Origin of the sequence: Veillonella sp. 27098_8_77 (genome assembly GCF_041431535.1) — a bacterium.
Classification (GTDB): domain Bacteria; phylum Bacillota; class Negativicutes; order Veillonellales; family Veillonellaceae; genus Veillonella.
The window spans coordinates 1-115,343 of record NZ_JAPVXW010000001.1; the positions used below are offsets into that span (position 1 = coordinate 1).

Annotated in this window: 102 protein-coding genes and 1 pseudogene (1 of these 103 running past the window's edge); 95 read left to right on the forward strand and 8 right to left on the reverse strand. The window is 38.1% G+C overall.

Going from position 1 to position 115,343, the window contains the following annotated elements; translation table 11 throughout:
• The first annotated feature begins 76 nt into the window (after window positions 1-76).
• A complete protein-coding gene (locus tag O3617_RS00005; protein WP_371447907.1) occupies window positions 77-1,462 on the forward strand; it encodes a hypothetical protein in 1,386 nt (461 codons plus the stop codon).
• Between the two features lie 63 nt (window positions 1,463-1,525).
• Here O3617_RS00005 and O3617_RS00010 read toward each other — a convergent pair whose 3' ends face one another.
• From O3617_RS00010 to O3617_RS00020, 3 genes are all read right to left on the reverse strand, one after another.
• Window positions 1,526-3,082: a polysaccharide biosynthesis C-terminal domain-containing protein gene (locus O3617_RS00010; RefSeq protein ID WP_371447908.1), complete on the reverse strand. Its 1,557-nt coding sequence runs from the start codon at window positions 3,080-3,082 to the stop codon at window positions 1,526-1,528.
• Window positions 3,083-3,085: 3 nt separating this feature from the next.
• On the reverse strand, window positions 3,086-4,015 hold the full coding sequence (gene fba, locus O3617_RS00015) for a class II fructose-1,6-bisphosphate aldolase (RefSeq protein ID WP_371447909.1): 930 nt from the start codon (window positions 4,013-4,015) through the stop codon (window positions 3,086-3,088).
• A 144-nt stretch (window positions 4,016-4,159) separates the two neighbouring features.
• Window positions 4,160-5,080 carry an RluA family pseudouridine synthase gene (locus O3617_RS00020; RefSeq protein WP_371447910.1) on the reverse strand — a complete coding sequence of 307 codons (921 nt, stop codon included), beginning with the start codon at window positions 5,078-5,080 and terminating at the stop codon, window positions 4,160-4,162.
• Between the two features lie 145 nt (window positions 5,081-5,225).
• Between O3617_RS00020 and O3617_RS00025 the strand changes: the two genes are divergently transcribed.
• From O3617_RS00025 to O3617_RS00085, 13 genes are all read left to right on the forward strand, one after another.
• Window positions 5,226-6,707, forward strand: a complete 1,482-nt coding sequence (locus tag O3617_RS00025; RefSeq protein WP_371447911.1) for a WG repeat-containing protein — start codon at window positions 5,226-5,228, stop codon at window positions 6,705-6,707.
• A gap of 145 nt (window positions 6,708-6,852) precedes the next feature.
• Window positions 6,853-7,569 carry a hypothetical protein gene (locus O3617_RS00030; RefSeq protein ID WP_371447912.1) on the forward strand — a complete coding sequence of 239 codons (717 nt, stop codon included), beginning with the start codon at window positions 6,853-6,855 and terminating at the stop codon, window positions 7,567-7,569.
• A 271-nt stretch (window positions 7,570-7,840) separates the two neighbouring features.
• On the forward strand, window positions 7,841-8,335 hold the full coding sequence (locus tag O3617_RS00035; protein WP_301834660.1) for a YajQ family cyclic di-GMP-binding protein: 495 nt from the start codon (window positions 7,841-7,843) through the stop codon (window positions 8,333-8,335).
• A gap of 70 nt (window positions 8,336-8,405) precedes the next feature.
• Window positions 8,406-9,524: a cobalt-precorrin-5B (C(1))-methyltransferase CbiD gene (gene cbiD, locus O3617_RS00040; RefSeq protein WP_371447913.1), complete on the forward strand. Its 1,119-nt coding sequence runs from the start codon at window positions 8,406-8,408 to the stop codon at window positions 9,522-9,524.
• Window positions 9,500-10,126: a precorrin-6y C5,15-methyltransferase (decarboxylating) subunit CbiE gene (gene cbiE, locus O3617_RS00045; protein WP_371447914.1), complete on the forward strand. Its 627-nt coding sequence runs from the start codon at window positions 9,500-9,502 to the stop codon at window positions 10,124-10,126. Before cbiD ends, cbiE begins: the two co-directional genes overlap by 25 nt.
• Window positions 10,123-10,710, forward strand: coding sequence for a precorrin-6Y C5,15-methyltransferase (decarboxylating) subunit CbiT (gene cbiT, locus O3617_RS00050; RefSeq protein ID WP_005376297.1), 588 nt, complete (start codon window positions 10,123-10,125; stop codon window positions 10,708-10,710). Before cbiE ends, cbiT begins: the two co-directional genes overlap by 4 nt.
• Window position 10,711: 1 nt before the next feature.
• Complete coding sequence (cobM, locus tag O3617_RS00055; protein ID WP_005376252.1) at window positions 10,712-11,473, forward strand: precorrin-4 C(11)-methyltransferase; 762 nt, start codon at window positions 10,712-10,714, stop codon at window positions 11,471-11,473.
• A 4-nt stretch (window positions 11,474-11,477) separates the two neighbouring features.
• A complete protein-coding gene (locus O3617_RS00060; RefSeq protein WP_371448280.1) occupies window positions 11,478-12,599 on the forward strand; it encodes a cobalt-precorrin 5A hydrolase in 1,122 nt (373 codons plus the stop codon).
• Window positions 12,600-12,628: 29 nt separating this feature from the next.
• A complete protein-coding gene (gene cobJ / locus O3617_RS00065; RefSeq protein WP_005376261.1) occupies window positions 12,629-13,318 on the forward strand; it encodes a precorrin-3B C(17)-methyltransferase in 690 nt (229 codons plus the stop codon).
• Window positions 13,315-14,103: a precorrin-6A reductase gene (gene cobK, locus O3617_RS00070; RefSeq protein ID WP_371447915.1), complete on the forward strand. Its 789-nt coding sequence runs from the start codon at window positions 13,315-13,317 to the stop codon at window positions 14,101-14,103. Before cobJ ends, cobK begins: the two co-directional genes overlap by 4 nt.
• Entirely contained in the window at window positions 14,090-14,755 is a 666-nt protein-coding gene (locus O3617_RS00075; RefSeq protein WP_005376263.1) for a precorrin-8X methylmutase, read from the forward strand. The genes cobK and O3617_RS00075 overlap by 14 nt, the downstream gene beginning before the upstream one ends.
• A gap of 120 nt (window positions 14,756-14,875) precedes the next feature.
• Entirely contained in the window at window positions 14,876-15,871 is a 996-nt protein-coding gene (locus O3617_RS00080) for a FecCD family ABC transporter permease (RefSeq protein WP_371447916.1), read from the forward strand.
• Window positions 15,871-16,653 carry an ABC transporter ATP-binding protein gene (locus tag O3617_RS00085; protein ID WP_371447917.1) on the forward strand — a complete coding sequence of 261 codons (783 nt, stop codon included), beginning with the start codon at window positions 15,871-15,873 and terminating at the stop codon, window positions 16,651-16,653. The genes O3617_RS00080 and O3617_RS00085 overlap by 1 nt, the downstream gene beginning before the upstream one ends.
• Before the next feature lie 69 nt (window positions 16,654-16,722).
• On the opposite strand, the gene O3617_RS00090 is transcribed toward O3617_RS00085, so the two are convergent.
• Entirely contained in the window at window positions 16,723-17,664 is a 942-nt protein-coding gene (locus O3617_RS00090) for an ABC transporter substrate-binding protein (RefSeq protein ID WP_371447918.1), read from the reverse strand.
• Between the two features lie 51 nt (window positions 17,665-17,715).
• Window positions 17,716-18,717 (reverse strand): sirohydrochlorin cobaltochelatase, encoded by a 1,002-nt coding sequence (locus O3617_RS00095; RefSeq protein ID WP_371447919.1) that lies wholly within the window; start codon window positions 18,715-18,717, stop codon window positions 17,716-17,718.
• A 412-nt stretch (window positions 18,718-19,129) separates the two neighbouring features.
• Here O3617_RS00095 and O3617_RS00100 point away from each other — a divergent pair, with 412 nt between their 5' ends.
• From O3617_RS00100 to O3617_RS00260, 33 genes are all read left to right on the forward strand, one after another.
• On the forward strand, window positions 19,130-20,926 hold the full coding sequence (locus O3617_RS00100) for a ShlB/FhaC/HecB family hemolysin secretion/activation protein (RefSeq protein WP_371447920.1): 1,797 nt from the start codon (window positions 19,130-19,132) through the stop codon (window positions 20,924-20,926).
• Window positions 20,927-20,970: 44 nt separating this feature from the next.
• A complete protein-coding gene (locus O3617_RS00105; protein WP_371447921.1) occupies window positions 20,971-26,778 on the forward strand; it encodes a hemagglutinin repeat-containing protein in 5,808 nt (1,935 codons plus the stop codon).
• Entirely contained in the window at window positions 26,705-27,304 is a 600-nt protein-coding gene (locus tag O3617_RS00110) for a hypothetical protein (protein ID WP_371447922.1), read from the forward strand. The genes O3617_RS00105 and O3617_RS00110 overlap by 74 nt, the downstream gene beginning before the upstream one ends.
• 28 nt (window positions 27,305-27,332) lie before the next feature.
• A complete protein-coding gene (locus O3617_RS00115) occupies window positions 27,333-27,770 on the forward strand; it encodes a hypothetical protein (protein WP_371447923.1) in 438 nt (145 codons plus the stop codon).
• Window positions 27,771-28,009: 239 nt separating this feature from the next.
• Window positions 28,010-28,891, forward strand: coding sequence for a sirohydrochlorin cobaltochelatase (locus O3617_RS00120; RefSeq protein WP_005379180.1), 882 nt, complete (start codon window positions 28,010-28,012; stop codon window positions 28,889-28,891).
• Between the two features lie 209 nt (window positions 28,892-29,100).
• Entirely contained in the window at window positions 29,101-29,955 is an 855-nt protein-coding gene (locus tag O3617_RS00125) for a sirohydrochlorin cobaltochelatase (RefSeq protein ID WP_371447924.1), read from the forward strand.
• A 92-nt stretch (window positions 29,956-30,047) separates the two neighbouring features.
• A complete protein-coding gene (gene cobI / locus O3617_RS00130; protein ID WP_371447925.1) occupies window positions 30,048-30,755 on the forward strand; it encodes a precorrin-2 C(20)-methyltransferase in 708 nt (235 codons plus the stop codon).
• Between the two features lie 71 nt (window positions 30,756-30,826).
• On the forward strand, window positions 30,827-32,200 hold the full coding sequence (locus tag O3617_RS00135; protein ID WP_371447926.1) for a cobyrinate a,c-diamide synthase: 1,374 nt from the start codon (window positions 30,827-30,829) through the stop codon (window positions 32,198-32,200).
• An 82-nt stretch (window positions 32,201-32,282) separates the two neighbouring features.
• Window positions 32,283-32,825: a cob(I)yrinic acid a,c-diamide adenosyltransferase gene (cobO, locus tag O3617_RS00140; RefSeq protein ID WP_371447927.1), complete on the forward strand. Its 543-nt coding sequence runs from the start codon at window positions 32,283-32,285 to the stop codon at window positions 32,823-32,825.
• Between the two features lie 183 nt (window positions 32,826-33,008).
• Window positions 33,009-33,398, forward strand: a complete 390-nt coding sequence (locus O3617_RS00145) for a class II SORL domain-containing protein (RefSeq protein ID WP_005379218.1) — start codon at window positions 33,009-33,011, stop codon at window positions 33,396-33,398.
• A 233-nt stretch (window positions 33,399-33,631) separates the two neighbouring features.
• Window positions 33,632-34,861, forward strand: coding sequence for an aspartate kinase (locus O3617_RS00150; protein WP_371447929.1), 1,230 nt, complete (start codon window positions 33,632-33,634; stop codon window positions 34,859-34,861).
• Between the two features lie 8 nt (window positions 34,862-34,869).
• Window positions 34,870-35,184: a hypothetical protein gene (locus O3617_RS00155; protein WP_205097003.1), complete on the forward strand. Its 315-nt coding sequence runs from the start codon at window positions 34,870-34,872 to the stop codon at window positions 35,182-35,184.
• A gap of 225 nt (window positions 35,185-35,409) precedes the next feature.
• A complete protein-coding gene (locus O3617_RS00160) occupies window positions 35,410-38,316 on the forward strand; it encodes an insulinase family protein (protein WP_371447930.1) in 2,907 nt (968 codons plus the stop codon).
• Between the two features lie 97 nt (window positions 38,317-38,413).
• Window positions 38,414-39,361 (forward strand): tRNA glutamyl-Q(34) synthetase GluQRS, encoded by a 948-nt coding sequence (gluQRS, locus tag O3617_RS00165; RefSeq protein ID WP_371447931.1) that lies wholly within the window; start codon window positions 38,414-38,416, stop codon window positions 39,359-39,361.
• 53 nt (window positions 39,362-39,414) lie between these two features.
• Window positions 39,415-39,789: a CoA-binding protein gene (locus O3617_RS00170; protein ID WP_371448281.1), complete on the forward strand. Its 375-nt coding sequence runs from the start codon at window positions 39,415-39,417 to the stop codon at window positions 39,787-39,789.
• Between the two features lie 9 nt (window positions 39,790-39,798).
• A complete protein-coding gene (gene trxA / locus O3617_RS00175; protein WP_118354002.1) occupies window positions 39,799-40,119 on the forward strand; it encodes a thioredoxin in 321 nt (106 codons plus the stop codon).
• A 360-nt stretch (window positions 40,120-40,479) separates the two neighbouring features.
• The gene (locus O3617_RS00180; protein ID WP_371447932.1) at window positions 40,480-47,562 is read left to right on the forward strand and encodes an ESPR-type extended signal peptide-containing protein; all 7,083 of its coding nucleotides are present in this window, start codon (window positions 40,480-40,482) and stop codon (window positions 47,560-47,562) included.
• Between the two features lie 354 nt (window positions 47,563-47,916).
• Window positions 47,917-48,348 (forward strand): division/cell wall cluster transcriptional repressor MraZ, encoded by a 432-nt coding sequence (mraZ, locus tag O3617_RS00185; protein ID WP_371447933.1) that lies wholly within the window; start codon window positions 47,917-47,919, stop codon window positions 48,346-48,348.
• A 9-nt stretch (window positions 48,349-48,357) separates the two neighbouring features.
• Window positions 48,358-49,290 carry a 16S rRNA (cytosine(1402)-N(4))-methyltransferase RsmH gene (rsmH, locus tag O3617_RS00190; RefSeq protein WP_371447935.1) on the forward strand — a complete coding sequence of 311 codons (933 nt, stop codon included), beginning with the start codon at window positions 48,358-48,360 and terminating at the stop codon, window positions 49,288-49,290.
• A 20-nt stretch (window positions 49,291-49,310) separates the two neighbouring features.
• Window positions 49,311-49,715, forward strand: coding sequence for a cell division protein FtsL (gene ftsL / locus O3617_RS00195; RefSeq protein WP_371447936.1), 405 nt, complete (start codon window positions 49,311-49,313; stop codon window positions 49,713-49,715).
• A 58-nt stretch (window positions 49,716-49,773) separates the two neighbouring features.
• Window positions 49,774-51,258 (forward strand): UDP-N-acetylmuramoyl-L-alanyl-D-glutamate--2,6-diaminopimelate ligase, encoded by a 1,485-nt coding sequence (locus O3617_RS00200; RefSeq protein WP_371447937.1) that lies wholly within the window; start codon window positions 49,774-49,776, stop codon window positions 51,256-51,258.
• Between the two features lies 1 nt (window position 51,259).
• Window positions 51,260-52,618, forward strand: coding sequence for a UDP-N-acetylmuramoyl-tripeptide--D-alanyl-D-alanine ligase (murF, locus tag O3617_RS00205; protein ID WP_371447939.1), 1,359 nt, complete (start codon window positions 51,260-51,262; stop codon window positions 52,616-52,618).
• 61 nt (window positions 52,619-52,679) lie between these two features.
• Window positions 52,680-53,666 (forward strand): phospho-N-acetylmuramoyl-pentapeptide-transferase, encoded by a 987-nt coding sequence (gene mraY, locus O3617_RS00210; RefSeq protein ID WP_371447940.1) that lies wholly within the window; start codon window positions 52,680-52,682, stop codon window positions 53,664-53,666.
• Window positions 53,667-53,794: 128 nt separating this feature from the next.
• Window positions 53,795-55,159 (forward strand): UDP-N-acetylmuramoyl-L-alanine--D-glutamate ligase, encoded by a 1,365-nt coding sequence (gene murD / locus O3617_RS00215; protein WP_371447942.1) that lies wholly within the window; start codon window positions 53,795-53,797, stop codon window positions 55,157-55,159.
• Window positions 55,160-55,163: 4 nt separating this feature from the next.
• Window positions 55,164-56,273: an undecaprenyldiphospho-muramoylpentapeptide beta-N-acetylglucosaminyltransferase gene (murG, locus tag O3617_RS00220; RefSeq protein WP_371447944.1), complete on the forward strand. Its 1,110-nt coding sequence runs from the start codon at window positions 55,164-55,166 to the stop codon at window positions 56,271-56,273.
• Between the two features lie 15 nt (window positions 56,274-56,288).
• A complete protein-coding gene (gene murC / locus O3617_RS00225; RefSeq protein ID WP_371447946.1) occupies window positions 56,289-57,671 on the forward strand; it encodes a UDP-N-acetylmuramate--L-alanine ligase in 1,383 nt (460 codons plus the stop codon).
• Entirely contained in the window at window positions 57,668-58,600 is a 933-nt protein-coding gene (locus O3617_RS00230) for a D-alanine--D-alanine ligase (RefSeq protein ID WP_371447947.1), read from the forward strand. Before murC ends, O3617_RS00230 begins: the two co-directional genes overlap by 4 nt.
• A 27-nt stretch (window positions 58,601-58,627) precedes the next feature.
• On the forward strand, window positions 58,628-59,596 hold the full coding sequence (locus O3617_RS00235; RefSeq protein WP_371447948.1) for a cell division protein FtsQ/DivIB: 969 nt from the start codon (window positions 58,628-58,630) through the stop codon (window positions 59,594-59,596).
• Window positions 59,597-59,625: 29 nt separating this feature from the next.
• Window positions 59,626-60,306 (forward strand): DUF881 domain-containing protein, encoded by a 681-nt coding sequence (locus tag O3617_RS00240; protein WP_005379199.1) that lies wholly within the window; start codon window positions 59,626-59,628, stop codon window positions 60,304-60,306.
• Window positions 60,303-60,647: a small basic family protein gene (locus tag O3617_RS00245; protein WP_371447950.1), complete on the forward strand. Its 345-nt coding sequence runs from the start codon at window positions 60,303-60,305 to the stop codon at window positions 60,645-60,647. Before O3617_RS00240 ends, O3617_RS00245 begins: the two co-directional genes overlap by 4 nt.
• Window positions 60,648-60,793: 146 nt before the next feature.
• Window positions 60,794-61,837 carry a cell division protein FtsZ gene (gene ftsZ / locus O3617_RS00250; protein ID WP_371447951.1) on the forward strand — a complete coding sequence of 348 codons (1,044 nt, stop codon included), beginning with the start codon at window positions 60,794-60,796 and terminating at the stop codon, window positions 61,835-61,837.
• 79 nt (window positions 61,838-61,916) lie between these two features.
• Entirely contained in the window at window positions 61,917-62,489 is a 573-nt protein-coding gene (locus O3617_RS00255) for a porin family protein (protein WP_371447952.1), read from the forward strand.
• Between the two features lie 157 nt (window positions 62,490-62,646).
• Window positions 62,647-63,894 carry an aminotransferase class I/II-fold pyridoxal phosphate-dependent enzyme gene (locus O3617_RS00260; RefSeq protein ID WP_371447954.1) on the forward strand — a complete coding sequence of 416 codons (1,248 nt, stop codon included), beginning with the start codon at window positions 62,647-62,649 and terminating at the stop codon, window positions 63,892-63,894.
• Between the two features lie 47 nt (window positions 63,895-63,941).
• Here O3617_RS00260 and O3617_RS00265 read toward each other — a convergent pair whose 3' ends face one another.
• The gene (locus O3617_RS00265; protein WP_371447955.1) at window positions 63,942-64,211 is read right to left on the reverse strand and encodes a DUF896 domain-containing protein; all 270 of its coding nucleotides are present in this window, start codon (window positions 64,209-64,211) and stop codon (window positions 63,942-63,944) included.
• A 123-nt stretch (window positions 64,212-64,334) separates the two neighbouring features.
• On the opposite strand from O3617_RS00265, the gene nth reads away from it, so the two are divergent.
• The 39 genes from nth (at window position 64,335) to O3617_RS00460 (ending at window position 103,136) form a co-directional block, all read left to right on the forward strand.
• Window positions 64,335-64,970 carry an endonuclease III gene (nth, locus tag O3617_RS00270; RefSeq protein ID WP_371447956.1) on the forward strand — a complete coding sequence of 212 codons (636 nt, stop codon included), beginning with the start codon at window positions 64,335-64,337 and terminating at the stop codon, window positions 64,968-64,970.
• 1 nt (window position 64,971) lies between these two features.
• Entirely contained in the window at window positions 64,972-66,411 is a 1,440-nt protein-coding gene (locus O3617_RS00275) for a hypothetical protein (protein ID WP_371447957.1), read from the forward strand.
• A 106-nt stretch (window positions 66,412-66,517) separates the two neighbouring features.
• The gene (locus O3617_RS00280; protein ID WP_295783904.1) at window positions 66,518-66,787 is read left to right on the forward strand and encodes a YdbC family protein; all 270 of its coding nucleotides are present in this window, start codon (window positions 66,518-66,520) and stop codon (window positions 66,785-66,787) included.
• Window positions 66,788-66,860: 73 nt separating this feature from the next.
• Window positions 66,861-67,058, forward strand: coding sequence for a 50S ribosomal protein L31 (rpmE, locus tag O3617_RS00285; protein WP_004696185.1), 198 nt, complete (start codon window positions 66,861-66,863; stop codon window positions 67,056-67,058).
• A gap of 57 nt (window positions 67,059-67,115) precedes the next feature.
• Window positions 67,116-68,027 carry a DUF1385 domain-containing protein gene (locus O3617_RS00290; protein ID WP_371447958.1) on the forward strand — a complete coding sequence of 304 codons (912 nt, stop codon included), beginning with the start codon at window positions 67,116-67,118 and terminating at the stop codon, window positions 68,025-68,027.
• 14 nt (window positions 68,028-68,041) lie between these two features.
• Window positions 68,042-69,124, forward strand: coding sequence for a peptide chain release factor 1 (gene prfA, locus O3617_RS00295; protein ID WP_371447959.1), 1,083 nt, complete (start codon window positions 68,042-68,044; stop codon window positions 69,122-69,124).
• The gene (prmC, locus tag O3617_RS00300; RefSeq protein ID WP_371447960.1) at window positions 69,117-69,986 is read left to right on the forward strand and encodes a peptide chain release factor N(5)-glutamine methyltransferase; all 870 of its coding nucleotides are present in this window, start codon (window positions 69,117-69,119) and stop codon (window positions 69,984-69,986) included. Before prfA ends, prmC begins: the two co-directional genes overlap by 8 nt.
• A 4-nt stretch (window positions 69,987-69,990) precedes the next feature.
• Window positions 69,991-71,025 carry an L-threonylcarbamoyladenylate synthase gene (locus O3617_RS00305; protein WP_371447962.1) on the forward strand — a complete coding sequence of 345 codons (1,035 nt, stop codon included), beginning with the start codon at window positions 69,991-69,993 and terminating at the stop codon, window positions 71,023-71,025.
• 115 nt (window positions 71,026-71,140) lie between these two features.
• Complete coding sequence (locus tag O3617_RS00310) at window positions 71,141-71,581, forward strand: low molecular weight protein arginine phosphatase (RefSeq protein WP_371447964.1); 441 nt, start codon at window positions 71,141-71,143, stop codon at window positions 71,579-71,581.
• A gap of 11 nt (window positions 71,582-71,592) precedes the next feature.
• A complete protein-coding gene (gene rpiB, locus O3617_RS00315; protein ID WP_005376273.1) occupies window positions 71,593-72,030 on the forward strand; it encodes a ribose 5-phosphate isomerase B in 438 nt (145 codons plus the stop codon).
• A gap of 59 nt (window positions 72,031-72,089) precedes the next feature.
• Window positions 72,090-73,331, forward strand: coding sequence for a serine hydroxymethyltransferase (gene glyA / locus O3617_RS00320; protein WP_371447966.1), 1,242 nt, complete (start codon window positions 72,090-72,092; stop codon window positions 73,329-73,331).
• A 185-nt stretch (window positions 73,332-73,516) separates the two neighbouring features.
• Window positions 73,517-74,143, forward strand: a complete 627-nt coding sequence (gene upp / locus O3617_RS00325; protein WP_005376354.1) for a uracil phosphoribosyltransferase — start codon at window positions 73,517-73,519, stop codon at window positions 74,141-74,143.
• Between the two features lie 192 nt (window positions 74,144-74,335).
• Complete coding sequence (locus O3617_RS00330; RefSeq protein WP_316589377.1) at window positions 74,336-75,361, forward strand: sugar-binding domain-containing protein; 1,026 nt, start codon at window positions 74,336-74,338, stop codon at window positions 75,359-75,361.
• Window positions 75,362-75,412: 51 nt separating this feature from the next.
• Window positions 75,413-76,423 carry a type I glyceraldehyde-3-phosphate dehydrogenase gene (gene gap / locus O3617_RS00335; protein WP_005376357.1) on the forward strand — a complete coding sequence of 337 codons (1,011 nt, stop codon included), beginning with the start codon at window positions 75,413-75,415 and terminating at the stop codon, window positions 76,421-76,423.
• 17 nt (window positions 76,424-76,440) lie between these two features.
• Window positions 76,441-77,619 (forward strand): phosphoglycerate kinase, encoded by a 1,179-nt coding sequence (gene pgk / locus O3617_RS00340; RefSeq protein WP_371447968.1) that lies wholly within the window; start codon window positions 76,441-76,443, stop codon window positions 77,617-77,619.
• A 1-nt stretch (window position 77,620) separates the two neighbouring features.
• Window positions 77,621-78,391 (forward strand): triose-phosphate isomerase, encoded by a 771-nt coding sequence (tpiA, locus tag O3617_RS00345; RefSeq protein WP_371447970.1) that lies wholly within the window; start codon window positions 77,621-77,623, stop codon window positions 78,389-78,391.
• A gap of 18 nt (window positions 78,392-78,409) precedes the next feature.
• Window positions 78,410-79,933, forward strand: coding sequence for a 2,3-bisphosphoglycerate-independent phosphoglycerate mutase (gpmI, locus tag O3617_RS00350; protein ID WP_371447971.1), 1,524 nt, complete (start codon window positions 78,410-78,412; stop codon window positions 79,931-79,933).
• A gap of 26 nt (window positions 79,934-79,959) precedes the next feature.
• A complete protein-coding gene (eno, locus tag O3617_RS00355) occupies window positions 79,960-81,246 on the forward strand; it encodes a phosphopyruvate hydratase (RefSeq protein WP_371447972.1) in 1,287 nt (428 codons plus the stop codon).
• A 222-nt stretch (window positions 81,247-81,468) separates the two neighbouring features.
• Complete coding sequence (locus O3617_RS00360) at window positions 81,469-82,485, forward strand: GspE/PulE family protein (protein WP_371447974.1); 1,017 nt, start codon at window positions 81,469-81,471, stop codon at window positions 82,483-82,485.
• Complete coding sequence (locus tag O3617_RS00365) at window positions 82,466-83,509, forward strand: type IV pilus twitching motility protein PilT (protein WP_371447976.1); 1,044 nt, start codon at window positions 82,466-82,468, stop codon at window positions 83,507-83,509. Before O3617_RS00360 ends, O3617_RS00365 begins: the two co-directional genes overlap by 20 nt.
• A gap of 9 nt (window positions 83,510-83,518) precedes the next feature.
• The gene (locus tag O3617_RS00370; RefSeq protein ID WP_371447978.1) at window positions 83,519-84,691 is read left to right on the forward strand and encodes a type II secretion system F family protein; all 1,173 of its coding nucleotides are present in this window, start codon (window positions 83,519-83,521) and stop codon (window positions 84,689-84,691) included.
• Window positions 84,692-84,706: 15 nt separating this feature from the next.
• Window positions 84,707-85,120, forward strand: a complete 414-nt coding sequence (locus O3617_RS00375; RefSeq protein ID WP_371447980.1) for a competence type IV pilus major pilin ComGC — start codon at window positions 84,707-84,709, stop codon at window positions 85,118-85,120.
• A gap of 11 nt (window positions 85,121-85,131) precedes the next feature.
• Window positions 85,132-85,704, forward strand: coding sequence for a prepilin peptidase (locus tag O3617_RS00380; RefSeq protein WP_371447982.1), 573 nt, complete (start codon window positions 85,132-85,134; stop codon window positions 85,702-85,704).
• Window positions 85,656-86,120, forward strand: coding sequence for a hypothetical protein (locus O3617_RS00385; RefSeq protein WP_371447983.1), 465 nt, complete (start codon window positions 85,656-85,658; stop codon window positions 86,118-86,120). Before O3617_RS00380 ends, O3617_RS00385 begins: the two co-directional genes overlap by 49 nt.
• A 2-nt stretch (window positions 86,121-86,122) precedes the next feature.
• Window positions 86,123-86,548, forward strand: coding sequence for a hypothetical protein (locus O3617_RS00390; RefSeq protein ID WP_371447984.1), 426 nt, complete (start codon window positions 86,123-86,125; stop codon window positions 86,546-86,548).
• 97 nt (window positions 86,549-86,645) lie between these two features.
• The gene (locus O3617_RS00395; protein ID WP_371447986.1) at window positions 86,646-87,095 is read left to right on the forward strand and encodes a hypothetical protein; all 450 of its coding nucleotides are present in this window, start codon (window positions 86,646-86,648) and stop codon (window positions 87,093-87,095) included.
• A gap of 40 nt (window positions 87,096-87,135) precedes the next feature.
• A complete protein-coding gene (locus O3617_RS00400; RefSeq protein WP_371447987.1) occupies window positions 87,136-87,483 on the forward strand; it encodes a hypothetical protein in 348 nt (115 codons plus the stop codon).
• 13 nt (window positions 87,484-87,496) lie between these two features.
• On the forward strand, window positions 87,497-88,351 hold the full coding sequence (locus O3617_RS00405; protein WP_371447989.1) for a hypothetical protein: 855 nt from the start codon (window positions 87,497-87,499) through the stop codon (window positions 88,349-88,351).
• Window positions 88,335-88,907, forward strand: a complete 573-nt coding sequence (locus O3617_RS00410; RefSeq protein WP_371447990.1) for a hypothetical protein — start codon at window positions 88,335-88,337, stop codon at window positions 88,905-88,907. Before O3617_RS00405 ends, O3617_RS00410 begins: the two co-directional genes overlap by 17 nt.
• A 518-nt stretch (window positions 88,908-89,425) precedes the next feature.
• Window positions 89,426-90,124 carry a shikimate kinase gene (locus tag O3617_RS00415; RefSeq protein WP_371447992.1) on the forward strand — a complete coding sequence of 233 codons (699 nt, stop codon included), beginning with the start codon at window positions 89,426-89,428 and terminating at the stop codon, window positions 90,122-90,124.
• Complete coding sequence (locus O3617_RS00420) at window positions 90,081-90,995, forward strand: ATP-dependent 6-phosphofructokinase (protein WP_371448283.1); 915 nt, start codon at window positions 90,081-90,083, stop codon at window positions 90,993-90,995. The genes O3617_RS00415 and O3617_RS00420 overlap by 44 nt, the downstream gene beginning before the upstream one ends.
• A gap of 92 nt (window positions 90,996-91,087) precedes the next feature.
• On the forward strand, window positions 91,088-92,170 hold the full coding sequence (locus O3617_RS00425) for an efflux RND transporter periplasmic adaptor subunit (RefSeq protein WP_371447993.1): 1,083 nt from the start codon (window positions 91,088-91,090) through the stop codon (window positions 92,168-92,170).
• Window positions 92,171-92,183: 13 nt separating this feature from the next.
• Window positions 92,184-92,906: an ABC transporter ATP-binding protein gene (locus O3617_RS00430; protein ID WP_371447995.1), complete on the forward strand. Its 723-nt coding sequence runs from the start codon at window positions 92,184-92,186 to the stop codon at window positions 92,904-92,906.
• A complete protein-coding gene (locus O3617_RS00435; protein ID WP_371447997.1) occupies window positions 92,899-94,110 on the forward strand; it encodes an ABC transporter permease in 1,212 nt (403 codons plus the stop codon). Before O3617_RS00430 ends, O3617_RS00435 begins: the two co-directional genes overlap by 8 nt.
• Before the next feature lie 128 nt (window positions 94,111-94,238).
• Complete coding sequence (locus tag O3617_RS00440; RefSeq protein WP_371447998.1) at window positions 94,239-94,703, forward strand: PaaI family thioesterase; 465 nt, start codon at window positions 94,239-94,241, stop codon at window positions 94,701-94,703.
• 36 nt (window positions 94,704-94,739) lie between these two features.
• A complete protein-coding gene (gene pheS / locus O3617_RS00445; RefSeq protein WP_371448000.1) occupies window positions 94,740-95,762 on the forward strand; it encodes a phenylalanine--tRNA ligase subunit alpha in 1,023 nt (340 codons plus the stop codon).
• A gap of 9 nt (window positions 95,763-95,771) precedes the next feature.
• Complete coding sequence (gene pheT, locus O3617_RS00450) at window positions 95,772-98,216, forward strand: phenylalanine--tRNA ligase subunit beta (RefSeq protein ID WP_371448002.1); 2,445 nt, start codon at window positions 95,772-95,774, stop codon at window positions 98,214-98,216.
• Window positions 98,217-98,295: 79 nt separating this feature from the next.
• Window positions 98,296-100,743 carry a DUF3656 domain-containing protein gene (locus O3617_RS00455; RefSeq protein WP_371448004.1) on the forward strand — a complete coding sequence of 816 codons (2,448 nt, stop codon included), beginning with the start codon at window positions 98,296-98,298 and terminating at the stop codon, window positions 100,741-100,743.
• A gap of 14 nt (window positions 100,744-100,757) precedes the next feature.
• A complete protein-coding gene (locus O3617_RS00460; RefSeq protein WP_371448006.1) occupies window positions 100,758-103,136 on the forward strand; it encodes an endonuclease MutS2 in 2,379 nt (792 codons plus the stop codon).
• Between the two features lie 121 nt (window positions 103,137-103,257).
• Here the strand turns inward: O3617_RS00460 and O3617_RS00465 are convergent, their stop codons facing one another.
• Window positions 103,258-105,345 carry a transglycosylase domain-containing protein gene (locus O3617_RS00465; RefSeq protein ID WP_371448007.1) on the reverse strand — a complete coding sequence of 696 codons (2,088 nt, stop codon included), beginning with the start codon at window positions 105,343-105,345 and terminating at the stop codon, window positions 103,258-103,260.
• Between the two features lie 157 nt (window positions 105,346-105,502).
• Here O3617_RS00465 and tyrS point away from each other — a divergent pair, with 157 nt between their 5' ends.
• The 8 genes and pseudogenes from tyrS (at window position 105,503) to O3617_RS00505 (ending at window position 113,234) form a co-directional block, all read left to right on the forward strand.
• Window positions 105,503-106,711, forward strand: coding sequence for a tyrosine--tRNA ligase (gene tyrS, locus O3617_RS00470; protein ID WP_118353966.1), 1,209 nt, complete (start codon window positions 105,503-105,505; stop codon window positions 106,709-106,711).
• A 159-nt stretch (window positions 106,712-106,870) separates the two neighbouring features.
• A pseudogene (locus O3617_RS00475) lies at window positions 106,871-107,152 on the forward strand (transposase); the annotation flags it as partial.
• Between the two features lie 189 nt (window positions 107,153-107,341).
• A complete protein-coding gene (locus tag O3617_RS00480) occupies window positions 107,342-107,584 on the forward strand; it encodes a Zn-dependent protease with chaperone function (protein WP_371448009.1) in 243 nt (80 codons plus the stop codon).
• 3 nt (window positions 107,585-107,587) lie between these two features.
• A complete protein-coding gene (locus O3617_RS00485) occupies window positions 107,588-108,034 on the forward strand; it encodes a hypothetical protein (RefSeq protein ID WP_371448011.1) in 447 nt (148 codons plus the stop codon).
• 178 nt (window positions 108,035-108,212) lie between these two features.
• Window positions 108,213-110,594: a phosphoenolpyruvate synthase gene (ppsA, locus tag O3617_RS00490; RefSeq protein WP_371448012.1), complete on the forward strand. Its 2,382-nt coding sequence runs from the start codon at window positions 108,213-108,215 to the stop codon at window positions 110,592-110,594.
• A 106-nt stretch (window positions 110,595-110,700) separates the two neighbouring features.
• Entirely contained in the window at window positions 110,701-111,348 is a 648-nt protein-coding gene (locus O3617_RS00495) for a helix-turn-helix transcriptional regulator (protein ID WP_371448014.1), read from the forward strand.
• A gap of 3 nt (window positions 111,349-111,351) precedes the next feature.
• Complete coding sequence (locus O3617_RS00500) at window positions 111,352-112,173, forward strand: pyruvate, water dikinase regulatory protein (protein WP_371448016.1); 822 nt, start codon at window positions 111,352-111,354, stop codon at window positions 112,171-112,173.
• 71 nt (window positions 112,174-112,244) lie between these two features.
• Window positions 112,245-113,234, forward strand: coding sequence for a deoxyguanosinetriphosphate triphosphohydrolase (locus O3617_RS00505; protein WP_371448018.1), 990 nt, complete (start codon window positions 112,245-112,247; stop codon window positions 113,232-113,234).
• Between the two features lie 69 nt (window positions 113,235-113,303).
• Here O3617_RS00505 and rpmB read toward each other — a convergent pair whose 3' ends face one another.
• Window positions 113,304-113,492 carry a 50S ribosomal protein L28 gene (gene rpmB / locus O3617_RS00510; protein WP_005386334.1) on the reverse strand — a complete coding sequence of 63 codons (189 nt, stop codon included), beginning with the start codon at window positions 113,490-113,492 and terminating at the stop codon, window positions 113,304-113,306.
• Between the two features lie 230 nt (window positions 113,493-113,722).
• Here rpmB and recG point away from each other — a divergent pair, with 230 nt between their 5' ends.
• A protein-coding gene (gene recG / locus O3617_RS00515) for an ATP-dependent DNA helicase RecG (RefSeq protein WP_371448019.1) crosses the window boundary here: on the forward strand, window positions 113,723-115,343 show its 5' portion. Its footprint extends 422 nt past the window's final position; the window shows 1,621 of its 2,043 coding nt (coding positions 1-1,621); the start codon lies at window positions 113,723-113,725; its stop codon lies off the right edge, out of view.

Genomic DNA, 115,343 nt, shown 5'->3' on the forward strand with positions numbered 1-115,343 from the left:
CTATACAAGTAAAATTGATGAAATATAAAATAAGTGTTAAAATGATAAATAAATGTATGTATTTAAGGAGCGAGATATGAAGTTAAGACGTTTGTTAATACTGAGTTGTATTGGATTTATTGGGACTATAGGAGCATCTCAGGCCATTGAGGTTAACATCCCTGGAGCTCGCCCAGATATTGCGAAGGAAGCATATCAAGAATACCGCCTTCCCGAGGACGTTGCTAAACGAATTGATGCCTATCAGGAAATGCAAGTAAAAAAAATGGTGCAACGTCTACCAAATTATAATAATGAAAAATTAGCTGATGATATTTATTTGTCACAAGAATTGACTAGAGCGATTCATCATTCTAGAAGTGTATATATTATTACAGATAATGGAGCAGATGTTAAGTTTACAGGGCCTAAAGAAAGTATAATTGGGTGGTCTATTGATCCTAAATATTTCTCTCAATATCCTATTAAGAATGGTGGCATAACTATATCGGGAGTAGCTGATTTTAGTTATGAAACGAGACCTCAACCAAGAGGATCTAAGTGGGAAGATACAAATATAGAGTATGCAGATGTAAATCAATCTATTATACAGGATATTGTAAAAAAGAGTTTAGAAAAAGAAAAGACTGTACCTCGCTTTATTGATGGCGGTGTATTCACATATCCTGGTATTGAAAAAGCAACGTGGGATGTAATAGGCCTTGATGATCATTATGTAGTGGGGACAATCAATTTTACATTACCAAAAACACCTACTATTTCTTATCATATTGGTCAATCTCTAAATAAAGATATTATAAAAAATCATATTAAAGATGATACACAACAATCGATCTCTTATACAATGGGGCCATTGGCCAATTTTGTGTTGCCTTCGATTAAGCCTGCTAGCGATGTATTAGCATATACTGATCCAGTTAAAATGGGACCTTATACCTTTAGGGTATTAAAAAATAGTAAATTCAAGGAACATGAGGTCATAGGTCAAGCTGAATATGATGTGTATCTTTCAGGACGTATCAAAGCCGTACTAGGTAAGCAACCATTGGTCAAAGGTGTTAGTGTTGAAAAACAAAATATTTTATATAGCTACTTAAGTATGGTTGTTAATAATCATGGTTTACAAGGTCATAAACGATTACAGTATGCCACAGTTTGGAACAATGGTGTTCCAGCTTTATACTTTGAAGCTAATAAAGAAAATGTAACACTATTTGGAATGGTATTGTATGATAATCAATATGTCTATACATATTATTTATACAAACCTGATGATGTTCATGTAAGTAACTATAAATTGCGAGATGTGATTCAATATGTAGCTGCTAAACATAGTAAATCTTGGAATGATAAAGCTTTTGCAGGGGTTGGTTTTTCGCCATCTAGATTACAATTTATGAAAATACGTCAGAATAATAAAAATGTTGGTAATGATAAAACATTAAGTACTAGTAAAGAGTAATGTAATAGTTGATGTAAAATAAAAGAGGTTTAACACGTATGCGTTAAACCTCTTTTGTTATGCTTATCTAAAGAATCTACCAATGAGTGGCATGCTAGCACCATCGTTTTTATTAAGTCCTTTTAAGAGAACCATGATGATGACGTAGAGCAATAGGCCTTCGATACCGGTGAGTATGAAGTTAGCCCACATTGGTAAGATACTTGCTAGGTAGTGGTAGCTCAAGAAGATGAGTACACCCATGACACCGGCGCTGACCACGTTTTTCCAAAGTAGGGAAATATCAAGGAAGTAGCCTGTGTATTTTTTGATGTAAATCAAGTTGAGTAAGGCTGCAAAGCCGATGTCGGCTACGGTTGCCCAAGCGGCACCACCGATGCCGAGCCAAGGGATGGCCGTTAATGTCCAGTTAAGGATAACCTTGATGACAAGGGAAATACCCATATTGATAACTGGAATGCGCGGCTTGTTAAGGCCTTGTAAGATACCTGTTGTTACTTGGTGCACGCCGAGGAAGAAGATGGAGAACGCAGTGATTTGCGTTGCTAGTTCTGCTTTTGGCGCATTGTAAATCAATGTAACGGTCGGGGCCGCGAGTACATATAGTAGCACCGTAAATGGTACGGTTGCCATAAATGTTAAGCGCATAGAGCCTGCGGTACGGTCATAAATACCTTGGTGATCTTGTTTTGCAAAGGCATGAGAGATAGCAGGTACGATGCTTGTAGCAAGGGCCGCCGTAATGATGGTTGCCAAGTTGATGAGCGGTACCGCCATACCTGTAAGGTAACCGAATAGCTCTGTTACTTCGTTCATCGGGAAACCGGCATCTAATAGTCGGCGTGGAACGATGAGCAAATCAAGATTTGCCGTCAACGGTAACATGATGCTGGCTAAGGAAATCGGAATGGACAACGATAACAGTCGCGATAAAATTTCTTTAGCCGATTCGCGCGGACCATTATAGCTTTCACCAGTACTACTAGCCTTAGGCAATTTGTAGTAATAGTACAAGAGCACGAGGAAGGCACCAAAGGCACCGACGCCAGCACCTAGGCTAGCACCGCCAGCTGCGGCTGGTAGGCCATATGGCAATAAGATGGCCGCTGCACCGAGCATGACGATAACGCGCAATAGTTGTTCTATGATTTGGCTGACCGCTGTTGGGGTCATCATTTCATAACCTTGGATGTAGCCGCGGAAACAGGAAATCCACGTTACAAAGAATACTGCCGGAGCAAGTGCGATGATTGAGTAATAGGCACGGCTTTCAGCAATGAGACCGCTGGAGATAAGCCAATCTGCGCCAAAGTACATGGCCAAGCTGGCGATAAAGCCCGTAATGGTCAGCATTGTGAAAGAAATATTGAATACTCGCTTAGCGCCACCAAAGTCGTGTAATGCTAATCGTTCTGCCGTCAAAATAGAGATGGCAATCGGCACACCTGCGCTCGAAATTTGTAATAGTAACAAATAGATAGGAAAGGCCATCTGGTAGATTCCGATGCCTTCCCCGCCCAAGATACGGGAGAGAAGAATCCAGTTGATACTACCGATGGCTTTCACTACGAAACCGGCAATGGTTAATATTAAGGTTCCTTTTAAAAATCCACTAGCCATAGATTATAGTTTGTGAGAAGAACCTAATACATCTTTAATTTTGTGAGCTACCATGCCTTTAATAGCGTCACGAGCAGGTCCTAAATATTTACGAGGGTCAAATTCGGATGGATTTTGGGCCAAGTATTCGCGTACAGATGCAGTCATAGCAAGGCGAAGATCGGTATCGATGTTGATTTTGCAAACTGCCATTTGCGCTGCTTTGCGAAGCATTTCTTCAGGTACGCCTTGTGCGCCAGGGATGTTGCCACCAAATTCGTTACATTTTGCTACGAATTCAGGCAATACGGAGGAAGCACCATGCAATACGATAGGGAAGTTAGGTAATAATTTACCAACTTTTTCCAAACGGTCAAAGTCGAGGTATGGAGTGCCTTTAAATTTATAAGCACCATGGCTTGTACCGATGGCGATAGCCAAGGAATCAACGCCTGTTAATGCTACGAATTCAGCAGCTTGTTCAGGGTCTGTGAAGCGAGCGTCTGCATCGGATACGTTAACGTCGTCTTCAACGCCAGCCAAACGACCAAGTTCAGCTTCTACTACAACGCCATGAGCATGAGCATATTCAACAACTTGTTTCGTAATTTTTACGTTTTCGTCAAAATCGTGGTGAGATGCGTCAATCATAACAGATGTGAAGCCACCGTCTACGCAATCTTTACAGATTTCAAAAGAATCGCCGTGGTCAAGGTGAAGAGCGATTGGCAAATTGCTATCTTCCAATGCTGCTTCTACAAGTTTTACAAGGTAAATGTGTTTTGCATATTTACGAGCACCTGCAGACACTTGCAAGATAAGAGGGGATTGTTCCTCTTTTGCCGCATCGACGATACCTTGTACGATTTCCATATTGTTAACGTTGAAAGCACCTACTGCGTAGCCACCTTCATAAGCTTTTTTGAACATTTCCGTAGTCGTTACTAATGGCATGTTGTCCTCCTTGGCTTTATAGCCGATTGTATGTATTTAGAAAGTATTGTCATCAACTTATGATGATACATATCTATTCATTGTTAGTATATCAAGAAACGATATAAAGCACCACAATTTTATATGCTTTTCTAGATGAATCTGTCATAGATGCAGTAAATTTTCCATATCCGTTGGCATAGGGGCACGTAGTTCTATAAATTCCTGTGTCATAGGGTGTGTGAAAGCAAGATATCCGGCGTGCAATGCTTGTCGATTAATATAATCTAAATGGCCACCATATAAATCGTCACCAGCTAGGGGAAATCCTACATGAGATAGGTGAACTCGAATCTGATGCGTTCGTCCTGTATGCAGTACACATTGCACATGAGTGAGAATCTGTCGGGTGTTCACATTCGTATCCATTTGTACAGGCTGGGAAACGATGTTGCGTGTAAGTACCGTCACATCTGTACGAGCTGGTTTGCCTATTAATGTGCAACACCGTTCGATGATGCTACCTGATTTACGTCTAATGGGCCATTTTATGGTTAGCGATTGACTTGGCATAGCGCCTTCAACGATAGCATCATAGACCTTTTGAAATTTCGTGTGTTGCTTATCAAAGGCGTGTTGTACCACCGATGTCTTAGCGATGATGACGATGCCCGATGTGTCCTTGTCGAGTCGATGGACTGGGTGAAAGTCATGAGCTTGCTCGGTTTCGTCATAATAATAAAGCACGCCATTTGCTAGTGTTTCATCGCGTACCGTTGAGGTAGGATGCATAAGAATACTTGCGGCTTTATTAACAGCGAGGATATATTCATCTTCGTAGACAATATCCAGATTCATCTTAGTACGTGAAAATTCTTGTTCTGGAGATAACTTCATAAGTAGATGATCTCCGCCATGGACAAGGGTATCCCATGTAGCTGGTTGTCCATTAATAGTTATGATGCCATTATTTTTTAGGCGCCGTCGCATGCGCTGTGAAATATGCTGTTGTTTTATAATATGATTCATTGATTGCGTGTGTACATTAAAATCTACAATCAAGTCGATTATCGTTGCTGTTTTCATAGGTCCTATTATAGCAAAAAAATAATAGATGAAGAATTTTTAAAATTTATTGTATATATAAAGGCCTATATAGTATAATTTGTACTAATAATTGTTTATATATTTTTTATATGTATAGGCCTTTGAGTAATAAGAGGAGAGATTTATGAAACTCAACAGAAAATCTTTATTAGTTGCATGTGTGTTGGCGGCTATGTCTACAAGTGCATTTGCAGCATCTACTAAATCAAGTGGTGCAACTGTATCTGTTGGTGTAGGGCGATTAGGTGATTATGTAGCCGTACCAATTATTGGAACTCCTCAAAAATTAGCACCAGAAGCATTTAAGTCTCTTCAAGCAAACATTGATGAAGCTACTGAAAGTAATAGTGGTCTTATTAAACTTGGTCAATTAGCTAAGGTTAAGCAAAATGGTAAATGGGGACTTGTAGGAACCAATGGTCAAGTTTTGCTTGACCCACAATATAAAGAGTTGGAGCCATCTTATGTTGAGGACGGAACATACTTCGTAAAGTCAAAGAAAATTTTAGAACATATTAAAGTAGATGGTACCGTTTTATCAAGTGGTAAAGATGCCTTAGATGAACAGGTTAAACAAATTATCGATAATCATGATGAGACTGTAAACAAGAATCCCAATTCATTAAACCATAAGGAAACATATGCAAGTGATTCTTATACGGCCGTTTCTGTAAAAGGAAAATGGGGTTTTAATGATGCATCAGGTAACACTGTAATTGCACCACAATTTAAAGAAGTATATACAAAATTTAGTGAAGATCGTGCTTTTGTAAAAGATGCTAAAGGTAAAACTGTAGCAATTGATGGCACAGGTAAGACTGTATTTGAAGCACCATCTAATGATATTGATGCATATGATGATGGATTGGCAGAATTCCGACGCCATATAAGCAAGTTTAATCTTGGGGGCTTGTTGAGTATGGCTGTAGGAATAACCCTTAGTAATCATGGCGGAATCTATTATGGTGATGCATGGAACCCTGTATATGATGGTGTAAAGCGCGGTTATATTAATCGTGATGGTAAAATTGTTATCGACAGTAAAAATGATGCAGTTTGGCCAATTACTGCCTATGGTACACTTGTGAAAAACCAAGGACTTATTGGATTTGTAAATCGTGAAGGTAATTATATTATTCAACCAGGTAATTATGATTTAGGCGAATTTAGTGATCTTAATGGATTGTTAGTGCTTATCAATAAAGATAATAAAAAAGCGGGTGTATTTGACGTGGATACAGGTAAACAAGTTATTCCGTTTACCTATGATTCTATTAGATTTGTAAGCTTAACTAATATGGTTGTCGTGAGTGGTGATACTAAACAGTTAATCGATATGACAACAGGAAATGTCATTTTGACTACATCCAAAGATATGGGGATAAACAAATTTAGTGGACCATATACTTGGGTACATAAGACTTCTAGTGATTATAAGCTTATTGATGATAGTGGTAAAGTATTATTTAGTGATAACACAATCACTTCTGCAATGCCCGTTAAACATGGTTTTGCTCCGGTAAAATCTCAAGGTAAGTGGGGAATTGTAAATCTTCGTGGTGAGTGGATTGTACAACCACAATATGAGGATATTGAAATTTTATAGAGCGTAATGTTATAAAAGTTTGTGTATTTGTTATCTTGATATATTATGTTGCTTAAAAATAAATGAGTAATTCATTAATTTTTCATAATGTGCTATACTGTAGTCATAAATTAACTTGTGAATGTATTTGCTTTTGGAGGAATATATGAAAACATCTAAAGCATTATTAAAACTTTTAGTCGTAGGTTGTCTTAGTGTTTCTTGTGCATTGCCACTAACTGCTTCAGCAGAAGATACAAGTACACCAAGTGTGACTCAGGAATCTGTAGTTAAGACAGAATTACCATCTGGAGTTAATCGTATTCAGTTGTTAAAAAGTGGTGAAAATACGGCAACTGTAAAGGCATCATCTGTTGTTGCTGGACATGCGTATATTCCTAAAGATACAAATATCAATTTAGAATTAATCGATCCTATTAGTTCTAAGAAAAGCAAAGAAGGAAATACCTTTAGATTAAAGACCATAGAAAATTTACTGATTAATGATGTAGTTGTTATTCCAGCAAATCAAGAGGTATTAGGCACAATTACAAAAGCAAGAAAAAATGGTATGCTTGGACGCAAAGGTCGTTTAGAGTTTAAAATTGATAGCATTAAGACTATTAATGGTGTAAATGTTCCATTAACTGCAGAAGTTAAAGGAAAAGGACATTCTGATAATGGTGCAGTTGCTGTTGCTGCAGCAGTAAGTTTGGTTGGCGGCCTATTCATGAAAGGAACTAATATTTATTATGAACCAGGCCAAAAATTTGTAGCAGTTGTATCTACTGATACAGATTTAAATACAACCGTGGAAGATTTGCCTACTGCTATGAATCCAAGTAAGCCTACTGGTCAAAATATTGTTTTACCTGTTAAATAAAATATAAGTAGTATTGATACCCAATGGTGATAGATTTTAAAATATTACTATTGGGTATTTTAGTTTATTATGTAAAGATAATAGATAGAAAGATAATCATTGTATTTAGATTAATGAAAAATCATTATAATCCAATGGCTTGAATTCCTAGTAAATATTGATAATTTACGATATAATTATATAGATGTATTCTATTCAATGAATACGTGGATGATGATGAAAATAATGCGTGAACCCCATGCCCAACGGGTTCAGGTGTAGGAGGTATAAAATGGCTAAAGATTGTTCCTTTGACGTTGTATCCGAAGTGGATATGCAAGAGGTGGATAATGCGGTAAACCAAGCGAAGAAAGAGATTGGTACGCGTTATGATTTCCGCGGTTCTAAAGCGGAAATTAGCCTTGAAGGTGATACCATTAAAATCATCGGTGATGACGAATATAAATTGAATGCTATTATCGATGTATTAAAAGGCAAAATGGTTAAACGTAATGTAGCGGTTAAGAACCTTGATTTTGGTAAGGTTGAGCCTGCTGCTGGTGCCACTGTACGCCAAGTGATTACTATTAAAAAAGGCATTACAAAAGAAAATGCTAAAGAAGTAGTAAAGGCAATCAAAAATATGAAGCTTAAGGTACAGGCGTCCATCCAAGAGGACCAAGTGCGCGTATCTGGCAAGGATAAAGATGATTTGCAAGCGGTTATTCAAATGTTAAAACAATTGGATGTACCTGTTGAATTGCAATTCGTTAACTTCCGTTCCTAATTATATAAGCATAAGAGATAGAGTTAGACTGATTCATTGAATCGCTAACCCTATCGGTGTAGGAGGTGCTATGAGAGTAGAGGACATGAAGGGCGGTTATACGACCGGTTCATGTGCTACGGCAGGCATGAAAGCAGGTTTGTTGGCCCTCTTAGATCACGATATTGTGGACAAGGTTGTCATCGAGAATCCGCAAGGTCAATTCATTGAGGTGCCTATTAAATCTGTAGAAATCATATCCGAAACAGAGGCAAAGGCGACTGTCATGAAGGATGGCGGTGACGATCCAGATGTGACCCATGGTAATGATGTGGAAACATCGGTAACCCTTGATGACACAGGCAAGCTACGTTTTCGTGCTGGCTTTGGTGTCGGCACGGTTACGAAACCAGGTCTCGCAATGCCCCCTGGACAACCTGCCATTAATCCGGGTCCTAGAACGATGATGAAACTTGTATTTGAAGAGTTTTGTACGCATGGACAAGGTGTGACAGTAACCGTCAGCGTTCCTAATGGTAAGGTGCTGGCTAAGAAAACGTTGAACCATACGCTTGGTATCGAAGGCGGTATATCCATTATCGGTACGACGGGTATCGTTAAGCCGATGAGTGAAGAAGGGTTTAAGAATTCCCTCGTGCCTCAGTTAAAGGTGATGAAAGCCAATGGCTGTGAAACAGCGGTTCTCGTACCGGGGCGGATTGGTCAAGACTTGGCAGAGCAAGTGCTAGGCATCCATAAGAACCAAATGGCTGAAACCAGCAACTTTATTGGATTTATGCTTGAACAAGCGGTCCATATTGGCTTTAAACGAATCTTGATTATCGGTCATATCGGTAAGCTTATTAAGCTTGCCAGCGGTAGTTTCCATACCCATAATCGCATGAGCGATGGACGCATGGAAAGTATTGTGGCCTATGCAGCCCTTGAAGGTGCATCACAAGCTGTTTGTGAAGAGTTATTTAATTGCCAAACTACAGAATCTACGTTCCCTATCTTAGAGCGAGAAGGCCTAACTGGTGTATACCAACGTGTAGTAGATCGTGCATCCATGCGCAGTGAACGATATATTGCCAATGAGGCTGAGGTAGGTATTATTATTACCACCTTAAAGGGTGAGATTTTGGCTATGGATAAGCATGCAAAAGAGATAGGAGAGCTAGAACATTGGCACATACCTTGTATATCGTAGGCATTGGCCCAGGCAATCCTGATTATGTGGTGCCTAAAGGTCTTAATTTAATTAAACACGCCACCGTTTTGGTAGGTAGCGAACGTTCCTTGGAGGATTTTCAAGAACCCGGTCAGATTACATATCCTGTAACGGGAAAACTAAGCTGGGTATCCGAACAAATTGAACGTGAACTTCACGACCATGATGTTGTGGTTATGGTCAGTGGCGATACGGGCTATTATAGCTTGTTGCCATATTTAAGAAAGAAATTCCCTACTACACATATCGAGGTGGTGCCGGGCATTAGTTCCATGACATTTGCCTTTGCACGCCTTAATGAAGTGTGGCATGATGCGGATTTAATGAGCTTTCACGGACGCCAACCAGCGCCTGAAAAGCTCGTATATGAAGCGGGAAAAAAGATGGGGTTCTTAACGGATCCTGAATATAATCCAGCGCATATTGCGCGTATTTTAATAGATGCAGGATGGCCAAAAGACACGAGAGCAGCAGCCTTAGAACGTTTGAGTTACGATGATGAAAAAATCGTAGACTCTACCCTAGAGGTATTAACGGAGCTCGAAGGCTTTGGACATTCTGTTATGGTGGTACTAGGATGAGACATTTTTTCGGAATTCCTGATGAGGAATTTATACGCGGTGACGTGCCGATGACGAAATGCGAGATTCGCAAAGCCGTTATGAATGAGGCACGCATCGAAGAAGATAGCATCGTCCTTGATGTGGGGGCTGGTACAGGTTCGATTTCTATCGAAGCAGCCTTAGCCGCACCTAAAGGTCATGTATATGCTATCGAACGTTTTGATAAAGGCATTGAGTTGATTCATGAAAATATGAAGAAGTTCAATGTAAATAATATGACTGTTATAAAATCCAAGGCTCCAGAAGGTATGGAAGAGTTACCTGAGCTTGATGCGGTTATTATCGGCGGTAGCGCTGGTGGTATGACGGGCATTATGGATGAAGTACAACGGTTGTTAAAGGTAGGCGGTCGCCTTGTTGTAACGGCGGTGACGATGGAAACGGGTTATACCATTTTAAAAGAGTTGAAAGGTCGTCCTTTTACATACGAAGGGTACCAAATGTCCATTAGTCGCTATCGTAAGGCTGGTCCATATCATTTGTTGGACCCATTGAGTCCAATTTTTATTGTATCTGCAACGCGTATCGCAGAAGGAGAGTAATATGGTTGACGTACATATCGTAGGCGCAGGCCCTGGGGATCCAGAGCTTATTACGCGAAAAGGTTATCGTTTAGTGCAAGAGGCCGACGTTGTCATCTACGCCGGTTCCTTGGTAAACCCTGCTATTCTAGAGGCTTGTAAACCAGGTTGTGAAATTCATAACAGTGCCACTATGAATCTTGATGAGGTATTGGCTGTTATGAAAGCTGCCGTGGCAGATGGCAAAAAGGTTGTTCGTTTGCACACTGGTGATCCAGCCATTTATGGTGCCATTCAAGAACAAATGGATGCTTTGGCTGGCATGGGCATTACCTATGAAGTGGTGCCTGGCGTAAGTTCGTTCCTTGCTACTGCAGCAGCATTAAAACAAGAGTACACATTGCCAAATGTATCTCAAACCGTAATCATTACGCGCATGGAAGGCCGTACACCAATGCCTCCAAAGGAAAAATTACGTATGTTGGCGGCTCATGAAGCGACCATGTGTATCTTCCTAAGCGTTCAAATGCTAGATAAGGTAGTGGCTGAACTCATCGAAGGCGGTTATGATAAAACAACACCTGTAGCTATCGTGGTTAAAGCGTCTTGGCCTGACCAACGCATTATCCGTGGCACATTGGAAACCATTGCGGACATCGTGGCTGAAGAAGGCGTATTGCGCCAAGCTATGATTGTAGTAAGCCATGTACTTGATAGCGAATACGAATTATCTAAGCTTTACGATAAGGGTTTTGCTCACATGTATCGTAGTGCTAAGGACTAGTGTGATGAAAGAACTAGAATCTGATGCGCCTATGACAGGAGCAAAGAAGAATAGGATAGCTATTCTTTCTGTGTCTGAACGCGGTGCAAGGCTGGGGCAACGCGTCAAGTCTTTGGTAGCGCCTCATGCGGACTGTTATGAAAAGGAAAATCGCCCCTCTGGTGGTGAGGCTATCTATTTTGATTCTCTCAAACATCATATAGGACAGATTTTCAAGGATTACGATCAAGTGTTATGCATTATGGCACTCGGTATCGTAGTGCGCATGATTGCACCGTATATTGAGCATAAATCCAAGGATCCTGCCATCGTCGTAATGGATGAGACAGGTCATCATGTCATCAGTTTATTATCCGGTCACCTTGGGGGCGCCAACGAATGGACGCAGTCCATTTCGCTGGCCATCGATGCGGACCCGGTTATTACAACTGCGACGGATGTTAATGGATTGCCAGCGCCTGATGTGTTGGCGCGCCACGAGCATCTATTGGTCGACGATTTTCACACCTTGGTAGATGTAAATTCTGCTGTTGTGGCAGGTGAAAGCGTCAACTACTACATCGATGAAACCTTAGTTGATGCTGAGCGGTTGCGAGATACAGTTGCAATACATATTGGTATGCATGGCACTGTTCAGTTAGTAGATGTATTTACATTACCTGAGACGGATGGCATTCGTCGTGTTGTGATTACTGATAAGATGATTCCTGAGTATACAGAGCAACTTATCTTACGCCCTCGTACGTATACGATGGGGATTGGTTGTCGTCGAGATACACCAAAGGAACTCATCCTCGATGCCATTACACAATCTCTGCAGGCACATAAGCTTTCACCAAAAAGCATCGTCACAGCCGCATCGGTTATCGTGAAACAAGATGAAGTTGGTCTATTAGAGGCCGTAAACGAATTAGGGTGGTCTATCCATTTCTACACACAAGAAGAGATAGCACCTGTTATAGAAGAACAGGATTTAAAAGAATCCACATTTGTAAAAGGAACAATAGGAGTAGGAAACGTATGCGAGACAACAGCATTACTAGCGGCCAAGAGCCAAACATTAATACAGCACAAAACGGTGTATCCCAAAACAACGGTAGCCATTGCACAGGTAACATCAAAGTAATCGGCATTGGACCTGGGGACGCTGAATTTATGACACCGCAAGCACGGGAAGCGATTTTAGCGGCAGACCGTGTAGTAGGTTATTTAACATATCTTGATTTGATTAAAGACCTTATCGCAGGTAAACAAACGGTAGGTACTGCGATGATGCAAGAAGTGGATCGTTGCCAACAAGCTGTTGATTTGGCTGTAGAAGGTCATCAAGTAGTGGTTGTATCCTCTGGTGACTCCGGCGTATACGGCATGGCCGGCCTTGTACTAGAACTTGCTAATAAAGTACCAGCAGATAAACGCCCTTCCGTGGATATCGTACCAGGTCTTAGTGCTGTAAACGTAGCAGCCTCTGTATTGGGCGCACCTTTGATGCATGACTTTGCCGTTATTTCCCTTAGCGATTTGATGACACCTTGGGATTTAATTAAAAAACGTGCAGATCTTTGTGCACAAGGGGACATGGTTATTTCCTTGTATAATCCACGCAGTAAAAAACGCGTAACTCACCTAGATGAAGTGCGTGAAATCGTTCTTAAATACCGCGACCCTAAAACACCTGTAGGCATTGTGCAAAAAGCAGGCCGTCCAGGTCAACATATGGTCATTTCTGATCTAGAAAACTTCACAAAAGAAGAAGTAGATATGCAAACACTTGTTATCATCGGTAACAGCCAAACTTATGTTGAAAATGGTCGCATGATTACACCTCGAGGGTACAAATTATGATTTGGGTCATCGCTGGTACCTTGGATGGTCGTACCCTAGCGGTAGATATCCAAGAACGGACTGGTGAAGAGGTGCTTGTAACGGTCGTGAGCCAATATGGGGCGGAACTAGCTGCCCATGAAGGGATTACGGTTCATACAGGCCGCCTCGATCAAGAGGCTATGCAACAGTTGATTAAGGAGCACAATGTGCGCCTACTCATCGATGCAAGCCATCCTTATGCGGCTATTGTGACTGCTACGGCACAAGATGCAGCAAAGGCGGTGGGCATTCCTTTTGTTCGGTTTGAACGAAAAGAAGTGCCATTGCCAGACTATGATAAATTGCATATTGTAGTGGATGAAACAGAAGCAGCTAATTTAGCAGGTAAATTAGCAAAGGAAAACAACAACCATGTGTATTTGACCACTGGTAGTAAAACGATGCACATCTTTGCTAAGTCTGAAGCTTTACAAGACTGTGAAGTGTGGACACGCATTTTGCCAACTGCTGAGGTGTTGCAAATGATGGAGGACCTCAATGTGAGCCCTAAACGTATCGTTGCCGTACAAGGTCCATTTTCTTACGATATGAACCGTATTATGTTCCACGATACAAAGGCGAGCGTTGTGGTTATGAAAAACTCTGGCCTTGTAGGTGGAGCCGATACGAAATTACAGGCTGCCATCGATCTTGGCATCCACATTATTGTTATCGATCGTCCGCGGGTAACATTAGAATGCCCTGTGGTATCATCGAATGATGAATTTTTCAAATTATGGGAGGACACTAATGGATTACGTTAAAAATCCTAAAGCCATTGAAGATAAAAGTATGGAAATCATTTACGATTACGTAAAGGATTTGGGGTTAACAGATGATGAAGTACGCGTTGTATCTCGTACAGTTCACGCATCTGGTGACGTTGAATATGCTCAACTCGTAAAAATGAGCCCTGATGCTGTTCAAAAAGGTATTGAAGCATTAGACAATGGTGCAGATATTTACACTGATGTAGAAATGGTTCGCACAGGTATCTCTAAGCCGGCCCTTAAACTTCGTGGCAATGAAGTACATTGCTTAATCAAAGATGAAAACGTAGCTAAAATGGCTAAAGAATTGGGCGTAACACGTTCTATCGCCGCTATGCGTACATTTGGCAAACAATTAGAAGGCCAAATCGTTGCTATCGGCAATGCGCCAACTGCATTGTATGAAGTATTGCGTTTAGCTCTTGAAGAAGGTATTAAACCAGCTCTTATCATCGGTATTCCTGTAGGCTTTGTTGGCGCTGCAGAATCTAAAGATTATTTGATGGAAGTATCCCCAGTTCCTTATATCACTGTAAAAGGTAACAAGGGTGGTAGCCCAATTGCAGCATCCGTATGTAATGCATTGCTTTACACAGATGTAAAACGCAACGATATGCTCTTCGTAGAAGGCAAAGAATCTAAATAATAGTAAACCCGAATCGTTGCACACTGTTTGGCGATTCGGGTTTTACTGTATCTATTATGAGGTTTATATGTAACATACGGGTGCTGATAGCACCATGTATTGTTGAAAGGAGAGGTTTCTATGAACTCTCTGAGTGAACGAAAATTATTTCGATTATCAGTTATCATTTTTTTAGTTATCGCTGTTATCGCTAGCATGATTATCTCTCTAATTTGGGGCTCCACACCGGTGTCACTATCGGAGATTTGGCACACTTTGTGGTCTAGTGAACTAACAGATACTGCATCGCAAATTATTTGGAATATTCGGTTGCCTCGTAATATTGTTGCTGCATTAGTTGGTGCTTGTCTAGCCGTATCGGGAGCTATTTTACAGGCTGTTATGAAAAACCCGTTAGCGGACCCACAAATCGTAGGTGTTTCGTCTGGTGCTGGACTTGCTGGTGTCATCATATTTATTCTTTTCCCTGGTTATGATCATATCGTTCCTCTTGTAGCTTTTGTAGGTGCTATGGCTGCGGCCCTAATGGTATATGCTCTGGCTTGGAAGAATGGTGTACGACCAAGCCGTATCATCTTAGCTGGTGTTGCAGTGGCTGCTTTTTTAGGATCTGGTATTTCCGCATTACTTGTATTCTTTGGCGATCGTGTACAGGGGGCCTTACTTTGGATGGTAGGGGGACTTGCCGCTCGCAGTTGGCCTCAAGTAGAGGTTTTATTTCCATATGCTATAATAGGTCTTATTTTTGCCTGTCTAGGTGCTAAACGCCTTACTATTTTAAGTTTAGGTGATGAAACAGCAAAGGGACTAGGTCTTAAGGTAGAACAAACACGATTTATTATGACTGCCGTTGCTGCTCTATTAGCGGCGGGTGCCGTTAGTATTGCGGGCTTAATCGGTTTTGTAGGCCTCGTTATACCTCATATGTTGCGACTCATCATCGGCAACGATTATGCGTATTTGTTACCTGGCTCAGCCTTATTAGGCGCACTCGTCCTTGTTGTTAGCGATACGGTAGGACGTGTCATGTGGAGTCCAATCGAGGTACCTGTTGGTATTATTATGGCATTCTTTGGAGCGCCATTCTTCTTGTATTTATTGAGGAGGGATAACTAATGAATACGGCTATAGAAGTAAAACAGTTATCCGTAACTCTCGGTAATCGTCAGATTCTACATGATATTAATGTATCGGTTCCTGTCGGAAAAATTACGACCTTGATAGGGCCTAATGGTTGTGGTAAAAGTACGCTCTTACGGTCTATGATTGGCTATATCCATAGTCCTCGCGAATGTGTAACAATCTTAGGAAAACCATTACAGTCCTATTCACAAAGTGAATTGGCACGGCAGATGGCTTTTTTGCCACAGGTGCCTAATATGCCAAAGGATATGACAGTAGAAGAATTGGTATATTGTGGACGATATCCATACCAAACATGGTGGAAGAATACAGCCAAAGAAGATCGAGAAATTGTCGACTATGCCTTAGAAATTACTAAAACAGATCATTTGCGGTATCAACTAATTCCATCTTTATCGGGTGGTGAGCGACAACGCGTTTGGATTGCTATGGCGTTAGCACAACAACCAAAGTTGTTAGTGCTAGATGAACCAACAACATACTTAGATATTAACCATCAACTAGAAATCATGGAATTATTAAAGCGATTAAATGAAGAACAAGGTTTAACCGTACTGATGGTACTCCATGAATTGACACAAGCTGTACAATACTCTCATCATATGGCTATTATTAAAGAAGGTCATTTAGTAACCTCTGGTGAAACGAAATCAATTATTTCAGATGATTTATTTAAAAAAGTATTCTCTGTAGATGTACAGATTGATACGTTTGATCAAAAACAATATGTACGGGTAAAAGGTTTAGTTAAATAATTTAAACTAATAGTAAGAAAGAGGGCATTCCCAAAATGGGGGATGCCCTCTTTATCTTTATAAGATATGCTAGAATGTTACATTAATACCATATGCTTCTTTCACTAAACGAGCCATAGCCTCAGGTGTTTGTAGACCTGGGTTAAGTAGGAATAGTTTAGATGGTAAGTAAATGACACGATTATTTTGTACAGCCTTAAGATTTGCCCATGCAGGGTTATCTGTCATAGCTTTCTTCATGGCCTTAGTAATTTCTTCTTCTTTACCCATGGTAACGACAAAGATAATATCAGGGTTATCAGCGGTTAATGTTTCAAGAGAATACGGTACCGTTTTATCCTTAGTTGTGCCATCTAGGTGAGATGTTACCACATTTGTCATACCTAATTCTTTGACCATAGATGCAGTTACTGCTTCGTCGGTTTCCGCAGTTACACCTTTACCTGTAGCACGTAATACAGCAACACGTGCAGGTTGTTGGTTTTTAATGGCATCTTTTACCTTTTGAATGTTACTTTCATAGGTAGCAATAACGGACTTAGCCTTATCTTGATGGTTTGTTAACTCTCCAAGAAATGTTAGCATAGGCACATTATCCTTGATGCCATCGTAATTGAAAAGTACGGCTGGAATATTGTTAGATTGTAATTGAGATTCATATTTATTATGTTGGTTTTGTAGACCCAATACCACATCTGGTTTTAAACCTAACAATTGTTCCATGTTGATATTAGCTGTTTGACCTAATGCAGGTAATGCTTCTAAATCTGGAGCTAATTTATCGGTTGTGCTAGCACGGGAGATAGCCTTGCCATCAACAGCATATAGCATGGATAATACAGAGTTTGAAAGAACAGCGATGCGTTGAGGATCTTTTGGTACAGTGTAGGTTTCACCATTAAAGGTAAGTTCCTTCGTAGTAGCAGAAGAGCTGGATGTGGATTTACCACACCCAGCTATTGCTAGTACGATCATGACCAAAGCTAGACTACAGAGTAGTAATTTTTTCATGATGTACTCCTATGTACGTTATATAACGATACTAGTTAAATTGTAGATTGATTATTTTTGTAAAGCGTCCCAAGATTCGTTAGCACGTTCAACGAACAAGTTACGGATGTTAGGGTTTTCACCTAAGCCATGGATGTAAGTGTCAACTTTGAAGCCTTCTTTTTCAAGGATGGATTTATGGGATTCTGGTTCATTACCAGCCATGTCATTGTTTGCATGGTCGCCTGCAACCATCATGAATGGCATCAATGTAACGTGCTTAATACCATGTAATTTTAATTGAGGGATAACTTGTTCAAGATTTGGAGTACCTTCTACTGTGTAGACGAATACATTTTTCATACCAAGAGTATGGATACGGTCTTGAATTACAGAATAGTAAGCATTGGAAGGATCTGGAGTACCATGAGCCATGATAAGAAGACCGTCTTCTTTGCCTAATTTAGGGAATTGAGATTGAACAGCTTTTAATGTTTCAATAACTTGGTCAGTTTGGTTTTCTTGACCCATCCAGTACATAAGAGATGTACCAAGTGTCATTTTTTTGAAATTATCTTTGTACAAATTATATACTGCTGCATCGTAGTTGTATTCCATACCAGGAATTACATCAAGGGATGCTAATGCAACGCGAGTGTAACCGTCTTTTTTAAGGTCAGCCAATGCTTCTTCAGGAGTTGGGTAAGTAATACCTTCTTTTTGTTGGATACGATCACGAATAATATGGCTTGTGAAAGCTGTAATTACTTTTGTGTTTGGATGAGCTGCTTTGATAGCATCTACAGTTGCATCGATTGTTTTAGCACGAGTATCTTTGTATGTAGTACCGAAGCTCATAACAACCATAGCATCTTTGTTTGGCAAGTTTTGTAAAGCTTCAGTATTGTGTGTACGAACACCGATTGCAGAAGCTTCTTTTAATGCTGGAGTAGGGTCTTTTACTTCAGGATTTAATTGGTATGCAGCGTGACCAAGTACAGGAGCACCAAATGTTAATGCGAAAGCCGCCAATGCAGCAGAAACAGTTAATGCACGTTTTTTTACACTAATCATAAGTGAATCACCTCATTAAACAACATCATCTGACTATGCAGACATAACTATAAATCTATAATTAATCGTAGCAACCTAGAATATAGATGTCAATAAACCCCATACCTGTACACGTATAAATAATACACCTGGTTTTTTATAAAAAATCATAATAAATGAGGAATAATCCTATGTTTTATAAAAATATTCTTATTGGTTATGACGGTATAATTATAAGTAATTCGATGTTTCAGTAGGATTAATCATTTGGTTTTTGTAGTTTATGTGGAATTCTAAAATAAATATATATTAAATAAAGGTGTACTGTTTAGAGGTAGTGCACCTTTTTTGCTAAATCTTTTATTGACTTTCAAAAAAAAAAACATAATAAAATATAAAATATAGGTTTATGTTTTATTTAGAGAGGAAATATATGATTAAGCGAGCGGTACTTTTGTATCTAGGGCTAGCATGTGTGATACCTTTACAGGTACATGGTGCTAATCCTATAGACACACAAGAACAACTAGATAGAGCAAGAGCTAGTCAAGAAGCGAGAGAGGCACGATTAGGAGAAGAACGGATACAATGGCAACATATATCATCTAATACAGACGGTAAGACACCAAGACCTGCATCAGGACCTATGAGTGTTTCGCCGTCTTTTTATATTACGCAGATACGGTTAGCTGAAGAAGGCGAACACTCAAATTCTTCGATAGATAATTCTGCGCCATATAGTACGAGACTGATTAAAGGTCCTTTATATTATCAATCAAAAGGTCAGGATATATTACTTGATGTTCCTCAGACATTCTCATTTCTGAGAAAAGAAATAAAACCTTATATTAATCGAAAGTTATCTATTGAGGATATTAATGGGTTATCTACTCAATTAAATAATTCATTATTATCTCATGGTTTTGTTACATCTAAAGTGGGAATTCCACAACAATCCCTTGCCACGGGACTATTACAGTTTAATTTACAAATTGGGAGGATTGAAGCTGTTACGTATCAGCCAGATTTACCCCATTTACCTTGGCATAATGCATTTCCATTACGAGAAGGGGATATATTAAATATTCGAGATATTGAGCAAGGCTTAGAGCAGATGCGACGAATTGGATCCCAATCAGTAGCTGTTGAGTTAGAAGCTGGGTCAAAACCGTTATATTCTACTATTATATTGCAAACGTCTAAAAAGCCTCCGATTCATGGTATGGTGTCTATTGATGATTCTGGATTAAAAGATACTGGAAAACTACAGTGGACGACCTCTATAGGCATTGATCGATTATTCAATGCTAATGATACCTTTCAAGTGAGTTTAAATCAGGATGGTGCTCGAGATGGCGAAGTTAAGGGTACTAAAAACCATAGCATTTCTTACTCGATTCCACGGGGGAAAGATACATTTTCTGTTTCATATAGTAATATGAAATATCATCAAACGGTAAATACTATGGCCAATCCATTTATTAGTTCTAGTCGAGCTAAGACATTTAGAGGAACATGGAATCATGTATTTCATCGCAGTCGAACAACTAAACGGAGTTGGGATATAACGATATCTAAACGTAATTCCAAGAATTATATTAATGATGTGGAAATCGAAGTACAGAGAGCGAATACAGCATCATTGGAATTTGGACTTTCAGAACGACGGTATCGTAAACAAAATACTATCTTTTCTCGTGTCGCTATAAAAAAAGGTGTTGGTTGGTTTGGATCACAACCTGATTATGGCTATGGTGCACCAACAACGCGTTATACACAACTATTATTAGATGTAGATTATCAAATGCCACGTACATGGGGCCACCGTCCTGCAAGTATGACAACATCATTTCATGGGCAATGGACATTAGGTGGTAAGCAATTATACTCACGAGATATGATTAGCCTTGGCAATCGATATACCGTACAAGGCTTTGATGGTGAGCATACGTTGATGGCTGAGAGTGGTTGGTATATGCGAAATGAAGTAGCTAGTTATATACCAAAATGGAAATCAAGTATATATGCCAATATAGATTTTGGTGCCGTATACGGGCCTAGTACCGATGTATTGACAGGTCGGTTTATTGCCGGTACAGCCATTGGTATGAGAGGCCAATTTAAGTCTGGATTATTTTATGATGCCTTTGTTGGTATACCGTTATATAAACCGGAAGGTTATAAAACAAATCATATAACAGCAGGATTCCAAGCGGGATTTAGATTTTAGTAAATTGCTGTCATATCTCATATATATAGTTTGGGAGAGAATTTATGAAACAAAAACGATTACAATGTAAAATTGCTGTTTGGCTTACAATGGGCCTCATGGTTATGGATCCTTTAGTAGTTCCTTTAGCTTATGCAGAAAATCCTATAGAAGTAGATCGCAATGCACCTCAACATCGACAAGCACAAGTAGGACAAGCTGCAAACGGTATTACATTAGTTAATATTGCAGGACCTACGGCAGGTGGTGTATCTCGCAACGATTATACAAATTTTAATGTGCCACAAAATGGTGTGATTTTAAATAATTCATATCAAATGGCGAATACGAGCTTAGCTGGGTATGTGCCAGGTAATGTTAATATGATGCGTGGATCTGCCTCGGTTATTGTAAATGAGGTCACATCTCATAATCCTACTAACATGAATGGCTTTATTGAGGTGGCTGGACGTAAAGCTTCAGTTGTTGTAGCTAATCCTAATGGAATCACTGTAGATGGTGGCGGTTTTATAAATACTGACCGTGCTGTATTAACGACTGGTAAGCCTGAATATGACTCTAATGGAAATCTTAATACCTATCGGGTAGAACAAGGTTCTATTGCGATTAATGGAAAGGGCCTTAATGCAAAAGAATCTAACTCTTTACAAATTTTAACAGAAGCCACTCAAGTAAACGCAGGTGTATGGGCTAATGCAGTAGAGACTCGCACAGGTAAAAATATAATAGATGTCAAGTCTTTAGAATCTAAGGCATTGGGTTCCTCTAATCAAATTGGTCTAGATGTATCTGCTATTGGTGGTATGTATGCTAACTCTATTACCATGAAAGGAACTAATGATGGACTTGGTATTAATGTTAAAGGTACATTAAGTTCTGTTCATGCGACTAATATTAGTGCGGATGGTATGATTCAAGTGGATGGCGGCATAACAAGTAATGGTCAGACATCTATATCAGGTCATGCCATTTCAGTGGGACAAGATGGTGTTGTGCAAGGTGACAACGGCTTAGCTATTGAAAGTCAATCGTCTATGACTAATCATGGTTTGGTAAACTCAAATGGTACTACAGATATTCATGCAAAATCGGTAGATAATGCTGAAAATGGCCGTATATATGGCAATACTGTGTCAATTAAAGCGGATACTGTATCTAATCATACGGATGCAACTATTGAAGCAAGATATACAAGTGCTGCAGATATTTTAAAACAAGCTAAAGAGGCGCTTGATAAAGAGTGGAATGCAGATATAACAGCTTATAAGTCTAAAGAAGAGTTGCAAGCACATCGTAATCGAATTCAAGAGCTAACTAAGACTTATGATAAAGCGCAGGAAGTAATGACTAAAGTACAAAAGGAATTAGATAGTCATAAGTCTGGTACAATTGCAAGTCGTGACCATATGGATATACAAGCTAATGAAATCCATAATAATGGAAATGCTTTATTGTATAGTGGAAATACGATGAATCTAACAGGCTCTCATGTCATTGAAAATAAGGGCGCTACCATTCAATCAGGTGGAGAGATGACTCTAACAACGTCTAATCTTGTTAATGATAATGCAAGCTTTGGTATGAAGCGTGTTTCGGATGGTATTACAAAGCATGGGGATAAACTTAAAGTTGATGATAAAAATCATCCAGAAGAAAATCAAATTTTTGATGTCTCTGAATTTCCTGGCTATACAGGAAAAGGTGGCTATGGTGTGGCTCATAAAGTACCAGTGAAACAAGCTGATGGTTCGATTAAAATGGTAGATAAGGGAGTTCCACCTGTAAAAAACTTTACATTGATTCGAAGTGAAGAGGAGCATACCCATACAGAAGTTACGAATAATCAACCAGGGGTTATTTCTGCTGGTGGCAATATAGTTATCAATGGCGCTTCATCTAATATAAATAGCAAAATTGCATCTGCTAGCCAAGTTGTATTTAATGGGGCACATGAGACTGTCAGTGACAAAACCAGTGATAAGGTGTTTAAAACAGGGACAACACAAGTTAGTGAAGCGAAAAGAGTTCATAAAGCTCATGGTTATAGGTATAAATGGCGCCGATATTGGGATCCAGAAGTATTTATGACACCTTCCATAGAAGAGCAAAATATACAACCAATTGGTACAATACAGGAACATGCTGAGGATACTATCGCAGAGGCTAACAAACGTAAAGTAAATGATAGTCTTGATCCGTTTGGCACAGGTAATCAAGGAAAGTCTAGTATTGGAAATGTAATGATTGAAGGATTGAAATTACCAACACAGGCAATTTATAATATTCATCCAGATATAACAGCGAATGCATTAATTGAAACAGATAGTGCTTTTACAAATCGTAAGAAATTTGTATCGTCTGAATATATGCTAAATGCGTTAGCTAATGACCCAGAGCGAAGAATGAAGCGCCTAGGTGATGGTTTCTATGAACAAGGTCTGATTAATTCACAAATCCTATCTGCTACTGGTAAACCATATTTAGAAGGTTATACAGATAATGAAAGCGAATATAAAGCATTACTCGAAGCTGGTATTTCATATGGTAAAAAATATAAGTTGACGCCTGGCATTACCTTATCAGAAGAACAAATGAAAGCCATTACAACAGATATGGTATGGCTTGAAACAAAAACTGTTGTTGTAAATGGACAACCACAACAAGTATTGTATCCGAAGGTATATTTAGCTAAACAATCGGCTAATCAAATCGATGCTATGGGCGCTGTTGTAAGTGGTAAATCCATTATCGCTAATACAGATAGTACATTTAAGAATAGTGGTAATATGATGGCTGACTCCATTGTAGTACAGGCAAATACAGTGGATAATACAGGTCGATTTAATGCGAATACTGTAGCTATTGGTGCTACGGATTCTATTCGAAATACTGGTGCTATTCATGGTAACGATAGTGTTACCTTACGTGCTAATAATGACATAAGCGTTGAGGCTGAAACAAATCAATTAGCTAATCAAGATGTACTTATGCAACAAGGACGTATTGGTATATCAAATCCTAAAGGAACCATAGACATTCATAGTAATAAGGATGTACATCTAACTGGCGCTATTATTACAGGTGGAGATGAGGGTAATATCTCTATTACTAGTGCCAATACGGTTAATGTGGATACTAAAAAATTAAGTGCCAAGAAAGATATGACATTAAATGCTGCAAATTATCTACGTACAGATAGAGGTACTGAAATTGGTACACAAATTTTAGGTGATGGCAATGTAACAGTTGCCGCCAAGAATGACATCAATATTCGTCAAGGTGTAATAAATAGTGAGCATGGTGTAACAACTATAGCAGCTGGTAATGATGTGAATATTGAAAATGGGAATACCTATAGCCGTGATCAATATGGACTACAGTACAAGGAAAAAGGGCTATTATCTCGTACAGTTAATACGATTCGTAAAGATTATGAGCATACGGGTGTGGTAGCATCCACTATTGGTGGCAATACAATTCAAGTAGGAGCTAACCGTGATGTAAATGTAACCGGATCTAATGTGTTAGGGACAGGTGACGTAGCTATTAGTGCTGGTAATAAGGTTCGCACTAATTCTGCAGAAGATAGCAGTCGCAATGATATATATCAACATAGTAAGAAAAAAGGCCTTATGGGGGCTGGCTTAGGATTTACTATTGGTAGTAAACAGATTAAAGATACAGAAGCAGAGTCTTATACAACAAATGTAAATACATTAATTGGTTCTGTTGATGGTACCATTGCTATTAATGCGAATAATGATGCTCATATTACAAGTACGGATATTGTTGGTAAACATGGTATAACGGTAAGTGCAGCAGATATTACGCTTGATGGTAATCATGATGTAGCTATGTCAAAGCAAGTACATGAAGAAAAAAGGTCTGGTTTGACTGTAAGCTTAGGTGGTTCAATTGCATCTGCATTAAATACCGCACATGGTTTACAACGCAAAGCAAGCAGTCGAAATGATAAACGATTAGCAACTCTTGAAAATATAGAAGCGGGAAAAGAACTAAAAAAAGGATATGAGCAGATTAAAGAGTATCAAGAATTTACACCTGAATTTGTAAAACGAAGAGCGGAAAGCTTAATTGAATCGAGCAAAATTAAGAAAGGTTATGTTGCTCAAATTGATGAAGAATTAAAAAATCCTAACTTGTCTGATAAAGAAATACGTAGATTAGAAAAAGATAGAAATCGTTTGGAACAGGAAGCCAATCAAGAGCATGCTGAAGGTACGAACGATTTACAAGATATTAATTCGAAAGATCAAAAACAATATAACGCCAAGAAGAGAGCGAAGAAAGATGGGTTAGCGAATATTCATGTGAGTATAGGTTCTAGTAAAAGTCGTAGTGAAACAACTCTTAATAGTCGTAACTATGCCGGAGGGAAACTGGTATCTGATGAGGGTATTACTTTGGTAGCTAAACCTAATATGCAAGATAAAGGTAATATTGTTGCTGTAGGTGAAACTATTCGTGGTAAGTCTGTAGCATTAGAGGCTAGTAAAGATATTTCTTTATTAGCAGCTACGAATACATCTGAGAAACAGGTTGCCTATGATAGTAAAGGCTGGTCAATAGGTGCTAATCTTAGTGTTAATGGTGGAGGATTACTTGGTTTAGATGCGAATTATAACCAAGGTATGGAACGTGGTAATACATTTAAAACAACACATACTGGCACAGTAATACAAGCTGATCAGGTAAATCTTCATTCGGGGAAGGATACTACTATTGCTGGCTCTAAAGTTTATGGTGATTCAGTTACTGCTGAGATTGGTGGTAACTTAGCGATAAAAAGTTTACAAGATACAGAAACATATCGTGGAAAATCTAAGAATGCCGGTTTTAGTGTCTCCACAAATGGGCTTCAATTGGGTAGTGTATCTGCTGAATATACAAATGGAACTATGAAAAGTGATTATGCTAGTGTTACTGACCAAGCTGGCATATATGCTGGAACAAGTGGCTTTGTTATTCAAACTAAAGGGAATACAACGTTAGAAGGAGCCGTCATTGGAAGCAAGGCAACAGCAGACAAAAATTCATTAGTAACAGATTCTTTAACAATCAAAGATATTAAGAATAAAGCTGAGTATACATCTCGCAATACAGGTTTAAGTTATACATCTGTATCAGGATTTAAAAATTTAAGTCAAGCTGGTAAGGATGCTGTGTATAATTCATTAGGTTTACTACCTAAATTATTACCAGATTCTAGTAAATCTTCTGAAAGTACTACTAAGTCTGCTATTGCTAATGGTACAATAAAGACACAGTCTTCTAATATTGATATTGATAAAATCTCCCGTGATACGAATTCTAGTTTAAATAAACTAGATACGATTTTTGATAAGAAAAAAGTAGAAGAACGTCAAGAATTGGCTCGGCTATTTGCAAAAGATGCATTTGAACAACTTCACTACTGGAAACCTAGAACTAAAGAAGAAAAAGTTGCAAAAGCATTGGCTCATGCTGTAGTAGCAGAATCTTCTGCCCGCATTGCAGGAAATTCAGCTGGAAGTGGATTTTATGCAGGCCTTAGTAATGAGGCTTTGATTGGTGAAATTCAAAAAATCTCTAAATCAAATCCTGCTGTAGCACAATGGTTGAGTGCGGCTCTTGGCGCTGTGGTTAATGGTGCTTTAGATAAGCCAATTGTTACAGGTGCTACTGAAGCGCAATATGGAACAAAGTGGAATTTAAATTTAACAGAACATGCCAAAAAAGTGCGATTGAATGAGTACAATAGTTTTAAGAAAACTTTTAATGATGAGTATTTGCAGCAACTTAGAGCGGGTAATCCATACACACAAGAACAAGTTTATAAGGCATATCAATGATTTATTATATGCATATAACAATGCAGAAGCTTTTGGTATTACACCAGCTGCTAGAGATTTGTTAGGCTTTTTCCTAGATGAAAATCCAAATGCTCACGGAATTATAGCTGTTGATAAGACTGAAGATGGCTATTCTATTTTTACATTTGGGCCTGATTTACTACTCAATAAAACATTTAGATCACCATATTATTACTTTATAAATTTAGATATTGTTTCGGATGCGGTTAATAAGGTAGGGACGGCAGATGTATCTATGCCTACCTATACAACCTCCCACAATTTTTATGCATATGGAGCAGATCCTGCATTAGCTTTAGGTAGAGCAAGCACAATAACAACTTTTGATAAGAATAGACCTTATGATAGACCTATTATTACGATTATAGATAATTGGAATCATGATAAGATGCTGGCAGAATTAGTGCATTATCCAAGAATATATGAGGCTGCATACATATTACAGCAATCTGGATTTAGGAGGACGTTTGCATTTAAAACAACATATGAGGTAAGTACAGATTAATACATAAAAGTAAAGAGGAAAATTGCATATGAAGAAATATATTATTTTTCTAATTTTAGGTGGATTAATTTTTTCACAATATATATTAAAATATATGCATTACGATTATAACCAATACTTTTGCTTTGGCCGTTACAAGCTACATGCAGAATCAACATTTGAAGATACTTGGAGAGATAATGGTATTGAGCGAGCTATTTATAAGTGTGTAATTAAGGATGATAAACTTTATATGCATGGAAAATCTGGTGTAACCATATTTACTCTAAATACTATTAATCCTAAGATTGTTAAAGTTCCTAGTATGGAATATTATGATAATTTAAGCAAAAAAGAGGTGTCTAGTATTTATGATAGGTCGTTAGAATACTTAAAGAGTACTTATGGAGATGATTTTATCGTAATTGATAAGATAGAGGATTTAAATCAAGAAGATATAGATGTTGTTAAGAATTTAATCAAATAATAGTTGATTAAATTAGTATCAATAATATTGTATGCGCATTTTGAGGCTTAGAGGCTATATTATACCAATACTGTTCTTGGGGCTTTGTCCTGGCAATATATAGAATCTTCAAAATAATTATATGATAATATTTCTCATTGACTTTCATACGTTAATCTTGTATGATTAGTACATAGTAGTTGATAACAATTTTCATTTATAAAAATTGTTTCATATATATGGGTATATGGAGGTCACATATGAAAGGTATAATCATTGCATCCTTTGGATCAATTTATAAAGAAGCGGTGGAAACATCCATTGGCACTATAGAGTCTAAAGTTCGTTCCTTATACAGAGATGTAGAGGTACGACGTGTATTTTTGTCTGATGCATTAGTGGAAAAGTGGAATGAAAAATATGATGATACGATTGCTTCTTTCACCGACGTCATGCAAGAATTTAGCCGCAAGGGAATTGATGAGGTATATATTCAGCCGATTACTCTCGTAGCGGATCAATGCTATCAACAAATGCGTAAGCAAGCACTTAAGTTCTTACATAGCAGTGAATATAATTTCTCTCAAGTTAATATCGGTAAACCGTTATTAACATCGTTAGGTGTTAAAAATTACGCTGATGATTATGAAGCTACATTAGATGGCATCATGCGTCATATTAATACTAAGTCTCTTAATAAATCCGTTTTATTGATGGCAAATGGTCAAAATCAATTGGAATTCTCAACATTACAATTGAAAGCCATGTATGGTTCTGCTCCTAATGTAGCAGTATTTACCACAAATGGTTTCCCTACATTTAAGCAAGCCTTAACATTGGTAGATAGAATGGGGCATAAAGATGTACTCGTTGTACCATTGGCTTTGATTGGTTCTACTCATTTAATGGATTATCTTGGCGGTGATCGTTCCGATTCTATTTATGCACTTTTGACAGAACAAGGGTACAACGTAGATATTTGGAATGAAGGCCTAGGTGAAAATCCATATGTACAAGATTTATTCTTGAAACATTTAGGTCAAGCGATTCGTATGTCTGATAGAAAACGTAGCTCTCAACGCGAATCATATCAAACTGTTATTCGACCTTCCCGTATAGAAGCTCAAGGAATGATTTCCTAATTACTTCTGGTAAGGTTGTATATAAACTCTCTCATAAATACACACTATCTTCAAAAAGCATCCACCTTTAGGGGCGGATGCTTTTTGGTATGTATCTATAAGGGTATGAAAGTTAATTATAATATTACCTTTATACGGGGTATGGTATCCAACTATACTAGTGCGTGTGGTATGATGAATAGTGAATTATATTTGATAAGGAGACCGTTATGAAACAAGCTATATTAGTAGTGGCCTTTGGCTCAACAGTTGATTCCGCTCGTGAACATCAAATTGATGCCGTTGTAAACCGTATTAAAGAGAAATATACAGATTATGAAGTGCGTTTAGCCTTTTCATCTCGTATCATCGTAAAGCGTTTGCGAGACCGTGGTATTGAAATTCCTACAGAGCAAGGCGCATTAGATGCTCTCATTGGTGAAGGATATACAGATATTTATGTACAACCATTGCACTTCACTGGTGGTGAAGAGTTTGATAAGTTGAAACATAATATTTTAAATCACGAACGCGCACAAGAACTTAATACATTGCGTGTGGGCAGACCATTGGTATACTATATGGGCCAAGAGGAACACCCAAATGATTATCAAATTTTAATTGACACATTTGTAAAATCATTAGCTGTTAGTGATGAAGATGGTTTATTATTAGTTGGTCATGGTGGTTTAGGCTCTGGTAATTCTGCATATGGTTATTTGCAATACCAATTGATTCGCAGTGGCCTTAATCATATTCGTGTAGCCACCTTGGAAAATGCTCCTTATGTAGAGGATATAGCTGTGCCTTGGGAATGGCTTGATGGTAAGAAACCTAATAAGATTTATGTGCACCCATTGCTTCTCGTACTTGGCGATCATGCGCTCAATGATTTATTTGGCGATGAAGAGGATAGCGTAGTCAATGTATTAAAAGAGGCTGGCTATGAAGTAGAAGCAATGCATCATGCCCTCGGTGAATATACAGAGATTCAAGACATCTATTGCCAACATATTCAAGATTGTATCGATGATATATATGGTAAACGCAGCAGTCATAGACCGGCGATTCCGAATGTGAAATAAGAGCAGACTTTCACAAAAATTTTGAATATATTTAATAAATTAGGTATAATAGTAATGTTAATCATATTGAAATATAGAATAGGAGAATCATCATGAAAGGTAAATTATATGGCATAGGTGTTGGTCCTGGAGACTCTGAATTAATGACTGTGAAAGCTGCGCGCATTGTAGGCGAAGCGGACGTTATCATTACACCTAAAACAGAAAAGAAAGATGGTTCTGTAGCCCTTAATATTGCGAAACCATACATTCAAGAACATACTGAGATTGTGCCAGTTGTATTTCCAATGGTACTCGATGATGCTACACAACAAGAAGGTTGGGAAGAAGCTAAGCGCGTTATCGTATCGTATTTAGAGCAAGGTAAAAATGTTGTTTTCTTAACACTTGGCGATCCAATGTTCTATAGTACATATATGTATGTATATCGTTTGATTGAAAATACGGGCTTTGAAATTGAAACAATTCCTGGTATCACTGCATTCTGCGCCATTGGTTCCCATCTTGGCTATCCAATCGTAGAAAAAGAAGAAGTGTTGGCTATCGTTCCTGCTACTGCACCTAAGGAAAAAATTGATGCTGTTATGGCTGTTGCCGATGATGCAGTTATCATGAAGGTGTATAAAAACTTTGACGAAGTGCAAGAAGTATTGTTGAAACATAATATGGCTGACGATGCGGTTATGATTTCTCGCGTTGGCTTACCTGATGAACAAGTTTTCGTAGGTCTTGATAATATGCCTAAGAACAAGAAATTAAACTATTTGTCCACAATTTTGGCAAAACGTAAAGATCGTTAATTGACTATACTCTGATATCTGAATGCTTTTAGTGAAAGCTGTATAGATAGTATTAATAAGAGGTAATACATATGAATACTGTACCCATTCCACGTGTTGTTATAGCTGGTACCAATTCCGGTGTCGGTAAAACGACTATTGTTGCGGGCCTTCTCGCAGCGTATCGAGCAAGTGGCCATGGGGTGCAATCCTTTAAAGTAGGCCCGGATTATATTGATCCGGGCTTTCATAAAATTGCATCGGGCCGTGAAAGTTACAATTTAGATTCTTGGTTAGTACCGCCGGATACATTGCCATCATTTTTTGCGTCCATGGCAGGTGATGCAGACCTAGCCATTATTGAAGGCGTTATGGGACTCTATGATGGGGGCCGTGAGGGTGTGAGCAGTACGGCTCAAATTGCTAAGCAATTAGGTGCTCCTGTTGTGCTCGTTATCGATTGTAAGGCCATGGGTGAAAGCGCGGCTGCCATTGCCATGGGCTTTAGAGATTATGATAAAGATGTGGACTTTAAAGGTGTCATTTTAAATCGTTTAGGTTCCGATAACCATGAACGCATGGTCCGTGAAGGTATGGAAAAAATTGGCGTTCCTGTTATTGGTGCTATACGCCGTGATGATCGTATGCACTCTCCTGAACGCCATCTTGGTTTGACGCCGGTTACAGAAGTTGACCCGACTGAGGCTATTGCTGCAATTCAGCATACCGTGGAATCTATGGTGGATTTAGATGCACTCTATAAGGTAGCGGCCAGTGCTGCACCTATGCCTGCACCGATTGATGTAACCAAAGGTGTTACAAAACGAACAAAAATTGGCGTTGCTTATGATGAAGCCTTTTCATTCTATTATCCAGCAAGCTTATCTGCTCTTGAAGCTCAAGGCGCTGAGCTAGTTTATTTTAGCCCTTTAAAAGATAGTGCTATTCCTGATGTAGATGGTCTCGTATTTGGCGGTGGTTTCCCTGAAATGTTCTTGCAATCGTTATCCGAAAATACGACCATGAAGGAATCAATCCTTGAAGCCAACAAACGTTATATGCCTATCTATGCTGAATGTGGTGGGCTTATGTACCTGTGTGAACACATTCACGATTTTGACGGTAATGTGTTTGATACGGTTGGTGTTGTACCTGCCAACTGCGTAATGCAACAAAAACTGCAAAAGGTAGGCTATGTAACAGCAACAGCTAAACGCAACACATTACTTGGCAATACAGGAACAGCCTTGCATGGTCATGAATTCCATTTTTCCACCATGGAACCAACCATTGAGGAATTCCCATGGGCTTTTCACCTAGAAGGGGGCCGTAAACCTCAATCCTATGATGGAGGATATGCTACAGATAATGTGTTGGCATCCTATCTACACCTTAACTTTGCTGGCTCTCTTGAAGAGGCTAAGCATTTTGTAGACATGTGTGAAGCCTTTGGTCATACTAAATAAATCTATTATATTAGTATTAAATAGTTATAGTAACAATAGATGCAGCCCTACATAGTGTGACATAAATAATAGGAGTATAGAAATGAGCGAACGTGGTTTAATTCTCGTCAATACAGGTAATGGTAAAGGAAAAACAACAGCCGCATTAGGTGTTGTATTACGAGCCGTAGGACAAGGTTTGAAAGTTTTGATTCTACAATTCATTAAAAGTGGCCATGGCTACGGTGAACTAGAAGGTCTGAAAAAACTAGGTGATGCGGTTACCATCAAATCTATGGGCAAAGGATTTATCTACTATAATCGAGATAAAGTTACTGTAGAAGAACTAGAAAAACACAAAGCAGCAGCCCAAGAAGCGTGGAAAACATTAGTTAAAGAAGTCAACTCCAACAAATGGGATCTCATCGTTATGGACGAAATCAACAATGCCATTAACTATGAACTCATCGATGTTAACTCCGTTGTAGACATGCTCAAACAAAAACCAGAGCGACTACATGTTATCCTAACAGGCCGCTATGCAAAACCAGAAATCATCGACATCGCTGATACAGTGACCGAAATGAACGTAGTAAAACACGCTTACGAAAAAGGCATAAAAGCAGCAAAAGGAATCGAGTTTTAATAGAAAGAGTGTACGAGACCCGGCCGGTGGAGCCACCGGTGGCCTGCTATTGCGGAAATATAGAAAATTTTCGAAAAAGTCCTTGCCTAAACTATATCGAAAATGTATAATATAGTCATAAGCACAAGGTGCTAATATTCTTAGACATTAAGTATGTATATAACTATAACCAGGAGGTTAACTATGGCTGTACATGATTACATTAAATCTGGCGATTTCGCTACTGAAAAACACGTTCCTGTTATCGAAGCTGCTGACAAAGTAAAAGCAGGTGAAGCATTCGACGTAAAATTATCCGTTGGTAAAGACATTGCTCATCCGAACACTGTAGAACATCATATTGAATGGATTAAATTGTACTTCGTAGCTGAAGGTACTCAATTGCCTTACGAAGTTGGTGAATTATCCTTCAACGTACACGGTGACGGTGCAACAGCAAACGAAGGTCCTGTACATGCAGTTTCCGCAGGTACATTGGCAGTATCCTTGAAAAAATCTGGTAAATTGATTGCTGTATCTTACTGCAACATCCATGGTTTATGGGAATCTGAAAAAGCTATCGTAGTTGAATAATAGATTGTATTTGACTGTAAAAGGCCAGCCTTAGGGCTGGTCTTTTTTGTATAGAGAGTATGACACGTTACGAACATTAACTATTGATTATAAATACAATGTATGTCCGCTATAAAAAGAATTTTGTATTTTTATAGTGGAAAAATACCTGTATATCCCTTTACAGTGCGGTTTGTTTTGTGGTAAAGTATATGCATGTTATTTTTTAGTACAATGATAAATGAGGGATTATAGTGGCATTAATCGTCAAAAAGTTTGGTGGCAGTTCTGTTGCAACACCTGAAAAAATATTTAATATCGTTGATCGTGTCCTTCATGAAAAGAAAGAGGACGATCGCATTGTAATAGTTGTATCTGCTATGGGGGATACAACAGATGACTTGGTAGCTTTGGCAAAACAAGTAACATCTAAACCATATGGTCGTGAAATGGACCGCTTGTTGTCTACTGGTGAACAAGTAACAATCGCATTGATGGCCATGGCATTTAATGAACGCGGCCAAAAGGCTGTTTCTTTAACTGGTGATCAAGCTGGTATTACAAGTAGTGATAACTTTAATAAGGGTCGTATTTTAGGCGTAGACCCTAATCGTGTATTCGAAGCATTAGATGCAGGCAATATCGTTGTTGTTGCCGGCTTCCAAGGTATTACCGAATACGGTGACATGGTAACATTAGGCCGTGGTGGTTCTGATACAACTGCTGTTGCTTTAGCAGGCGCTATGAAAGCTGATGTATGTGAAATCTTTACAGATGTAGAAGGTGTATACTCTACTGACCCTCGCGTAGCAAAGGAAGCTTTCAAACTAGAAGAAGTTACGTATGGCGAAATGCTTGAAATGGCACGTTTAGGTGCAGGCGTAATGCAACCGCGTGCTGTTGAAATGGGGTTCCGTTATGGTGTACCAATTCATGTTCGTTCTACATTTAGTAATAATACAGGCACAATTATTCGGGAGGATTATACCGTGGAATCTAATAAACACGTAATTACAGGCGTAGCCGATGATACAAATACAGCAAAAGTAGCTCTTGTGGGCGTTGAAAATAAACCTGGTATTGCAGCAAAAGTATTCAAAGCATTAGCAGAAAAAAATGTTGATGTGGATATGATTGTTCAATCTATTCGTTCCGTAGGTGAACCTAAAACTGACCTTATCTTCACAATTGCTCTTGATGATGTGGTATTGGCACGTGAAGTGTTAAAAGAATTACAACAAACTGTTGATATCGAAGCTGTTAATATTGACGAAAATATGGCAAAAGTATCCATCATTGGTGCTGGTATGTTGGGTCAACCTGGCGTAGCTGCTCAAATGTTTGATATCCTTAGTAAGGAAGGCATCAATATTGAAATCATCAGTACTTCTGAAATCAGTATTTCTTGCTTGGTTGCACAAAACCGCGTAAAAGATGCAGTTCGTGTTATTCATAATAGTCTTTTGTTAAACGAACGAGGCTAATATACATGATGGATAGTCTACGTACATTTATGGACGAAATGCTCGATGATCAAGGGCGTAAGGAAGGTTTTATTAGCGATTTATTAGCGAATTTAAAAACGCAACCTATCCCTACATTAGAGCAAGCACAGACAGGCTATACAACAGTGAGCAATTTACATGGTATATTTTATAATTATGATGCGTCAGAGGTGACCATATCTTATAAGGTAGTACCAGATATGTATGCTCCCTATACATTGAGTTTTCGCCAATTTGAGGTTGTCCTCGAAGGTCTTTTGACAAGTCGACGCAACCAAAAATGGCAAATTAAACAAGATTAATAATAAATCAGGACACTCCTATAAGGGTGTCCTGATTTATTTTCACAATAGATGCGATATTTATATCTCATGAATAAGAATAAGTTATAGATAATCTTTGTAATTTGATAATAATTCTTGAAAATTCGTGTAAATCTTCGTAATGTGGTATAATAGATAGTCAATAATAGATTAAGATTTTACATATATATATACATTATAAACAAATTAGAAAGAAGGGTATCTATGGAATTGAATAAAATATATTCTGGTTTTCGCCTTGATCGCATAGAACGTATTGATGAAATCAATGGCACAGCCTATGAAATGAAACATGAAAAATCTGGTGCTCGTCTTATTTATATTGACTCACCAGATACTAATAAAGTATTTAATATTGCTTTTAGAACCACTCCTCAAGATAGCACAGGCGTCGCTCATATCATGGAGCACTCCGTGCTTTGTGGTTCTCGTAAATTTCCATTAAAAGAGCCATTTGTAGAGCTTGTAAAAGGTTCTTTGAATACATTCTTAAATGCTATGACCTATCCGGATAAGACAATGTATCCAGTAGCAAGTAAGAATGACAAGGATTTCCACAATTTGATGGACGTATACCTTGATGCCGTTTTCTATCCACGGGCAGCAAAGGATCCAGAAATCATGATGCAAGAAGGTTGGCATTATGAACTTGACTCCGTTGATGATGAATTGACATATAAGGGCGTTGTATTTAACGAGATGAAAGGGGTATACTCCTCTCCAGATTCCGTTCTCGAACGCGAATTGATGTATTCCTTGTTCCCTGATACAACATATGGTGTTGACTCCGGTGGTAATCCAGATAATATTACGGATTTGACTTACGAAAAATTCAAGAAATTCTACGATGTGTACTATCACCCATCCAACAGCTATATTTTCCTATATGGCACAATGGATATTGAAGAGCAATTGCGCTTTATCAACGATGAATATTTGAGCCATTTCGATGCTATTGAAATCGATACTGAGGTGACTGAGCAGGCTCCGTTTAAGGAAGGTAAAGTAATTACATATCCTTATAGTGTAGGTTCTGATGAAAGTATGGATAATCGCACCTTACATGCATTCTCCTATGTGTTACCAGATGTAACACCAGAACAAAGCCTCGCTTTTGAGGTCTTAACACATGCTTTATTGACATCTCCTGCAGCACCTTTAAAACAGGCATTGGTGAAAGCTGGTATTGGCTCTGATGTATCTGGATACTATTTAGATAGCATTCGTCAACCAATTTGGGTTGTTCAAGCCAGCGGCTCTAATATGGATAAACAAGGTCAATTACAAGAAATTGTTGAATCTACATTACAACAATTATGTAAGGATGGCATCGACAAGGAATTGTTAGAGGCTTCTCTTAATAGCATTGAGTTTACCCTTCGTGAAAGCGACTTTGGAGGTCGTCCAATCGGTTTAGCTTATGTCATCCGCATGATGGATAATTGGCTATACGGAAAAGATCCAATTGAGTTATTACACTACGAAGAAGCATTAGCTAATATTCGTAAAGGTTTACAAGGTTATTACTTTGAAGATTTGATTTGTCACTCTATTTTAGATAACAATCATAAATCTCTCGTATCCTTATATCCTGAACAAGGCTTGCAAGATAAAAAGGATGCAGAGGTTAAAGCTCAATTAGCTGACATCAAAGCGTCTATGACACAAGATGAGTTAGAAGCTATTGTAGAACAAACAAAACGTCTTAAACTTCGTCAAGAGACACCAGATAGTGAAGAAGCGTTAGCTACAATTCCTCTTTTAGAATTATCTGATTTAAGTCCAGAAGTGGAAGATGTGGAACGTCGTGAAAGTATGATTGGACATACAAAAATTCATTTTGTGCCGACTTTCACAAAGGGCATCAATTATGTGGCCTACTATTTTAAACTAGATTGCCTTACTGAGGACGAATTATTCTATGCAGATATCTTAAGTGATATCATCGGCCGCGTAGATACATCCAAACGTTCTTATGAAGATTTGGCAAAACTGATTAACTTAAATCTTGGTGGTTTGAGTGCTGATATTACAGGTATTAGTAAAGCGGGAAAACGAGATGAATTCGTATCTCTCATGATTGTGCGTAGTAAAGCATTACATGCTAAATTACCTGAGTTGTGCAATATCATTAATGAAGTTATTCACGATGCTCAATATACCGATGTAACACGTTTAACAGAACTTGTACAAGAAGGCAAAGCTATTTGGGATAATGAGGCGTTCCGTAGAGGTAATACCATCGTTAGTCAACGAGTTATGGCAAAGGTATCGAAGGTTGGTAAATTCCGTGATGATGGTAATTTAGGCTATTATCAAAAGATTAGCGAGTTAGCTACTAATCCAGCTGCTTTACCATTGTTGCCTGAAAAATTAGCTGATGTAGCACGCAAGATTTTCCGTTCTAACAATGTAGAAATCATGTTCGTAGGTGAAGAACATGAGCTAGTACCATTTACAGAGTTAATGAAACCATTACTTGATTCTTGGAATGCAGAGGCATTACCAAATAATGTATTATCCATAGAACATACGAAGAGCAATGAAGGTATTGTCACTGCTGGTAAGGTTCAATATGTAGCGCAAGGTGGTAATTTCATCGATCATGGATTTACTCATGTTGGTGCTATGAGCGTATTGGAAACAATCTTGCGTTATGAATACTTATGGATTCGCATTCGCGTACAAGGTGGAGCTTATGGTGCATTTGCTAACTTCTACGACGATGGTAATATGATTTTCTGTAGCTATCGAGATCCAAATCTTGTAGAAACACTTAATGTATATAAAGAATTACCAGAGTACTTACGTCAATTTACATTAACAGATCGAGAAATGCGTAAATATATTATCGGTACTATGAGTGGACTTGATTTACCGATGACACCTGCATTGCGTGGTCCTCGTGCTATGGGCTTGTATTTTAGTGGTGCTAACATTGAAGATAAAGTGGCATTTAGAAAACAAGTTATCGCTTGTAGACCAGAAGATATTGTAGCTCTTGCAGATGTGGTAGAACCTGTGTTAAAGGATAATCATATTTGTTCTATGGGTAACGAACAAAAAATCAAAGATGCCGGTGTCTTTGATAGCATTGTATCCCTTGGATAATATATAGTTTATAAACGGATACTATCCTCACCATGTGTTAATATAATAATGTATTAATATAATAGTATATTGTTTGCGTAATAAGGAGATACTATTTATGAAAGGACGATTCGCACCTAGCCCAACGGGGTATATCCACCTAGGGAATGTGTGGATCGCCCTTTTGTCGTATATATCGACACGAAACCAGCATGGCACCTATGTGGTACGCATGGAAGATATTGATTTGCAGCGCTCTAAGCGTTCTTTAGGAGAAGCCTTGTTAGACGATTTAGAATGGCTTGGCTTTGAATGGGATGAGGGTCCTCGTGTGGGTGGACCGGAACTATCGTATTGGCAAAGTGAACGGTTGTCAATGTATGATGAGGTCTTACAACAATTAGAGAATACAGGTCTGATTTATCCATGTTTTTGTAATCGTACTCGCTTACAATCCATTGCTTCTGCACCTCATCGTGGAGAAGTCATTCATCACTATGATGGACATTGTCGTAGTTTAGATAGTGCTACAGTGAGATTGAAGCGATTAGAAAAGAATCCGTCAATGCGTATTAAGGTGACTGATTCTACTATGGATTTCAACGATATATACCAAGGGCCGCAGCATTTTGTATTGCGCCAAGGTGTTGATGATTTCGTATTGCGCCGTGGGGATGGCATGTATGCCTATAATTTGGCGGTCGTACTAGATGATATAGCAATGGGGATTACTGAAATCATTCGGGGGCACGATTTACTAGAAACTACGGCTCAACAAATGTATTTATATCGCACATTGAATGTGGAGCCACCTTGCTATGGCCATGCACCACTTCTTATGGATAACGATGGACATAGGCTTTCAAAACGGCAGAAAAGTATAACCGTAAAAGAATTGAAAGAACTGGGATGGTCAGCAGAACGTATTTTAGGTGAATTAGCCGTGTTAGCAGGATTTATTCCTACATGTGATGCGCCAAGCATCTCCTTACAATCATTACTAACATATATAGCGCGAACAGAAGAATTACGCTGTGAACATATTGTTTTAAAAAAATCGATATAATATATTGACAATTTTCGATATTGATATATAATAGTATATAAGAGGTGGTAAGAATGACTATTAAAGATGCATTAGCTGAAAAAGTTTGGGCTGTAATAGGTGCCACTCATAAAACCGATAAGTTTGGTTATAAGATTTATAAGTGCTTAAAAGAGCATGGATATGAAGTCTATCCGGTTAATCCAAATGTGACGAGTATCGATGGCGATACTTGTTATCCAAGTCTATCTTCGTTGCCAGTTGTTCCTAGCGTTGTTGATTTTGTTGTACCAGAAGCAGCCGGGCTTGCAGCAATTGATGAATGTAAGCAATTGGGAATTAAGAAAATCTGGTTACAACCCGGTGCGGATAAACCCGTAGTCTTAGCGAAGGCTAAAGAGGTAGGTTTGGATTACATTCAAGATTGTGTATTAGTTCAATTGCCTTAGGAGGAAATAATGAGCGAATTAAAAGAATTAAAAACAGCAGAATATCAAGATCTTCTTAATCAAGGTGGTGTAACAGTTATTGATTTTTGGGCACCATGGTGCGGTTACTGTGTACGTATGATGCCAATTGTTGAAGAAATCGCTGGTGAACTAGAAGGTAAAGCTAACTTTGTAAAAGTAAATACTGATGAAGAACCAAGCTTGGCACGTGATTTACAAATAGAAGTATTACCTACATTTGTAATTTTGAAAGATGGCAAAGTAGTAGATCGTAAAATTGGTTACATGCCAAAAGGTGATTTGCAAGGTGCTATCGAATCTAAATTCTAACTAGATTAATAAACGGTAAAATATATAAGGCCTATTAATGTATACATATACATTGATAGGCCTTTTTTATCTGTGTAAATAAAAATACAAGTAAAAATATTAATTAAATATAAAATGAAGAGGAAAATTTCTATATCGGAAAAATTTGATAGATAAGGCATTTTCACGATTTACACTATGTAAAATCATGAGTAAAATATGAAGCATAAGTTTAACTTATTAAAAAAACGCTTTAATTTTAAAATATCTTGTGCTAGTATTTAATTAGATATTGTGAATATTTAGTGAAGTATATTCCAGTATTTTCATTTATTTCATCTGTGCGGGGTGAGAGCCGCATAAGTTGGGAGGGAACTTAATATGAATAAGGTATTCAAAGTAGTATGGAGTGCGACTAAGAACGCATATGTAGTAACATCTGAGTTGGCTAAGTCGCATCAAAAAACAGCCACTACAATTGTAGCAGCCATTTTGTTAAGTGCCAGTTTGGGTGGAGGCATTGCTTCTGCATCCACACCTGCAGATTGGTATAGAACTGATCTTATTGGTAGTCAAAAATGGTTAACACCTGGCCAAGGTAGTCAAGCAGTCGAACAACAACCAATTGATTTACATCAACAAGATCAACAACAATGGCAACAAGGTCAACAACAAGACCAACAAAATCAACAACAATGGTCTCAACAACAAGATCAACAATGGCAACAACAAGACCAACAACAATGGCAACAGCAACAACAATGGGGCCAACAATCCCAAAAACAAGGTTCTGGTAAAGTCATCGTTGATTTGACTAATATTAAGAATCAAGTTAACCGAAACACTTATAATATCAGTGTATTGAATAATAATGTTAACTGCCTTAATAGTAAATTCTATTGTTTAGCTGATAAAGTATCTAAAAATACATTAGCTATTAATAATCTTAATATAAAAGTTGATACACTTAATAACAGTGTGAAAAACATTGAAAACAAAGTTACAAATAATGTAACTAAAAATGTTATCAACAAGGTTACTAACAATGTTATTAATCAAGTAAACAATACTGTAAACGCAAAGATTGATGTTAAAATTGAAGAAAATAATAAGAATATTATTAATCAAGTAAATAACAACATCAAAAAAGAAATTCAAAATAATAACACTACTATCATCAATCAAGTAAATCAAAATATTGATCAAACGATTAATAATAAGATTGAAAATAACAATACAACGATTATTAATCAAGTAAATCAAAATATTGATGCTAAGATTGAAAATAACAATACAACAATCATTAATAAAGTAGACCAAAATATTGATGCTAAGATTGAAAAGAATAATACGTCTATCATCAATACAGTAAACAAAACTATTAATGAAAGTATTCAAAACAACAATACTGTTATTAATAACAACATTAAAAACGAAATCAATGCTAACAATGTAGAAATCAACAAGACTATTAAGAATGAAATTAATGCTAATAACACTGTTATTAACAATAATATCAAAAATAGCATTGAAGCGAATAATGTTGAAATTAACAAAACAATTGTTAATAAGATTGACGAAAATAATGTAAAAATCAATCAAAATATCGCTAATGTTAAAAACGAATTACAAGCGAATATTAACAAGGTAGATGTTAAGGTAGATGCTAATAGCAAAGCTATTAACAACTTGACTGTTAACGTTAATAATAACAGCAAGTCTATTGCTGACTTGTCTAAACAAGTTAACGAAAACACTAAAAATATTACTTTCAACAATACTATTGCGATAGAAAACCGCAAACTTATCGGCGATAACAAAAAAGACATCAATGATAATAAAAAAGCTATTGAAGAGTTGAAAGGTAAAGTTGGTACTACTATCAACAACATCAACACAACAATTGATAATAAGATTAATGAAAACAACACTAAGATTATTAATCAAATCAATAAAGATGTAGACATTAAAATTGATAATAGTAAAACAAATATTATCAATACAGTAAACACTAACATTGATAATAAAATTAACGCTAATAACACAGTTATTAACGCTAACATTGATAATAGCATTAAACAAAATAATGTCGAAATTAACAAGACAATCAAAAATGAAATTAATGCTAATAATACAGTTATTAACGCTAATATTGATAATAGCATTAAACAAAATAATGTCGAAATTAATAAGACAATTAAAAATGAAATTAATGCTAATAACACAACTATTATCAATAAAGTGAATGCTGATGTTGATGCTAAGATTAATAATGTCAACACTACAATTAACAATGTAAACACTAAGGTTGACGGCAATACAACTAAAATAGAATTTAATAATAATCGTATTAATACTATTCTTGACGCTATGGGCAACCATGAAGGTCGTTTACAAGCTGTAGAAAATGATGTTAAGAACATTAAGACTGATTTGAGCAATACAACAAATCAAGTCAATATCAATACAAAAGATATTGCTGATTTGAAAGGTAAAGTTGGTCAAAATATTGGCAACGTTCAAGTAGATATCAACAATATTAAAAATGATATTACAAACATCAATAAAAAGATTGATCAAAATGACATTGCTATCAATACAAAAGTAGATAATAAAGTTAATGAAATCAATACTAAGATTGATAATAAAGTTACAGAAATCAACACTAAGATTGACAACAAAGTAGTTGCTATTGATCAAAAAATTGATAACAAAGTAACTGAAATCAATGCAAATATTGATAACAATGTAAATATTATTAACAAGAAAATCGATAACAATGTAAATGTTATTAATACAAAAATTGATAATAATAATATTACTATCAACAAAAAAGTTGATAATAAAGTAAACGAAATCAATACTAAGATTGATAACAAGGTTAACGAAATTAATGCTAAGATTGATAAGAACGATGTAACTATCAATACGAAGGTAGATAATAAAGTTAATGAAATCAACGCTAAGATTGATAACAATATTATCGACTTGAGCAAGAAAATCGATGCTAATATCGTTGATGTTAACAAGAAAATTGATGCTAATACAACAGCAATCAATAATGTTAATGTTCGTGTAGATGGTGTTAAAGGTGATGTAGCTGGTCTTACTAAACGCGTAGATCGTCATGACGAACGTTTAGACTACTTGCAAGGCAACATTGTAGATAACTCCACACGTATTAGTGCTAACGAAGATGATATCAAGAAATTGAAAGGCCAAATTGGCACTACAATCACTAATGTTGAAAACACAATCAATGCTAAGATTGAAGCTAACAATACAGTGATTAGAAATGATATCAATACTGCAATCACTAATAATAACACTGTTATCAATAAAAACATCGAAACAGCTATTAATAATAACAATACAGTAATCAATAAAAATATTGAAACTGCTATTACTAACAACAATACTACAATTCTTAATAAAGTTGATAAAAATATCGATGTTAAAATCAATGAAAACAACACAACAATCCTTAATAAGGTTGATAAAAACATCGATGTAAAAATCAATGAAAATAATAAACAAATCAACAATACAATCAATACTAAGATTGGTGAAGTAAATGTTAAGATTGACGGTGTTAAAGGTGATTTAAATGGTCTTAAAGGCGACTTGGATGGCCTCAAAGGTCGCGTAGATCGTCATGATCAACGTTTAGATTACTTAGAAGGCAATATTGTAGATAACTCTACACGCATTAGTGCTGTTGAAGATAATGTAAAGGTTAATACTACTAACATTGCAAACAATACTAAGAATATCAATATCAATGCTAAAGCTATCGATGAATTGAAAGGTCAAGTAGGTCAATCCTCTACTGTTATCAACGATATTAAAAACCAAATCACTAATATCAATGGTAAGGTAGAAAATAACACTACTAATATCACAAACAATTCTAAGAACATCGCTGTTAATGCACAAGCTATCGTAGATAATAGCAAACGCATCAACGAAACAAATGTTAAGGTAGAAAATAATACTACTAACATCACAAACAATACTAAGAACATCGCTGTTAATGCACAAGCTATCGTGAATAATAGCAAACGCATCAACGAAACAAATGTTAAAGTAGATGCTAATACAACAGCTATTAATAATGTAAATGTTAAGGTAGATGGCATTAAAGGTGATATTAATAATATCAATGTAAAAGTTGATGGTATTAAAGGCGATTTAGATGGCTTAACTAAACGGGTAGATCAAAATACAAAAGATATTAATGTAGCTGGCACAATTGCTCTTGAAAACCGTAAGTTTATCGGCGACAACAAGGTAGCTATTGAAAACAACATTAAGAATATCAATATTAACGCTAAAGCTATTGATGAATTGAAAGGTAAAGTAGGTCAATCCTCTACAGTTATCAACGATATTAAAACTCAAATCACGAATATCAATGGTAAGGTAGAAAATAACACTACTAACATCACAAACAATACCAAGAATATTGCTGTTAATGCACAAGCTATCGTAGATAATAGTAAACGTATTGATGCAACAAATGTAAAAGTAGATGCTAATACAACTAACATTGCAAATAATACAACTGCTATTAACAATGTAAATGTAAAAGTTGATGGCGTTAAAGGTGATGTAGCAGGTCTTAAAGCACGCGTAGACCGCCATGATCAACGTTTGGATTACTTACAAGATAACATCGCAGATAATTCTACACGTATTAGTGTTGTAGAAGATGGTGTTAAATCCAATACTAAAGCTATTGATGAATTAAAAGGCCATATTGGTACTCAAATCACAAATATCGAAAACACTATTACTAACAAAATTAATGAAAATAATGTAGTTATTAATAAGTCTATCGATAATAAGATTACTGAAAATAACACTACAATTCTTAACAAGGTTGATAAAAATATTGATGTAAAAATCAATGAAAACAACAAACAAATTAACAACACAATCAATACGAAGATTGGTGATGTAAATGTTAAGATTGATGGCGTTAAAGGTGATGTATCTGGCCTTAAAGAACGCGTAGACCGTCATGATCAACGTCTTGATTACATTGATGGCAACATTATTCATCATTCTGAACGTATCTCTGCTAATGAAGATGCTATCAAGAAATTGAATGGTAAAATTGGTACAACAATCACAAATGTAGAAAATACAATCAATACTAAGATTGAAGCAAACAACACTGTGATTAGAAACGATATCAACACCGCAATTTCTAATAACAACACAGTAATCAACAAGAACATTGAAACTGCTATTAATAATAACAATACAGTAATCAATAAGAATATTGAAACTGCAATTAACAACAACACAACTATTATTAACAAAGTTGATAAGAATATCGATGCGAAGATTATTGAAAATAATAAAAATATCGATAGCAAGATCAACAATGTAAATGTAAAAGTTGATGCGAATGCAAAATCTATTGAAAACAATAGTAAATCTATTACAGCTATTCAAAACAATGTAGCTAATATTAATAGTAAAGTTGATGTGAATGCAGCAGATATTAAAGCAATTCGCACTGATGTAACTAATAATGCAACAGCTATTGCTAGTGTATCTAAACAAGTAGCTGGTAATACAGCAAACATTGCAGATGTTTCTGCTAAGGTAAATGCTAACTCCACTCGTATCGATACAAATGCAGCGGCTATTGGTAACTTGAACGGTAAAGTTGATTCTAATGCGAAAGCTATTGAATCCTTGAAAGGTCAAGTAGGTAAAGGTAACACTACAATCGTTAATGTTGAAAAGAAAGTTGAAAATATCACAAACAACATTAAAGCTCAAAATAGTGTTATCAATGCTAATACTGTAAATATTCAAAACAACACTTCTAACATTAACAACATTAAAGCTAATGTAGTAAATGTTGAAAAGAATGTTAACAATATCAAAGCTGATGTAACTATCGTGAAGAATGATATTACTAACATTAATGCGAAGGTTGATGCGAAGATTAATATTGTGAACAACAATGTTGAAAACATCAAGAATGATGTGAAGACCATCAATAATCAAGTTACAAATATTAAGAATGATGTAACTAACATCAAATCTGATGTAACTAGCATTAAATCTGATGTAACAAATGTGAATGCTAAGGTTGAAAACAATATTAAGATTATTAACGGCATCCAATCAGATGTATCTGGCTTGAAAGATCAAGTTGGCAAAAATACACAAGCAATCAAAGATTTGCAAAATGTAAGCGCTGATGTATCTAAGGTGAAAGAACAAGTTAATGCGAATACAATCAAAGCCAATGCTAACGAAGAACGCATTAAAAATGTTCAAAGCCAAGTGGAAGTTAATACTGATAAGATTAAACACAATACTGAAAATATCAATATTAACAAAGCTGCTATCAAACAAAATGCAGAAGCAATTCAAAATACTAACGTAACAGTTCAAAAAGTAATCAACAAGGTTGATGAACATAGTGCAGCAATTAATAGTGTATCTGCTCAAGTTAACAAAAATACTAATAATATTGCGAATATCAATGCATCCGTTGTTGAAAATACAAACAATATTACAAAGGTAAACAATCAAGTAACAACAAATACTACTAACATTGCTAAAGTATCTAATCAAGTTACTACGAATATCAATAATATCAATGTAAATGCTAAGAATATTAGCGTGAATACAGAAAATATTAAAAATATTGATAGCCGTGTAACAACAAATGCAAATGCTATCGTTGGTATTACTGAATCTGTGAAAGCAAATGCTACTAATATTAATACTGTTAATAACCGTGTAACAGACGTATCTAACCAAGTTAATACCAATACACAAAGTATTGCTACTGTAACAAATCAAGTTAACGACAATACTAAATTAGCTAAGGCAGTAGGCGCGATTGCATTGGAAAACAATGAACGTATCAATGTAATGGGCTTACAAGTTAACAAGAATACTGCAGATATTAGTACATTAGCTGAAGCTGCAAATTACAGCTTGCGTGCAAGTGCACTAACACTTCAAGATCATGAAACTATTGAACAACATACAGCACAAATTCAAGATAACTCCCGTCGCATTAGCAGTGTAGAACGTGAAGTTAAAACTGTAGGTGCATCTGCAGCCGCATTGGCAGCATTGAAACCTATTGAATACCATGAAGGCCAAAAAGCTCAAATCATGGCAGCTGTTGGTACATACAAAGGTAAAACAGCAACTGCATTAGGTGTTGCTCATTATGCAAATCCTGATTTGTTATTCCATGCTGGTGCTGCTTATGATGGTGATAATGGTGTAATGGCAAATGCTGGTGTAACTATCGGTATTGGATCTGCTCCTGTAGCTCCATCTAAACCTGCATCCCCTGCAACTGTAAAAGTACTTGAAGATAAGGTTGCTAGCTTAGAAGCACAAAATAAAGAAATTAAAGAAGTGCTTGAAAAAGTATTGGCTGCTAATCCTCAAGTAGCTCAAAAAACAACTAAATAAGGTACCTCCCAAAAGGTAGGCACTGAATACCTGTCTATCTAAGGTATGTATAACCGCGTAGTACATTCGTGCTACGCGGTTTTCTTTTGTTTTGATCTTGAACTTTTAATTATGTGGTGAAAGTGTATGGGTGGTGGTGAATGGTGGTACATATATGATGAAAATTATATAAATAGCCATATAAAAGCGAACATATATTTGTGAAAAATTAAGAAAAACGATGAAAAATAATAAAAGATGAAGAAAAATTCATAATTTCATCAATTTTTACGTTTTATTTGTTGTAACGAGTGGGGGATTGTGGTAAAATTTACCATATAGTGGTGAATGAGGATTGTAAGGCGGTGATATTAGATGTTTATGGGTGAATATAATCACACTATTGATGCAAAAGGACGGTTGATTATACCTGCCAAAATACGTGAACAACTAGGTGATCACTGTGTGCTTTCAAAAGGCCTCGATAATTGCATCGCTATATATACTGCCGAAAGTTGGGAGCAACTTTCAAACACATTACAATCATTACCATCTAATAAATCAAGTGCGCGTGCTATCAAACGGTTTTACTTTGGTAGTGCAGCGGAACTTGAATTTGATAAACAAGGCCGAATCTTGGTGCCAAGCGCCCTTCGTGAGCATGCTAAGCTACAAAAGGATGCGGTTATTATTGGTACTGGTGATAAGGTTGAAATTTGGAGCCGTGAACGTTTTGATGCATATGATGCGGAAGTGGCTGACAGCGTAGAATCCTTGGCTGAAGGATTAGAAGGCATTGTGTTGTAGGAGGCTATCGTGGAATTTAATCATGTCAGTGTGCTGTTGAATGAAACGGTGGATTCTGTTGTTACCAATCCTGATGGTATCTATGTTGATTGTACCTTAGGTGGCGCTGGTCACGCTCATGCCGTAGGTGAACGATTGAGCTCACAAGGCATGATTATCGGTTTAGACCAAGATGAAGATGCCTTAGCGGTAGCAAGACAACGGTTGTCCGATTTATTTTGTCAGGTTATGACAATACCTACAAATTTTTCGAACTTAAAACATGCTTTAGAAGAACATGGTATATATGAAGTTGATGGATTTATATTCGATTTAGGTGTTTCAAGTTATCAGTTGGATACACCAGAACGCGGTTTCTCATATATGAATGATGGTCCCCTCGATATGCGTATGGATAAAGAGGCGCCTATTACTGCAGAAATCGTCGTAAATGAATATGAACCGGATGAGTTATTACAGATTATTCGTGACTACGGTGAAGAACGATGGGCTAAGCGTATTGTAGAATTTATCGTGGCTGCTAGAAATGAAAAGAGAATTACTACTACTGGCGAATTGGTGTCAATAATAAAGAAAGCTATACCAGCAAAAGCAAGACAGGATGGTCCACATCCGGCTAAGCGTACATTTCAAGCGATACGCATTGAAGTGAATCGAGAACTTGCTATTTTGCATGATAGTTTTGTAGATGCTGTGAGTATGTTGAAGCCAAAGGGGAGAATTGGTGTTATTACATTCCATTCCTTAGAGGATCGCATCACAAAACAAACATTTAAAGAGCTAAGTACAGCTTGTATTTGTCCACCGGAATTACCAGTATGTGTATGTCATCATAAGGCCGTTATTAAGGCCAAAAATAAGGCCATTGAGCCTAGTGCAGGGGAAGTAGAAATGAATCCTCGTTCTAGAAGTGCAAAACTTAGAGTAGGGATTAAATTGTAGTATTGGAAGGGGTTATTTTAATGTTAGCGAGAAAGGCTGTTGTGGGCCACGTTAAACGTGATGTGTTGCTAGGTGTACAAGCGAAAAAAGCGAAAGTTAGTATTGTTTTTGATATTAGTCCATTGATGAAGCAAATAATCCAAGGATTAGCAATCCTTGTTGGATTTTTGATGATTATGATGGCTATGAATGCATATACCACAAAATTAGGCTATGAAGTAGTTAAAACACAACAAACTGTAGTACAATTAGCAAAGGATAATGATACCCTTGATGTAGAGGTGGCATCCTTGAAATCTCCAGTACGCATTCAAAAAATTGCGGAAGAACAATTGGGGATGGTTTTGCCTGATTCCTTTGTGTATAGCACTAAAAGTACGACTTCAGAACGCAATGTACAAGCGAAACAGCAAATTATAGATTAGCAGGCAAAAGCAGCTCTTATGGGCTGCTTTAATTTGCGTATATAGAGGAGAATGTAGTATGAAAACCTTAAAAGATATTATAAGTACGCTAGATGTACAACAGGTACAAGGTAATCAAAATGTATCTATTCAAGATATTACAGCTGATTCTAGAGCAGTAAAATCTAATAGTTTATTCATTGCTCTTGATGGAGCCACAGTTGATGGTCACAATTACATCGATAAAGCTATTGCTGCTGGTGCTGTTGCCGTTATCGTATCAAAACCGGTTACTGTACCTGATGATGTGTGTGTTATCACTGTTGCTGATACACGTCAAGCTATGATGGCGTGCGTTCCATACTTCTTTGATTACCCAGCTAATCGCATGCGTATGGTCGGTGTTACAGGTACAAATGGTAAGACGACTACGACTCATATGATTCGTCATATCCTTAAAGCTCAAGGTCACAAGGTGGGGGTCATTGGTACTGTCCATATTATGATTGGTGATACGAGTTATCCAATTCATAATACGACACCAGATGTTGTTGATTTACAGCATATTTTGCATCAAATGGTTCAAGAAAATGTGGAATACTGTGTAATGGAAGTATCTTCTCATGCATTGGCACTCGGCCGTGTTAGCGGTGTTGAATTTGATACGGCCGTATTTACGAATTTGACGCAAGATCATTTAGATTTTCACAAAACATTTGAAAATTACTTGGCTGCTAAATGTAAATTGTTTGAACAAGTTAGTGCATCTAATCAAGTAAAAGATAATAAAGGTGCTGTTATTAATATCGATGATTCCTATGGTCATCGCGTTATCGAAAAAACTACGGCTCCAACGATTACGTATAGTACATTAGGCAAGGGCACATTGAATGCATCAGATGTTCATATGTCTACTAAGAACAGTCAGTATACTGTGAATTATAAGGGTGAAAGCTACCCCGTATCGATGAATACAACAGGCTTGTTTAATGTGTATAATACATTGGCTGCCATTGGAGCTTGTTTACAAGAAGGCATCTCTATGGAAGCGATTGATACGGCATTAAAAACCTTTAGTTCCGTTCCTGGGCGCTTTGAATTGATCGAAGAAGGGCAAGATTTTGCCGTTGTTGTCGACTATGCACATACACCGGATGGGTTACAAAATATTTTAGAAACTGCAAAAGCAATCAAAGAAAATCGTATCATCATCGTGTTTGGTTGTGGCGGCGACCGTGATGCTACAAAACGGCCAATTATGGGACGAATTGCAGCAGAATACGGGGATAAGATTTATGTAACATCCGATAATCCACGTACTGAAGATCCTGTACAAATTGTTAAGGACGTTGAAGTGGGTGTAAAAGAAGCACTTCGTGAGGGTACTTCTTATGAAGTAATTGTCGATCGTAGAGAGGCAATTAATCATGCAATTCATGATGCAAAAGCTGGTGATATCGTTATTATCGCTGGTAAGGGTCATGAAAATTATCAAATATTAAAAAATGAAACAATTCATTTTGATGACCGAGAAGAGGCTCGAAAAGCTCTTAAGGAGATCTAATATGGCAGAATTTACATTACAAGAAATAATTGATGCTACTAGTGGCACATGTAAGGGCGATGTAAGTTTACAATTTAAAGATATATCTACAGATACGCGTACGATTGAAGCGGGATATGTATTTGTAGCGTTGAAAGGCGATACATTTGATGGTCATGATTTTATTAAAACAGCCATTGAAAAAGGGGCAACAGCAGCAATCGTTGAAAAGGGACGCAGTGTAGACGGTATTATTTGTGTTGAAGTGGAAAACACGCTAAAGGCATACCAAGACTTAGCAAACTTTCACAGACGACGCTTTCAAATTCCTGTGGTAGCCATTACTGGTTCATCAGGTAAGACCACAACAAAAGAAATGGTAGCCGCGGTTCTTAGCACTGAGTTTAATGTATTAAAAACAGAAAAGAATTTTAATAATGAAATTGGTTTACCAAAAACATTGTTGCAACTTTCACCAGAACACGAAGCTTGTGTTGTAGAAATGGGGATGCGTGGACTAGGTCAAATTGAAGAATTAGCCCTTATTGCAGAACCTACAATGGGTATCATTACAAATGTAGGAACTAGCCATATTGAATTGTTGGGCTCTCAAGAAGCCATTGCTGAGGCAAAGGGTGAATTGATTAGATGTTTAGGTCCCGATAGTGTGGCTATTCTAAATGAAGATGATCATTTCGTAAAGGCCATGAGTTCCATTGCAAAAGGAAAAACTGTTACTTACGGTATTCATAGCAATGCTACGGTAATTGGCAGTCATTTACGCTATAAAAAGGATGGCATTAAGTTTACATGTAAATGCTATGATGAAGTATTTGACGTATTTTTGCCTATGATTGGTGAACACAATGTATATGATGCATTGGCTGCTATCGCTGCAGGCCGTGTGTTAGGCGTTAAATCTAATAAGATTAAAAAAGGTCTTAGCGAGTTTACCGGTACACCTATGCGCCAAGAAATTGTAGCATTTGATGATATTGTTATTCTCAATGATGCGTATAATGCAAATCCTTCTTCTATGAGTGAATCTATCAAAGCACTAGGTCAATTAGAAGGTAAGCGTAAGATTGCTATGCTCGGCGATATGCTTGAACTAGGTGATTTCACGGAGGAAGGACATCGCCAAGTTGGCCGATTATTGGCCGAAGAAGGGTATAGCGTTGTATTTACCTTTGGTGAGGCAGCAAATTTTATTGCTAAAGAAGCGAAATTAGCAGGCCTTGAGGTGCATCGTTGCAATAGTCATCTTGAAATGGCAAATGCCTACAATGACATTCGTGAAAAGGGTGATGTTATTTTGGTAAAAGGTTCCAGAGGCCTTCGGATGGAACGTGTTGTAGAGGAATTAAAAGAACGTGAATAGAGGTTATAACGGCTAGATTCTTCTAGCCGCATTGGCCGTTATTAGAGAATAGGGGAGTAATATGATTTACCACATTCTATTAGCATTTGTAGTGACATTTATAATTACATTAGTGTTGGGCAAAATTGGTATTCCTATGCTTAAATCATTGCATGCTCAACAAAGTATACGTGAGGAAGGTCCTGAAAGCCATCAAGCTAAGGCTGGCACACCGACTATGGGTGGTGCATTTATGATGGTAGCTCTTACGATTGGTGTGGCTATTTTTGCACCATGGAATGTGGCGACAGGTATGTTGCTATTTCTTACCCTTGGTCATTGTTTACTTGGGTTCTTTGATGACTTTGTAAAAGCTGTAAAAAAACGTAATCTTGGTTTAACGGCAAAACAAAAATTATTAGGTCAATTTATTTTAGCGGCTATATTCTGTTACTTTATTACTGAAATTATGGTCATTCCCACAACATTATGGATTCCTGTTGTAGATGCACATATCCAATTGGGTTTTGCCTATTATATTTTAGCTTTCTTGATCATTGTAGGCGCTACTAATGCGGTCAATCTTACAGATGGTCTCGATGGTTTAGCATCCGGTACATCCGCTGTAGCAGCAATTGCGTTTTCTGTAATCGGTTTGATGATATACTCCACTGAAAGTTCTGTAGCTGCTGAAAGTGTAGCTTTCTTTGGTGCCATTGTGACTGCTGTATGTCTAGGATTCTTGGTGTTTAACATCAATCCAGCAAAGGTGTTCATGGGCGATACCGGTTCTTTGGCTCTTGGTGGTGCCTTTGCAGGGATGGCTATTTTAACTAAAACAGAGTTGCTACTCGTAGTTATTGGCGGCATTTTTGTAATGGAAGCCTTGTCTGTTATCATTCAGGTTATTTCCTTTAAAACGCGGGGCGTGCGCGTATTTAAGATGAGCCCAATTCATCATCATTTTGAGTTATCTGGTTGGTCTGAACAAACTGTAGTTAATCGCTTCTGGTTCGGTGGTGCGGTTCTAGCTGTGTTGGGTGTTATACTTGCAACTGTAACTATTTGATACAAGAACCATATCTTTGCAAATTGATAGTTAAGTACGTGAAAATACTTAACTTGAAGGGCATTTAATGGTATTCTAATAAGATAAGATAAAAATTTTTTCGTGCTTAGTATATTTAGGTGATATAAATGGATTATGGAGAGAAACATATCCTTGTTCTTGGTGCCGGTTCTAGTGGAATTGGTGCAGCATGGGTATTAGCACAACTGCATGCAAATGTAGTATTAAATGATTATAAACCAGTAGATTTTGAACCATCTACGCGTAAAAAATTAGAAGATGCAGGCGTAACTATTATTACGGGACGACAAGATAATAGCTTGCTCGATGGCGTATATCGTATCATTATTTCTCCTGGTATTGCGTTGTCCATTCCCATCGCACAAGAAGCTTTGCGCCGTAACATAGATGTAGTAAGTGAAGTAGAGCTTGCTTATGATGTTTGCAAATCTCCTATTTTAGGTGTTACTGGCACAAATGGTAAGACCACTACGACTACCCTATTAACGCAAGTTATGGAATCTACAGGCCTTCCTGTTAAGGTAGGCGGGAATATTGGTGATTCCCTAAGTGAAGCCGCGTATCATATGCCAGAGGGTGGTTATCTAGTAGCTGAACTCTCTAGTTATCAATTAGAAACGATTAAATCCTTTTGCCCATTAGGTGCTATTGTATTAAATGTAACGCCTGATCATTTAGCACGTCATAAGACGATGGAAAACTATGCAGCTGCGAAGGCTCGTATTTTTATGAATCAAAATCCTGAGAATTTTGTTGTCCTCAATGATGATGATCCTATTGTTCGGGCTATGAAAAAAGATGCACATAGTAAGGTTCTCAGCATTAGCCAACATCATAAGGTTGATAACGGTGCGTATTTTGAAGGGAATACGTGCTATGCCGTATTAGATGGTAAAGCTACTCCTGTTATTGATACAGAACATATCCACATTAAGGGCTCTCATAATATTGAAAATATATTGGCTGTCATTGCTTTAACATATGCTTTAGGTGTAGAGGTAGAGTATATTAAACATACCATTGAACAGTTTCATGGTGTAGAACACAGATTGGAACGTGTTACAACATTCCATGATGTTACATTTTATAATGATTCTAAGGCTACTAATACAGACTCCGTAGTAAAAGCTTTAGATGCCTTTGATAAACCAGTTATTTTATTGGCTGGTGGACATGATAAGATGACGCCTTTAGAAGACTTTATGGATATTGTGAAAGCACATACTAAAGAGGTCATTTTTATGGGGGAAGCAGCAGATCGATTTGAATCCGTTGCTGTAAAAATGGGCGTTCAACATATTCATCGTGCACAGTCTATGAAAGAGGCTGTGGCATTGGGGTATCAACTAGCAAAAGCTGGAGATATTGTATTGCTTTCACCAGCATGTTCCAGCTTTGATTGGTATAGTTGCTTTGAAGAACGGGGCGAAGATTTTAAAAACTGTGTTAGAGAATTAGAGGAAAGGGGCTAAGGGCGTGAAACGAATCATCATTTCTGGCGGTGGTACGGGTGGTCATATTTACCCGGCCATTACGATTTACAAAGAAATCATGAAACAGCAACCTGATGCTAAGGTCCTCTATGTGGGAACAGAACATGGTTTAGAAGCTGATTTGGTACCGAAGGAGAACATTGATTTTGTTACATTACCTGTACAAGGTCTGCAACGAAAGCTTTCATTAGGTACATTGGTAACGATGGGGAAAACAGCATTTTCTCTTATAAAGGCCAACTCAATTATTTCTGACTTTAAACCAGATGTCGTTATTGGCACAGGCGGTTATGTATGTGGCCCTATTCTAATGGCTGCAGCATTACGTAATATTCCTACATTAATTCAAGAGCAAAATGTCATTGCTGGTATTACGAATAAAATTTTGAGTCGTTTTGTTGATATAGTCGCAGTTGGCTATAATGAGGCTGCTAAATCGTTTGGTAAGGCGAAACGTGTCGTATATACGGGCAATCCAGTGCGCCCTGATGTACTTGTAGATTCACGTGCAGAAGGTCGCCAATTTTTTGGGCTGTCTGATGATATTTTTACAGTTCTTATCGCTGGTGGTTCTCGTGGGGCACGTACGATTAATACGGCCATGATAGATGTACATAAACATTTTCAAGGTAAACCGGGCATTAAGTTGATACACATTACAGGGAATGGGGAATATAACACTGTATTAGAGCAACTAGGTATTGACGATGGTACTGGTTTGGGAGAATCATCGTTGATTTTGCCATATTTACATGATATGCCAAAGGCGCTAGCCGCTACGGATTTGGCTGTATTTAGATCTGGTGCTATCGGATTGGCTGAATTGGCAGTACGTGGTATTCCATCTATATTGGTGCCATACCCTTATGCTGCAGAAGATCATCAAACGTATAATGCGCGCATTTTCGTACAAGAAGGGGCTGCGCATATGATTGTAGATAAGGTTTTGACGAGCCATGATTTAATTGGTGAAATCGAAATGTTTATGGCGAATCGTGAATTATTGGCTCAAATGGGGGCCAGTGCATTGCGTTTAGGAAAACCGAATGCAGCTCATGATATTGCAGAATTAGCGTTATCTATTGCGAAATAGTTAAGGAGAGTAATTATGTTAGAAGGTATCCATAAGATTCATCTCATCGGTATAGGTGGATCTGGTATGCGTGCTATTGCGAATATTTTAATTCAAAAAGGATATGAAGTATCTGGTTCTGATGTTAAAGAATCTGATGTAATTGAACGTTTTAGACAAATGGGGGCTACCGTTCATATTGGTCATAATGCTGATTATGTAAAGGGTGTGGATGCTGTAGTTCGTTCCACAGCGATTCGTGAAGATAATCCGGAAATCGTAGCAGCAAAGGAACAAGGTATCACTATTTTACATCGCTCTGACATTGTAAAAGCCGTATTGGATGTTACGAATGGCATTGCCGTAGCCGGTGCTCATGGTAAAACATCAACTACATCGATGATTGGTCAAATTCTCGTAGAAGGACAAATGGAACCAACTGTTATTATCGGTGGCGAAGTTGATTACCTAAAGGGGAGTAGTTGCTTAGGTAAAGGTGAATACTCTGTTGTTGAAGCCGATGAAAGTGATGGTTCTTTCTTAAAATTAAGACCGAAGACGATTGTTATCACGAATATTGAAGATGATCATATGGATCATTATAAGACGATGGAAAATCTATTGAATGCATTCTGTCAATTCGTTGAAACGTTACCTGTTGATGGTAAAGCAGTTGTTTGCGGCGATAATGATAACATTCGTTATGTTATGAGCAAAGTGGCACGTCAATTTATCACATATGGTTTAGAAGAGTCTAATGATTATGTAGCAAAAAATATTCACTATGAAGATAGTTCTTTAGTCTACGATGTAGTTCGTAAAGGTGAAACATTGGGCCGTGTGTCATTGCGTGTACCAGGTAATCATAATGTGTTAAATTCTTTAGCATCTTTTATCGTGGCCCACGAATGTTGTCACGTTCCTGTTTCATCCATTGTGAAAGCCCTTGGTAAATTCATCGGTGCTAAGCGTCGTTTTGAAACCAAAGGTCACGTAGCTGGTGTGTGGGTGGTCGATGATTATGCGCACCATCCAACAGAAATTAAAGCGACATTGAAGGCTGCCAAGGAGCTAGAAAAACATCGTGTTATCTGTGTGTTCCAGCCACATCGTTATTCTCGTACATCCTTGTTGAAGGATGAGTTTGCTACGGCTTTCACCAGTGCAGACGAAATTTATATGACAGATATATACAGCTCTGGAGAAGATCCAATTAGCGGCATTGATGGTCATACAATTCCAAATATTATTAGTGAAGTAACGCATCAACATGTCAATTATGTGGAAGATGTAAATGATTTGCCAGCCGTCCTTGCGAAGGTGGTACGACCAAATGATTTGGTTATTACTATGGGGGCAGGATCGATTAATCAATATGGTCCAAAGTTATTAGCATTATTGGAAGAAGGTTTACAATGAAAGATAAACATATCATCGTATTAATGGGTGGGCCATCTGCTGAGGCTGAAGTATCTCGTAGAACTGGCGCAGCCATCGCAGAGGCTTTGATTAGCAAGGGATATCACGTTTCTACATTAGAACTAAATCCACGTACTGTATTACAAGACATTGAAAACCTTAAGGGCGATATTGTATTTAATGCGATTCACGGACGTTATGGTGAAGATGGCGCTTTGCAAGGCGCATTAGAAATGGCTGAAATCCCATATACTGGCTCCGGTATTATGGCTCATTCTGTAGGAATGAATAAAAAAGTAAGTAAAGATGTGTTCAAAGGCGCTCATATTCCTACTGCTGAATCTATTTCCTACAATGGCAATCTACAGTCGAAAGAAGATATTATTAAAGATATTGAATCTAAATTTTCTTTGCCAGTTGTATTAAAACCAGCAACACAAGGTTCAAGTATCGGCGTTACTATTGTAAAAGAACAAGATCAATTGGCTAAGGCCGTTACAGATGCGCTTACATATGACCCAATTCTTGTGGTGGAACAATTTTTAAATGGTCGTGAATTTACTGTTTCAGTATTGGATGGTAAGGCATTGGCTATTATCGAAATTAGACCACATTCTGGCGAATATGATTACGCTAGTAAATATACAGCCGGTGCTACTGACTATTTAGTACCAGCGCCAATCAGTGCGGATATGACTAAAGAAATGCAAGCTATTGGTGAACTCGTGTATCGCGAAGTACAAGCAAGTGGTGCTATTCGCGTAGACGTAATGACTGATGATAAAGATAATATGTATGTATTAGAATATAATACTATTCCAGGGATGACAGCTACTTCGTTGGTGCCAAAGGCAGCGAAAGAAGTGGGCATAGATTTTCCTGAATTATGTGAAAAAATTCTATTAACAGCAGGTTATGGGAAATTTTAAATGCTGTAATGTGTAAGGAGAGTAGTTATGGATGATTTGAAGCAACATCCACCCAACTCGGAATCGATAGATTCGGATCATAACATACCGGATTTTCTCCGTCATGATACGGAATCCATTCATGAGAATGATCCAAATACATCTCATGATAGCCATCGAGAATTAGCTCGTAAGCGTGAGCGGGAGAAAGCAGAAGTTAGAAAAAAGTTTCTTAAAATAGGTGGTGTAGTGGCCATCGTATTAATTGGACTTTTTAATCTACCAATTCCACTCGGTTCTATTAAGGTTGTCGGATCCGATAAGGTTACTGTACAGGATGTGGAGGTTGCCGGTGATATTGGGGAACCGGTTAATATACTTCGCATTAATAGAGAAACATTACGACAACACTTATCAAAGGATCTCCGCATTGAAGATGCACAGATAAGCTACGAGTTGCCATTAACGATGGTAGTTCATGTAACTGAGCGTAAGGCTATTGCTGTGATACCAGCTCAATTTGGATATTTAACATTGGATAAAAATGGGCAAGTTATTGCTTCTGATGCTGTTATTGAAGACACTACGGTGCCTATGATTTCCGGTGTTAAGGGTGGAAATATATTGTTAGGTGATGTGGTTACCGATAAGCCTATTGTACAGGCTCTTGATTATTTACGTGCCTTAGATGATGATACATTTAAGCAAATTGCAGAAATCAATATTGGTGATCCAGATAATATGTTGGCGTATACCGTTTCAGGTATACAGATTAGACTAGGCGATGGCGAAGATTTAAAGAGCAAAGCTGATTTAACGGCATCTATGTTAAAAGACTTACCTAAGAGTCAAGGTAATGTGCAGTATATAGATGTTAATCCGTCATCTCCTTTCATTAAGACCGATAAGGTAACGGTACAACCAAAATCTAATAAATCTAAGTCAGACACTAGCCAATCTGAAAATAAGGATACATCAAAACAAAGTGCTAATGTATCAAAATCAAAACAAGATTAGTTATAAGCACAAAAAGGGTGGATGATGTTGTGAAACACGAACGATGGGCTATTGGTCTTGTCAGCTTTGTATTGGGATTCATGGTCATTACTCAGTACAAGATGACACAAGATAATATTCAAGAGAATATACGGCTACAACGAACTGGTGATTTGGTGGCTCAATTAAAAGATGCAGAACATGAAAAGGATGCTTTACTAAAGCAAATTGAGCAATTAAAAGCCAGTGGTTCCGGTTCTAGTGCAGATGAAACATTACTTCGCAAAGCCGCATTGACTAATGTCAAAGGGCCTGGTGTAACCGTTCTGATAGAAGATAGTGCTAAACCAATTCAAGGGGGCGAAAATCCTAATCTATATGTAATTCATGATGAAGATATTTTACGTATCGTCAATGAATTACGAGCTGGTGGTGCTGAAGCATTGGCGATAAATGATCAACGTTTGATTGGTACGTCTGAAATCCGTTGTTCAGGTCCTACGATTACCGTGAATGGTAAGGTGTATGGCGCTCCATTTACAGTTAAGGCCATAGGGGATCCTAAAACATTGAATTCAGCCCTCACTATGCGTGGAGGTATTGTAGACTCTTTAAAACATTGGGGCATTAAGGTGACCATAAAAGAGGAGCCATCTATTGCCATTCCGGCATTTACCGGTTCTTATAGAGAAGAGCATTTACAATCAAATGAGTTAGGAGGTAAAGAATGAATATTTATATCTTTGCTATCATTGGACTCATAGTAGGTGTTGTTGTAGGATGGTTTACACCATTACATATTCCAGCAAGCTATGCTAATTATACTTCTGTAGCTGTGCTAGCTGCATTAGATGCGGTATTTGGTGGCAGTCGTGCTGCATTAGAGAGAATATTTGATTTAAGTAATTTTATCATCGGATTCTTTTCCAATGTAATACTGTCTGTTGTCCTAGTATATATAGGCGATTTAATCGGCATTAATTTGTACTATGTTGCATTAATTGGATTTGGGCTACGGGTATTTATTAATTTAGCCGCTATTCGAAAGAACATTATGACTAAACGATTCTAATTATTATGATTCAATTACAGTTATAGTGGAAAGTTTTTAAATTTTAGTGTAAAATAAATGTAATTGTTATAATTAACTCAGTATATAAATAGACGTATTCGCATTTATATTGACAAAAATAGATAACGATAAGAGGAGGAAGTTCAATGTCTGATTTTGCAAATATTAAAGTTATTGGTGTCGGTGGCGGCGGTAATAACGCTGTTAATCGTATGGTTGATAACCAAATTAAAGGTGTTCAATTTTTAGCAGTTAACACAGAAAACCAAGTGCTTGAATTATCTAAAGCTGATGTAACTATTCAAATTGGCGAAAAAGTTACTAAAGGTCTTGGTGCTGGTGCAAATCCACAAATCGGTGAAGAAGCAGCTCAAGAAAGCCGTGATGAGATTACAAAAGCCCTCGAAGGTGCTGATATGGTATTCGTAACTGCTGGTATGGGCGGTGGTACTGGTACAGGTGCTGCTCCAATCGTTGCTGAATGTGCTAAAGAGGTTGGTGCATTAACAGTGGGCGTTGTAACTAAACCTTTCGCATTCGAAGGTAAACGTCGTCGTGCTGCAGCAGAAAAAGGCATTGAGTTCTTGACTCAAAAAGTTGATACAATCATCGTTATTCCTAATGATAAATTGTTACAAGTTGTAGATAAAAAATGTTCTGTATCTGATGCATTTGGTAAAGCTGATGAAGTTCTTCGCCAAGGTATCAAAGGTATTTCTGATTTAATCCAAATTCCAGGTTTAATTAACCTCGATTTTGCAGACGTAAAAACTATCATGACTAATCAAGGTGAAGCGTTGATGGGGATTGGTGAAGGTACAGGTGAAAACCGCGCTGCGGACGCTGCAAAAATGGCTATCAATAGCCCATTGTTAGAAACAGCTATTGACGGTGCTAAAGGTATCTTGCTTAATATTTCTGGTAGCTCTGATTTAGGTATCTTTGAAGTAAATGAAGCTGCTCAAATTATTTCTGACGCAGCAGATCCAGATGCAAACATTATCTTTGGTTCTGTTATCGACGAAAGCTTAGGTGATAAAGTTCAAGTTACTGTTGTAGCAACTGGTTTTGGTAATAACGCTAAAAGTGTGCCAGAATTTGGTAAAACAACAACTGCTGCACGTCCAGCAACAAACACATCTGCACCTACAAGTGGTATCCCTGATATCCCTGTATTCATGAAACGCTAATATTTAATATATATACTTACAATATTAGAATAAAAGTAACTTATTAAGACACATATCTATGTGTGTATAGGAGGTACAAATGAAAAAATTAGTATTATTATCTTTAGCTGCAACAGTGATTACTGGTAGTGCATTCGCTGCATCCGTGCCTGTAACTAAAATCAGTGATAATTCCACAAAAATTCAAGCTGACTATGCGTTCAATCAACGCGTATCTAATAGCGGCGGCACTAACAATGATGGCTATGGTGTATCTTTAGAACATGATTTAAGTAATAAATCTGCTCTTCAATACTCTTATAACAAAGTAAATGCTAAAAATGGCGATATTAAAGATCACCAATTGGCATATGTTTACAAAGTACATCCTAATGTAAACCTATATGGTGCTGGTACTGCAATTCGCACTCATGACACAGATTTAGGCGTTCAAGCTGGTGTAATTGGTCATGTGCCTTTGACTGATAAAGTTAATGGCTTTGCAAAAGCTGGTTGGGGTAACGATATTAAACAATCCTATCAAGTTGGTGCTCAATATGAAGTTAAACCTAACATTGATTTGAACGTTTATTATGGTTATGACAAATATAGCGTAAACGATAATGACAAGACTTCCAAAGGTTTACATGCTGGCGTAGGTTATACATTCTAATCGTCATATATGAACTTGAAACCACTCATCTTAGATGGGTGGTTTTTTTGTATGTATTCATGTATACAATATTTTTCATGAATACACATTGTCTAAATGCTTAACTTTAGGTATGATAATGATGTAATAGTTCTTTATAGTTAGGATGGTGTATGCGATGACAAGTGTAGCAGCGAAACACGCAAGAGGAAAAAAATTAAAAGATGTAATCTTTGTGACTGCGGGTCAGGCGGCTGAAGATACTAAACTAAATGGTCGAGAGAATGTAGTAAATGGTACATTAGGTGCTATTTATGATGAAGAAGGAAATCTAGTATTCTTAAAAACTGTAAAGGAAGAATATTTAAATTTACCTGATACTGAACATGTGGGGTACGCTCCTATTGCAGGTATTCCACAATATTTGGAATGTGCAGAACAAGAATGTTTTGGCGCATCTCGTCCTGATGGCTATATTCGCAGTATTGCTACTACTGGCGGTACAGGTGGTATTCATCATTTAGTGCATAACTATACTGAACCTGGCGATGAAGTGTTAACTGCAGATTGGTACTGGGGTGCATATCGTGTTATTTGTAGTGATAATGGACGTACACTAGTTACCTATTCTTTATTTGATGAACATAATAATTTTAATCATGATGCATTCCAACATCGTGTTAAGGAATTAGCTGCTAAACAAACAAATGTTGTTATTTTATTTAATACACCAGGTAATAATCCAACCGGTTATTCTGTAGAGGATAAGGATTGGGATTCTATTCTTGCGTTCTTGAAAGAATTAGTTGCTATTGGCCGTAATAACGTTATCATTGGCATTGATGTGGCTTATTTGGATTATTCTGGTGAAAAAGAAGAAGTTCGTGCATTCTTTAAAAAGATGGGTCATTTGCCAAAGGAAATTCTTGTATGTGTATGCTATAGTCTTTCCAAAGGCTTTACGATGTATGGTCAGCGTGTTGGCGCTATGATTGGCATTTCTTCAGATGAAGAAGTAGCTGATGAATTCTTAGAGGTTAATAAATCGACTAGTCGTGCCACATGGTCAAATATTTGTCGTCCTGCAATGCGTGCTATGGCAAATATTGTATCTGATCCTGATAAATTTAAAGCTTATGAGGATGAACGTAATTGTTATTATCAATTGATTCGCGATCGTGCTAATATCTTTAAACAAGAAGCAGCGCAAGTAGGTTTGCCTATGTTGCCATATCGCGGTGGTTTCTTTATTACGATTCCAACCGATGCGGGCACAGCGATTTGTGAAGAATTAAAGAAAGAGCATATTTATGTAATCGCTTTAGGCAATGGTATTCGCGTAGCAGCTTGTGGTATTCCTAAATTCCAAATGCAGGGATTAGCTGGGAAAATTTATGATGCTATGAAGCGATTAGGAAAATTATAAAAGGATGAATTTCAAAAGGCACTTCAAATTTGAAGTGCCTTTTAGTATTAGTGAATATCTTTATGTTCTTTTATATCTTTATCTGCTTCTTGCGCTAGGTCATCTAGTGCTTTTTTAGGAGCTGTTCGTTCACCTGTTTTAGGATCAACAAATTCAACGCGGTCTAATGTGCTTGTAACTTGTCCACGAATGAAACCTAGATAGGTATTATATAACTCTTTCTTTTCAGCTAATTCTTCTGGTGTTAGTTCTTGACCAGATTTTTTCTTAGCGGCCAATTCATTTATCCGTTTTATTGTGTTGTTAATATTACTCATAATTGCCTCCCGTATTCTAGATTAGAATAACATATTTTATTATAACATAGAACTAAATGAACACGTATGGTAAGATATACATTGTACGAGTCCGTAATTTCACAAGTGAGAAAGGAGTTAGTCGTGCGTGTTACGAAAGCAATTAAGGCAGAGCAATTAGCATTGTTAGAAGAACATTATATAGATGCTAAACCTGCCCTTGAATACACAAATGAATTTGAATTATTAGTGGCTGTTGTTTTATCAGCTCAGTGCACTGATGAAAGGGTAAATATCGTTACTAAACGATTATTTCCAGAATTAAATCATCCGGCTAAAATGTTAGAGGTCGGTGTTACTAAATTAGAATCGCTCATAAAGGACTGCGGTTTATATAAATCAAAGGCTAAAAATTTGATTGCTACTTGTCATATTTTGGTTGAACAGTATCATGGAGAAGTGCCACGTGAGTTTGATCAACTCGTTGAATTACCAGGCGTGGGGCGCAAAACGGCAAATGTTGTAGTATCCGTATTATTCGGAACACCTGCTATTGCTGTAGATACACATGTATTCCGCGTAGCAAACCGATTGAAATTAGGTATTGCAAAAACGCCAGAAGAAATGGAGCAAAAATTGCAAAAGGCTATACCAAAAGAGAAGTGGTCTGCAGCCCATCATTGGCTGATTTATCATGGACGACGCATTTGTAAGGCCCGTAAGCCTATATGTGAAACATGTTTTTTAAATCATCTTTGTCCGTCAGCAGGAAAGGTTTAATATGAAAAAGAATAATGAAGAATTTATTGCTCTTTGTGCCCAATATGGCATAGAAGGTATTGATATTGTCAATGAATTAATGCGTTTTAAAGTATTAGATCAATTGCTCTCCAGCAATGCAAATTCTCGTGAATGGGGTGTTACACCAGAGGATTTGTATGGATTAGCAGAGAAGTCTACTGTTGAATCCTTTGGACCTATTCCATATGATGTAAACACATTCCGTACATTGTATGGACCATCCTTTACGGTAGAGCTCTTTGATTTTATTAGTGATACTGGTATTTTAGATGGCCTTGATGTGGGTACTGTATGGGAAACGCCTGTACGTGAAAGTATAGAAGCTCATAGCAAAACGGGGGAACTCGTATTGTATGCTTATGTAGAAGAATATGCTGGTATGATAGAAGAAATCTTACAATCCTATGAGGATAAAAAGGTGGTACTTTATACAGCATCTCCTGTATGCTATAGCATTATTTCTCGATTGTATCCAATGGCTCAGATTATTAATCAATGGCCACATCGTAGCTATTTCGACCATATTTTTACAGGTACGGTTGGTATGTTCCAATCCTCTGAAGATATTGTAGAAGAGGTTGCTAATGGTTTGCATAATTTGGTTCCAGAAGGGACTGCTCAATTGTTCTTACCAGCAACGATGGCACAAAATCAATTGGGATTGAATAATATGGCATTACAATTCTTTTTGAACCAAAAACGTGTAGAATCTATTCGTGAATGGACTCCGCTTGGGGCTTATGAGATTATTTATGGTAAATATGATGTTAAAAAGATGCGCGTTGGTCTTCGTGAACGCGTTGGTGACGAATGGAAAGCGATTAATTATATTCCATTGCCTCATGGTGTCTTTGCTCAATTACCGGTGTTTACCGTATTAAATTATGGTTTGTCCTTACGTTCGATTTTATTGCCAGGTGGTCAAACTGATGTAGCCTTAGGGCAGGATGGCATTTATTGTATAGATAGTCGTGTTTCAGAATTAGGACGTGCGGCACTTCGTGAAAATGGGGCGTATTACTTAGCTTTCACCCGTTATAGTGACCATGTAGATGTGGCTATGGGTACAGAAGCACCTAGTACGGGTGTATATTGGATGTTCCCTGATGCAGAATTGGCATATATGTGGTATACATATTTCTCTAGCACAATTGGGCAAACCTTGATGCAAGAGATTTCTATGCTTGTTCAAACAGAGGAATCCTTCGGTTATATGCTCAGTAGTGTACGTCGTCGCGTACTTGATGTAAATGATGAATCAATGCTAGTGAATGCGGTTAAGAATATCGATGAAGCCTATAAAGAAACTATCAAATCTGCACGGGAATCTTGGCAAAGCAATATGAACTCCTTAGGTGCTGACGTAATGCCGCCTACAACATCCATCGATATTGAAGATTACAGTGACTATAAAAAATAATTGTCAATATGTGTAAATTGGTTTACAATATATCGTATCCGTTTAGACTAAGTAAATAAACTTGACACATAGTGTACACTGTAATTAGATAAGGAGGGAGGCACGTATGGCTGTTATCAATTTTGAAATTTTCAAGGTTATCGGTACATTATCTGAAGATAAAGATGGCTGGAAAAAACAACTTACATGCACAAGCTGGGGAAAATATAATCCAAAATTTGACCTTCGCGCTTGGGATAGTGAATATACAAGCATGAAAAAAGGGATTACTCTTTCCTTAGAAGAATTGATTGCATTACGCGATATTTTAAACGAAAGTGATTTAGAAACTATCTTAGCTGAAGCGATTGAAGAAAAACAGGCTTCTAAAGAGTAGTTTCTTGATTTGTACGTATTATCGTGCTATAATCTATAAGAATAATATTGATTGCTGGAAAGAGGTGTATAGAATGAAACAAGGTATTCATCCAGACTATAAAGAAGCTACAGTTACTTGCGGTTGTGGTAACACATTCAAAACTGGCTCTGTAAAAGAAGACCTTCGTGTAGACGTTTGCTCCAAATGCCATCCGTTCTTCACTGGTCAACAACGTGCGGCTCAAGCTCGTGGTCGTATCGAACAATTTAACAAACGTTACGGTAAATAATAGTTTATGTAGCGAAACAACTATTGGCAGGGCTTTGGGCTCTGCCTCTATTTGTTTATGAAAGGAAATCCTTTGGCAAAAGAACGTATTAAGAAGTTCGTTGGTGGACAAGCGGTAATCGAAGGCGTTATGATGCGTGGCCCAGGATATACAGCAACGGCTGTACGTGAACCTTCTGGATCCATTGTAGTGCAAAAAGAAGCAACTAAGTCTATTCAAGATCGATATCCTATATTAAAGAAACCATTTTTACGAGGCTGTGTTGCCCTATATGAATCTCTCGTTATCGGCATGAAGGCATTGTCCTTTTCTGCAAAGGCGGCTGGTGATGAAGAGGAAGAAATGTCCAATAGTGAAATTGCCATTACTATGGTAGTTTCTACACTATTTGCGATAGCTTTATTTGTGGCCCTTCCTACATTTGTAGTTAAATTTATTCCAGGTATTCAAGATAATCACTTTATTTTGAATCTTGTAGAGGGGGCTATACGGTTAGCTTTGTTTTTGCTCTATATTTGGGGCATTGGTCAAACTAAGGATATACAACGTGTATTCCAATATCATGGCGCAGAGCATAAAACCATTCATGCTTATGAAAATAATCTACCATTAACAGTAGAGAATGTACGTATACAATCACGATTACATCCGCGATGTGGCACAAATTTCTTGCTTATTGTAATGGTAGTTAGTATATTTGTATTTGCCTTTTTAGGCTGGCCTAACTTGCTAGAACGCATTGTGTCACGTGTTTTATTGATGCCTGTTGTAGCAGGTATTGCTTATGAATTTATTCGTTTTGCAGGATGTAGTGAAAGTTCCTTTGTAAAATCTCTTGTTAAACCGGGTTTAGCGTTACAATATATGACGACACGTGAACCAGAAGCAGATCAAATCGAAGTAGCTATTCGCGCTCTAGAAGAGGTGCGTCCTCCAGAAGAAGATGCTTATGAAGATGATACACATTAAGATAGAGGTTACCCATGTTAGTAGATAAATTACAAGTTATTGAAGATAAATTTATGGATCTTGAGCAACGCATCAGTGACCCAGAGGTCATTGCTCGTCAAGATGAATGGCGTAAATTGACACGTCAACATGCACAACTAACTGAAACTGTAGAAGCCTTTAGAGAATATAAAAAGGTTTTGGCTGGCATTGATGAGGCTATGGAAGTCATTGAAGATAAATCAATGGATGAAGAATTCCGTGAAATGGCTCAAGAAGAATTGAAAGAATTAAAACCTCAAAAAGAGGAATTAGAAGAAAAATTACAAGTTCTTCTATTACCAAAAGATCCTAACGATGATAAAAATATTATCATCGAAATTCGCGGTGGCGCTGGTGGCGATGAAGCGGCATTGTTTGCAGGCGACTTATTCCGTATGTATACAAAATATGCTGAAAGCCAAGGGTGGCGTTGTGAAATTATCGATGCTAATGAACCTGAACTAGGCGGTTTTAAAGAGGTTGTATTCTCTGTAGATGGTGAGAATGTATATTCCAAGATGAAATTTGAATCTGGTGTACATCGTGTACAACGGGTTCCAGCTACAGAAACACAAGGCCGTGTACATACATCTACGGTTACTGTGGCAGTACTTCCTGAAATGGAAGATGTTGATATTGAAATCAATGATAAGGATTTGAAAATCGATACATATCGTGCCAGTGGTGCCGGTGGTCAGCATATTAATAAAACAGAATCTGCTGTCCGTATTACCCACTTACCAACAGGTATTGTCGTAGCTTGTCAGGATCAACGTTCTCAGCTACAAAACAGAGAAAAAGCGATGCGCGTATTGCGTGCAAAATTGCAAGATAAAGCTGAACAAGAGGCTACAGCTAGCATGGCCGCAGACCGCAAGAGCCAAGTTGGTACAGGTGATCGTAGTGAACGTATTCGTACCTATAACTATCCACAAGGTCGCGTAACAGATCATCGTATCAATTTAACATTGTATAAATTAGATGCTATTTTGAATGGCGATCTCGATGAAATTATTCAAGCCTTAAATGCCGCTGATCAAGCAGCTAAAATGCAGGAGGCTAATACAAATGTATAAGGAGATTTGGACGATTGGTCGTATTCTCCAGTGGACAGAGCAGTACTTTCAAAGCAAGGGGATGGATACACCTCGACTTGATGGGGAAGTACTGCTTTCTCACGTTTTAGGGAAGAATCGTATATATCTATATACGAATTATGATCAACCGTTAGAGCAAGAAGAACTGGATAGATTTAGACCGCTTGTCATTGAACGGGCTAAAGGACATTCTGTAGCATCTTTAACGGGAACAAAAGACTTTATGGGATTGACATTTGCTGTAAATGATAAGGTCCTCATTCCTCGTCCCGATACAGAAACATTAGTAGAATATGTATTAAGTGCCTATCATCAACAAGACTCTATTCGAATCCTTGATATGTGTACGGGCCCTGGTACTATTTTACTAAGCCTCTTGCATTATCTGCCTACAGCAACGGGGATGGGCCTTGATATTTCTCGTGATGCACTTGAAATAGCCACAAAGAATCAAGAAGCATTTAAGCTAGAGAATCGTAGCGAATTTCACGAATCGGATATGTTTTCTTATTTAGAACATCATAATGAGTTGTTTGATGTGATTGTATCTAATCCGCCGTATATTCGATTAGAGGATAAGAAAATTCTGTCTCCTGATGTACTTAATGAGCCTCATATTGCATTATTTGGTGGTGAAGATGGCCTTGATTTCTATCGTCAGTTAGCTATGGGGTGCGTAAAATATCTTAAACCTTATGGACTTGTGGCCTTTGAGGTAGGATATGATCAAGCTAAGGCTGTGAAATCTTTACTGGAGGCTGTTGGCTCCTATGTAGATATATCTTTTGCAGCAGATTTAGCGGGCATTAATCGGGTTGTGACGGCTCGCGTGAAGGGGTGAGAATGTGGAGACTAAAATCATTACTGAACTTACAAAAGAGAATCTTCAATTAGTTGCACATGCCTTGCGTTCCGGTGAGGTGGTAGCAATTCCTACGGAAACCGTATATGGTCTTGGTGCTAATGGCCTCGATGCAGATGCAATGGATAAAATTTATGCTGCTAAAGGTCGTCCTTCAGATAACCCATTGATATTACATGTACCCAATGCAGAAAGTATTAAACCGCTTGTGAAAGAAATACCTGAAACAGCAAAGGCCTTGATTGAGGCTTTTTGGCCGGGTCCTTTAACAATTACATTGCCTAAATCCGATCTCGTGCCTGACCGTGCAACTGGTGGTTTAAATCGCGTCGCATTACGTTGTCCAGACCACGCTGTATGCCGTAACATATTAGAATTGGCCGGTGTGCCCATCGCGGCGCCTAGTGCTAATATTTCAGGCCGTCCAAGCCCGACTACGGCACAATCCGTTTATGATGATATGAATGGACGTATTCCTTATATTGTAGATGCTGGAATCTGTACGATTGGTGTGGAATCAACGGTTGTAGAGGTGAGAGATGATGGGGTGACCATCTTACGGCCCGGTGGTATCACAAAAGAAATGTTAGAACAAGTTGTAGATAATGTGTCCTATGATCCATTTTTGTCGTCTCAAAATGAAGCGCCAAAGGCTCCTGGTATGAAGTATAAGCATTATGCTCCCGATGCACCTATGTGTGCATTTATAGGCAATCCCAAGGATGTGGCGGAAGCTTTCAGTAATGTGATTCGTGAACAGGACACTAAGCGTGGTGCATTTTTGGTTAGCCAAGAAACATATGAATTGTTAAAAGATAGTGTACACGGTGAATTTCATGTATATGGACATAGTGGTGATGCGGTTGCCTTAGCTCACGATTTTTACAAGACATTACATCATTTTAATGAATGTGATGTAGACTATATTTTAGCAGAAGGTGTTGAGAATACAGGCCTCGGCGTAGCGGTTATGAATCGCATGGAAAAGGCGAGTGCTGGTCATATTATCTATTTATAAGCAATTATGTAATATTTATTATGTCCATTCATAATAGAAAAATGTCTTTACATATTGGATGTATTTGCTATAATGTATAAATAGCCACAGAAATTGTGGCGGTAAGGATGTCATTATGAATATTTTGTATGTATGTACTGGTAATACCTGTCGTAGCCCAATGGCAGAAGGTATTACGCGGGCCTTGGCAACAGAGCTTGGTCTAGACGTGAATGTAGTTTCGGCTGGATTATTTGCTGCTTATGGTGCCAAGCCTACAGAAGAAGCTGTGATTGCGATTCAATCTATTGTTGATATTTCTGGCCATGAATCAAGACCTCTTACAATGGAGCTTGTCAATTCAGCGGATTTGATTATTGGTATGACACAAGATCATAAATCTGTGTTACTTCGTCAATTTCCTTTTGAAGTAGCTAAAATTAAAACCCTTGCTGAATGGGGGCATGGTGCAGGAGATGTGGTAGATCCTTTCGGTTCAAATCAAGACGTGTATAATCAATGTGCTGAGCAAATTTATAATTTGGTGAAAGCTGGATTAGTAGCATCAAAAGAATAGGAGATAGAGCTATGAAAATTGCTATTGGTTGTGATCATGGTGGATTACATTTAAAACAAGAAATTAAGGAATTATTGTCTACATTAGGCCATGAGGTGGAAGATTTTGGTACACATAGTACAGAATCTTGTGATTATCCGGATATTGCCGAACCAGTGGCACATGCCGTTGTAGATGGTGCAGCAGATCGAGGCATCTTAATCTGTGGTACAGGCATTGGGATTGGTATTGCAGCCAACAAAATTGCAGGTGTACGTGCAGCGCTTTGTCACGATACATTTTCCGCACATGCCAGTCGCGAACATAATAATGCCAATATTCTTACGATGGGGGAACGCGTTATTGGACCGGGACTTGCAAAGGATATTGTTACGATTTGGCTTAATACAGAATTTGAAGGCGGACGTCACGCGCGTCGTGTAGAAAAAATTTCTGCTCTTGAAAAATAATACATCTTTATTCAATTAGTTATCACATTATATTTACATATGTTTCAAGGAGGATTCCCATGAGTTTCTTAGCAAAACAAGACCCTAATGTTAAAGCAGTTATCGATCAAGAATTAATGCGTCAACGCGATAAATTAGAAATGATCGCTTCTGAAAATATCGTATCCCAAGCCGTTATGGAAGCTCAAGGTAGTGTATTGACTAATAAATACGCTGAAGGCTACCCTGGCAAACGTTATTATGGTGGTTGCGAACATGTGGACGTAGTAGAAACATTGGCTATTGAACGCGCTAAACGTTTATTTGGTGCAGAACATGCAAATGTACAACCACATTCTGGGTCTCAAGCTAACTTTGCTGTATATTTTGCTATGTTAAAACCTGGTGACACTATTGTTGGTATGAACTTGTCCCATGGTGGTCACTTAACACATGGTTCTCCTGTTAACGTATCTGGTACATATTTCAATGTTGTTCCTTACGGTGTTAATGCAGAAACTCAACAAATCGACTATGATGAATTCCGCAAAATCGTATTAGAAGCAAAACCTAAATTGATCATTGCTGGGGGCAGTGCTTACAGCCGTCAAATCGACTTCAAGAAAATGGCTGATGTAGCTCATGAAGTAGGCGCGATTTTCATGGTAGATATGGCTCACTTTGCTGGCCTTGTAGCTGCTGGTTTACATCCAAATCCAGTAGAATATGCAGATATCGTTACAACTACAACACATAAAACATTGCGTGGCCCTCGTGGCGGTATGATTTTGTGCAAAGAAGAATATGCAAAAGCTATTGATAAAGCTGTATTCCCTGGTATCCAAGGTGGTCCTTTGATGCATGTTATCGCTGCAAAAGCTGTTGCATTAGGTGAAGCATTACAACCAGAATTTAAAGTATACGCTGAACAAGTTATTAAAAATGCAAAAGTATTGGCTGCTGAATTGATGGCTAAAGGTTTGACTATCGTTTCTGGTGGTACAGATACACATGTTATGCTTGTAGATGTGCGCAATACAGGTTTGACTGGTAAAGAAGCAGAACATCTTCTCGATGAAATCGGTATCACAGCTAATAAAAATACAATACCATTCGATCCAGCTAGCCCATTTGTAACTAGTGGTGTTCGTTTAGGTACACCTGCATTGACTACACGTGGTCTTAAAGAAGACGATATGAAAGAAATTGCAGATATTATTGCTACAGTACTTCAAAACCCAGAAGATGCAGCAAAACATCAAGATGCTGCAAAACGCGTAGCTGCATTATGTGAAAAATATCCTTTATATCCTAACTTATAATTTATAGGTATTGGTATAGTAAGAACCCAAAAGGGTGAGTAAGAGTTTTTCTTGCTCACCCTTTTTATGTTGTGGTGGTCATATTTATATGGCAGGATTTGTAAATATGTGATAGAGTATGTATGAATAGTAAAAGGCCGAAATAATGATTTCGGATTCGGATTGTTTTTATAGGGGGCATAATCATGAACGTTAATGTTATGACACATCCATTGATTCATCATAAGGTTACATTGATGCGTGATGTACAAACAGGTTCAAAAGATTTCCGCGAATTATTAGATGAAATTACATTGTTGATGGGCTATGAAATTACACGTAATTTGCCATTAGAAGATGTAGAAGTGCAAACACCATTGACTAAGATGACAGGTAAACGCATTGCAGGTAAGAAATTAGGTATTATTCCAATTTTGCGTGCTGGTCTTGGCATGGTAAATGGCATGCTTAGCTTGATTCCAACAGCTAAAGTTGGTCATGTCGGTTTATATCGTGATCCAGAAACATTAAAACCAGTAGAATATTATTGCAAATTACCTAGCGATGTGGGCGAACGCGATTTCATCGTTACCGATCCAATGTTAGCTACTGGTGGTAGTGCATCTGCAGCGATTACGTTGTTGAAAGAAAAAGGTGCTAAGAGCATTAAATTGATGTGCCTCGTAGCGGCTCCTGAAGGTGTAGAAGTTGTTAACAAAGAACATCCTGATGTACCTATTTATGTAGCAGCTCTTGATGAAACATTGAATGAACATGGCTATATCTTGCCTGGTTTAGGTGATGCAGGGGACCGTATTTTCGGTACAAAATAATCACGACATATGATAGACATATATCTATAAATACGATGTAAAAGACGCCCGAAAGGGCGTTTTTTACTTGAATAAAGTTGTAATAAGGTATAAAATAATCATGTAGAAGTATTTTTTTATTCTAGGTGGGACTGATTTTGTTTGTCCGGGACGAATATCGTTATCCTTATCAAAGGGTAAAGGAGGAACCCTATGAATGAGTTGTTAATGGTATGCGAGCGTATAGCACCGGAATTAATGACCGTCTTAAAGGATCGCTACAAATTATTGAGTCATTTAGCCTATGAAGAACCTCTCGGCCGTAGGAGTTTAGCACTAGCTACGGATATATCAGAACGTGCAGTACGATCTCATGTTGATGCATTACGTGGTAACGGATTAGTTGAAATCTCTAAACCTGGTATCTATCTAAGTGCTGAAGGACGAGAACTAGTTCCCAAATTAAGGAGTATTCTTTATGAATATGAACGTGTTGGCGAATTAGAGCAACAGTTGAAAGCGGCATTACATATTGATGATGTTATTATCACACCTAGTGAAGGATCATTAATGTTAAAACGCTTAGGTTTTACTGCTGCGAAAGTGGTTCAACGTATGGTAACCGATGGGTCTGTTGTAGCCGTTAGTGGTGGTAGTACCATGGCGGCAATGGCTGATGAAATGCCTAGTAGTGTGTTGCATCCCGTGGTTGTACCAGCCCGTGGTGGTGTTGGTGAAGTCGTCGAATATCAAGCGAATGTAATCGCCTCTGTATTAGCAGAACGTTGGCATGGCTCGTATAAGATGCTTCATTTACCAGATGGGCTATCTAAAGATTCCCTAGATATGCTTGTAACATTAGAACCACAAATCAAGGAGATTAGCGAATTAATCCATAGAACTGATATATTGGTTTTTGGTATTGGTCAAGCACTCCATATGGCCGATGTACGACATATACCGGAGGATGTGCGCCGTCAACTCGTTGATGGCGATGCCGTAGGTGAAGCATTAGGTCAGTATTGCTCTATGGATGGTTCTATCGTCTATGCGACGAACAACATAGGGCTTTCATTAAGGGATATAGTAAATATACCGCATGTCGTAGCTGTAGCAGGTGGCTTTGATAAAGCTGGTGCTATTATCAGCGTTATGAGGTCTTGTAAAAAGGGAATCCTCATAATAGATGACCAAGCAGCAGAAGGCATGCGCCAATTACTAAATATTCCTGCGTTATAATTTAGTTTATTATTTTTAGTATTATATAGTTCTTTTGAGGAGGACAAAACAATGGCAGTTAAAGTTGGTATTAATGGTTTCGGTCGTATTGGTAAATGTGTAGTACGTGCGGCAATTAATAATCCAGATGTTGAAGTAGTAGCTATTAATGCGACTGGTGATAATGAGGGTACTGCATTATTGTTAAAATACGATTCCGTACATGGCACAATTCCTAATGAAGTAACATTTGACGATGAAAATATTTATGTAGATGGCAAAAAAATTCGCGTATTCCATGACCGTGATGCTTCTAAATTGCCTTGGTCTGAAGAAGGCGTAGAAATCGTTATGGAATGTACTGGTAAATACCGCGATGCAGAAGAAGCAAAGGTTCATTTGAATCAACCTACTGTTAAGAAAGTATTGATTTCTGCACCTGGTAAAAATGAAGACTTAACAATGGTTATGGGCGTTAACCAAGATATGTACGATCCTGCAAAACATCACATTATCTCTAATGCATCTTGTACAACTAACTGCTTGGCTCCATTTGCTAAAGTATTATGCGATGAATTTGGCATTAAACGCGGCATGATGACAACTATTCATTCCTATACTAATGACCAAAAAATTCTTGATGCACGTCATAAAGACCCTCGCCGTGCTCGTGCAGCAGCTATGTCTATCATTCCTACAACAACTGGTGCAGCAAAGGCTGTTGCTAAAGTATTGCCTCAATTAAAAGGTAAATTAGATGGTTTTGCGTTGCGCGTTCCTACACCAGATGTATCCGCTACAGATCTTGTTTGCGAACTTGAAAAACCTGCTACAAAAGAAGAAATCAACGAAGCATTCCGCAAAGCAGCAGCTGGTGAATTAAAAGGTATCTTAGGCGTATCCGATGTGCCATTGGTATCCTGTGACTTTAGTTCTGATCCTCGTAGTTCCATTGTTGATGCTGATTTGACAATGGTTATGGATGGTAACATGGTGAAAGTTGTTTCTTGGTACGATAACGAATGGGGCTATTCTGAACGCCTTATCGATATGGCAGCTTTCGTAGCTAGTAAAGGTCTATAATGGGAGGAAATTCTAGGATGAAATTAACCATTTTAGATATGAATGTAGATAATAAACGCGTTTTTGTACGTGTAGATTTCAATGTGCCTATGAAGGATGGTGTCATCACTGATGACACTCGTATTCGTGGTGCACTAAATACAATCAAATATTTAATCGACCACAATGCTAAGGTCATTCTTGCATCTCACTTTGGTCGTCCAAAGGGTGAACGTAAACCGGATATGACATTAGCTCCTTGTGCTAAACGTTTATCTGAACTTATCAATAAACCAGTTGCATTTGTAGATGATTGCGTTGGTCCTAAGGTTGAGGCAGCCGTTGAAGCATTACAACCTGGCGATGTATTGATGCTTGAAAACTTACGTTACCATAACGAAGAAACAAAGAATGATCCAGCGTTTGCTAAACAATTAGCATCTCTTGCTGATGTAGCTATCAATGATGCATTTGGTGTATCTCATCGTAATGCAGCATCTGTAGTTGGCATTGCTGATTACATCCCTATGGGTGCGGGTTTCTTGCTTAAAAAAGAAATTGATGCATTAAGTGCAGCTATCGTACATCCTAAAACACCTATGGCAGCCATTATCGGTGGTGCTAAGGTAACAGATAAAATTTCTGTTATTTCCAATCTATTACCTAAGGTAGACGTTATGATTATCGGTGGCGGTATGGCGAATGCTTTCATTAAGGCTCAAGGCTGTAACATCGGTAGTTCCTTATATGAAGATGGTCAAGATGCTATCGCTACAGATTTAGTTATGGAAGCACGCGTTGCAGGTGCTAGATTATTGACACCTATCGATGCTGTAGTAGCAGATGCTTTCAGCAATGATGCGAATACAAAAATCGTGGATGTCGATAACATCGAAGATGGCTGGATGATTTTGGATATCGGTCCTAAAACACGTGAACTATATACAGAAGCATTGGCTAATATGAAAACTATCATTTGGAATGGCCCAATGGGCGTATTTGAAATGGATAAATTTGCAGCTGGTACGAATGCAGTAGCTAAAGCCGTTGCAGAATCTGATGCCATGACTATCGTTGGTGGTGGTGATTCTGTAGCTGCTATTGAAAAAAGCGGCTTAGCAGATAAAATCAGCCATATTTCGACTGGTGGCGGTGCATCCCTTGAATTATTGGAAGGTAAGGTTTTGCCAGGCATTGCTGCTTTAACAGAGGCCTAAAATGAGAAAACAAATTATTGCAGGAAACTGGAAGATGAACGGAACTATTGCATCTGGTTCTATCTTAATTGAAGCATTTACTAGTTTTCTAGGTGATAAAGATTTGGACTGTGACGTAGTTGTATGTCCGCCCTTTACTGCGCTTGAGAGAGCTGTGTCCTTAACACGAGATACACAGGTTGGCGTAGGGGCTCAAAATATGGATTATCATGATGCCGGTGCATTTACTGGCGAAGTTTCTCCGTTGATGTTAACGGAACTCGGTGTGTCCTATGTCATCATTGGCCATTCCGAACGCCGTGAGTACTATGGTGAAACAGATGCTATGGTTAATGAAAAGATTAAGAGTGCATTTCATCATAATTTGCAACCTATTGTCTGTGTTGGTGAAAGCCTTGCTCAGAGAGAGGCAAATGAAACGATTTCTTTCATTCACGGACAATTAGAAAGTGCATTACAAGATATTCCAGCGGATCAAGTGGAACAATTGATTATCGCTTATGAACCGATTTGGGCTATTGGTACGGGCAAGACTGCAACGGCTGATCAAGCAGAGGAAGTATGTAAATCTATACGTGATTATATAGCGGAGCTATATACATCTGCTGTAGCTGAATCAGTTCGAATTCAATATGGTGGTAGTGTAAAGGCTAATAATGCGCGTGAAATTTTAAGTGAGCCTAATATTGATGGGGCCCTCGTTGGAGGCGCTTCGTTAATCGTGGATGAATTTAATGAAATCATCATGGCGGTTCAAGACGTAAGTAAATAACATACTAGAGGTATAAATATGGCAAAATTACAGGCACCCGTAATGCTAGTCATCCTAGATGGCTTTGGTATGGGGGACCAAACAGATACGACGAATGCCGTAGTACAAGCAAAACCAAGTTATTTTAATCATTTGTGGGATACGTATCCCCATACAACATTACAAGCTTCCGGTCTTGCAGTCGGTTTGCCAGAAGGGCAAATGGGTAATTCAGAAGTTGGACATCTCAACCTTGGTTCAGGCCGTATTGTATATCAAGACTTAACGCGTATTACTAAGGACGTAGAGAATGGAGAATTTTATCATAAGCCTGTAATACAAGAGTTATATAAGCATGCTAAACATGGCAAATTACAAATCATTGGCCTTATTTCTGACGGTAATGTACATTGCTCATTAGAACATATCAAGGCAGTCATTGCCGGTGCCAAACACGAAGGTATTAAAGAGGTATATGTTCATGCTCTGTTAGATGGTCGCGATGTACCGCCACAATCGGCGACAACCTATCTTAAAGAGCTTGAAGATTTTATGTCTGATGTTGCTTGCGGAAAAATTGCTACCGTAAGTGGTCGTTACTATGGCATGGATCGCGATAATCGTTGGGACCGTGAGGAACTGGCATATAATGCCATCGTCAAAGGAGTAGGTAATATAGCAAACTCTGCATGTGAAGCCGTGTTAAAGTCCTATGAAGATGGTGTTAATGATGAGTTTGTAGTACCTACAGTAATTAACCCTAATGGAACTATCAGTAATGGGGATGCAGTTATTTTCTGTAACTTTAGACCTGATAGAGCCCGCGAATTAACAAAGGCTTTAACATTACCTGATTTTGATGGCTTTAAACGGGAACCTATATCTATCTATATGGCGACCATGACAAAGTATGAAGATGGATTACCTGTTCATATTGTCTATGAAAAGGATACGTTGCATAATACTTTAGGTTCTGTACTCTCCGATGGAGGCTATCGTCAATTGCGCATTGCAGAAACAGAGAAATATGCACATGTAACATATTTCTTTAATGGTGGTAATGAGGTACCATTTGAAGGTGAAGACCGTATTCTTGTACCATCGCCTTCTGTAGCAACCTATGATTTGCAACCAGAAATGAGTGCCCCTGAAGTGACGAATAAGGTTGTTGATGCTATTCATAGTGGTCAATACGATATGATTATCTTAAATTATGCAAATCCAGATATGGTAGGTCATACAGGAGATTTTAAAGCTGCAGTGAAAGCAATTCAAACTGTGGATGCAGGATTAGAACGTATTGCAAAGGCTATATTAGAGGCTGGAGGACAGCTTTTAGTTACCGCCGATCATGGTAATGCAGAGCAAATGGTCAATCATGAAACAGGAAAACCGCATACAGCGCACACGACTAATGTGGTTCCATTGATTTTGGTCGATGCAAATGATAGGTATAAACATCTAAAATCTGGTAAATTATGTGATATTGCACCAACTATGTTGGCATTGGCTCATATTGATAAGCCAAGTGATATGACAGGTGAAAGTTTGTTAGTAGATTAATTAGTATATAAATAAGAGGTAGTATTATGGCAGTAATTGAACAAGTCGTAGCTCGTGAAATTTTGGATTCTCGTGGCAATCCTACAGTAGAAGTTGAAGTATGTTTGGAAGATGGTACAATTGCGACAGCAGCGGTTCCTTCTGGTGCATCTACAGGGATGTTTGAAGCCGTAGAACTTCGCGATGGCGATAAAAAACGCTATGGCGGTAAAGGTGTTTTACAAGCTGTAGACAATGTAAATGCAAAAATTGGCCCTGCTATTATCGGCTATGATGCAACTGAACAAGTGGCGATTGATAATTTAATGCTTAAACTAGACGGTACAGATAACAAAGCTAACTTGGGTGCCAATGCAATTTTGGGCGTATCTATGGCTGTAGCGAGAGCAGCTGCTGAATCCTTAGATTTGCCGTTGTTCTTATACCTAGGCGGTTTTAATGCTAAAGAATTGCCAGTACCAATGATGAACATCTTAAATGGTGGTGCTCATGCTGATAATAACGTAGACCTTCAAGAGTTTATGATTATGCCTGTGGGAGCAAAAACATTTAGTGATGCATTGCGCAGTTGTGCAGAAGTATATCATACATTGAAATCCGTGCTTCACGATAAAGGTCTCAGCACTGCTGTAGGTGATGAAGGCGGCTTTGCCCCAAACTTAGCTTCCAATGAAGAAGCATTAGAAGTAATCTGCGAAGCCATTAAACGTGCAGGTTATGAACTTGGTACAGATTTTAAATTAGCTCTCGATGTGGCTTCTAGCGAAATCTATAAAGATGGTAAATATCATTTAGATGGCGAAGGTAAAGTATTGAGCGCTAGCGAAATGGTTGACTTCTATGAATACTTAGTCGATAAATATCCTATCGTATCTATCGAAGATGGTCTTGCAGAAGAAGATTGGGATGGCTGGAAAGTATTAACAGAGCGCCTTGGTAAACGCGTTCAACTTGTAGGTGACGATTTATTCGTTACAAATACAAAACGCCTTGAAAAAGGTATCGACCTTGGTGTAGCTAATTCAATTCTTGTAAAAGTAAATCAAATTGGTACATTAACAGAAGCTTTTGATGCTATGGAAACAGCAAAACGCGCTGGTTATACATGCGTAGTATCTCATCGTTCCGGCGAAACAGAAGATACATTTATTGCAGACATCGCAGTAGCTGTTAATGCGGGCCAAATTAAAACAGGTGCGCCTGCTCGTTCCGAACGTGTTGCTAAATATAACCAATTGCTTCGCATTGAAGAAATGTTATATGAAACTGCACAATATAAAGGCGATGCGGTATTTTACAATTTGAAAAAATAGAATAATACATTTGGTTTTAGAATAACAATGCTATAGAAGAGACTCCGTTGAGTAGTAAAAACTCAAGGGAGTCTCTTTTTTTGCTGTTTCCTTGCGTATATGTACACGCATTGTGGATTTTTTGAAAATAAACAGGAGTTTTCCTTGTTGTGAAGAATTACATAGTGCAATAAGCAAAGGTGATGCATAAACACACCGCAAGGTATAAAGGAGGGGGTGACATTGTATGTAGATGTTACATTAGATTCCATTATTACTCATGCTCTTACCCTAGGTGCTAGTGATATTCATTTTGACCCTATTTGTAATGGCGTACAAGTGAGATTGAGAATTGATGGATTATTAAGAGATTATATGTATATCGATGCTACTGATGCGGATATGCTCGTTAACCGAATCAAGGTATTCAGCGGCATGGATATTAGTGAGAAACGATTGCCTCAAGACGGGCGGTGGGAATGGAGTGCTAAATCATATGCGGTGACAATGCGTGTCTCTAGTCTGCCCAGCTTATATGGAGAGGCAGTTGTATGTAGGCTGATGGGAAATGAAGGGGCTCATAAGAATTTATTAGAACTTGGCATGTCCCAAGGGTTACAAGAGAAAATAGTTTCTTTATTAAAACGTCCTTATGGACTCATCACTATATGTGGACCTACAGGTAGCGGCAAGACAGCCACTCTGTATGCCATGCTCCGAATGTTGAATCTAAAGGAAACTAAACTTATATGTTTAGAGGACCCTGTGGAGGCGAGAATTGATGGAGCTATACAGATAGGGATTAATGAAAAGATTGGCTTTACCTTTTCAAAAGGACTGCGTACCGTATTACGTCAGGACCCTGATTCTATCATGATTGGTGAAATACGAGACCATGAGACAGCTCAACTAGCTGTGAAAGCAGCTTTGACGGGGCACCGTGTAATTACGACGGTTCATACGAATACCGCGTTAGATGTGATAGGCCGGCTTGTAGATATGGGGGTTGAACCGTATTTACTACATGCTACCTTAATTGGTTCATTATCTCAGCGTCTCGTGAGGCGTATTAATAGAGCAACGAATTCGTATCAGGGCCGACTAGGCCTATTTGAATATGTAGAAATACCATCCAGTGACATAGATTGGAATCATGTTGATTCTTATATGTATGTTTCACTTCATGATTCAGCGCATAGCGCCGTTGATTTGGGCATAACAACGTTAGAGGAGGTACATCGTGCAGGCATCCTATTGTAATAGTTTGGCAAGAATAGAGCCAATCACGAACATAGAAGATGTAATCCATTTAGCATTACAGTATAGCGCCACCGATGTACATCTAGAGGTTGATAAACCCATTTATATTCGGGCTGCCAATGGATTGGAACCTATTTCAAGCATATGCAGTAATGATATGATCAGCGAAGTCTTACAACGATGTGGGGTTATCGAAGATGGATGGCATTCTGTAGATAATGCTTTCACCAGCAATGGCATTCGGATTCGGGCACATATTTATAGGGCTAATCACAGAATATGTGGAACATTGAGGCTTCTCTGTCATGCTAATTTGTCGCTAGATGCATCAAAAGATAGTGATGTGTTAAAAGAGATTTGTGAATATCATGATGGATTAGTTCTCGTTACGGGGCCCACAGGAAGTGGAAAATCATATACCTTAGCTTGTTGCATAGAATATATAAATACAACTATGAGTAAACACATTATAACGCTAGAGGACCCTGTGGAATATGAATTTATACCCTTGCAGTCAATGATTCATCAACGGCAACTTGGAATTGATGTGGATTCGATGGCACATGGGATACGTGACGCGTTGCGCGAAGATCCTGATGTCATTATGGTCGGTGAATTGAGAGACCGAGATACCTTAGAAGCAGCACTGCATGCTGCTGAAACAGGTCATTTAGTGTTGGCAACTATGCATACACAACGTGCTGTCATGGCGGTACAACGGATGATATCTTTATTTCCAGGTGAGCAACAAGATGAAGTGCGCAGTCAGATATCACAAGTACTTCGCGCCGTTATATGTCAACGTTTATTGCGGTGGGAGACTTCATTTATAACGATTCGAGATATTCTATTAAATACTAATGCGGTGGCAAATTTAATTAGAAATCGAAAGGAGCCACAAATTGTTTCGATTCAAGAAACACAGGCTCCCATGAAAACATTAGAAATGGCGGTACGAGATGTGAAAGCAGAATATGGGGCTGCTCGACAATTACATGCTTTATTGGAACAACAACTATCATAGAGGGATTACATGAATGCCTATGACTATATAGCGATAACAACAGACAAGAAAAGAATACAGGGAATATTATGGGCCGATTCTGAAGAAGAGGTCAAAACTAAACTTAAACTAGAAGGATATGTGATTTGTAGCATAGCTAGATCATCTGGAAAAACAATTCGTTGGCGGCATAAACAGGTGAGTACCACTGCATATCAATTGGGATTATTATTACAATCTGGGATTTCGCTTAGGCGCTCCTTAGAACTCTTAATGGACGGTTCAAAAACGATGTTATATCGCTCTTTATATGAGGGCATACAACGAGGGCAATCTCTATCTGAGGTTCTTCGAGAAAAGGGATTCCCTTCCATTGCATTAGCTCTTCTTGAGAGTGGCGAAATGTCAGGGAACGTCGGAGAGTCCTTGCAGTATATAGCCTCTTATTACGAACGGGAACGAAAATACCAACAAAAGATGGTAAGTGCTATTTCATATCCCTTATTTCTATTAGTTCTTATGAATGTATTTTTCTTGGTTACTATATTGTTTATTATTCCATCGTTTACCCGCGTGTTTACAACCATGCATATAGAATTGCCATGGATGACAAAAGGTTTATTTGTATTAGGAACTTCCCTTCGAGAACATCCGCTTTTTTATATCGGTGTGCATGTGGGACTTATTGGAGTACTCATATATGCTTTTAAACAACCTTCGATTAGATATAGGTTTGATAGGCGTTTATGGCAGTTGGCTCAGCATAAAACGTTCTTAACCTCCCTATATTATGCGAATATTTTGCATATATGGGCGCTATTGTTAGATTCTGGGATTTCTATAATCAACACCATCGATATTACAAAACGTATATGGCGAAATCTATATGGTGAAGAGTGTAGCAATCATGTATATGCCATGCTGTGTAAAGGGCATTCCTTTTGTGAAAGTCTAAAATCATCATCAATAGGAAATTCTTTTATATGGCAAATGGTAGCAGTTGGAGAGGAAAGTGGTGAATTAGTAGCTATGCTGAATCATTGCAGTCACTACTATGAATCATTGTTGACACAGTATATAGCGAGAATGGAGCGCCTTATGGAGCCCATACTACTTACTATTATGGGGATTGGTATTGCTATCCTTGTTATATCTGTTATGTATCCAGTTTTTACATCTATATCATCATTGGGAGGTCAATGAAAGGAGACTCGTGAAATGCTTATTTCTTGTAGAAAAATCTTATCTCATTTAGAAAAATCATTTCTAAAATATATTAGTATTCGTCGACTACAACATACTAAACAAGGCGGTTTTACACTGGTAGAACTCATGGTGGTAGTAGCAGTTATTGCTATTTTGGCTGCTATAGCAATGCCTCAATTTATGTCTGCTGCGGATAAGGCAAAGAATGCAAAACAAGTAGCAGATATGCAAATCATCCGCAATGCGACACAATTATACATGATCGACAAAAGCTTAGATACACCTCCAACAGTAGAAAAATTATATCAAGAAGGTTATTTAACAGAGCATGTTAAAACTACAAAAGGTAAGGAATACGTTATTACCTATGAACAAGTGGCAGGTAATGCAGGCAAGTCTGTAGTCGTTACGGCTCCTGAAACATAAAGGACACTGTTATGAAAGGGAAAAAGGTATATATTTGTCTATGTATATGGATTTTGGCCATCGTGATCCCATTACTATATAGGGATTACACACTATTTGAAATTATATGTTATAGCTTCTTTTCACTATTTCTCGTAATAGGTGCTACCATTGATAAGCTATATTACATATTACCCGACGAAGGTGCTATTGCACTTACGATTATAGGTATCCTCTATAGCATGGTTGAACAGTATGCAGTCCTCGACACCTGTGTACATGTTGCGATTGTTGCTTGTATTAGTGTGACATTGCGCATGCTAAGTAAAGGAGGCTTTGGTTGGGGCGATATTAAATGGATTTGTGCCATATCCATATGGTTTTCGAGCATACAAATTATTGTTATGATTTACGTTTCTTGTTTAGCTAGTGCCCTCTATCTCGCCAGCTTATATAGTATGCGTTATACGTGTAGACGATATATTCCTTTTGGCCCTTTCTTGTGTATTGGTGCATGGAATGCTTTACATTTTGCTAATGAGTGGGAGGCGTTATATTGGTCGGTAATAAAATACATGCACATTACTGTAATGGCTCTATATTAGTAGAATGGCTTGTGGGGATTACTATTTTTCTATCCTTGGTTAGCATAGGCGTCAGTAGCATTGTTATGATACCTTCGCGCCATGAGTTAAATCGAAGCACAGAAGAGGTAGTGCTCGCTATTAAGAAGGTTCAACTATGGGCTATGTTAGGTCATAGAGATAATCGAATGGCACAAGGTGAATTTATTTTAAAGAAACATTCATATTCAATACAAGAAGGACTCATGTCACATCATGTAGAAATGGAGTTACCTGCACATATAGAAAGTAGGCATACAATGAAGCGCGTTTATTTTTCTGCCTATGGATTGCCCTATGATGGAACGGAATTTATTTTACAAGATACACAAACAGGTGCGACTAATCGCATATGGATATCTGTGCAAACAGGGCGTGTTCGATGGGAATCATTGTAATCATGAAACGGATACAAATTAGAGAATATGCTAATACAAAAAGTAGGTTACTCATAGACCAATATGGATTTTTATATGGTGATGCCCTCATGGCGGTGACCTTAATATTATTCATATTACCAACCATTCTATATATATTGAGTGGTACCTTATCGATTGTGCAGTCCTCGTATATTGATGACTATATATTGCAAGATACAGTTTCTTACATAGAGGCTGGTAAAGCGACATATGATTCTGGAGGGATGCCAACAACCGGAAATATCTCATCATTGAGCAGACATCATTTGTCTACAATAACATTTAAACAACGTGTTATAGAAGAAGAGATCAATGGAGTATCAATACTAAGATACATAGTACAAGCTGTTGATAATGGAGATACGATTTATGAATTATCTACGTTTCTTGGCCCACCCCATCATTGATCATAGAATAGCATCAATCAATGGATTCATATTACCGTCTCTACTTATTAGTGTCCTCATTAGTTCCTTCGTTATTATCCTGGTCATGACTATATGTATGACTTGTTGTATATGGACTGAAAGAATCGACGATAGCATAGCAATGCAAGAGGATGGTCGTTATACAAGGCGAGCTATTGTAGCTCATATAATCTGGAATACCTCAAAAGTATCCGTTGGTGATGAAGGTCATTTGTTATCTATTAATGATACGAGTCGTACAGCTTTTGTAGCTACTAGAAGGGCTTTGTATAGAAAATTAAGTGATGGTAGCTTACAACCATTGAGTGGAAGCCGTATTATTGGTACCGAGGATAAGCGTAGGCTAGATGCGATTACACCATTTTCTATGGATGCTAATAAGTTACTTAGCCTTAGTTGGTCTGTGAATAATCGCTTTAATGCGACTACAGCATATGCAAAAGGATATGGAGGAATTGCAAATTATGAGGTGTCTACAGCGGTATCAACATATTCTGAGTGGTATAAAAAACCGAAGAGTCTCTAAGTATTCCTCTGGTATGGTTACGTATGTCACCATATATATTATGTGTATTTTATTAGTACTTATATTAGGAATTAACCGGCTGGCTACGTTTTCGCTAAGCAATACAAAGGATGAAATGAAACTTATGGAAGCTCATTATGCGGCAGAACGTGGTGCTCGATGGTTTTATACCTATTGCAATGGAGGAAATCATTGGGATTATACAGACGATATTGATGTAGAAACATATGACAATGTTCATATATATATTAAAGCAGATCCAAAGAACACCAATCCAAAACATGTAATGAGTTGTGCTGACTTGAATGGTGTCTCAAGTCGTGTGCACATATACATAAGGGAAAAAGAAGATCATACATTAGAAATTGTGAGTATAAAACCGCATTAAGGAGAAGGGTATTATGAAAGAAAAAAAGCAGATACATACAGGTTTATGCATTACTGAGGATAGAATCGTTGGTACTACGGCACACATTGAAAACAAGACGATGATTATTACCGATGCAATGGAGATGAAACGCTCTAGTACAATTGATGAAGATATAGCAGAGTTTATCAATACCTATGATTTAGAAGAAGGGGCTTATAGTATCGTTGCCTGTATTCCTACAGAAATGACGATGGCTAGCTTTGATCCTCATGATTTTGATGTGAAGGAATTCATAAAGTGGAATATAGAAGATACGTTTAATTTTGGAGAACACGAATTTGAGTTGGATGCATGCCGAAGAGAATACCCTCGTCATACGTATTATTTATTTTTAGCTGCCGTAGATCGACATGAACTTGAATTGCTTCGGCAAGGAATACGAGATACGTGTGCACCTGTACATACTATCGATTGCTGGCCACTTCCTGTCACTTATGGATTGATGCATAGGACAGGAACTATTACGGGCATTGTAGAGCCAACTGGTATGCATTTATGGGCTTGGTGGAAAGATACATGTGTTAAGGAATGTGTCGTAAAGGTAAATGGAGCCGATATCAGCTCTGCCTTAATTGATTTAGAAGAGGTGTTGCAACGATTCGGTGTAGAAGAAATACGAGGTATTCATTTCTATAATATTGAAGGATTAAACGAAGAACAGCGTATCGATATTAGTGCATTGCAGGAAGTATACGGAAATACCGAGTATATACCGATGATGTTTCTTGGACGTGGTCGCACACGATGTAAATTAGGGGAATTAGATTGGGATATGGCGATAGGTATGGCTGCGCGGGGGTTACAGTGGATTGGACAAGGATGGTAATGATAGATTACTAAATTTTATGCCTCGTTCGTTACGGTGGTATATTTTACTATGCAACTATAAGTTATACATATATATCGGTGCTGGTATGATTGCCTTACTCAGTGCTTTCTGTCTTGGTTTAGCTGTTTATTCCTATAAAGCCTATGGTGAACAAGTAATAACGTATGAACAAGTACATGCAGATGAAAAATCAGTAGCTATACATCAACAGTATGACGATGTTCAAGAAAAAATATCGCAACTATTGCAACAACATAAAGAATTTAATGAGCAATCAACGCTAGTTATATTGTTAGATGGTGCGATGGCGTCACAAGGAAATATCTTATTACGACATATAGAATTTTCTGATGGAAGTTTTACTATTGATGGTAATGCTACCAATGAAGATGTATATCATTCATATATTCAATATATTCAATCTCATATGAGAGAGGTAACATGTGATGGCAAACAACAAGTGGAAAAAGAGTCAGGAACTTGTTCATTCCATTTGGACGGACATACAAAACAGCATGCCTCCAAATCTAAAGAAGGTAATCCTGTCTTGTAGTATAAGTATAATCATTGGGTTATCTTCATTCTGGATATATGAATACTATACAGAACAATGTGAAGTATTACGGAATAAAATTGAATACTATCAGATGGAGACAATCGTACAACAGCAATTTTTATCATCCCCTACATATGAGTTAATATCATCATTACTAATTCATGAATATTGGGAAGATGATATGTATCAAAGTATCAATAGAGAACCACTCGTTATAGTGAGCAGCTCTCGAAGCGATGATGGTATAGATATGACAGTAGTAGGGACAAGTCAGTCCTTTCTATCTTGGTATAATACAGTGCAACAGCACCTATCATATTGTGATGTACATATTATATCTGTGGAAACGAAGGGAAATAGTATATCCTTTAGGTGCAAGGTTACACCTTTAACGACTTAAAATAATGAACATACAATATTGGGTAATAATTCTCAATATTGTATGTTCATTTTTGTTTTTATGTCAATTTTATAGTAAAATAAATTTTAACGTAAGAATAAGGGGCAATTGTAACATGATAGTAAAACGAAATATTATTCTCATTGGGTCCATGGGAAGTGGGAAAAGCCATTTTGGCCGTAATCTAGCAGATTTAAAGGGATGGCAATTTGTGGATACCGATCGAGTGTTAGAAGGTCGTTATGGGTTGCCCATTGCAGAAATTTATAAAAAAATAGGCGAGAAAGCATTTCGACGTGCTGAACAAGAGGTTCTTAAAAAGGTTTCATTGTATCATGAAGCCGTTATTAGTGTGGGAGGAAATTTTCCTATAGAACATAGAACACTTAGATCGCTTAAGAAATTTTCTTTTATCATAGGTATACGGGCAGCGCAATATCGTATTGTTAGTCGTGTTAATCGTCGTGTAGGCAAACGACCAACAATGGACTATTCAAATGTTTCAGCCTTTGTCCATACTATGATTCAAGCATGGAAACCTGTGTATAGACAGTGTGATTATGTATTGGATACGACAAATGGACGTACCTATGATTTTATGAAAGCAATTGAGCGCCAACTTGATACATTAGGTATTCAATTTAAGGCGCGAAGACAACCCAGACAAACTGAAATAGTGTCTAAAAACATACAAGCTGAGACAAAGCAGCAGAAGGAACGTAGACATGAAAAAAATAGCATTACTAACAAGCGGTGGAGACGCACCAGGGATGAACGCAGCCATTCGGGCCATCACAAGAAAGGCAATTCATGAAGGGTTTAGCGTGTATGGTATAGAACGTGGTTTTGAAGGTATTATTAATAATGAGATAAACCCTTTGCATGCTCGTAATGTAGGGGGAATCATTACCACTGGTGGTACCATTCTTAGAACTGCACGCTATCCAGAGTTTAAGAATTTAGATGTACAACAACGGGCTTATCAAATACTACAAGACTTTAGTATAGACCATTTAATCGTTATTGGTGGCGATGGCTCACAAGCTGGCGCAGAGGCTTTGATGCGGCTAGGTCAATCTACGATAACCATTCCTTGTACTATAGATAACGATATGAATGGTACTCAATATACGATTGGTTTTGATACTGCTCTTAACACTGTAGTTGATGCGGTAGGGCGTATTCGAGATACATCGAACTCTCATGAACGAGTGGCTATAATCGAAGTCATGGGGCGTCATGCAGGACACATTGCATTACAAGCTGGGTTGGCGAGTGGTGCAGAGCTTGTATTAATACCTGAATACCCAATGCCATTAGATGAGGTATGTGAACATATTAATAAGACGCATCAGTTAGGTAAAGAATATAGTATTATACTCGTTGCTGAAGGGGCCTACTCTAGTAGTGAGGTTAAAGAGTATATTAAACAACATACATACTTTGATCCAAGTTTAACAGTTCTTGGATATTTACAACGCGGCGGTGCACCATCCGCATTAGATGCTATTTTAGCAGCGCGTATGAGTGAATTGGCAGTGGATTGTTTGTTACGTGGTGAACACAATTGTATCACTGCATATATTGATGGACATATTCGGTCTATATCCTATGAAATGGCTAAAACAATGAAGTTTGGCATTGATAAAAGTCAGTATGAATTAATCTCTATATTGAGTCATTAATATGTGATTGTAAAATTATATTGTATAAACGATAATTTTTTAGTACAATGTAATGCATGAAAATGGAATGACTCATTTATTAAGGAGTATATATGAAAGAATTATTTCAGAAGCACCGTAAACGTATTATCGGTGGTATTATTGCCATCTGTTTATTAGGTGGTGGTGGCTATTATTATGTTCATACAAATGATAGTGCACAAACTCAACAAAAATATACAACTGGAAGGGTTGAAAAGGGCGATGTAAAAACTAGTATTAGTGCTACAGGTACCATTAATCCTGTTAATTATGTCGATGTGTCTACAAACGTGGCTGGTAAACTTGAAAAAGTATTGGTCAAAGAAAATGATCATGTTACGCAAGGTCAAGTGATTGCCTATATTGATACACGACAATTGCAAGCACAGGTCGATAATGCAAAGGCTGCTTTGGATAAAGCGCGTTTAGATATGAATCGCTATAAAGCGCTAATCGACCAAAATGCTGTAGCAGCGCAAACTTATGATGATGCTGTGACCGCATATGAACAAGCTCAGTCAAACTATGATAGAGTATCTGCTGATTTAAGTGATGCTACTATTACTGCTCCTATGTCCGGTACCGTAGTAGGGACACCTCTTAAGGCAGGCCAAACGATTAGTACAGGTATTTCTACACAAATGATTATTGCGACCATTGCAGATTTATCTGATTTAGAAATTTATTTGACAGTTGATGAAACTGATATTGGTAATGTAAAAAATGGATCTAAGGTAGAATTTACTGTTGACTCTAAACCAGGTCAAACTTTCACAGGCTATGTTTCTGAAATTGCAAAGGGTACTAAAGGAAATATGGGTGTTACAAGTAATAGCGTAGTGTACTATACTGTGAAAGTATCAATTCCAGCTGATATTTCCACGAATTTCTTGCCATCTATGACCGCACGTGCCACAATCTTTGGCGATGATATTAAGAATACCCTTGTTGTACCATTAACAGCGGTACGTACTGATAAACAAGGTGAATATGTATATGTCATCAAAAATGGTCAACCTGTTAGAACTGCTGTATCTACAGGTGTAACTGGTGATACAAATGTTCAAATCTTAAGCGGTGTTTCCGAAGGTGATGAAATTATTGTTAGTGGTGATGTAACGAGCCCTAAGAATAACTCTCGTGGACCATTTTAAGCGTAGGTGAACTATGAATCAGTCAGTTATTGATATTCAAGGTATTACAAAGACCTATGTAAATGGTAAATTAACAGTTCCCGTTCTACATGGCATAGATTTACAGGTACAAAAAGGCGATTTCGTGTCTATCATGGGCCCTTCTGGTTCTGGTAAGTCTACCTTTATGAACATTTTAGGTTGCTTAGATAGACCTACATCTGGATCCTATTGCTTGAATGGAAATGAAGTTGCTAATCTCAGTGATGATGAGTTAGCATATGTACGTAATAAAGAAATCGGCTTTGTGTTTCAAAGCTTTAATTTATTAACGAAACTAACGGCTATTGAAAATGTGGCGTTGCCCATGGTGTATGCAGGCATCGATAAAAAAACACGTACTGCTCGTGCAGAGGCTTTGCTTACTTCTGTAGGCTTGGGTGATCGTATGGATCACTTACCGGCAGAATTATCCGGTGGTCAACGTCAACGTGTGGCGATTGCTCGTGCATTGGCCAATGACCCTGCTATCATCATGGCCGATGAACCGACAGGGAATTTGGATTCGAAATCGACTATAGATGTTATGAATATCTTTAGAGGCCTCTATGACGAAGGCCGTACCATAATTCTTGTTACTCATGAACCTGAAATTGCAACCTATGCAAGTCGAAACGTTGTATTGCGTGATGGATTAATTGTGGAGGATAAGAAAAACTTAAATATGACTCCTGTTCAGGAGGTGACACATGTATAAAGAAAGTTTCTTAATGGCCTGGGCATCGTTGATTGCCAATAAAATGAGATCTATTTTAACGATGCTAGGTATTATTATTGGTGTAGCTGCTGTTATTGCCCTTGTGTCAATCGGTAATGGTGTTAAACAAGATATTCAGAATTCCATTTCTAGTTTAGGTTCTAATCTATTGATGGTTATGCCTGGTGCTCCACGCACACCGGGTGTGCGTCCATCACAGGGATCTATGAAATCTTTGAAGGTCTCTGATTATCAAGCTATTAGCAAATTAGATGGCGTCAAGGCAGCAAGTCCATATACAGCCAATTCTTATGTAACTATATACCAAAGTAAGAACTGGACTACTACTGTTAGTGGCGTAAGTAGTAACTTTCAAGATGTAAATAATTGGACCATGGCTGAAGGTCGATTTATATCTAGTAAAAATGTAGAAAATCGTGAGCGTGTAGCTGTTGTGGGACAAACTGTAGTTAAGAACTTATTTGCTGGTGAGGACCCAGTGGGTAAGGAAATTCGTGTTAAAAACATTCCGTTCCGCGTTATTGGCGTTCTTAACAGTAAAGGGAATGGTACTATGGGGAATGACCAAGATGATGCTATCTTTATCCCTTATACTACTGCTATGGAGCGGGTAGAAGGTGTTGATTACCTGCGCATGGTCTACGTTGTTGCTAGTGATGATAACGGTATTGATCGTTTGCAATCGGATATAGAAAATCTGTTGCGTGTTCGTCATAGCATTAAGGATACAAATCTCGATGATTTCAATATTCAAAATATGAAATCAATTATGGAAACAATGGAGCAAACGACAGGAACCTTGACCTTGTTCTTAGGTGCTGTGGCAGCTATTTCTCTTGTTGTAGGCGGTATTGGGATTATGAATATCATGCTCGTTTCCGTTACCGAACGGACTCGTGAAATTGGTATTCGTAAGGCTTTAGGTGCTACATATTTTGTCATTGTTACACAATTCTTAATCGAAGCTGTCGTAATCAGTCTCATGGGTGGGCTCATAGGCATTGCTCTTGGTATAGGCGCATCAAAGCTGATAGGCTTGGCATCTGGTATGAGTACGGTAATTTCGGTTCCGACTATCGTGTTATCCTTTGCATTCTCCATGGCTATCGGTTTGGTATTCGGTATCTATCCAGCTCGAAAAGCGGCTAAATTGAATCCGATTGATGCACTACATTATGAATAGTATTTATAGATGCGGATATTTTGGAGATATCACATTTCCATAATGTAATAGACGTATTCGCATATAGTGCGTTGCATGATACAATTAAGTATGATGTAACGCACTATTTTTAATTTAGTGAGGAAATTATGGCAACAACATTATTGGAATATTTTAATGAATTACGTACACAGAATCCTTTTTCCTGGGTAAAAGATTCTGAGGTGACAACTGTAGAACCGGGGCATGCAGAAATGACATTGCAAACAAATGAAACAGAGTACTGCAATTTTAGAGGACACTTGCATGGTGCTGTTTGTATTGGTTTTGCAGATAGCTTGATGGGAACGGCATGCTTTACACTAGGGAAATCGGTGAGTACCATTGATATTAATGGTAATTATTTGAAAGCCGTCAAAGGCGGCACAGTATTGCGTGGTGTAGCGAATGTAGAGCACAGTGGTAAAACTACGATGGTAGCCACTGCGCGTATTTATAATGAGTTAGGTGAAGTGGTACATATAGCAAGAGGCACGTTTTTTGTGGTAGAAGAGCGTCCTTTACCGGATTTACCTTGGAGATTCGTTGAAGAAGATGACCCAAATTTGATATAATGAAATTTGAACTTTGTAATTTAGGAGGACGGTTGTATGGAACAAGAATTACAACGCATTAAAGAAGAAGCGTTATCTGCTATTAAAAGCGCTTCTGATGAACAAGCGTTGCAAGACGTACGCGTAAAATATTTAGGTAAAAAAGGTGAAGTAACGGCATTGCTAAAAGGGTTAGGTAAACTTTCCCCAGAGGAACGCCCTAAGATGGGTGCTCTTGTCAATGCAGTTCGTCAAGCATTAGAAGCAGAAATCGATACATTGAAAACGTCTATGGAAGTTGCGGCAATGAACGCTCGATTGGAAGAAGAAAAAATTGATATTACTCTACCTGGTAGAGCGCCAAAAGCTGGTCATATTCATCCGTTGACAACAGTAAATGAAATGATTGAAGACTTCTTCATGAAAATGGGCTATACCGTTGAAGAAGGTCCTGAAATTGAACAAGACCACTTTAACTTTGAGTGTCTTAATTTACCAAAAGATCATCCAGCACGCGATATGCAAGACTCTTTCTATATTACAGAAAATTTCTTGCTTAGAACTCATACATCTCCTGTACAAGCACGTACCATGCAACGTCATGAGCCGAACAGTCCGATTCGCATGATTGCGCCTGGTAAGGTATATCGCTGGGATTATGATGCTACGCATTCCCCAGTATTCCATCAAGTAGAAGGCTTGATTATTGATGAACATATTACATTCGCTGATTTGAAAGGAACTATCGAAACATTTCTACGTCATATGTTTGGCGATGACACAAAGGTACGTTTCCGTACAAGCTTCTTCCCATTTACAGAACCATCTGCAGAGGTAGATATTTCCTGTGTAATGTGCGGTGGTGAAGGCTGTCGTGTATGTTCTCATACAGGCTGGCTTGAAATCCTTGGCTGCGGTATGGTACATCCTCGTGTACTTGAACTTAATGGCTATGATCCTAATAAGGTGAAAGGTTTTGCCTTTGGTATGGGCGTAGAACGTATTGCTATGTTGTTATATGGTATTGGCGATTTACGTCTATTCTTTGAAGATGATATCCGTTTCTTGGAACAATTTTAGGAGGTAGAAATGAAAGCAAGCTTACAATGGATGAATGAATATGTACCTCTTGATCTAAATCGTCCTGCCCAAGAATTAGCGGATGAATTAACACAAGCAGGTATTCCTGTAGAAGAAGTACTTTCTATGGATCCAGGTTTGAAAAAAATCTATACTGGTAAAATCGTAGAAATTACAAAACACCCAGATGCAGATAAATTACAAGTATGCCAAGTACAATGCTTATCTGAAGATGGGGAAGAAACTACTAAGCAAATCGTTACCGCTGCTACGAATGTAGCTGTAGGTCAAATCGTACCAGTTGCGTATCATAAATCTCGTTTAGCAGATGGTACAGAAATCAAAAAAGGTAAATTACGTGGTGTTGTATCAGAAGGTATGTTCTGCTCTGTTGCTGAATTCGGTATTTCCAGTGACTTGGTAAGACCGGAAGAAGCACAAGGCATTTATATTTTCCCTGAAGGAACACCAATCGGTTTAGATATTAAAGAAGCACTCATGCTTAACGATATTGTATATGAATTTGAATTGACAGCTAATCGTGCAGACTGCTTCTCTATGGTAGGTTTGTCCCGTGAATTCGGCATCATGACAAATCAAAAGGCTTTATTCCCAGTTATCATGGTGAATGAAAATGGTGAGTCCATCGAAGGTAAAGCATCTGTAGCTATCGAAGCACATGATCTTTGTACGCGATTTACATCCCGTCTTGTTACGAATGTTACCATTGAACCGTCTCCATTGTGGATGCAAAATCGTTTGCGTAACAGCGGCATTCGCCCTATCAATAACGTAGTAGACGTAACAAATTACGTTATGCTCGAATTAGGTCAACCAATGCATGCCTATGATTATGATTGCGTAGCTGACCATACCCTTATTGCACGTCGTGCAAAAGCCGGTGAAACACTTACTACATTAGACGGTAATGAACGTGAACTCAATGAGTCCATGCTTATCATTGCAGATACAAAAGGCCCAATTGGCGTAGCTGGCGTTATGGGCGGTCTTACTAGTGAAGTAACAGATAAGACTACGAACGTCTTGTTCGAAGCTGCTGTATTTAATGGACCATCTATTCGTCGTACATCTAAAGCATTAGGTATGCGCTCTGAAGCATCCGGTCGTTTTGAACGCGGTGTAAACCATAAATATACAGCATATGCTATCGACCGTGCTGCACAATTGTTACAACAAATTTGTCCTTCCTGTAAGGTAAGTGTTGGCGTTATTGATGTATATCCAGAACCAGTAGAACAACGCACTGTAACTTTCACAGCAGAACAAATCAATGACTATCTTGGCACTTCTATTGAAAAAGATAGAATGATTGATATTTTAACGAAGCTTGAATTTGGCATTACTGAATCTGGTGATACCATCGAAGCACTCGTTCCAACATGGCGCGATGATGTCACTGTTATGCCTGATATTGCTGAAGAAGTGGCGCGCATCGTAAGCTATGATAATATTGAACCAACAATTCCTGTGGCTGTATTATCTTCTGGCGGTATGACACCTAAGAAAGCATTAACGAAAGAAGTAACGCATTACTTAGCACATGCAGGTTTAAGCCAAATCATTACATTTAGCTTCATGCACAAAGATGGTCTTACGAATATGATGTTACCAGAAGGTGACAGTCGTTATACGGCAATTCCAATCTTAAACCCTATTTCCGAAGAGTTCCCATATATGAGAACTACGTTGGTACCAGCTGTTATTGAAGCAGCTAAACGCAATATTGCACAACAAAACAAGGATTTGTGGTTGTTTGAAACGGCTAATGTGTATGAACCAAAGGCATTGCCATTAACAGAAGTACCGCATGAACGCCCTATGGCATGTGGTATCATGATGGGCAAGGTTACAGAGGCTGCATGGAATCAAGCGCAACGGGACACTGATTTCTATGATGTAAAAGGCGTAGTTGACGGCTTACTAGCTAAATTAGGATTGACTCAATATGATATTCAACCATCTAGTGAAAGCTATTACCATCCAGGCGTAAGTGCACATTACACAGTCAATGGTGTAACGATTGCTAACTATGGTGAATTACATCCACAAGTGGTTAAAAACTTCGATTTGTCTGGTAAAGTGTATATGTTTGAAATCGATTTGGAAGCTATTTTATCCATTACAGTACCGCCATTTAGATATCAATCATTCAGTAAATTCCCAGGTACAAGTCGTGACTTGGCTATTGTAGCACCAGTATCTGTTACAAGTGGTGAAATTGTAGCACTTATTAAGGAACATGGCGGAGAATACTTAGAATCCGTATCTATCTTCGACGTTTACGAAGGGGAACATATTGAAGCAGGCTATCGTAGCTTAGCTTATAACTTGCAATTTAGATCCATGGAAGGCACATTAAATGATGAAGACATCGATGGTGCAATTCAAGCGATTATTGATGCATTAGCAACTAAAAATTGTAAATTACGATAAATCATCGTAAAAGGGTTTACCTTATGGTAAACCCTTTTATGTCTATCTATCCCCTGTTGTATAATAGAAGGTATAGGTAATGAGTCAGAAAGGATTTATTATGGAATTATTAGCACCAGCGGGTACGATGGAAAATTTTATGGCTGCCTTAGAATCGGGGGCAGATGCTATATATTTAGGGGGCAAGGTCTTTAACGCACGGGCTCATGCAGCCAATTTTGGTATCGATGAATTACGCGAAGCTGTACGGTTAGCACATATTTTAGATGTGTCTATATATGTAACCGTTAATATTTTGATTGGTGATACGGAACTGAAGGACCTTGAACAGTATATTAAGGATTTAGATTCCATTGGTGTAGATGCCATCATCGTACAGGACTTAGCTGTTGCAGAAATCGCGAAACGTGTTGCACCCAATATACATCTTCATGGGAGTACACAAATGACGGCTGCTACACTCGATGCGGTTCGTTTTTATGAAAGTCTAGGATTTACACGCGTTGTTTTGGCTCGTGAATTAAGTCTTAAGGAAATTCAACATATATGCAAACATTGTAAGGCAGAAATTGAAGTATTTGTACATGGTGCATTATGTGTATGCTACTCCGGTCAGTGTTTGATGAGTTCTTTCATCGGTGGACGCAGTGGCAACCGAGGTGCTTGTGCACAACCTTGTCGCTTGCCTTATGAATTATTGGATTCTAAGGGTGAAAGTGTATTACCTAAATATGAAGCCTATTTGCTAAGTCCAAAGGATCTCAATTATAGTGAGCATATGAATGAACTCGTAGCGGCTGGTGTTACATCTTTTAAGGTAGAAGGTCGTATGAAAAAGGTATCCTATGTTCGTCAAGTGATAGGTACTTATAGAGAGATATTGGATGAGGCATCAATTCACGAAAATCAACGTAAAGCACTAGCCTCTGGATTTAATCGTGGATTTTCCACAGCCTATTTAGAAGATACGGTAGGTCGACAAATGATGACCGTAGTGGCGCCAAATCACCAGGGTAAGCCAATCGGCGAATCGTATACGAAAAAAGGGGAAGTTTACTTATCCTTAACAGAACCTATTGAACAAGGTTCATTAGTTAAAATATTACAATCTAATGGCAGTGTTACCTATTATACGGTAGATGATGAATGGACATGTGTATCCGATATGCTGTATAAAGGGCGACCCGCAGAGGGCTTAGTAGTAGGTCAATTATATTTAGCATCTACACCAAAGAATACAAAGTCACGAGGCTTACAAGAGTTTACCCGTAAATATGATATGTCTGTATATCTCAGTGTTGGTTCTAATGGTGAAACAAATGATACTGAATTAACTGCCATCCTAGACTCTGGTCTTAGTGTGACTGTTACAAATGAGTATGTGCCAGCGATTGCTAATAAAGTGCCCACATCGTTAGAGAAGGTAACAGAACAGTTAGGTCGATTGGGTAATACGTTATTTAGGCTTTCTTATGTAGATATTCCTGATGGCCCTTATATGTGGCCTGCTAGCGTTCTTAATGCACTACGTCGTGATGCCGTAACTGCATTAGAAACAGCGTTAATTACACATCATGTAGAATCATGGCAAGCATTGCAAGTAACAGGCGATGTAGATTATGATTTCAAGGCGCAACACGAGTTATCCTATGATACTTGTCCTATGATTTCAGCTCGTGTCGATGAAATAGAAGGTGTGAAAGCAGCAATTTCTGGTGGAGCACAGAAAATCGTTTTTGGTGGTGATAGACTGAGTCGTACACCATATGCGTTATCTATATATGATGAGGTGGCCCGTTTATGTGCTCAATCTGATGTGATTTGCACCTTTGCTACACCGCGAGTTGTGAAAGATGATGAAGTAGAAGCATATAAACATACATTAGAGGCAATCGTACAGGCTCATCCAGATAGTATTTCTATTCACGTGCCACAAGCATTATTATGGCTCCGTGAATTAGGATATACAGGTGCCATTGAGGCTGATACAGGTCTTAATATTTTCAATACACCTACATTGCATTTCTGGGAACAGTTACATATAAGTTGTGTAAATCCATCGCAAGAGTTGACCTTAAAACAAATTACGGAACTAGCTAAACATAGTCACGTTCCTATTGAGACGATGATACATGGCTATACGGAAATGATGATTTCCGAATATTGTGCTATTGCAAGTTTTGTTGGCACAGGTAGTAAAGTAAATTGTCCGATGCCATGTGTTAAGGAATCGTATTCGTTAAAGGATAGAAAAGGTGAAATATTCCCAATTCGTACGGATCCATACTGTCGTATGCACATCATGAATAGTCATGAAATGGATATGCGTGCTTATGTACCTATGTTATTACAAAAAGGAATTTCCATATTGCGCGTAGATGGTCGTCATATGGAGCCAAGTTATGTAAAAGCCATAGTATCCCAATATGTCGGTATAGCAAAGGGTACGATGGAGGCCCCACCTAAGAAAATAGATTCTCAAGGCGAATCTATTACGCGGGGACATTATTTTAGAGGTATTTTATAGAACGAGGTAGTACATTGTTTAATGAAGATGTATTAGATTTTATAAAAATTAAAGAAGAGTTGGCTAGTCATTGTAGCTCTATTATTGCTAAAGAAATGGCTTTAGCATTGGAACCCATGACGAATCGAGAAAAGATTCAAGAGGCTTTAGATGAAACAGCAGAAGCGCTGCGCTCTTGGCAAACAGAAATTGAGCAACCGTTAGGCGGCACGCGGGATATACGCGAAGCTTGTAAAAAGAGTCGCAAGGATTTTGTACTTTCACGAGAAGCCATATGGGATGTCTATATAACCATAGGCGCCTATAAGCGTATGGTGAAGTTCTTTAGAGCGAAATATATGGAATATCCATTGTTGTCCTTATGGATGCAAGACATGCCGAACATGGATCGTGTAGAACAACGATTAAAACGCGTATTTGATGAAAAAGGGGAATTGCTCGATACAGCATCTCCTAAATTAGCGAGCTTGCGGAATACGATTAGTAAGACTCGTGACCGTATTAAACACGATATTCAAGCTATATTGCATGACAAGGATAATCAGAAATATTTCCAAGAAACGATTATTACGCAACGTAACAATCGGTATGTAATTCCTGTTAAGCAAGAGTATCGCCAATATTTTGATGGTTTGATTCACGATCGTTCTGCAACAGGTCAAACATTATATATTGAACCAATGCGACTTGTAGAACTAAACAATGATTTGCAAGAAGCTTTGATAGGCGAGGAACAAGAGGTTCTACGCATTTATAAGGAACTTTCAGGCCTTATCAAACAACATAGTAACGTTTTGATGGATGCTTGTGAAAAGGTATCCCATATTGAATTTGTCTATGGTAAAGCAAAACTTGGTATGGCTCAAAAGGCAGTGCAAGCTACATTGAGCGAAGGGCGTGACGTCAATTTAATGCGTGCTCGCCATCCGTTGATTCCTGCTAATACGGTGGTGCCAACGGATATTCGCTTGGGGACGGATTATCGGATTCTATTGATTACGGGCTCCAATACGGGTGGTAAAACGGTGTCCTTAAAAACACTTGGTTTATTATCCCTTATGAACCAAAGTGGTTTATTTATCCCTGCTGACCACGGCTCTATATTGCCGATTTTTTACAACATTTTTGCAGATATTGGGGATGAACAAAGCATTGAAGCCAGCTTGAGTACATTCTCTGCACATATGACACAAGTGATTTCTATTATTAAATATTGTGGTCCCAATGATCTTGTATTACTCGATGAACTCGGCTCCGGTACGGATCCAGAAGAAGGTAGCGCCTTAGCTGTATCTATACTTGAATCCTTCCGTCAAAAAGGAACGCTCATGATGGTCAGTACTCACTATAATGAGTTAAAGAACTACGCGTACCATACGGCAGGTATCGAGAATGGTCACGTTGAATTTGATGAGCGTACCTTAAAGCCAACCTATCGATTACATATTGGCGTAGCTGGTAGTAGTCATGCATTGAGCATTGCGGCGCGTTTGGGGTTACCAAAGGACATCGTCAATCGCGCTCGTGATTACAAATCCAAGTTTGGTAGTAGTGAAATGGAAAATGTTTTATCTGATTTGAACGAACAATTACGTAAATCATCGGAACGCGAACGGGCGCTCAAAAAAGAATTAGATGAAACACGTCGTATGCGCGGTCAATTGGAAAGAGAAAAGAAACAGTTTAATGAAAAGCGCAAACAGATGTTAGCGAAGGCACAGGCCGATGCGGAATCGATGAAACGCAGTCTCCGCGTAGAAGGGGAAGCTATCATTAAACAATTAAAAGCTCAATTCTCTGAAACGAATAAGGATAAGCGTCAATCCGCCATCAATGCAGCCCGTAAAGGTATATCCAATGTCCACGTACCAGATGCCCCTATAGATGATAATCGTAAAGAGTTGACTATAGATGCCGTTGCTATTGGTCAAGTTGTATATGTTACGTCATTGCGTTCACTTGGTACGGTTTTATCCATTAAAGGTAATCGCGTGACAGTAGATATCAATGGTTTATCTGCTACTGTGAAAGTAAGTGAATTACAATCTACTACGAGAGAAGAGTCCAATAAGATTCAACGCGATAGTCTTAAGGCGCAACCTAAAACACGTAAGAGAGCAGGGGGCTCTGCCGTGCAACGTCAAAAAGAGGTACGTACAGAGATTAATATTCTCGGTCAAACCGTAGATGAAGCAGTAGTCTCCGTAGGACGATTTATTGATCAAGCCCTATTAGGCGGCATCAACCAAGTTCGTATCATTCATGGTAAAGGAACTGGTGCATTGCGCGAAGGCGTGCATCAGTATTTACGAACCTTGCCACAAGTAGCACATTTTGAAACTGCTGGCTATGATGAAGGTGGTGCAGGTGCTACAAATGTAGTGTTAAAATAACATACTATTTTTAAGATAGTGAAATAAAAGAAGCAGACTCACATGAGTCTGCTTCTTTTTTGTAATAGAAAAGAGGCAAAACCATGTGGTTTTGCCTCTTAGCATGTCGATCAGCTATAAGTTAGCGATCTTTCTTCTTATCTTTTTTAGACTTCGATTGACTTGGTTTGGAATCTGAAGATTCTACCTTGGATGATGAGTCATCATCTTTTGAGATTGCATCGTTTTTATCCTTATCATCCTTTTTATCTTTGTCATCTTTTTTGTCTTTATCGTCCTTTTTCGGAGCCTCTTTCACCGGATTATAATGTCCTTCACTAACAGCTGCTTGAGCGCTAGCTGGTACATTAAAGTCGGAAGCAGGGGTATTAGCTAATGCAGCCGACATAAATTGTCTCCACATTACTGCCGGCGTTGAACCACCGGTAATACCTAATGTTTCAGATCCGTAGTCATCGCCAATCCAAACAGCAGCAACTAAGTCAGGCGTATATCCAACGAACCAAGCATCTTTTTCATCATCTGTTGTACCTGTTTTACCAGCTGCAGGTCTACCGATAGCAGCATTGCCACCAGTACCACCAGTGATAACAGATTCTAACATATCAGTGATGATAGCAGCATCTTTTTCTTCAACGACGCGCTTTTCTTGGATGGAATTTTCTTCCACCACTTGTCCGTTGCGATCCACGATTTTTATGATGGCTGTAGGTTGAACCTTAACGCCACCATTAGCAAGTACACCGTAGGCTTCTGCCATTTCTAATGGTGAAACACCATGCGTTAAACCACCGAGAGCGGTTGATAAGTTATTATCTTCATCGGTTAATGTGGTGATACCCATTTTTTTAGCTAAGTCGATAATCTTAGACATGCCTACTTCATCAGCTATTTTTACAGCTGGTACGTTACGAGAATGTTGTAATGCATAACGGTAAGTAATATTGCCTTCATAGTTTCGTTCATAGTTTTGAGGACGCCAGCCATTAAAATCAACAGGACTATCATCAACGATGGAACCTGGAGTTTTACCAGATTGAATAGCAGCTAAATAAACGAATGGTTTCATAGCAGAGCCTGGTTGACGTTCCGCTTGTGATGCACGGTTAAAGGCATCATCTCCACGACCACCGACCATGGCAACGATATAACCATTATGTGGATTCATTGCTACGATAGCACCTTGTGGTTGGTGTAGACCATTTTGGTCAGTATACATAGTTGGTAGATTTTGCATTGCTGCAACTGCAGCATTTTGAGCATCCATATCGAGAGTGGTATAAATTTTTAGACCATCTTTATAGATTGCATCATCACCATATTTTTCAGAAATTTGAGCAATTACGTAATTGATAAAATAAGATGCATTGTTGTTTTCGTGAGTTTGCTCTTGCTTAGCAACTAAACCTAAATCTGCTTCGCGAGCTGCATCGGCTTTATCTTGTGTGAGGTAACCATACTTAACCATTTGGCCCAATACAACAGCCTGGCGTTTTTTACCGGCCTCTAAGTTGTTGAATGGGGAGTAGTAGTTAGGACTTTGAGGTAACCCAGCAAGCATAGCACATTGAGCTAATGTTAAATCGCGTACATCTTTACCAAAGTAAACATGGGCTGCTGATTGAACACCATACGCACCTTGACCAAAATAAATTTGGTTCATATACATTTCTAGAATTTCTTGTTTGGTATAGTGCTGTTCAATTTTAAGTGCTAATAAAGCTTCGGAAATCTTACGTTTGAGTGTTCTATCTTGGGAAAGAAATGCATTACGAGCCAATTGTTGTGTGATTGTGGAACCACCTTCAGCTACACCACTATGTACAATATTAACCCAGATAGCACGTAAAATACCGATAGGGTCGATACCATGATGGCTATAAAAACGAGAGTCTTCAGTAGCTACAAAAGCATCTTGTAATTCTTTTGGTACTTCGTTAATTGGAACTGGCAATCGATTCTCTGTGGAATGAACCGTAGTAATTAAATTGCCATGTACGTCATAGATCTGAGACGATGCAGATGGTCGTACATTCGATACATCTGGAAGGTTAGACATGGTAGCACTTATAAATCCACAACCGCCACCGGCTACAATAAGAACAAGTAATAATACAATCATCCAAATCGTCTTTTTAGTTGATGCCTTTGGATTGCTCGGGTTAGGAGCTGGCTTACGACGAGCTCTTATATTTGAGTTATTACCCATAGAGTCACCTCTTTTTTAAAGTAAATATAACGTAAAATATATTACGCAGTTATAAATAGTATACCATAAAAGACATAAAACAAACACTATATATAATTGTGAAAGCCTATTTATAATGGTATACTATAAAGAACAGATTTTATGTAGGAGGATTTCCATGATTACAGCACAAGAACAAGTGCGCCAAATTACACATGGCGTATCTGGAATAATTAATGAAGAAGACTTAGTCAAAAAAATAGAACGATCTATTAAAGAGAATAAACCATTGATCGTAAAATTGGGCCTCGATCCTACGGCTCCTGACATTCATTTAGGTCATACCGTACCACTTCGTAAGCTTCGCTTGTTCCAAGAATTTGGCCATCAAGTGGTTATTGTAATCGGTGGTTTCACAGCACGTATCGGTGACCCTACTGGTAAAAGCGTAACACGCCCACCACTTACTAAGGAAGAAGTATTAAAAAATGCGGAAACTTATAAGACACAAATCTTCAAGGTATTAGACCCTGAAAAAACAATTGTACGCGATAATAGTGAATGGCTTGAATCCATGAACTTTGCTGATGTACTTCGCTTAGCAAGTTCTTATACAGTAGCACGTATGATGGAGCGCGATGACTTTGATAAACGCTACAAAGAAGGTCGTCCTATTGGCGTCCATGAATTCATGTACCCATTGATGCAAGGTCAAGACTCTGTAGCATTGCATGCGGACGTTGAATTTGGTGGTACAGATCAAACTTTCAACCTACTTATGGGTCGTCACTTGCAAGAGTTGGCAGGACAAGAACCTCAAGTAGTTATTACTATGCCATTGCTTGAAGGTCTTGATGGCGTTCAAAAGATGAGTAAATCCTTGGGGAACTACATCGGTATCGATGAAGCCCCTAAAGATATGTATGGTAAAGCCATGTCTATTCCTGATGAATTGATGATGCGTTACTTCATGCTCGTTACGGATATGTCTATCGAAGATCAAGACGACATGGAAGAACGCTTAGAAAATGGCACATTGCACCCACGTGATGCAAAAATGCAATTGGCAAAAACTATCGTTCGTTTATATCATGGTGAACAAGCAGCGCAAGAAGCGGAAGATGAATTTAAACGCGTATTCCAACAACATGCATTGCCAACCGATATTCCTGAATATGCTATTGATAAACCTAGCGAAGCTATTTTCGTACCACAATTCTGTACAGATGCTGGTTTGACTGCTTCTAATGGTGAAGCACGCCGATCCATTAAAGCTGGTGCATTCAAAGTCAACGGTGAAAAATATGGCGAAGAAAATCTAGTTCTTGAAGACGGTATGATTGTTCAAGTAGGTAAGCGTAAATTTATCAAAATTAAATTTAACTAATATAAAACTGTGATGAGGTTTGAACTGCACCCCAAAAATTGGACACAATTTTTGGAGGTGCAGTTTTTTTATGTCAAAATACTCAAAAGAAGTTAAAGAAAAAGTAAAGCCTTTAAGAATAGACCAAATAGCAAAGGCTGCATCTTATATTCAGATTAAGGCTGGCAGTACCAGCATAGTACTTATCAAGAAACATTAAAAAATCACGCTATCATCCAAAGTATGTCTCGTAAAGGAAGCTGTTTGGATAATAGCGTGATGGAAAACTTTTTTGGTTTGTTGAAGTCAGAGTTGTTATATTTAGAAAAGTTTGATTCCTATGAAGATTTCATTAGTAAATTAAAGGATTATATTGATTATTACAATACAAAACGCATTAAGCTCAAATTAAAAGGAATAAGTCCGGTAGAATACCGAACTCAGTCCCAAAAAGTAGCTTAATTATATCTGTCCAAGAAAATGGCTGTAGATTACCTAGTCAGGTAAATGCTGAATTAGGCTCAAATACAGATATAGCAACAACAAATATTTATAACTATATGGTTGAGCCTATAAAAACTATAGATATAAAGACTGAGGATGATAGAGAAAAAGATAGAGAGTATTATTTAAAAGCATCGGAGTAAATATATGAAACCTGAATTTTTTCCTTATTTCTGGATTATCTATGTTAATTATGTACTATACAAACGTTATAAAGAAAATAAGCATTTAAACAAATATGAAATCATATTAGCGATTGTAAGTTCAATTATTATTTGTGGTGGTCACTTTTTTATGATATATTTTGACTTTAGCAAAGATATACAATTTATAATAGATATATTTTTTCTAGCGTGTATTATAATTATGAAAATGGTATTTGGGGTATAATAAATGGAAATAATAAAATGGTTTGGGTTTAATACAATTCCTATAGGTATTATTATATCTATATTTCTATTAATTTATGGGAAGATAAAACATATTAAATATTTAGATCCTGAGGTTCCATTAGGACGTTTATTGTTCCTTGTGGGGAATACATTTGCACTCGGTATTGGATTTTTTTCAGTAAAATATGGACCAGCAGCAATGGACTCTAAAACCATTACCGAGGGTATTATGTATATCATTCTCGGGTATTCCTTTTGTATATATGGTTTTACTTTCTTTTTTATGACCGGTATGAGACGATCCTATGATATAGGATTGCCGTTTTGGATCTATCCTCTATTTATTGTTGTTACTAGTTTAAGTAGGCTTGTTGATGAAGATATCTTCCAATTTCTGCTTCTAGGCATGTATATTTTCTTATTAGAGCCTGGAAGAAACAATAATTAAATAATACCTATGTATTGAAAAGATGGTTGTTTACTATAAGGCAATCATCTTTTTTGGTTTTTCTCAATTTATTTTGCATATTAATGCCTATAAAAATTGACATAATTTCGATTAAGGTATACTATTTATATATAAAAGGTTTAATGTGTTGCACTAATTACAAACAGGAGGTTCTCACATGAATCGCGAAACAGCTTATGTATTATGGTTTGATGAATTAAAACGTGAAGATGTAAATTTAGTAGGTGGTAAATCCTCATCCTTAGGTGAATTAACTTCCTCTACAAATGTACCTGTACCTTATGGTTTTGCAACAACTGCATATGGGTATCGTGAATTTATGAAAGAAACTGGCCTTGAAGATCGTATTCGTCAAGAGTTAGATGATTTAGATGATGTAGAAAACTCTGCATTACTTCGCGAAGTTTGTACAAAAATTCGCCGTATGATTTGTCAAGAAGAAATGCCTGCTGCATTGGCTGAAGCTATTCGCAAATCGTATGAAGAATTAGGTGAAAAGGTAGGCGAAAAAGATCCGTTCGTAGCTGTTCGTTCTAGTGCAACTGCAGAAGATTTACCAGATGCTAGCTTTGCTGGTCAACAAGATACATATTTAAATGTTCGTGGTGCAGATACAATCATTGAAAAAGTAAAAGAATGTTATGCATCTACATTTACAGATCGTGCAACATATTACCGTGTAAAACAAGGCTTTGACCATATGACAGTAGCGTTAAGTGCAGCTGTTCAAATGATGGTATTCTCCAAAGCTGCTGGCGTTATGTTTACGGTTGACCTTGTAACAGGCAATGACAATAATATCTTAATCGAAGGTTCTTGGGGCCTTGGTGAATATGTAGTACAAGGTACAGTTACACCAGATAACTTCCGTGTAGATAAACAAAAAATGGTTATCACTGATCGTATGATTAATGATAAAAATATTCGCCTTGTACGTAAAGCTGATGGCGATTGCATAGAAGAAATCGTACCTGCTGATGAAGCTAATAAACAAGTTATTTCCGATGAACAAGTATTGGAATTAGCTGAATACGCTAAAGCTATTGAAAAACATTATGGCTGCTACATGGATATGGAATGGGGCGTAGATGAAAGAAATGGTAAAATCTGGATTCTTCAAGCTCGTCCAGAAACAGTATGGTCCAGAAAAGATAAATCTGAAAAAATTGCAGATACAAGCGTAGCAACTACAACAGATCGTGAAATCGTAGTTAAAGGTTTACCAGCATCCCCAGGTAAAGCTGCTGGTAAGGCACATGTTATCATTAATCCTGAAGATATTGATGAGTTTAAAGAAGGCGAAATCCTTGTTACAGCTATGACAGCACCTGACTGGGTTCCAGCTATGAAAAAAGCCAAAGCTATCGTTACAGATGCTGGCGGTATGACTTGCCATGCGTCCATCGTTAGCCGTGAACTTGGTATTCCTTGTATCGTTGGTACTAAGAGCCGTAGCCATGAAGCTACAACTTCTATTAGAGAAGGCCAAATGATTACTGTTGATGCAACTAATGGTATTGTTTATGATGGCGTATTAGAAGATGTTGTTAAACCAGCTGCACCACAAGAACAAGCTGTGGTAGCAAGTGAATACATCCCTGTAACTGGTACTAAGATTTACATGAACTTAGGCGATCCAGATTTGGCTGAAAAATACGGTGTATTGCCTTGTGATGGTATCGGTTTAATGCGTGAAGAGTTCATTTGGACTACATTCATCCATGAACATCCATTGCACCTTATCGAAACAGGTCGCAGTGATGTAGCCGTCAACACATTGGCAGAAGGTATGCGTAAGGTATGTCAAGCATTAGCGCCTCGCCAAGTAGTAGTTCGTTTAAGCGATTTTAAATCCAGTGAATACCGCGACCTTAAAGGTGGTGACAAATATGAACCACATGAATCCAGTGCATTGCTTGGATGGCGTGGTGCTTCCCGTTACTATGATCCTAAATATACACCTGCTTTCAAATTAGAATTAGAAGCAATCAAAAAGGTGCGTAATGAATTTGGTTTCAAAAACTTACAAGTTATGATTCCATTCTGCCGTACTGTAGAAGAGGCTGAACTCGTAACTAACTTGATGGCTCAAGAAGGACTTGTACGCGGTAAAGATTTCAAAATCTGGCTCATGGCTGAAATTCCAGCAAATATTATCTTAGCTGACCAATTCAACAAATACGTAGATGGTTATTCCATCGGTTCTAACGATTTGACAATGCTTGTTCTAGGTTGTGACCGCGATAATGAAACAGTTCAACACATTTATGATGAACGTAATTTAGCCGTTCGTAGAGCTATTCGTCATCTTATCGAAGTGGCTCATAAAGATGGTAAAACAGTATCCATCTGTGGCCAAGCACCAAGTGTTTACCCTGAACTTTGTGAATTCTTAGTTAAGAGTGGTATCGATTCCATCTCTGTTAACCCAGATGCGGTTAAGAATACTAAGAAGATGGTGGCTCAAATTGAGCAACGCATGATGATGGATGCACTTACAGGTCGTGGTCGCCAAGATGTAGAAGAACTTGAATGGTAATAAAGATATACTTTATTTGATGATGTAAAGAGGAGGCGAGTGAGCCTCCTCTTTTTATAAAATGATACATAGGATATAATATTCATATGTGAAAGGAGGGACGGGTGTGAAACTTTCAAAACGACAAGAAGCAATAGCCCATATTGTACGTGAAAAAGGACCTGTTACGGGAAGTGCTATAGCGGAACATTTGGATGTAACGCGCTCTGCATTGCGCTCAGACTTGGCTGTTCTCACCATGATTGGCGTTCTCGAAGCAAGACCTAATGTGGGGTATTACTATGTGGGATTGTCGCCAAAGGACCAAACTGCTGAAATTTTGAGGTCATATAGTGTACATGATGTGCTTTCACAAGCTGTTATTGTATCACCAGAGACCAATCTATATGATACAATCGTAACCATTTTTACAGAGGATGTAGGTACGATTTTGGTCTGCGAAGGTTCCTATTTACAAGGTGTTGTATCACGCAAGGATTTATTGCGTGCTTCTATAGGTCAAACCGATGCACATACAATGCCTATATCGATGATTATGACACCCGTTAGCAAAGTTATTACCGTAGAACCATCGGATTCGTTAGCTGTGGCGGCGCAAAAAATGATTGACTATGAAGTTGATTGTTTACCTGTTATAGTTAGAGAAGATGATGAAACACAAGATAGTCCTAAAAAACGATTAAAGGTAGTAGGACGTGTATCTAAGACTACCGTTACTAAAGCGTTTTTAGAATGTAGTACTCAAGAGGTATAAAGCATGGCAGAAAAAATTATTTATGCGATATCTGATTCCTTAGGCGAAACTGCAGAGGCCGTTGCGAGAGCGACAGCAAGTCAGTACGACAAGGAACAAATTGAAATTGTTCGCATACCATATATCGAAGATAAAGCTCAAATTGATGAAATTATACAAGATGCTAAAAACGGTAATCACGTGATTTGTCATACCATAGTATCGTTAGAATTGCGCAATTATTTACATGAAAAAGCATCAGAGAATAATATTCCTGCTGTTGATATTATGGGCCCTGTATTGGATGCAGTAGGTACTGTAGCATCTACGAAACCACGTATGACGGCCGGTATGGTTCATAAATTAGACCAAGAATATTTTAAAAAGGTAGAAGCTATTGAGTTTGCTGTCAAATATGATGATGGTAAAAATCCATCTGGCTTTGAAAAGGCTGATGTTGTGATTATCGGTGTATCTCGTACAAGTAAAACGCCGTTATCCATGTTTTTAGCGTATAAAAAAATCAAGGCGGCTAACTTACCACTAGTTCCAGAGGTGCCATTGCCAGAGGAATTATTTAAGATTCCGCCTAAGAAAATTGTGGGGTTAATTATTGATCCATATAAATTGAATAATATCCGCAGTGAACGTTTGCGTGCTATTGGCTTAGAAGATGAGGCTAATTATGCCTCTATTGAGCGCATTAATTCTGAATTAGAATATGCAAAAGCCATTATGCGTCGTCTACATTGCCAAGTGCTTGATGTTTCTAACAAATCCATTGAAGAAACAGCATCTCTTGTTATGCAATTAGTAGATAAAAACCGTATGGCTGCCGGAAAATAAATAGGGGAGGCGTAAGCCTCCCTATTATTAAATACTATAATATTGTTAATATTTTTTGATGAAGAGGTACTATGAATATTAGAGAACGTATAGAAGAAAGAGAAGATATGATCTTATCTCCTTATGCGGCGAGAAGCAGTATGGCATTGCGCGATATTGATGAAGAGCCAGATCCACTACGTACCGCATTTCAACGAGATCGAGATCGAATTATACACAGTAAATGCTTTCGTCGTCTAAAACATAAGACCCAAGTATATATTGCGCCGGGTGATCATTATAGAACAAGAATGACGCATACCCTTGAAGTAGGACAAATCGGTCGTACTGTTGCGCGTGCTCTTAGACTTAATGAAGATTTAGTGGAAGCCATTGCGATGGGGCATGATGTGGGGCACACGCCATTTGGTCATGTCGGAGAATATGCATTGCGGGATATGGTAGGTCATTTTAACCATAATGAGCAAAGTTTGCGCATGGTTGAAGTATTAGAGAAACATGGCAACCGACAAGGCCTTAATCTTACAAAAGAAGTACGAGATGGTATTTTAGGGCATACGGGGCCGACCATACCATCTACATTAGAAGGGCAGATTATACGTATTGTTGACCGTATTGCGTACTTGTGTCACGATTATGATGATGCACAACGGGCTGGTATGCTAGAAGCTAACGATTTACCAGAAGAAGTGCGATTTTATTTTGGTGATACTCCGTCTAGCATGATTACGGCCATGGTGAAAGATATGGTGGAACAATCTTTGGATAAACCAGCGATTCAGATGTCTGCTGATATTGAAAGCACGATGAATGTTTTTAGACAGTTTATGTTTAAAAACGTATATCTTGCACCTGCATTGATTCCTGACCGTAATAAGGCAGCCCATGTAGTGAAAAATTTATTTACACACTTTATGGAGCATCCGCATGATATAGAAACCTATGTAGAACGAAATGGTGTGTATTCCACTGTTGATATTGTTGACTATGTGGCAGGATTAACTGATCAATATGCCATAAAGCTATTTAAAGATTATTTTATTCCCAATATTACGCTGTAATAGGGCGACAAAAAGACCGTTACCAAATGGTAACGGTCTTTTTGTTTAAGAGTACATGTACTATTTATTTTACGCGCGTGTAATTTTATTAGAACGAAGGCAGCGAGTGCATACATTTACTTTTTTTGTAGCACCGTCTACAACCGCCCGTACTCTTTGAATGTTCGGTTTCCAAGTTTTTCTTGTGCGAATGTGAGAGTGACTCACGTTCATACCGCTAGATGTGGATTTGCCACATACTTCGCAAAGGTTTGCCATAGTTTCCACCTCCAAGCTTAATCTATAACATAACAAAAGTATATTATCATAAAGACAAGGTTTAAGCAAGTGTTTTTACTACATGCATTGATATTTTATGAAATATACTACAATATTTGGTATACTATAGCTAATATTGTAGTCGAAATCTATGAGATATGGCAAGAGAAATATAAAAATGGATATATTTTTACTATATTCATTAATTATATTATATGTGAGGCATTATAATGAACGAAGCACTGACCTCTATTAAGGGAATTGGACCAGGTCGAGAAAAACAACTTCATAAATTAGGCATTGATACTGTATCCAATCTATTGGCCTATTTTCCACGCTCCTATGAAGATAGACGCAAAATTTATTCCATAAAAGAATTGGAAACAGGAATTACTGCGGGGGTTGTAGGTACTGTCGTATCCATTATGGAAAAACGGCCACGGCCTCGATTATCTATTTTAGAAGTTACTATCACAGATGGTACTGGTCCGATGAAGATTGTATTATTCAATCAAGGATATAAAAAGAATTTTTACAAAAAAGGACAACGCCTCTATGCGTACGGTAAGGCCGAATTTCAATATGGTTCAATGCAGATGAATTCTCCGCAAATAGAAAATCTTGGGCCAGATGCTATGCCAGACACGGGCATTGTCCCTATTTATCCCTTGGTGGATGGCGTTTCTCAATATGTGGTGCGCGCATCGATTCGAAATTGGTTCGAAGCGCATCATACAATGGACGAAATTTTACCGCCTGAAATTATGGAACGTCACACGTCTATGAAACGATATGATGCATTTAGAGAAATGCATTTTCCTTCTAGTAGTGAAAGTTATGAAGAAGCACGGTATCAATTGGCCTATGAAGAACTATTTATCATGCAGTCGGGGTTGGCTCTGCTTAGAAATAAAGAGCAATGTCATGTAGGGCCTAAGATGGAACCAGATGGGGTACTAATGGCACAATGCAGGTCGTATTTACCATTTAAACTAACCGGTGATCAGGAACGTGCTGTAACAGAAATTTCACAAGATATGCAAGATGAACGGCCCATGCAACGATTATTACAAGGTGATGTAGGTTCTGGTAAAACTGTGGTAGCTACGCTGAGTCTTGTGAAAGCCGTAGAAAATGGATACCAAGCAGTTATCATGGCACCTACAGAAATCTTAGCGACTCAACATTTTGAAGGGATAACTGAATTTTGTAAAAATTTGCCTATTAAAATTGCATTACTTACAGGATCCACACCTAAAAAAGAAAAGGATAGAATCTATGAGGAGTTAGCAAATGGAACCATTCAATTGATTATCGGTACCCATGCGCTCATTCAGGACAAGGTTCAATTCAAGAATTTAGGATTGGTTATTATCGATGAACAGCATCGTTTTGGTGTTAATCAGCGTGCCGCATTACAACATAAGGGCGTATATCCTCATGTATTGATTATGACGGCCACACCGATTCCAAGAACAATGACCCTATCTGTATATGGTGATTTAGCGGTATCCCTTATTAAGGAAATGCCTCCAGGTCGTAAACCGGTTAAGACCTATGTAGTAGATAGCTCATATAAAGAACGATTGCGCGTGTTCTTTGGTAAGGAAATGGCGGCAGGTCATCAAGTATATGTGGTTTGCCCTCTAGTAGAGGAGTCTGAAAAACTAGATTTGCAAGCAGCAGAAGACCTCTTTTTGGAATTGAAAGACTATTTTTATAAAAGTTTTGAAGTAGGCCTTGTTCATGGGCGTATGAACCCAAAAGAAAAGGATGAGGTGATGCAAGCCTTTCATGATGGCCGTATTCAATTACTTGTGTCTACAACCGTCATCGAGGTTGGCGTCAATG

What these genes read in the sequence shown, in the direction of transcription:
- O3617_RS00005 (WP_371447907.1), top strand. Translation starts at nt 77, where the DNA reads ATGAAGTTAAGACGTTTGTTAATACTGAGTTGTATTGGATTTATTGGG.
- O3617_RS00010 (WP_371447908.1), bottom strand. Translation starts at nt 3,082, where the DNA reads ATGGCTAGTGGATTTTTAAAAGGAACCTTAATATTAACCATTGCCGGT.
- fba (WP_371447909.1), bottom strand. Translation starts at nt 4,015, where the DNA reads ATGCCATTAGTAACGACTACGGAAATGTTCAAAAAAGCTTATGAAGGT.
- O3617_RS00020 (WP_371447910.1), bottom strand. Translation starts at nt 5,080, where the DNA reads ATGAAAACAGCAACGATAATCGACTTGATTGTAGATTTTAATGTACAC.
- O3617_RS00025 (WP_371447911.1), top strand. Translation starts at nt 5,226, where the DNA reads ATGAAACTCAACAGAAAATCTTTATTAGTTGCATGTGTGTTGGCGGCT.
- O3617_RS00030 (WP_371447912.1), top strand. Translation starts at nt 6,853, where the DNA reads ATGAAAACATCTAAAGCATTATTAAAACTTTTAGTCGTAGGTTGTCTT.
- O3617_RS00035 (WP_301834660.1), top strand. Translation starts at nt 7,841, where the DNA reads ATGGCTAAAGATTGTTCCTTTGACGTTGTATCCGAAGTGGATATGCAA.
- cbiD (WP_371447913.1), top strand. Translation starts at nt 8,406, where the DNA reads ATGAGAGTAGAGGACATGAAGGGCGGTTATACGACCGGTTCATGTGCT.
- cbiT (WP_005376297.1), top strand. Translation starts at nt 10,123, where the DNA reads ATGAGACATTTTTTCGGAATTCCTGATGAGGAATTTATACGCGGTGAC.
- cobM (WP_005376252.1), top strand. Translation starts at nt 10,712, where the DNA reads ATGGTTGACGTACATATCGTAGGCGCAGGCCCTGGGGATCCAGAGCTT.
- O3617_RS00060 (WP_371448280.1), top strand. Translation starts at nt 11,478, where the DNA reads ATGAAAGAACTAGAATCTGATGCGCCTATGACAGGAGCAAAGAAGAAT.
- cobJ (WP_005376261.1), top strand. Translation starts at nt 12,629, where the DNA reads ATGACACCGCAAGCACGGGAAGCGATTTTAGCGGCAGACCGTGTAGTA.
- cobK (WP_371447915.1), top strand. Translation starts at nt 13,315, where the DNA reads ATGATTTGGGTCATCGCTGGTACCTTGGATGGTCGTACCCTAGCGGTA.
- O3617_RS00075 (WP_005376263.1), top strand. Translation starts at nt 14,090, where the DNA reads ATGGATTACGTTAAAAATCCTAAAGCCATTGAAGATAAAAGTATGGAA.
- O3617_RS00080 (WP_371447916.1), top strand. Translation starts at nt 14,876, where the DNA reads ATGAACTCTCTGAGTGAACGAAAATTATTTCGATTATCAGTTATCATT.
- O3617_RS00085 (WP_371447917.1), top strand. Translation starts at nt 15,871, where the DNA reads ATGAATACGGCTATAGAAGTAAAACAGTTATCCGTAACTCTCGGTAAT.
- O3617_RS00090 (WP_371447918.1), bottom strand. Translation starts at nt 17,664, where the DNA reads ATGAAAAAATTACTACTCTGTAGTCTAGCTTTGGTCATGATCGTACTA.
- O3617_RS00095 (WP_371447919.1), bottom strand. Translation starts at nt 18,717, where the DNA reads ATGATTAGTGTAAAAAAACGTGCATTAACTGTTTCTGCTGCATTGGCG.
- O3617_RS00100 (WP_371447920.1), top strand. Translation starts at nt 19,130, where the DNA reads ATGATTAAGCGAGCGGTACTTTTGTATCTAGGGCTAGCATGTGTGATA.
- O3617_RS00105 (WP_371447921.1), top strand. Translation starts at nt 20,971, where the DNA reads ATGAAACAAAAACGATTACAATGTAAAATTGCTGTTTGGCTTACAATG.
- O3617_RS00110 (WP_371447922.1), top strand. Translation starts at nt 26,705, where the DNA reads ATGATGAGTATTTGCAGCAACTTAGAGCGGGTAATCCATACACACAAG.
- O3617_RS00115 (WP_371447923.1), top strand. Translation starts at nt 27,333, where the DNA reads ATGAAGAAATATATTATTTTTCTAATTTTAGGTGGATTAATTTTTTCA.
- O3617_RS00120 (WP_005379180.1), top strand. Translation starts at nt 28,010, where the DNA reads ATGAAAGGTATAATCATTGCATCCTTTGGATCAATTTATAAAGAAGCG.
- O3617_RS00125 (WP_371447924.1), top strand. Translation starts at nt 29,101, where the DNA reads ATGAAACAAGCTATATTAGTAGTGGCCTTTGGCTCAACAGTTGATTCC.
- cobI (WP_371447925.1), top strand. Translation starts at nt 30,048, where the DNA reads ATGAAAGGTAAATTATATGGCATAGGTGTTGGTCCTGGAGACTCTGAA.
- O3617_RS00135 (WP_371447926.1), top strand. Translation starts at nt 30,827, where the DNA reads ATGAATACTGTACCCATTCCACGTGTTGTTATAGCTGGTACCAATTCC.
- cobO (WP_371447927.1), top strand. Translation starts at nt 32,283, where the DNA reads ATGAGCGAACGTGGTTTAATTCTCGTCAATACAGGTAATGGTAAAGGA.
- O3617_RS00145 (WP_005379218.1), top strand. Translation starts at nt 33,009, where the DNA reads ATGGCTGTACATGATTACATTAAATCTGGCGATTTCGCTACTGAAAAA.
- O3617_RS00155 (WP_205097003.1), top strand. Translation starts at nt 34,870, where the DNA reads ATGGATAGTCTACGTACATTTATGGACGAAATGCTCGATGATCAAGGG.
- O3617_RS00160 (WP_371447930.1), top strand. Translation starts at nt 35,410, where the DNA reads ATGGAATTGAATAAAATATATTCTGGTTTTCGCCTTGATCGCATAGAA.
- gluQRS (WP_371447931.1), top strand. Translation starts at nt 38,414, where the DNA reads ATGAAAGGACGATTCGCACCTAGCCCAACGGGGTATATCCACCTAGGG.
- O3617_RS00170 (WP_371448281.1), top strand. Translation starts at nt 39,415, where the DNA reads ATGACTATTAAAGATGCATTAGCTGAAAAAGTTTGGGCTGTAATAGGT.
- trxA (WP_118354002.1), top strand. Translation starts at nt 39,799, where the DNA reads ATGAGCGAATTAAAAGAATTAAAAACAGCAGAATATCAAGATCTTCTT.
- O3617_RS00180 (WP_371447932.1), top strand. Translation starts at nt 40,480, where the DNA reads ATGAATAAGGTATTCAAAGTAGTATGGAGTGCGACTAAGAACGCATAT.
- mraZ (WP_371447933.1), top strand. Translation starts at nt 47,917, where the DNA reads ATGTTTATGGGTGAATATAATCACACTATTGATGCAAAAGGACGGTTG.
- ftsL (WP_371447936.1), top strand. Translation starts at nt 49,311, where the DNA reads ATGTTAGCGAGAAAGGCTGTTGTGGGCCACGTTAAACGTGATGTGTTG.
- O3617_RS00200 (WP_371447937.1), top strand. Translation starts at nt 49,774, where the DNA reads ATGAAAACCTTAAAAGATATTATAAGTACGCTAGATGTACAACAGGTA.
- murF (WP_371447939.1), top strand. Translation starts at nt 51,260, where the DNA reads ATGGCAGAATTTACATTACAAGAAATAATTGATGCTACTAGTGGCACA.
- mraY (WP_371447940.1), top strand. Translation starts at nt 52,680, where the DNA reads ATGATTTACCACATTCTATTAGCATTTGTAGTGACATTTATAATTACA.
- murD (WP_371447942.1), top strand. Translation starts at nt 53,795, where the DNA reads ATGGATTATGGAGAGAAACATATCCTTGTTCTTGGTGCCGGTTCTAGT.
- murC (WP_371447946.1), top strand. Translation starts at nt 56,289, where the DNA reads ATGTTAGAAGGTATCCATAAGATTCATCTCATCGGTATAGGTGGATCT.
- O3617_RS00230 (WP_371447947.1), top strand. Translation starts at nt 57,668, where the DNA reads ATGAAAGATAAACATATCATCGTATTAATGGGTGGGCCATCTGCTGAG.
- O3617_RS00235 (WP_371447948.1), top strand. Translation starts at nt 58,628, where the DNA reads ATGGATGATTTGAAGCAACATCCACCCAACTCGGAATCGATAGATTCG.
- O3617_RS00245 (WP_371447950.1), top strand. Translation starts at nt 60,303, where the DNA reads ATGAATATTTATATCTTTGCTATCATTGGACTCATAGTAGGTGTTGTT.
- ftsZ (WP_371447951.1), top strand. Translation starts at nt 60,794, where the DNA reads ATGTCTGATTTTGCAAATATTAAAGTTATTGGTGTCGGTGGCGGCGGT.
- O3617_RS00255 (WP_371447952.1), top strand. Translation starts at nt 61,917, where the DNA reads ATGAAAAAATTAGTATTATTATCTTTAGCTGCAACAGTGATTACTGGT.
- O3617_RS00260 (WP_371447954.1), top strand. Translation starts at nt 62,647, where the DNA reads ATGACAAGTGTAGCAGCGAAACACGCAAGAGGAAAAAAATTAAAAGAT.
- O3617_RS00265 (WP_371447955.1), bottom strand. Translation starts at nt 64,211, where the DNA reads ATGAGTAATATTAACAACACAATAAAACGGATAAATGAATTGGCCGCT.
- O3617_RS00275 (WP_371447957.1), top strand. Translation starts at nt 64,972, where the DNA reads ATGAAAAAGAATAATGAAGAATTTATTGCTCTTTGTGCCCAATATGGC.
- O3617_RS00280 (WP_295783904.1), top strand. Translation starts at nt 66,518, where the DNA reads ATGGCTGTTATCAATTTTGAAATTTTCAAGGTTATCGGTACATTATCT.
- rpmE (WP_004696185.1), top strand. Translation starts at nt 66,861, where the DNA reads ATGAAACAAGGTATTCATCCAGACTATAAAGAAGCTACAGTTACTTGC.
- O3617_RS00290 (WP_371447958.1), top strand. Translation starts at nt 67,116, where the DNA reads ATGAAAGGAAATCCTTTGGCAAAAGAACGTATTAAGAAGTTCGTTGGT.
- prfA (WP_371447959.1), top strand. Translation starts at nt 68,042, where the DNA reads ATGTTAGTAGATAAATTACAAGTTATTGAAGATAAATTTATGGATCTT.
- prmC (WP_371447960.1), top strand. Translation starts at nt 69,117, where the DNA reads ATGTATAAGGAGATTTGGACGATTGGTCGTATTCTCCAGTGGACAGAG.
- O3617_RS00310 (WP_371447964.1), top strand. Translation starts at nt 71,141, where the DNA reads ATGAATATTTTGTATGTATGTACTGGTAATACCTGTCGTAGCCCAATG.
- rpiB (WP_005376273.1), top strand. Translation starts at nt 71,593, where the DNA reads ATGAAAATTGCTATTGGTTGTGATCATGGTGGATTACATTTAAAACAA.
- glyA (WP_371447966.1), top strand. Translation starts at nt 72,090, where the DNA reads ATGAGTTTCTTAGCAAAACAAGACCCTAATGTTAAAGCAGTTATCGAT.
- upp (WP_005376354.1), top strand. Translation starts at nt 73,517, where the DNA reads ATGAACGTTAATGTTATGACACATCCATTGATTCATCATAAGGTTACA.
- O3617_RS00330 (WP_316589377.1), top strand. Translation starts at nt 74,336, where the DNA reads ATGAATGAGTTGTTAATGGTATGCGAGCGTATAGCACCGGAATTAATG.
- gap (WP_005376357.1), top strand. Translation starts at nt 75,413, where the DNA reads ATGGCAGTTAAAGTTGGTATTAATGGTTTCGGTCGTATTGGTAAATGT.
- pgk (WP_371447968.1), top strand. Translation starts at nt 76,441, where the DNA reads ATGAAATTAACCATTTTAGATATGAATGTAGATAATAAACGCGTTTTT.
- tpiA (WP_371447970.1), top strand. Translation starts at nt 77,621, where the DNA reads ATGAGAAAACAAATTATTGCAGGAAACTGGAAGATGAACGGAACTATT.
- gpmI (WP_371447971.1), top strand. Translation starts at nt 78,410, where the DNA reads ATGGCAAAATTACAGGCACCCGTAATGCTAGTCATCCTAGATGGCTTT.
- eno (WP_371447972.1), top strand. Translation starts at nt 79,960, where the DNA reads ATGGCAGTAATTGAACAAGTCGTAGCTCGTGAAATTTTGGATTCTCGT.
- O3617_RS00370 (WP_371447978.1), top strand. Translation starts at nt 83,519, where the DNA reads ATGAATGCCTATGACTATATAGCGATAACAACAGACAAGAAAAGAATA.
- O3617_RS00375 (WP_371447980.1), top strand. Translation starts at nt 84,707, where the DNA reads ATGCTTATTTCTTGTAGAAAAATCTTATCTCATTTAGAAAAATCATTT.
- O3617_RS00380 (WP_371447982.1), top strand. Translation starts at nt 85,132, where the DNA reads ATGAAAGGGAAAAAGGTATATATTTGTCTATGTATATGGATTTTGGCC.
- O3617_RS00390 (WP_371447984.1), top strand. Translation starts at nt 86,123, where the DNA reads ATGAAACGGATACAAATTAGAGAATATGCTAATACAAAAAGTAGGTTA.
- O3617_RS00395 (WP_371447986.1), top strand. Translation starts at nt 86,646, where the DNA reads ATGACTTGTTGTATATGGACTGAAAGAATCGACGATAGCATAGCAATG.
- O3617_RS00400 (WP_371447987.1), top strand. Translation starts at nt 87,136, where the DNA reads ATGTGTATTTTATTAGTACTTATATTAGGAATTAACCGGCTGGCTACG.
- O3617_RS00405 (WP_371447989.1), top strand. Translation starts at nt 87,497, where the DNA reads ATGAAAGAAAAAAAGCAGATACATACAGGTTTATGCATTACTGAGGAT.
- O3617_RS00415 (WP_371447992.1), top strand. Translation starts at nt 89,426, where the DNA reads ATGATAGTAAAACGAAATATTATTCTCATTGGGTCCATGGGAAGTGGG.
- O3617_RS00420 (WP_371448283.1), top strand. Translation starts at nt 90,081, where the DNA reads ATGAACGCAGCCATTCGGGCCATCACAAGAAAGGCAATTCATGAAGGG.
- O3617_RS00425 (WP_371447993.1), top strand. Translation starts at nt 91,088, where the DNA reads ATGAAAGAATTATTTCAGAAGCACCGTAAACGTATTATCGGTGGTATT.
- O3617_RS00430 (WP_371447995.1), top strand. Translation starts at nt 92,184, where the DNA reads ATGAATCAGTCAGTTATTGATATTCAAGGTATTACAAAGACCTATGTA.
- O3617_RS00435 (WP_371447997.1), top strand. Translation starts at nt 92,899, where the DNA reads ATGTATAAAGAAAGTTTCTTAATGGCCTGGGCATCGTTGATTGCCAAT.
- O3617_RS00440 (WP_371447998.1), top strand. Translation starts at nt 94,239, where the DNA reads ATGGCAACAACATTATTGGAATATTTTAATGAATTACGTACACAGAAT.
- pheS (WP_371448000.1), top strand. Translation starts at nt 94,740, where the DNA reads ATGGAACAAGAATTACAACGCATTAAAGAAGAAGCGTTATCTGCTATT.
- pheT (WP_371448002.1), top strand. Translation starts at nt 95,772, where the DNA reads ATGAAAGCAAGCTTACAATGGATGAATGAATATGTACCTCTTGATCTA.
- O3617_RS00455 (WP_371448004.1), top strand. Translation starts at nt 98,296, where the DNA reads ATGAGTCAGAAAGGATTTATTATGGAATTATTAGCACCAGCGGGTACG.
- O3617_RS00465 (WP_371448007.1), bottom strand. Translation starts at nt 105,345, where the DNA reads ATGGGTAATAACTCAAATATAAGAGCTCGTCGTAAGCCAGCTCCTAAC.
- tyrS (WP_118353966.1), top strand. Translation starts at nt 105,503, where the DNA reads ATGATTACAGCACAAGAACAAGTGCGCCAAATTACACATGGCGTATCT.
- O3617_RS00480 (WP_371448009.1), top strand. Translation starts at nt 107,342, where the DNA reads ATGAAACCTGAATTTTTTCCTTATTTCTGGATTATCTATGTTAATTAT.
- O3617_RS00485 (WP_371448011.1), top strand. Translation starts at nt 107,588, where the DNA reads ATGGAAATAATAAAATGGTTTGGGTTTAATACAATTCCTATAGGTATT.
- ppsA (WP_371448012.1), top strand. Translation starts at nt 108,213, where the DNA reads ATGAATCGCGAAACAGCTTATGTATTATGGTTTGATGAATTAAAACGT.
- O3617_RS00500 (WP_371448016.1), top strand. Translation starts at nt 111,352, where the DNA reads ATGGCAGAAAAAATTATTTATGCGATATCTGATTCCTTAGGCGAAACT.
- O3617_RS00505 (WP_371448018.1), top strand. Translation starts at nt 112,245, where the DNA reads ATGAATATTAGAGAACGTATAGAAGAAAGAGAAGATATGATCTTATCT.
- rpmB (WP_005386334.1), bottom strand. Translation starts at nt 113,492, where the DNA reads ATGGCAAACCTTTGCGAAGTATGTGGCAAATCCACATCTAGCGGTATG.